The following is a 115,343-nucleotide window of genomic DNA, read 5'->3' as shown; positions in this document are numbered from 1 at the left end:
CTCAGTCATCATCGCGCCAGATGGCACGCTGGCAAATCCGGCTATCCGCCAGAAGGTAAAGGACTGGGTGAAAAAGGGTGGCACCCTGATCCGCTTTGCAGGCCCCGCTCTGGCTGGCGCGCAACATGGCGCTAGCGCAGACAGTTCTGAATCTGCCCCCGAGGCCCCTGCGGGAGACGACACAGACACAGCAGAAACCCGCCCCGCAGCGGGCGGCCCCTCAGCAGACCCAACGGCTGATCTGCTCCCCGTCGCCTTGCTGGACGGCTCCCGTCAACTCGGCGGCACCATGACGTGGGGCGCGCCGCAAAAGCTGGCCCCGTTTGATGCCACCTCTCCATTCCACGGGCTGGATATTCCGGCAGATGTCACCATTTCCCGGCAGGTTCTGGCCAGCCCCGTGGCAGACCTTGCTGCCCATAGCTGGGCGCGTCTGGCCGATGGAACGCCACTGGTGACCCATGCGGCACTCGGCAAGGGCGACATCATCCTTTTCCATGTCAGCAGCACAGCAGACTGGTCTAACCTGCCGCTCTCCGGCCTGTTTGTCTCCATGTTGCAAAGGCTGATAGACCACGCCAATGGCGTAACCATTCCTGCAGATGACACGCTTCTGGCACCAGTGCTGACACTGGATGGAGATGGCGTGCTCGGCCCGCCTCCGCCCGCAGCGCGCGGCCTGAAAGCGAGCGATTTTGCCCGCACAGCCGTCTCTCCCGCCCATCCGCCCGGCCTGTATGGCCCGCGCGCAGCCCGTCGCGCGCTGAACGCTAGCAGCCAGATCACAGCACTTGCCCCGGCAACGCCGGTCGGCACCGTCACCAGCCCCGGCGGACGCAGGCCGGATACGGCGCTGGCTCCGTTCTTCCTCTGTGCCGCCGCCCTTCTGCTGCTTATGGATGGCCTGCTGGTTCTGGCCATGCGCGCGGGGCTCTCCCTGCGCAGAGTGATCGGCCACCATCCCGGCAAACAGAGCCTGTCACTGCTACTGGCTGGCGCGCTGACACTCCCGGTTCTCGCTTACGCACAAGGGGCATCGTCTGAGCATAATGCAGCAGCCGCTGGCGGAACCGTTGGAACGAATACGGCCGCAGGCACACCGGCTTCGACCACATCCTCTTCAGCAACGGCTCCCTCCGGCCCCACGCCGGTTCCCGGAGCGGCTCTGGAAACACGACTGGCCTATGTCATCACCGGCCATGACGATATTGATACCGTTTCCCGGCAGGGGCTTCAGGGCTTGTCGGACTATACCAATGCCCGCACCTCCGCCATGCTCGGTCACCCGGATGGGGTTAGGCCCGGGCAGGATGATCTGAGCTATTACCCCCTGCTCTACTGGCCCATCACGCCGGACGCCGCGCCGACACCAGCCATGACTGCTGCCCTCACCGCCTTTATGGCCCACGGCGGGATTGTGCTGATTGACACGCAAGGGCAGGATTCCGGGAGCCAGACTGACGCTTCCGGCCCCTATGCGGGCGACGCCCCCGGCACGCGCTCAGCGCTGCGCCGCGTGACAGCCGGCCTGCCCATTCCGCCCCTCATGACCATGACGGACCATCACCTGCTGGCGCACACTTTCTACATGCTGCACGAATTTCCCGGCCGATATGCGGAACAGCCCGTCTGGGTGGCGCGAGAAGGAGAAGCCGAGAATGATGATGTCAGCCCGGTGATTATCGGCTCCGCAGACTGGGCACACGCCTGGGCGGTGGATGAAAGCGGCAATACCCCGTTTGCCGTCCTGCCGGATGGCGCAGACCAGCGGCAACTGGCCTACCGCTTTGGCGTCAACACCATCATTTATGCGCTGACTGGTAACTACAAGGCCGATCAGGTGCATGTGCCCATGTTGCTCAAGCGGCTGGGAGAATAAGCACCATGCCTCAGTCTCTCGCCCGTTCTCTTGGTTTTGCGCCGCTGGTGCCGCTCTGGGTGCTGGTAACACTCGGTATTCTGGCAGTTGTCCTGTGCGCCTATGCCCTTTTCCGCCGCACGAAGGGCGCGTTCTTGCGGCTGGCGGCGCTACTCTCCGTTCTGGTGTGGCTGGCCGGGCCGCAGCGCCTGCATGAAAGCTGGCATGTGCTGCCGGAAACGGCGTTGCTGCTGGTGGATCAGTCGCCCTCCATGTCCGTCGGGCAACGCGCCGCTATTGCGCGGCAAGCAGCCAGCACACTGGCACAGGCCCACACAGATGGGCTGAACCTGCGGACCGTCACCGTTCGGAATTCCGGCCATAACGGCACCCGTCTGTTTGATGCGCTGGAGCAGGCCGCCGCCGATGTTCCGCCGGACCAGCTGGCCGGAGTGGTCATGATTACGGATGGTCAGGTCGCCGATATCCCGGCCAGCGTGCCGGACCGCCTGCGCCCCACCACGCCAGACGGCAAGCACCTCACCCTCCCTCTGCATGTTCTGCTGCCCGCCAAAGGCGAGGAGACCGACCGTCAACTGCGCATTTTGCAGGCTCCGCCCTACGCCATTGTCGGCCAGCCCGCCAAACTGCGCGTGCAGGTGGATGATGCCGGGCCGGGCACCACACCCGGCGCACAGGCAGACGTCACCCTGCGGGTGAATGGGGAAGATCCGGTTGTCATTCCCGTCCGCACAGGCTCCCCGCAGGATATTTCCCTGCCGGTGCCGCATCCGGGCCAGATGCTGGTCAGCCTTTCCGTAGCCCCGCTGGAAGGCGAGGTCTCACAACTTAACAACCAGTCCGTCACCCACATTACCGGCATCCGGGACCGTCTGCGCGTTCTGCTGATTTCCGGCACACCCAATCAGGGTGAACGCGTCTGGCGGCGTTTGCTGAAGGCTGATCCGTCGGTTGATCTGATTCACTTCACCATTTTGCGTCCACCGGACAAAGATGATGGCACCCCGCTGTCCGATCTGGCTCTGATCGCTTTCCCTGTGCGGGAGTTGTTTCAGGACAAGATCGACCAGTTTGATCTGATTATTCTGGACGGGTTTGAGAACAGAAACATTTTGCCGCACGCCTATCTGAACAACATCGCCAGCTTTGTACGCAAAGGTGGCGGACTGTTGCTGACGGGCGGTCCGGAATTTGTCGGCCCCGGCACGTTGCAGGACACGCCTGTAGGAGACATTCTGCCCGCCCATGTGCCTTCTGAGGGCGGCATGGTCGAACAGCGTTTCCGCCCAAAGCTGACAGCTGAAGGCCGCCGCCATCCAGTCACGGCGGCCCTGCCCGGTGCGCCACCACAGAACAGTTCTGCGGACACAGCCCAGACCATACCCGGCCAGTGGGGCCCGTGGTATCGCGCCCTTAAGCCCGATTCCACGCATGGTCAGACCCTGATGAGCGGGCCGGATAACGCCCCGCTTCTGGTGCTGGACCATGTGGATCAGGGGCGTGTCGCCCTCTTGCTGTCTGACCAGATCTGGCTGTGGTCTCGTGGTGAAGGCGGCGGCGGCCCGCAGGCCGAGCTGCTGCGCCGGATCTCGCACTGGCTGATGAAAGAGCCGGAGCTGGAAGAAGAGCAGTTGACGGCCGCGATTGCTGGCGGAGAACTGACTGTAACCCGTCGCAGCACAGCAGATGCCGCGCAAAAAAGTGTGACCGTCACCCCGCCCGGCAGCCCAGCCATCAGTCTGGCGTTAAAGCCGCCAGCGGAAGACGCCGGGAATAAGGAAGACGCAGCCGGCCTCAGCGTGGGCCGCATGCAGGCCGACAAGCCGGGCATCTGGCAAGTGGATGACGGTACGCACAAAGCCTTTGCCGCGCCGGTGCAGCCGGACCCGCAGGAATTTGCAGACCTCCGGGCGACGGCCACCCGGATAAGCTCTGTCGTTTCAGCCTCTGGTGGCGGCGTGTTCTGGTCCGGGGATAACAGTGCCTCCCCCCGCGTTCCGTCCCTGCGGCTGGCAGACGGCAGCACCCAGCACGGAGCGGACTGGATGGGATTCCCGCACCGCAACGCGCATGTTGTCACAGGTAAAAGTGCCACGCCCCTGCTGCCGGCATGGCTTATGCTGGGTCTGTCGCTCTGCCTGCTGTTTGCAGGCTGGTGGCGGGAAGGACGACGCTGAATACCGTTTTCCTTTCCGCCCGCACGCGGGTGTGATAAATAATGAAGTCAGGTTCCACCTATGGACAGATCATGACCCGTTTCTTCCGCTTTACTCCGGCTGCTCTCATGGTTGGTGGCAGTCTTCTTTTTGCCTGTGCGACGCCCGTCTGGGCCCAATCCGCCCGCGAGGCTGAGGCGCAGGCGGCGGCTGAAGAAGCTGCCCAGAAAGCGGAAGCCGCCAAGGCCATGAAGCGCGCCGCCCCTCCGGCCTCCATCCCGGGTGCCGAAGGCAATGATGACGAAGAGGGTGACCGTACCAACGCGGATATGGAACCCACTGCCGCTTTGTTTGACGCCATCAACCGCGGCAGCCTGCTTTCAGCCAAGGAATCCGTAAACCGTGGTGCGGATCTGAACCATCGCAACATGCTGGGTCAGACGCCGCTGGATATGGCGATTGACCTGAACCGCAACCCCATCATCTTCCTGCTGCTCTCCATGCGCGGCAATGATGACCGCCCCCGCACCGATGTCGCCACGGAAACCCGTGGCATGGACACCAAAGACGGCGCAGGCCATCTGACCATCGGTGGCACGGCTGGCCGACATAATGCCGAAGCCGCCACCAGCAGCCGTTATGACAGAACCGGCGGCTCTGCCCGCCCCGATATTGGCTTCCTCGGGTTTGGCGGAAGCTGAACCGAACAGTTCAAGCCACGAAAAAAGCCGCCCATAAGAGGCGGCTTTTTTTATAACATCGTCCAGACGCAAACGGGGCGAAGCCTGACCGGCCCCTGCCCCGTTTCCGGTTCAGACAGAAATTACGTTGCTGGCCCCACGGCCAGACTGCACCAGACTTTCCTGCCGCAGTACATCCAGCGGCAACCAGACGCCGTCACGCTCAAAGTGCCAGAAGGTCCAGCCATTGCAGGACGGCGCATTGGTCAGCATCGCGCCCATTTTGTGAATGGAGCCGCGCTTATCGCCACTCACCAGCGTACCGTCCGGAGAAACCGTGGCCTGCACGCGCTGTTTTTTATCGGCCAGAACCACACCGGCAGACAGAAGCCCCTGCTCTACCAGACTCCCAAACGGCACACGCGGAGCTTCACGCTTGTCCTGCGTCGTCATCACGGCATCATCGGACAGCGGTTCTTCCCGCGCCACACGGCCCAGAGCGGCTTCCACATAATCCGGGTGACGCTCAATCCCGATAAACCGACGACGCAGACGCTTCGCCATAGCCGGCGTGGTGCCCGTGCCGGTAAAGGGGTCCAGCACAACATCATCAACAGAGGTAGAGGCCAGCAGAACGCGATGCAGCAGGCTTTCCGGCTTCTGCGTCGGGTGCAGTTTCAGGCCATGCTCGTTGCGCAGGCGCTCATTGCCCGTGCACAGCGGCAGATACCAGTCGGAGCGCATCTGCACATCATCATTCAGGGCCTTCATGGCCTGATAGTTGAAGCGATAGCGGCTGTCTTCGCTACGGGCGGCCCAGATCATCGTCTCGTGCGCATTGGTAAAGCGACGGCCACGGAAGTTGGGCATCGGGTTGGACTTGCGCCATACGATGTCATTCAGAATCCAGAACCCCAGATCCTGCAGGATCGCGCCAATGCGGAAGATGTTGTGGTAGGAGCCAATCACCCAGATGGTGCCGTCCTTGTGCAGAACGCGGCGCGCTTCCGTCAGCCATGCACGGGTAAAACGGTCATACTCAGCCAGATCAGAAAACTTGTCCCAGTCATCATCCACGCCGTCCACGAGGGAATCATCCGGGCGACGCAGTTCACCGCGCAGCTGGAGGTTATACGGCGGGTCAGCAAACACGCAGTCGACTGAACCAGACGGCAGGCTGCGCATGGTTTCCACGCATTCGCCACGCAGAATCTGATCAAGAGGAAGTTCCATAGTGACTGATTTTGCGCCGCTCATGCCCGGCCCTCCATAGCAAGATGTTCAATTTGCCGGCGCACAGTGCCGAATGTTTTACGATGATGCGGGGTAACCCCCACGCTGCTCAGAGCCTCACGGTGGACCACGGTGCCGTATCCGGCATTGCGCTCCCACCCATAAGCAGGCCAGCGCACGTCCAGACGGGCCATGATGCGGTCCCGCACCACTTTGGCCATGATGGATGCTGCGGCGATGGAAAGACTGAGCCTGTCACCACCCACAATGGCTTCTGCACTGCACCCGAAAGACGGCAGCTTGTTTCCATCCACCAGCACATGGTCCGGCACATGCGGCAGACGCGCGACGGCGCGCTGCATGGCCAGATGGGCAGCGTGATGGATATTCAGCGTATCAATTTCGGTTGCAGAGGCAGCGCCCAGGCCAATTTCAATGCCGGGCACATCAGGCAGGCGGGCCGCAATGGCCTCACGCACAGCAGGCTTCAGTTTTTTGGAATCATCAATAACGGCTGCGAGGTCGTCCGGCACACCAGCGCCAAACACCACAGCGGCAGCCACCACGGGACCAGCCAGCGGGCCACGCCCGACTTCATCAACACCGGCGACGCGTCCGCCGTGTTGCTGCTCCCGTGTAAAATCCGGCATGGCCCCTCTTTCTACTCATTTGGCAGGACTCGGTTAAAATAACCGAGTCGCACCAATTGCGACTCCGTAGAAAGAGGAGAATCACTTTTCACCGGAACGCGCAAGAGTCCCGGTGAAAATGTTTTATCAGGAGCGCTTGGAACGCGGGAACACCAGCCAGCCGAGCAGGACCCCCACGAAGGACACAATACCCAGTGAAAGCAAGGGCTTATCCCGCACAAAGGTCACGGCTTTTTCCACCACACCCTCGCCTTCTTCATACAGATCAGCAAATTCCTGCTGCGCCATGCCGGAGAACTGATCAACCTTACCTTCGGCCTGCAGACCCAGATCACCCGTCAGACCACCGGCTGCGTCTTTCACGCGGCCTTTGACTTCATCAGCTGCGCCTTCGAGTTTCGTGCCGATGTTTTTGAGCTTATCGTCAGCCATAAACTTTCTCCTTTTTTAGACCGTTCCGTATTCATAATGCCGGTCGCCATAAAATAGCGTTTGAGCACGGTCTTCTGTTGCATCAGACCGCAAAAACACGTCTCTGGCTAGCATGCCGTCTATCACCCGCCCCCATCTGATCGCCCTTATCGTCGCCTCCATGTTCTTCATGGAGCAACTGGACGGCACCATTCTGGCCACGGCGCTCCCTTCCATTGCCCATAGTCTGAACGTGGATACGGTCTCCACATCCGTAGCGCTGACCTCCTACATCATAGGTCTGGCCATATTTATCCCCGCTTCCGGCGCGCTGGCGGACAGGCTGGGCAGTCGCACGGTGCTGACCGGGGCCATCATCATGTTCGTGACGTGCTCGGTGCTGTGTGCGTCAGCTACCAGTCTGATTTTTCTGGCTTGTATGCGTACTTTGCAGGGCATCGGGGGCGCGCTGATGGTGCCGGTGGGCCGTCTGGTGGTGCTGCGCGGCACGGCGCGGGAGGATCTGGTCCGCACCATGACGTGGATGATGCTCCCGGCAACGCTCGGTCCGCTGATGGGGCCTGTGGTCGGCGGGTTCATCACCACCTACCTGTCATGGCGCTGGAATTTCTATCTCAATATTCCGGTTGGCCTTGTGGGGTTACTGCTGACCCGCCGTTTCATTCCGAATGTCCGCACCCCCAACCCGCCGCCGTTTGACCTGCGCGGCATGATTCTGGCGGGCGGCGGGCTCGCCATTCTCTCCATCGCAGCGGAACTCTTCAGCCACGGTGAAGGTGGCGGGATGCTTGTTCTGGGTATGCTGGTGGGGGGCAGCAGCCTGATGGGGCTTTACGGCCTGCATGCCGGCCGCACAGATGCCCCGTTGCTGGATTTCAGTCTGTTCCGGGTTCCTACTTTCGCCATTTCCGTGGTGGGAGGTGCCGCCTCCCGCGTCGCGGTCGGTTCGCTCCCGTTCCTGTTCCCCACGTTTCTGCAAATTGGCGCGGGGCTCAACGCCGCTCAGAGCGGAGCTATTACCTTTATTGCACCACTCGGCGCCATTGCCATGCGCCCCTTTGTGCCTGCCACACTGGCTCGCTGGGGCTTTAGACGGGTACTGATGGCCAACGGGTTTTCCGCCGCCATTCTGTTCGCCCTGATTGCCGGGTTCCAGAAGGGCCAGCCGCTGTGGACGCTCTCTCTCATCCTGTTTGTGGCTGGCATGGCGCAGGCCACGCAGTTTTCAGCTTATAATACGATTGCCTATGCGGATATTTCCAAGCAGCGCATGAGTGCGGCCACCAGCCTTTATTCCACCCTGCAACAGCTCATGCTCTCGGTGGGCATCTGCACGGCTGCGGGCACCCTCACGCTCACGCACATTCTGCGCCAGCACGCGACCCCAACCCTGCATGATTTCTCAACCGCCTTTCTGGTGACCGGGACCATCTCCATGCTGGCCGTGCCCGCTGCGGCCTGCCTCTCGCCTCAGGCAGGTGCCTGCATGAGCGGCAACAAGTCCTGAGCCTGCCCTTCAATCTTAAACCTTATTTTAAACGTGCTTTGATAGTGTTCTCTTTCCGTAATAAATCTTGGATGGCATTTTCAGTCCGTGTAAACTCGAATCCAGTTTTTGTTACAACAGAAGCCCTCTTCCCACGGTCAGTTTCTTGTCAGGATTGAAATTGAACGGTTGGGAAAAGCTGCTACTGTGCCCTTTGGTTTCCCGCAGGGCTGCATTGCAGCCCCTGCTGTCCACTCTAGCTGTCAGGTGAAACGAGCCGCGCGCCCTATGGATGATCATACCACGGACACACGATCCGATTCACCCACGCCTCCTCCCCGCACATCAAGCCGGAAAAAGCGTCTCCTCTGGGGCGGCGTCGCCGTTGTTGGCGTCTGCGTACTGGCGTTTGCCTTCCTGCGCCCGCATCACACGGCCACCACAGGCAAGCATTCCAGCCGCCATGCTGCAGCCGATAGCAGCACCGCCCAGCCCGTTGCCGTGCAGGTCGTCAAGACCGGCACCATGCCGGTGGTGCTGACGGAACTTGGGACGGTTGTACCCGTCACCAACGTGACGGTGCAGACCCGCGTGGAAGGCTACCTGATGCAGGTGCTCTTTACGGAAGGGCAGCACGTGCATGCCGGCGATCTGCTGGCCGTGATCGACCCGCGCCCGTATCAGGTGCAGCTTGCCCAGTATGAAGGCCAGCTTGAGCGGGACAAAGCCCAGCTTGCGCAGGCCCGCGTGGATAATGCCCGCTATCAGCGCCTGATCAAGCAGGACAGTATCGACGCCAAAACCGCGCGTGATCAGGAATTTCTGGTCCAGCAGTATGAAGGCACCGTCAAATCGGACCAGGCTCTGGTGGACAACCAGAAACTCCAGCTCGTTTACTGTCACATCACCGCCCCCGTCGATGGCCGCATTGGTATCCGTGCGGTGGATAAGGGCAACTATGTTAGCGCCGGTCAGTCCGGCGGTCTGGCAATCCTGACGCAGATGCAGCCTATCTCCGTCATCTTCACGCTGCCGCAGGACCAGCTCCCGCAGGTTGCGGAACAGCTCCGCGCCAAAGGCTCCCTGAAGGTTGAAGCATGGGACAGCTCAAACAGCACCAAGATTGCTGATGGCACAGTCAGCACGTTGGATAGCCAGATTGATACGGCCACCGGCACGGTCCGTCTGCGCGCCATCTATCCCAATACCGATGAACACCTGTTCCCCAACCAGTTCGTCAACGCACGCCTGCTGGTGAAAGATCTGGAAAACGTCATTCTGGTGCCCTCCACGTCTCTGCAGACCGGCCCCTCCGGCCAGTTTGTGTATGTGGTCAAGGCGGACAGCACGGTGGAAGTCCGTCAGGTAAGCATCGGGATTTCCGACGGCACGAACACAGTGGTGAAAACCGGCCTGCAGGCCGGGGACCGCGTGGTGACAGACGGGGTGGACCACCTGCGCGCTGGCAGCAAGGTCACTATTCCTGACCCCAAAACGGCAGCCGACACCTCTCCCACCACCACACCTGCCGGTACGCCTGCCCAGTGAACCCCTCCAGCCTCTTTATCCGCAGGCCCGTCGCCACGACGCTCCTGATGCTCGCCATTCTGATGAGCGGGCTTCTGGGCTATCACTTCCTGCCGGTTTCGGCTCTGCCGCAGGTGGATTACCCCACCATTACGGTTGAGACGTTCTATCCAGGTGCCGGGCCGGATGTGATGGCGACCTCTGTCACCGCTCCGCTGGAAACCCAGTTTGGCGAGATGCCGGGGCTGGACCAAATGACCTCGCGCTCCTCCGGGGGCGCATCCGTCATTACCCTGCGCTTTAACCTCACCATGTCCATGGATGTGGCCGAGCAGGAAGTGCAGGCGGCCATCAATCAGGCCAACTCCCTCCTGCCGACTGACCTTCCCGCACCGCCGGTCTACGCCAAGGTGAACCCGGCAGACACGCCCGTGCTGACGCTGGGCATTACGTCCTCCACCATCCCTCTGCCGGAAGTGGAAGACTATGTTGATACCCGTCTGGCCCAGAAAATCAGCCAGATTTCCGGCGTCGGGCTGGTCACGCTCTCTGGCGGTAATCGCAAGGCCATTCGCGTCCGCGTCAACATCCCCAAGCTGACGTCTTACGGGATTGATCTGGATACACTGCGCACCACCATCGGCAACGTGAACGTCAACTCCCCGACCGGCACGTTTGATGGCGCAACCCGGGCGGCGACGCTGCGGGTTGATGGCCAGATTACCAATGTCGATATGCTGCTCAATCAGGTCATTGCCTACCAGAACAGCGGGCCTGTCCGTATCCGGGATGTGGCGACCGTCGTCATCGGTGCGGAAAACACGCAGCTTGCCGCGTGGTCCAACCTGACGCCGGCACTGATCATGAATGTCCAGCGCCAGCCGGGTGCGAACGTCATTTCCGTGGTGGACAATATTCAGTCCGCCCTGCCCGTCCTGCGCAAGGCGCTCCCGCCGGGCATTGATATTGTGCCGCTGACAGACCGCACCACCACCATTCGCGCCTCTGTCTCGGACGTGGAGTTCGAGCTGTTTCTGGCGCTGGTGCTGGTTGTTGGCGTGATCTTCGTTTTCCTGCGCAACATTCCGGCCACCATCATCCCCAGCCTGTCCGTGCCGCTTTCCATTATCGGCACGCTGGCGATTATGTATCTGCTCGGCTTCTCGCTCGATAACCTTTCACTCATGGCTCTCACCATCGCCACCGGCTTTGTGGTCGATGATGCCATCGTGATGATCGAGAACATCTCGCGGTACGTGGAAGCGGGTGAAGACCGGATGACCGCCGCCATCAAGGGTGCGGGGGAAATCGGCTTTACCATTATCTCACTGACCATCTCGCTGATTGCGGTGCTCATTCCGCTGCTGTTCATGGGTGATGTGGTAGGCCGCCTATTCCATGAATTTGCGCTCACGCTGTCCATCACCATTGTGCTGTCCGCCGTGGTCTCGCTGACGCTGGTGCCCATGATGTGCGCCCGTATCCTCAGCGAACGCCCGCATGATGAAGCCCACGCCACCACCGCTTTCCAGCGTTGGTCCGCCCGCATGGAAGTGGCCACGGAAAAGCTGATTGCCGGGTATGACCGCGCTCTGGATGTGGTTCTGGCCCACCGGGTGCTGACCCTGTGCGTGGCTGTCGGCACACTGGTGCTAACCGGCGTTCTGGCGTTCATCATCCCCAAGGGGTTCTTCCCCGCGCAGGATACCGGCGTCATTCAGGGGATTTCCGTCGCGTCTCAGGCCATCTCGTTTGAGAGCATGAAGGAACACCAGCAGGCGCTGGCGCGTGTGCTGCTGAAAGACCCGGATGTGGTCTCCCTCTCCTCCTTTGTGGGGGTAGACGGGCAGAACGCCACGCTCAATCAGGGCCGCTTCCTCATCAACCTGCGCCCGCATGATGACCGCTCAGACAGCGCCTCCACCATTGCGCGCCGTCTGGAACAGGAAACGTCTCAGGTTGCCGGGATCAAGCTGTATATGCAGCCTATTCAGGATCTCTCGCTGGATACGACTGTCACCGCCACGCAGTATCAGTTCCTGCTAGAAAACCCGGATTCCGCAACCTTCAATACGTGGATCCCCAAACTGCTGGACCGCCTGCGGCAGGAGCCGGCTCTGGCCGATGTGACCTCCGACCTTCAGGCCGAAGGGCTGGTGGCGCATGTCACGCTGGATCGCACCACCGGGGCGCGCTACTCCATCACGCCGCAGACCATTGATAACGTGCTGTATGACTCCTTTGGCCAGCGGCAGATTTCCACCATCTATACGCAGTCCAACCAGTATCGCGTGATTCTGGAAGCCGACCCGGCCTTCCAGACTAATCTCGCCTCCCTCAACCAGATTTATCTGCCGGGCATTGGCGGGAACTCGGGGGAAAGCGCCTCTGGACCCACCCGTTCCCCAACCTCCGGGCTGGTGCCGCTGGCCGCTGTCACCACCGTGACAAAAGGCAAGGCCCCGCTGCTGATTACGCATTTCGGGCAGTTCCCGGCCACGACCGTCTCCTTCAACCTCGCGCCCGGCTATGCGCTGGGGGATGCCACGGCGGCCATCCGCAAGGTGGAAGAAGAGATCAAACTGCCCTCGTCCTTCCAGACGTCCTTTCAGGGCACGGCAGCCGCGTTTGAAGGCTCCCTGAGCAACGAGCTGTTCCTCGTCGCGGCAGCGCTGATCGCGGTCTATATCGTGCTGGGTATTCTCTACGAGAGCTTCATTCACCCCATCACCATTCTCTCCACCCTGCCCTCCGCCGCCATTGGCGCGCTGCTGACGCTGATTGTGGCCGGGGTTGATCTGGATGTGATGGGCATTATCGGCATCGTGCTGCTGATTGGCATCGTGAAGAAAAACGCCATCATGATGATCGACTTCGCGCTGGATGCTGAACGCGAGCATGGCATGGACTCTCTCCAGTCCATCCGTCAGGCCGCTACCCTGCGTTTCCGTCCCATTCTGATGACGACGCTGGCCGCCATGCTCGGCGCTGTGCCGATGGTCATCTCCAATGGCACGGGGTCTGAACTGCGTTACCCGCTGGGGCTGACCATTATCGGCGGTCTGGCGCTCTCCCAGCTGCTCACGCTGTTCACTACCCCGGTGATCTATCTGACGCTGGATACGTGGGCGCATCGCTGGAACACGTGGCGTCACCGCAATGACCTGCCTCCCACCCAGTCCCCTCAAACCGGACAGGTTAACTCGTGAACTTCAGCCGGATCTTCATTGACCGGCCTGTTGCCACCATTCTGCTGACCGTAGCGCTTCTGCTTGCCGGAGCGCTGGGGTACAGAAGCCTCCCGGTTGCGGACCTGCCGAACGTCGATTTCCCGGTCATTCAGGTGCAGGCCCGTCAGGCTGGCGGCTCACCGGAAGAAATCGCCAGTGCCGTCGCCGCCCCGCTGGAGCGGCATCTGGGCCAGATTGCGGACCTCACGGAAATGACGTCCCAGTCCTCCCAGAACACCACACGCATCACCCTGCAATTCGCGCTCTCGCGCGATATCAACGGTGCTGCGCGCGATGTGGAAGCCGCCCTTCAGGCCTCGCATGCGGATCTGCCCTCTTCCCTGCGGCAGAACCCGTCTTACTCCAAGGCCAACCCCAACGGCGCGCCTATCCTGATTCTGGCGCTCACGTCAGACACACACACCCAGCCGCAGCTCTATGATTACGCCACCAACGTTCTGGAACAGCAGCTTTCTCAGATTGAGGGTGTGGGGGAAGTGGAAATCAGCGGGAGTGCGCTGCCGGCTGTGCGTGTGGAAATCAACCCGCACCCGCTCTACAAATACGGCATCAGTTTTGAAGACGTCCGCGCCGCACTGGCCTCCGCCAATGCCAACACGCCCAAAGGCATTGTAGACCAGAACGGCCTGCGCTTTACGCTGGATACGAACGATCAGGCCCGCAGCGCGCAGGATTACCGGGACCTGATTATTGCCTGGCGTAACAATCGCCCCGTGCGGTTGTCAGACGTGGCCTATGTGCAGGACAGCGTGGAAGACCTCCGCAACGCTGGCTATTATAACGGCTCCCGGTCCGTCATTGCCGTTGTCTTCCCGCAGGCCGGGGCGAACACCATCAAGACGGTCGATCAGATCAACGCCAAAATGCCGCTCCTGCAAGCGGCCTTGCCCGGCGGTGTGGACCTGCATGTGGGGCTGGACCGGTCCCTGACCATCCGTGCCTCGCTGGCGGATACGCAATATACCCTCATCGTCTCGGTCATTCTGGTCGTGCTGGTAGTGCTGGCGTTCCTGCACTCCGGCCGCATGACGCTCATCCCGGCCGTTGTCGTGCCAACCTCCATTGTGGCGACCTTCGGCGTGATGGCCACCCTCGGCTATTCACTGGACAACATGTCCCTCATGGCTCTGACCGTTTCCACCGGCTTTGTGGTGGATGATGCCATTGTGGTGATGGAAAATATCGCCCGCTACATCGAGCAGGGCTATTCCGCGCGGGATGCCGCCATTCGCGGCACGGGAGAAGTCGCCTTTACGGTGCTGTCCATCTCCATTTCGCTCATTGCGGTCTTCCTGCCCATCCTGCTGCTGGGCGGTCTGGCCGGACGGCTATTCCATGAATTTGCGATGACGGTCTCCATCACCATTCTGGTGTCCATGGTGCTGTCCCTCACCCTCACGCCCATGATGGCCGCGCAACTGCTCACCCCGCGCAAGCCGGGCAGCACACCAGCTTTCCTGCGTCGCATTGCCGCGGCCATTACCACCGTGCTTAACGCCTTGCAGTCAGGTTATGCGCGCTCGCTGGACGTGGCGCTGACGCACCGTAAACTGGTGCTGCTCAGCCTGCCGCTCACGCTTGCACTGATTGTGGCGCTGTTTGTCCGCATGCCCAAAGGCTTCTTCCCCACGGAAGATACCGGTATGCTGATGGGCCACCTCCAGGGTGACCAGTCCATTTCCTTCACAGCACTGTCCCAAAAGCTGGTGGATGTTCAGAAGACCATTCTGAAGGACAAGGACGTGCAGAGCGTCTCCAGCTTTATCGGCGGCCGCGGCTCCAATCAGGCCAACCTGTTCCTGCAACTCAAGGACAAGGCTGACCGCTCAGACACCCCGACAGATCTGATTGCCCGCGTCACGCGCAAGCTCAGCCATCTGGTGGGCGCGCAGTTCTTCCTCATGCAGCCCGGTGCCGTGCGAGCCGGGGCGCGGCAGAGCAATGCGTCCTACCAGTATACGCTGCAAGGGGAGTCCGCCTCCGAACTCTATACATGGACCAGCAAGCTGCTGGCTGCCCTGCAACATCATTCGGAATTTACGGATCTCTCCTCCGACGTTCAGCAGGGCGGCTCCGCCATTGATGTGCAGATTGACCGCAACACCTCTGCGCGTGTGGAAATTACCCCCCAGCTTCTGGCCAATACGCTGTATGACGCCTTCGGCCAGCGTTCAGCGTCCGTCATTTATAACGCGCTCAATCAGTACCATGTAGTGATGGAAGCGGACCCTCAGCACTGGTCCAGTCCCAATTCACTCAATCAGGTCTGGGTCAGTGTCTCCGGCGGGTCTGCCGGGGGCGGCACAAAGTCCAATACCGTGCGCGTCCGGCGGGATTCCTCCGGGATGGATTCCGCAGGCAACAGCAGCTCCTCCAGCCTGAGCAGCCAGTCTTTCAAGAACCAGATTGCCAACGCTCTGGCGGGTGGCGCGAGTGCGTCCAATGGGTCGGCCGTCAGCACCTCATCGGAAACCATGGTGCCGCTTACGCTGGTGTCCAAACTGGTGCCCGCCAAAACAGCACTGTCCATCAATCATCAGGGCCAGTCCGTCGCTACCACTATCTCGTTCAATCTGGCCAAGGGGGTCTCTCTGGGCACGGCGACGCAGGTTTTGCAGGCCGCTCAGGTCTCTCTGCATATGCCGCCCACCGTCCACGGCACCTTTGCGGGCAATGCCGCGCAGTTCCAGCAAACGGTGAATGACGAGCCCATCCTGATTCTGGCAGCACTCGCCGCCGTCTATATTACGCTGGGCGTGCTGTATGAGAGCTATGTGCATCCGCTGACCATCCTTTCCACCCTGCCCTCCGCAGGGGTTGGCGCTCTGCTGGCACTCCAGCTCGCCGGCGAGGAATTTTCGCTGATCGCCATGATTGGCGTGATCCTGCTGATCGGCATCGTCAAGAAAAACGCCATCATGCTGGTGGATTTCGCCATTGAGGCCGAACGCGAGCAGAACCTCTCCTCGCTGGACTCCATCCGCACGGCCTGCCTGCTGCGTTTTCGCCCTATTATGATGACGTCTGTCGCTGCCGCTCTGGGAGCTGCGCCCCTGATTATCGCCAACGGCTACGGCGCTGAGTTGCGCCGCCCGCTGGGAATTGCGATTGTGGGCGGCCTTATCGTCAGTCAGGCGCTCACGCTTTATACAACGCCCGTTATCTACCTCATGCTGGACGGGTTGCGCCTGCGCTTTGCCCGACGGCACACACGCTCTCTCCGCCTCTCTCACAACATGCAAGATACCTGATACGCCCGATGAAGCATTTCCCTCTCCGTCCGTCTTCTCGCCGCCTGAGTATCCTGCTGGCACCGCTTGTTCTGACAGGCTGCATGGTCGGCCCCACCTACAAGCGCCCGTCCGCCATTGTCTCACCGCAGTTCAAGGAACTGCGCCCGGCACCGGGCTGGAACTATGCCAAACCCGCGCTGGCGGAGCTGCCCAAGGGCACATGGTGGACCATTTATAACGACCCCACGCTGAACGAGCTGGAAGCGCAGGTCGCGCTGAACAACCAGAACGTGCTGGAGTATGACGCCCGCTACCGGAACGCCCGTGCGACCATCAACTCGGTGCGCGCTCAGCTTTATCCGACGCTCAGTGGCTCACTCTCCTTCAACCGGCAGAGTTCGGGCCGTGGCTCACGCTCTTCGGGCACCATCATCAATTATGGCGGGGATGGCTCATCCTCCTCGGGCTACACCCCGTCGAACACGACGGAAAACACCTACGGCATGGGGCCCACGGCCTCGTGGGATCTGGATCTGTGGGGCAAAATCCGCCGCCAGATTCAGGCTCAGGTGACGGAAGCGCAGGCCAGTGCGGCGGATCTCGCTAATGCGCGCCTGTCCTATCAGGCGCAGCTGGCCACGGCGTATTTCAACATGCGCTATCAGGACAGCCTGCATGATCTGCTGGAACGGAACGTGAAGTTCTATGAACGCTCCTACCAGATCACCAAAAACCAGTATGATGCCGGGACAGCCACGCCGACCACACTGCTACAGGCACAGACCCAGCTGGAACAGACCCGCGCCCAGTCCACCGCCACACAGGCGGCCCGTGCGCAGTATGAACACGCCATTGCCATTCTGATTGGCAAGCCCCCGGCGGAAGTTTCCATCGCCCCCGGCGCCCTGCCCCGAAGCGTGCCCGCCATTCCGGTGACGGTCCCTGCGGACCTGCTACAACGCCGCCCGGATGTGGCTGCGGCTGAGCGCCGGATGGAAGAATATAACGCCCAGATTGGCGCCGCCATTGCCGCCTTCTACCCGGACGTGAAGCTCACCGCCTCCTATTCTTATAGCGGGGACCCGGTGGGCACGCTGGTGCAGGTGGCTAACCGAATCTGGTCTTTGGGGGCCTCGGCCACGGAAACCTTGTTCTCCGGTGGCAGCCGCACCGCTGCCGTGCATGAAGCCAACGCCAATTACGACTATTACGTCGCCACCTATCGTCAGGCCGTGCTGACGGCACTGCAAGGCGTGGAAGATCAGCTGGCTAACCTGCGCGTGCTGGCCCAGCAGGCTGACCAGCAGGATGTGGCCGTCAAAGCCTCCAACCGCGCCGTTACTGTGGCATTCAACCAGTATATGGCGGGCACAGAGATTTATACGACCGTCATCACCTCGGAAGTCACAGCGCTTTCCAATGCGGAAACCGCGCTCCAGATCCAGCAGAACCGGATGCTGGATTCCGTGACGCTGATTGAAAATCTTGGCGGCGGCTGGGATGCGTCCGAACTCCCCAGCAAGAATTCCATGCAGACGGATAATCCGTTCCTGCCGTCTTTCATTCAGAAAGATAAAAACTGAGGTTACAAAAAAAGCCCCTCTCCTTTCGGACAGGGGCTTTTTTATTACAGCGGACTGAACCGCTTATCGGGTGAGTGACCGGCCTGCCAGCAGAGCAATGACCAGGAACACCACGAACAGAACAATCGCGATAAAGAACAGAATTTTTGCCATGCCGGCAGCAGCGGAAGAAATACCGCCAAAGCCGAACAGACCCGCGATGATAGAGATAACCAGAAAGAAAAGCGCCATTTTCAGCATGTACGTACGTCCTTATATGTTTTGAACCAACGAGCCCGTTGGCTTCTTTAAATCAGGATTTGCGGGCAATCACGGCGCCCAAAATAAAGCCAAGCAGGCCAGCGGCTGAGGCAGCAATCACAGGCTGATCCGCAACGCAGTCCCGCACCGCATCTAGTGCGGCACAGCCCTTGTTGCAGGACGTGACATCTTCCGCCTGATCTTTCGCCTTGTTTAAAAGACTTTCAGCACCGTCCTGCACGCGGCCAATGCCTTCTTCGAGTTTGTGCTCAACCGTTTTTTCGTCGCTCATAGGAAACCCTCCCCTTACTCATGACTCCTCATAACGCACTCTTGCGCAGAGAGATGCGTCATGACGGCACTTTCTTGGAAAAAAATTAAATTTCCGCAGAACGCCAGTAAGGAGCGCCACCGGGGTCCGGTTCGCCTGCAATCATCGCCCGCAGCCTGGCCGCATACATTCTGAAAGCTGGCGAGTCCGGCGTCTTTTGCTCAGCCCCAATCGTCAGCTCTCCGGTAATCCCGGCAGGAGAGCCAGACAGCACGACAATACGGGTCGCCAGCTTCAGGGCTTCCTCAATATCATGGGTGACAAACAGCACTGTCTTATGGGTCTGCTGCCAGATCCGCAGCAGCTCATCCTGCAGGCTATTGCGTGTAATCGGGTCCAGCGCGCCAAACGGTTCATCCATCAGCAAGAGGTCGGGGTCCACGGTCAGCGCCCGTGCCACCCCCACACGCTGCCGCTGGCCACCGGAGAGCCGCTTGGGCCAGCGATCGGCCGCCTCTTCCAGCCCGACCAGCCGCAAAGCGTCCAGAGCGCGCTCCCGCTTTTCCTGCCGGTTCAGCCCCAGCCCTTCCAGACCAAAGGCAACATTCCGCAACACCGAGCGCCAGGGCATCAGCCGCGCATCCTGAAAGACAAGCGCCTGCGCCCGGCGCTTGCCAGCAGAGCGGCCTTCGGCTGCCCCCACATCATCCTGCGGACCAGTTACAGAGCCTTCGGACGGCTTGCTCAGCCCCATCAGCACCCGCAGCAGCGTGGACTTCCCCACGCCAGACGGCCCCAGCAGGGCGACAAACTCCCCTTTGTGCAAATTCAGGCTGACGTGCCGCAAAATGAACGTCTCACCGCCATCATGAGAGAGGCCGACATCATCCAGCCGCGCCAGCGGCATCGCCTCACTCATGCCTGCCACCGCAGCACACGCAGGCGCACAAAGCCGAAGAGAAAATCCGTCACTGCATACAGAAGAGCCATAGTCAGCATATAAACTACAACAACATCAGTCGCCAGAAGGCTGGACGCCTGCATCATCCGCGCGCCAATACCCGGCACACCAAACAGCTCCGCCGCCACAACAGACATCCAGCCCTGCCCCAGCCCGGTTCTGAGCCCGGCCATCACACCCGGCGCGGAGGCTGGCAACACAACCTTGAACAGACGTCCGAAAAAGCTGCCATGCCCGAAGGCCGAGGCCAGTTCATACAGTTCCGGGTCCACACTCCGCACCGCCGCGTAAGCCGCGTAGAAATTGATCCAGAATACGGAAATGGCGATCACAAAGGTCGCCCCGGATGTGTTCAGCCCAAACCACAAGATGGCAAACGGCACCCATGCCAGCCCCGGCACGGGCCGCAGCAGATGCACAATCCCGGCCAGAAACGCATCCAGCACTGGCACCATGCCGCACAGCAGCCCGATCAGCGCGCCCAGCACCGAGCCGAACAGCAGCCCCAGCGCATAATGACTCAGGCTGTCCAGAATGGCCTGTTGCCAGAACCCGCCATGCACTTCATCCAGCCAGGCCTGCCACAGGGAACTTGGCGCAGGCACCATGCCGGACGGCAGGAGGCCGGTGCGGACCGCCGCTTCCCAGCCTCCAAAAAACACAAGCAGACCAAAACCCGACAACGCAACGCGCTGCCGTCGAGAAAGAGCCGCCTTCACGGTTTCAGCTGCCGCCACAGGTCCAGATCAAACAGCTCTTCAACCGGCTGCGCCTTACGCAGAAGCCCCTGCTCGACCTCAAAGTCCTGCACCTGTCGCACGCCTTCGATAATGCGGGTCGGGTCACTCACAAAACGGGAGGCTGAGCCTTCCAGAGCTTTCTTCAAAACATCTTCGCTCAGAATACCGCCACCCAGCGCCTTGGTGACAAACGGAGCGGCTTCATCCGGGTGGGTAGACAGCAGCGTTGTCGCCCGCACAAACAGGCCGCCCAGCACTTTGGCCCATGCCTGACGGTCGGGCGCATCCGGCTTGACAATGGCCAGCACAGAACCGGGCTGGTCCGGCAGCAGGTCATGCCCGCTGGCCAACGTTCTCACGTCTTTCAGGCGGCTGCGTACAACGGTCAGAGCTGGCTCTCTCAGCACAGCAGCATCCACCGCTCCGGCCAGAAAGGCCTGCTGAGCGGCATCAATATCCACCCCGATAATATTCACGGAAGATGCAATGGGGTTAATTCCCTCACGCTTCTGCAGCCAGAACCGCAGCAGGCTGTCCGGCACAGAGCCAGACGGCTGGGCAGCAATACGCGGCAGGCGAGACTGTTCCTGCCTGAACTTCTCAAGGATGCCTTTCAGAGCGTCCGGAGAAAGACCGCCTTCTGTTCCCACAGGCAGCAAAGCGCTCAGCGCGCCGCGTGACACAACTTCCAGTTCTTCGACAGAGGCCGCCGTCACCACCTTAACGTCCGCCCCATGCGCCCGGGCCTGCAACAGCGGCAGAACACCCGCCACATAGGCGTCAATCCGGCCAGACACCAGAGCCTGAATGGCCTGCGGGCCAGAGGTAAAGCGCACCAGATTCAGGTCCAGCCCGGCGTCCTTCGCCCAGCCCTCACCATCCAGCACAAACAATGCGGACGACCCCAGAACCGGGATATAGCCAATCCGCACCGGCGTGCCGGCCTGCGCCGCGCCAGTCAGCGCGGAAAGCGTCAACGCGCCTAAAACCATTAATCGGGAAAACAGCCGTTTCATTTCATCACCACGCTGAGCAAAAGCGTTTAATACCTACACGCAATAGTGAGAAAATCCGATGACCTGTCAATGCCACAATCGGAAATGGAGATTATTCCCTTTTGCCATAGCTGCCGGGCAATCTCGAACTCTGACAAAAAAAGGAGCGCCCGCGATGGGGGGTTGTTCCCATCACAGCACGCTCCTTCCCATGCGGCTCGCACCGTTGAAGAGCAAAAGACCGCGCCCCTCCCTTTCAGGTCACCCTGAAGACGGGAGAAGCACGGCCCTTCACACACCAGACGTCTTTAAACCAGAGCGGCGTTTGCCTTCCGGTTTTTACTGGTTACCGACTGCATGCATCGCGGCTTCACGGTCAGCCTGTGCTTCGCTCAGCTCATCCTTGCGGATCTGCGCGCGGGCTTCCGGAGACACTGTGATCATCAGCGTCAGCAGTGCGGAAACGACATACAGACCGCTGAAGATCCAGATCACGCCTTCAACACCGCGCCAGCCTTCAAACCAGGTCACAATCGCCGGACCGACCCATGTGCTGGCACCAGCACCCAGACCCAGAATGGACAGGGCTGCGGCTTTCTCACGCGGGCAAACCTGCGGCATCAGGCCGGACAGCGGCACGAAGGACGCCAGAGACGCGCCATACAGCACACCCATAGCCGCCGCGATGGGGAAGTTATGCGTGAAAGACAGCGGGACATAATAGAACAGCGGAACAGAGATCGCTGCACCAAGACCGCCACCAATCGCCACAACCGTCCGCGGGCCGAGCTTATCCGCCATCATGCCGGAAAGCAGGTTGAAGATGATGTTGCTCAGGAACACGATGGACAGAAGCTGGAGCCACTGCTCAAGAGAGAACCCGACCAGCTTGGTAAACACACCCGGCATAATCACCAGAAAGGCATATTCAGAAGACGTGTTGATGGTGCGGACAATACCAGCCACCAGCGTCTTCGGCTCTCTCCAGATGATGCTGATGGAGCCAAACATGGCCTGCTTCAGCGTCACGTCCGGCGGGCTGAGGCGCTGCATACCGCGCGGCTCCCGCGTGAACAGCAGAGCCACAAGGCCACCTGCCATCACCAGAATCAGAGATGACCAGAACGTGCCCATTTCCCCAATGCGCGGAATGGCAAAGCTGGCAAAGAGAGAGCCCAGCGTGGGCAGACCACCAGAGAAGGCAAACCAGAACCAGCCAGCAGCAGAGCCAAGCTGACGTGCCGGCGTTGCCGCAGCAATCCACACCAGAAAGCCATAAGCAAACAGCGGGTAGCCCAGACCACGAGCCGTATAGGCCACCATCATCATCTGATAGTTGTTGGGCTGGAGGCCCAGCAGCAGAAACAGGACTTCAAAAACGCCCCAGATCCAGAGGCCGGCCCACATAACTTTCTTAGGGCCCCACAGGTCAGACAGCGGGCCGGAGAGCCAGGAGGAGATGGAAACAGCAACACCGTAAATGGTAAACAGCAGTGCAACGCGTGTGGAGGACTGCCCCTGCCCTTCCAGGTACGGTGCCAGATACCCGGCTTCAACCCCGTCCCCGATCATGAAAAGCAAAAGCCCGACAAAGCCCCAAAGTAAGGGACGTGGGATGCCCATCCTGTCTATTAAGTGTGGTTTTTCCTGCTGAGTTGCTGTCTGCATCTACATGCTCTCCTGACATGCGGTGACGGCACGAAATAAAGACACCTCGCCTCATTGCGGGGGCTTTGGGCACATCACCTTACGGAACCTTGCGGGAGTGCTCGCAAAGGACCGAAAAAAACGATTTTTGGTTGGGTATTCGTCAGACTTCAGACGAAACAGACAGATCCTGAGATCTCACCCATACAGCCGCTTGGACGGAGCAAAACTCAACATCCGGGCTGATAAAAACGCCCACCATAAGCGGGCGCCTCTGCCAGAGTGGCAGAAGAGACCGGCATGAAGAAGCCGGCCTCCCAAATCAAACTCTGAAAGCCTTAGGCTGCCAGATCGTGCGATTCCGTCACTTCCGGACGGGGCCCGCTATCCTGGCCCTTCGCGCTGACATCGCGGTCGACCAGTTCGATCACAGCCATGTCGGCGGCATCGCCATAACGCATGCCAGCGCGCATCACGCGGGAATACCCACCGGTGCGGCCTTTGTAGCGTTCAGCAATCGCAGAGAACAGTTTCTTCACGATCACTTCGTCACGCAGCATGGCATAAGCCTGACGACGTGCATGCAGATCACCACGTTTGCCCAGCGTGATCAGCTTTTCGACGACGGGACGCAGTTCCTTCGCCTTGGGCAGAGTGGTCGTGATCTGCTCGTGTTTGATGAGAGCAACGGCCATGTTGCGAAACATTGCCGCGCGGTGAGAAGAGGTTACGCCGAGCTTTCTGCCGGCCATCCGGTGACGCATAGTTCAGTTCCTAGTCAGTAAGATATGGACTTAGAACGGCTCATCAAGCCGCTTTGCCAGATCTTCAATATTTTCCGGCGGCCAGGCCGGCACATTCATACCCAGAGAAAGCCCCATGGAGGTCAGGACTTCCTTGATCTCGTTCAGAGACTTACGCCCGAAGTTCGGAGTGCGCAGCATTTCCTGCTCGCTCTTCTGGACCAGGTCCCCGATATAGATGATGTTGTCGTTCTTCAGGCAGTTTGCGCTACGAACAGACAGTTCAAGCTCATCCACCTTACGCAGCAGGTTACGGTTGAAGGGCAGGTCATCCTGCGGCTCTTCAGCCTGAACCGGACGCGGCTCGTCAAAGTTGATGAACAGCTGCAGCTGATCCTGAAGGATTCGGGCAGCAAGAGCAACTGCATCTTCCGGCGTGATGGCGCCGTTAGTTTCCACCGTCAGCAGCAGCTTATCAAAGTCGGTGACCTGACCAACACGGGTCGGCTCCACTTTGTAAGACACGCGCTTGACCGGAGAATAGATGGCATCAATCGGAATAAGACCGATCGGCGCATCTTCCGGACGGTTTGCAGCGGCAGGGACATAGCCCTTGCCCATGTTCACCACGAATTCCATGCCCAGCTTCACGCCGTCATCCAGCGTGCAGAGCACCAGATCAGGGTTCATGACTTCAATGTCATGCCCGGTCTGGATCTGGCCGGCACGCACTTCACCGGGGCCAGTCGCCGTCAGCACCATGCGCTTCGGCCCTTCACCATGCATACGCAGCGCAAGCTGTTTGATGTTCAGGACAATGTCCGTCACATCTTCGCGCACGCCAGCAACGGAAGAGAACTCATGCAGGACGCCGTCAATCTGCACGGCCGTAACAGCAGCCCCCTGCAGGGAAGACAACAGCACACGACGCAGGGCGTTACCCAGAGTCATACCAAAACCGCGTTCGAGCGGTTCTGCCACAACCGTCGCAATACGTGTCGGTTCCACACCGGATTCGACTTCAAGCTTTTCGGGCTTGATCAGAGATTGCCAGTTTTTCTGAAGGACCAAGGTACCGGCCTTTCAATATGAAAAAACACTGCTGATGCAGCGATTTCTCAGAAAATTAACAGAACAGCGAAAAGACGGCGGCTACTGTTAGGTAGCCGCACAGCCTCAATGCTTAGACGCGACGACGCTTACGCGGGCGGCAACCGTTGTGCGGCACCGGGGTCATGTCACGGATAGAGGTGATGGAAAAACCGACAGCCTGCAGAGCACGCAGTGCGCTCTCACGCCCTGACCCAGGACCGGAGACTTCGATTTCCAGCGTTTCCATGCCGTGTTCGCGAGCCTTGCGGCCTGCGTCTTCAGCAGCAACCTGCGCCGCATACGGCGTAGACTTACGGGAGCCTTTGAAGCCCTGAGCACCAGCGGAAGACCAGGAAATTGCATTCCCCTGGGCATCAGAGATGGTGATCATGGTGTTGTTAAACGTGGACAGAACATGTGCCACGCCAGAAATAATGTTCTTGCGCTCTTTTTTACGAATACGCGGTGTAGCGGCTTTCGCCATTGTTTTCCTACCTCAGTCCCTGCCCAGAAGCCCGCAAAAGCCGTCCGGAGATCCTCAACAAATCAGATTAACGCGTGGCTTTCTTTTTACCAGCGATAGCCACAGCCTTACCCTTACGCGTACGGGCGTTGGTGTGGGTTCTCTGACCATGCACCGGCAGACCGCGACGGTGACGAAGACCGCGATAGCAACCCAGATCCATCAGACGCTTGATGTTCATTGCGACTTCACGACGCAGATCACCTTCAACGCGATAGTCGGTGTCGATCACTTCACGCAGCTTTGCGATTTCGTCATCGCTCAGCTCGTTCACCCGCTTTGCGTCGGCAATGCCGACTTTCTCGCAGATCTGAGCCGCTTTGGTTGCGCCAATTCCGTAAATATACTGAAGCCCGATAACAACCCGTTTGTTCGTCGGGACATTCACGCCGGCAATACGTGCCACGCTTTACACTCCTGTCGGTCCAACTCGCTGGTCGAACACTACTGGCATCCACATGGATGCATGATTTCAATCAGTGGCCGCGAAATATACCGGCCACCCGCACAAGTCAACGAAAACAGATCACTTTTTCGTGAGCTGTCACTTCCCAGCCATGACAGCTTCAATGTCTGCCGTGACCTGAGCGGTCGGAAGCATTCCATTAATTTTATAAAGCCGTCCGGTTTTTTCATAAAAAGGAAGAATCGGAGCCGTCAGATTCCGATACTCCTTCAGGCGCTCCACAACCGTTTCGCGCTTGTCGTCCGCCCGACGCTTGAATTCATGGCTTCCGCACACATCACACTCACCTTCCTTCTGGGGAGGCTTGGAGACTTCGTTGTACGTCGCGCCACATTTGTTGCACGTAAAGCGTCCGGAGATTCGGTCTGCCAGAATGTCTTCATCAACATCCAGAAACAGAACCACATCTATTTTTTTATTTTCGGCTGAGAGCATCTTATCCAGAGCATCTGCCTGCCCGAGCGTGCGCGGGAATCCATCCAGGATGAATCCTTTTGCACAATCAGGCTGCGCAATGCGGGAGTGCAGCATGGCAATAATCAGCTCATCAGGTACCAGTCGCCCGGCATCCATGAGTGACTTCGCCTGCTTCCCGATATCAGACCCCCGGGCAACTTCTGCACGCAGCATGTCACCGGTTGAGATCTGCACCAGACCGTATTGCTCTTCGAGCCGCTTGGACTGCGTCCCCTTCCCGGCACCGGGAGGTCCCAGAAAAATAACGTTCATCGTCTGATAATCCTCTGCTTCTTGCCTCCACGGGAGCGCCGCATAAGCCCCTGATACTGGTGCGCGACAAGATGCGACTGCACCTGCGTCACGGTATCAATCGTGACTGACACGATAATGATCAGACTGGTGCCCCCAAAGTAGAACGGCACGTTGTAACGGCTGATCAAAATCTGCGGCAGCAGACACACAAGAACCATGTAGGCAGCGCCAATCGTCGTCAGGCGCGTCAGAATCTTATCGAAGTAGGTTGCCGTTGCAGCACCGGGACGAATCCCGGGAATAAAGCCCCCCTGCTTGCGCAGGTTATCTGCCGTCTCCGCCGGGTTAAACGTGACCGCCGCATAGAAATACGAGAAGAACACGATCATCGCAGCATAGAACAGCATATAGAGCGGCTGCCCCTGCCCCAGTTCCTCACCCAGAAACGAAAGCCATCCCGGCATAGATTTGCCGTTCATGAAGCCAGAAATCGTTACGGGAATCAGCAGCACAGATGATGCAAAAATCGGCGGGATTACGCCCGCGGTATTCACTTTGAGAGGCATATGGGTGGTATCCCCCCCAAACATCCTCTGCCCCATCTGACGCTTGGGGTACTGGATCACAACGCGTCGCTGTGCCTGCTCCATAAACACGATGAACGTGATAGTCACCGCGGCCAGAACCAAGAACACCAACACGAAAAAGGGTGAAAGCGCACCCGTATAACCAAGCTGGAACAAGCTCGCCATCGCATGCGGCAGGTTCGCCACAATACCGGCAAAGATAATCAGTGAGATCCCGTTCCCAACACCGCGGGAGGTAATCTGTTCACCCAGCCACATCAGGAACATGGTGCCACCCACCAAGGTGATCACGCAGGAAACCAGAAAGAATACGCCGGGATTAACAACCGCAGATCCTGCCGCGCTATGCATATTCTCAAGACCGACGGCAATGCCGTAAGCCTGAAACAAAGCAATAAACACAGTAAGATAGCGGGTGTACTGATTAAGCTTTTTCCGTCCCTGTTCACCTTCTTTCTTCAAGGCTTCCAGAGAGGGAACAGCCGTAGACATCAACTGCACGATAATTGAGGCAGAGATGTAAGGCATGATATTCAGGGCAAAAACAGTCATACGCCCAAGCGCACCACCGGTGAACATGTTGAACATGCCCAGAATGCCACCCTGATGCTGGGCCAGCAGCTGTCCCATAACCGTGGCATCCACACCCGGAACCGGGATGTAAGTACCAAGACGGTAGATGATCAGCGCACCAAGAGTGAACCAAATCCGCTTTTTGAGTTCGGTTGCCTTGGCAAAGGAGCCCACATTGAAGTTGGCAGCCAGCTGTTCGGCCGCGGAAGCCATGCATCCGTCCTTTCACACAAACAGCGCCACCACATAACGCGGGACGCTGTCATGATAGTCTAAGAGTTAACCCAGACCACATCTGGAGACGCACCGGCCAGAAGAACAGTACGAGACTGCCCTTCTGGCCAAAGCATCAGGATGCGCTGGCTTCAGCAGCCTTGGGAGCAACCAGGACCTTGATGGACCCGCCAGCTTTCTCAATAGCCGCCACTGCAGAAGCAGAAGCACCAGACACTTCGAACGTGACAGCGCGGGTCAGTTCGCCTTCAGCCAGAATACGCACACCGGCATATTTGCCAGTGCCGATCAGGCCAGCGTTTTTCAGCGTTTCTTCCGTCACAGCCGCGCCAGCTTCAAGCTTGCCTTCAGCAAAGGCTTTTTCAATGGCACCGAGGTTAATCGGAGCATAGACCTTGCGGAAAATGTTCTTAAAGCCGCGTTTCGGCAGACGACGGTAGATCGGCAGCTGACCACCTTCAAAGCCGTTCAGGGACACGCCTTCACGTGCTTTCTGCCCCTTCACACCTTTACCGGACGTCTTGCCTTTGCCAGAACCGATACCACGACCGAGACGCTTTTTGCGATAACGAGAGCCTTCGTTATCACGCAGTTCGTTCAGATTCATATCAATCCTCCACCTTCACAAGGTGGGCCACCTTACGGACCATACCGCGGGTTGAGGGGGTGTCTTCCAACACCCGCTCACGACCGATCTTGTTCAGGCCGAGACCCACAAGGGTCTCTTTCTGACCAGGCTTGCGACCGTTACCGGACGCAATCTGGGTGACTTTAAAGGTTTTCGCCTCAGACATCTGCAGCCTCCACAGCCGAAGTGGCCTGGTCGCGCTTACCGAAGATTTCAGCAACCTTCTTACCGCGACGGTTGGCGACAGAACGCGGGCTTGCACACCGTTCCAGCGCAGAGAACGTCGCCTTCACCATGTTATGCGGGTTACGGGTCCCGAGGGACTTAGCAACCACATCATTGATGCCCAGGCTTTCGAAGACAGCGCGCATCGGGCCGCCAGCGATGATCCCCGTCCCTGCTTCAGCAGAGCGCAGGATCACTTTACCAGCACCGAAGTGACCAGCCACATCGTGATGCAGCGTACGACCTTCCTTCATCGGTACGCGGATCATGCCACGTTTGGCACGTTCCGTTGCCTTACGGATGGCTTCCGGTACTTCACGGGCCTTACCAGCACCATACCCAACGCGGCCTTTCTGGTCACCAACGACAACCAGAGCAGCGAAGGCAAAGCGCCGACCACCCTTAACAACCTTAGCAACGCGGTTGATGGTTACCAGCTTATCAACCAGTTCATCGCCTTCGCGTTCACGATCACGGCCGCCTCGACCGCCTTCTCTTGGTTCACGAGCCATTACGTGATCCTTTCCTCAGAAGGAGAGACCGCCCTCACGGGCAGCCTCCGCCAGGGCTTTCACGCGCCCATGATAAAGATACGACCCCCTGTCGAAAACAACCTGGGAGACGCCTGCAGCCACAGCACGCTGCGCAACAAGTTTACCAACAGCGCCAGCGCTGTCCTTGTTGGCACCGCTCTTCAGAGACGGACGAAGTTCTTTATCCAGGCTGGAAGCGGCAGCAAGGGTGCAGCCACGCACATCGTCAATGACCTGTGCATAGATGTTCTTGCCAGACCGGAAGACCGACAGACGCGGACGACCACCAGCCTTGCGACGGAGCTGAAAACGCAGGCGAGCACGCCGACGGTTCCGCAGTTCCTGCTGAGTGCTCATTATTTCTTCTTGCCTTCCTTGCGACGAATGGTTTCCGTCTCATAACGCACACCTTTGCCTTTATAGGGCTCAGGCTTACGAAAACTGCGAATATCAAGAGCAACCTGACCAACGCGCTGCTTATCGATACCTTCGACAAGAATAGCTGTCGGACGCGGCGTGGAGATCTTGATACCCTGCGGGATCGGATAAACCACGTCGTGAGAATAGCCCAGGTTCATCACAAGATTAGAACCCTGCACTGCAGCACGGTAACCAGTACCGTTAATCTCAAGAGCCTTTGAGAACCCTTCAGACACGCCTTTGATTGCTGTTGCAATCAGTGCGCGAGTTGTACCCCACATCATACGAGCCTGCGCTGCTGTCCCAACCGGACGCACCGCGACTTTCCCGTCTGAAATTTCCGCCTCAATGTGAGAGGAAAGCGGCAACGCGAGTTCGCCCAGCTTCCCTTTCGCCTTGAACACACCGTCTGCAATCGAGACAGTCACCCCGGCGGGAACATCAACGGGATATTTGCCTACACGTGACATTTATCCCTCCTCAGAACACGCGACAGAGGACTTCGCCGCCAACATTGGCAGCGCGAGCCTCGACATCAGACAGAACGCCACGCGGCGTGGACAGGATCGAAACCCCGAGACCAGCACGCACCCGCGGCAGTTCTTTAATCTTGGAATACACACGGCGACCCGGACGGGACACGCGATGAATTTCCTTAATAACCGGCTCGCCTTCGGAATATTTCAGCTCGATATGGAGCTGAGTAATGCCCTTGCGAATTTCTTCGTGTGAATAGCCACGGATATAGCCTTCACGCTGCAGGGCATCGAGAACATTCGAACGCAGCTTGGAAGCAGGCGACACACAGGACACGTGACGTGCACGCTGTGCGTTACGAATACGGGTGAGCATATCACCCAGCGGATCAGAAAGTGACATTGTGCGCCCTTACCAGCTAGCTTTGACCAGGCCCGGGATCTGCCCGTTTGAAGCCAGATCACGCAGTGCGATACGGCACAGCTCAAACTTGCGGTAGTTACCGCGAGAGCGCCCCGTAAGTTTGCAACGGAGACGCACGCGAACGCGTGAACCATTCCGCGGCAGTTCAGCCAGCTTTAAAGACGCATCAAACCGATCTTCTACAGGAAGCGAGCGGTCCATGACGATGTTTTTCAGCGCCGCACGCTTTTCCTTGTCGCGCGCAGCCATGCGTGTCCGCTTGGCATTACGCGTGATGGCAGAAGTCTTAGCCATATATTTTTATCCTCCGGAACCCTTCGAAAACCTTCGACGGTTTTCCAAGACAACAACACCTGGTGACAGGTAACCTATTTCACTCAGGCAGCAAAGGGCAGATCGAATGCTTTGAGAAGCGCCTTAGCTTCAGCATCCGTCTTTGCACTGGTCACGAACACCACGTCCATCCCACGAACTTCGTCTACTTTATCGTAGTCGATTTCCGGGAACACGAGCTGCTCTTTCAGACCGAGAGCAAAGTTACCGCGTCCGTCAAATCCCTTATTGGCCGGCAGACCACGGAAATCGCGAATGCGGGGCATTGCGATCGTGACCAGACGATCAAGGAATTCGTACATCTGCGCACGGCGCAGCGTAACTTTACAACCAATCGGCAGACCTTCACGGATCTTAAAGCCCGCGATTGCTTTTTTAGCAACAGTCTTGACCGGCTTCTGACCTGCAATCAGCGTCATTTCAGCAAATGCAGCGTCCAGTTTCTTCTGGTCGCCCGCAGCTTCACCAACGCCCATGTTCAGGACAATTTTTTCCAGCCGAGGAACCTGCATGATGTTTTTGTAACCGAACTGCTCGCGCAGCTTGGCACGCAGTTCGGCTTCATAACGTTCCTGCATACGAGGAACGGAACGAACGCCCTTAGACTCACTCATTCTCGCCCCCTCAGCCTTCAATCACTTCGCCGGTTGCTTTCGCAACACGAACTTTCCGTCCGTCTTCAAGAACACGGAACCCAACGCGGGTCGGCTTCTTGGAGGCCGGATCGATCAGTTTCAGATTTGACAGGTGAATCGGGGCTTCACGCGTGATGATGCCGCCTTCCTCACCCATGCGCGTTGCTTTCTGGTGGCGCTTGATCATTGCAACGCCACGCACAATCGCACGATTTTCAGCCGGACGGACGGAAAGAACTTCACCCTGGGTTCCCTTGGAGGAACCGCTGATGACAACAACCGTATCGCCTTTTTTAATGCGAGCAGCCATTTATAGAACCTCCGGCGCCAGAGAGATAATTTTCATGAACTTGCGCGCACGCAGTTCACGAACAACCGGGCCGAAGATACGGGTGCCGATCGGCTCCTGCTGCTTGTTAATCAGCACAGCAGCATTCTTATCAAAGCGGATGGCGCTCCCGTCGGGGCGACGAACCGGATAAGAGGTACGCACGATAACAGCTTGGTGTACGTCGCCTTTTTTCACCTTCCCGCGGGGGATGGCTTCCTTGACAGACACGACGATCACGTCGCCGACCGAGGCGGATTTCCGTTTGGAACCGCCCAGCACCTTGATGCACTGCACCTGACGCGCACCAGAATTGTCGGCCACGTCGAGGTTGGTCTCGGGATGGATCATGATCTAGATATCCTTACCTTACGCCGACACGCCAGCGGAGGACGCATCAACAACCTCACCGTTGCGTGCCACCACGGCCCACGTCTTGCGCCGGGAAATCGGTGTGCATTCGATGATGCGCACGGTATCGCCCACTTTGCAGACATTCTCTTCATCATGCGCTGCATATTTCTTAGAGCGACGGATGAACTTCTTATACAGCGGATGCATGACGCGACGATCGACAAGAACCGTAACGGTCTTGTCCATCTTGTCGCTAGTCACACGTCCGGTAAGGACGCGCCTTGGCATCGTCCAACTCCCTTCAGGAAATGGCAGCAGATGTTTTCGCACCTGCCGCAGACTTCTCAGTATTCTGCGCGACGATCGTTTTGATGCGCGCAATTTCACGACGGACCACACGAATGCGGCTCTGGCCTTCGTTCTGCCCGGTTGCCTGCTGGAACCGGAGATTGAGCTGTTCGCGCTTCAGTTCGAGCAGAAGCGCGTTCAGTTCATCGGCCGTTTTGGCACGCAGGTCAGCGGGCTTTGTTGCCTTCGCCATCTTACGCATCTCCAATTCGGGTCACAAATTTCGTCTTAATCGGCAGCTTTGCTGCACCGAGAGCCAGCGCTTCACGCGCGATCTCGGGCGGCACGCCTTCGATTTCAAACAAAATGCGACCGGGTTTCACACGGGCCACCCAGTATTCGGGAGATCCCTTGCCCGACCCCATACGCACTTCTGCAGGCTTTGTCGAGACCGGAAGGTCAGGGAAAATACGAATCCACACGCGACCTGCACGTTTCATCGCCCTGGTGATAGCCCGACGAGAGGCTTCAATCTGCCGTGCGGTGATACGTTCGGGCTGAAGAGCCTTCAGACCGAACGTACCGAAGTTGAGCGTCGTACCGCTTTTGGCCAGGCCGTGAATACGACCTTTGTGAGCCTTACGGAATTTAGTTCGCTTCGGAGAGAGCATTGTCTTCTATCCTTCGCCTCAGCGCTGAGGGGCCTGCTCGGCCGCCCGGCGGTCCTGAGCCAGTGGGTCATGGGCCAGGATCTCACCTTTGAAGATCCACACCTTCACACCGCAAGCGCCATACGTGGTCTGTGCAGTAGCCGTCCCATAATCAATATCAGCACGGAGCGTGTGCAGCGGCACACGACCTTCACGATACCATTCGATACGAGCGATTTCTGCGCCACCCAGACGACCGGAACAGTTGATCCGGATCCCCTGTGCGCCCAGACGCATAGCGGACTGCACAGCGCGCTTCATGGCGCGACGGAAAGCCACACGACGTTCAAGCTGCTGAGCAATGTTGTCAGCCACCAGAGTTGCGTCGATTTCCGGCTTGCGGATCTCAACAATGTTGAGAGCCACTTCCGTGCCGGCCATTTTTGTCAGTTCTTTGCGCAGAGCATCGATGTCCTGACCTTTTTTACCGATCACAACGCCCGGACGAGCCGCATAAATCGTCACGCGCGGCTTTTTAGCCGGGCGTTCGATCACAACGCGGGATACACCAGCACCAGACAGCTTGCGACGAAGGAATGCGCGCAGCTTCAGGTCTTCGTGCAGCAGGCGAGAATAGTCGGAGTCAGCGTACCAACGGCTATCCCAGGTGCGATTGATTCCGAGCCGCAGCCCGATTGGATTGACTTTATGTCCCATACGTCAGGCCGCCTTCTGCTCAGGAGAAGCTGCTTCGGGCTCCGGAGCCCGTTCGGCAACAACAATCTTCAGATGGCTGAAGAATTTTTCCACACGGGCGGAACGACCACGGCCACGCGCGTGGAAACGACGCATGACAATAGACTTTCCGACCTCAGCCGTCTTCACAACCAGCTGGTCAACGTCCAACTGATGATTGTTCTCGGCATTAGCAATCGCGCTTTCCAGGGTCTTTTTGACTTCCTGGGCAATGCGACGCTTGGAGAACGTCAAGGTTGCGACAGCCTGAGACGCAGGCTTGTTGCGGATCAGACCCGCAACAAGGTTCAACTTGCGGGGACTAACCCGGATGTTGCGCGTAATTGCCTGCGCTTCTGTTTCCGCGAGCGTGCGCGGATGCTTCGGCTTGCTCATCTTAGCCCCGCTTCGACTTCTTGTCGGCACCATGCCCGTGGAATGTACGGGTGGGAGAAAATTCGCCGAACTTATGTCCGACCATGTTCTCCGTCACCTGCACGGGCAGGAACTTCTGACCATTATAAACACCGAACGTCAAACCAACGAACTGCGGAAGGATCGTAGAACGACGTGACCAGATCTTGATCACTTCATTACGACCCGACGCGCGGGACGTTTCAGCTTTGCTCAGCAGATACCCGTCGACGAACGGGCCTTTCCAGACGGAACGTGCCATCTTCTATTGCCCCTTACTTGCCGGTCTTCCGACGACGGATAATCAGACTGTCCGTACGCTTGTTGACCCGAGTTTTGTAACCTTTGGTAGGCTTGCCCCACGGCGTAACCGGATGACGGCCACCAGAGGTGCGGCCTTCACCACCACCATGCGGATGGTCGACCGGGTTCATCACAACGCCGCGGTTATGCGGACGACGACCCAGCCAGCGCGCACGGCCAGCCTTACCCATGTGCTGGTTCATGTTGTCCGGGTTGGAGACAGCTCCAACCGTGGCCATGCATTCCCCACGCACAACACGCAGTTCACCAGACTGCAGCTTGATCTGCGCATAGCCGGCATCTTTACCGACCAGCTGTGCATACGTCCCGGCGGAGCGGGCCAGCTTGCCACCGGCGCCCTGCTTCAGCTCGATGTTATGCACGATCGTGCCAACCGGGATGGATGCCAGCGGCATCGCGTTACCCGGCTTGATGTCGACGCGCGTGCCAGCGATGACATTGTCACCAACTTTCAGACGCTGCGGTGCCAGGATGTAAGCCAGCTCACCGTCTTCGTACTTCACCAGCGCGATGAAGGCGGTACGGTTGGGGTCATATTCCAGACGCTCAACCGTGCCCAGCACGTCAAATTTGCGACGCTTGAAGTCGACATAACGGTAAGACTGCTTGTGCCCGCCGCCACGGAAACGAGACGTGGTGCGACCGTTATTGTTACGACCGCCCGTCTTGTTTTTGCCTTCCGTCAGCTGCTTGACCGGCTTGCCCTTCCAGAGGTCGGAACGATCGATCAGAACCGTACCACGAAGGCTCGGCGTGACGGGATTAAAGTGCTTCAGTGCCATTTGTTCCTACCCCACGTCACGCCAGTTTGGCGGTAAGGTCAATGGACTGACCTTCCGCAAGCTGGACGAACGCCTTCTTGATATCAGAACGCTGCCCCAGACGCCCTTTGAAGCGCTTGGTCTTGCCCTTCTGGACAAGTGTGTTAACGCCAACAACTTTGACGCCAAACAGTGTTTCCACAGCCACTTTGATTTCAGGCTTGGTTGCAGAGATCGCAACCTTGAATGCAACCTGATTTTTTTCTGAAAGCGCAGTCGCTTTCTCGGTGATCAGCGGAGAACGAACAATGTCGTACATCGCTTCCCGAGAAAGACGCTCGGCTTTCTTGCGCAGCGCAAGAACGTTCGTCATGCCAGGCGCTCCTTCAGACCCTCGAGGCCAGCCTGCGTAATAGCCAGGACCTCGTGATTAAGAATGTCATAAACGTTGGCACCGATTGTCGGCAGGACATCAATGCGCGGCAGGTTGCTTGCAGCGCGCAGGAAGCCTTCATCAACAGCGGCGTCAACAATCAGGGCAGACGTCCAGCCAAGCGTTTTCAGCTTTGCAGCCAGCTCGCTCGTGCGAGCCACGCCAGAAGCAGACTGAAGGACAACCAGCTTGCCTTCTTTTGCTTTCTGGGACAGCGCAGAAATCAGACCCAGACGACGCACCTTCTTGGGAAGGTCGTAGCCATGATCACGCACAACCGGACCATGGACAGCGCCACCGGTACGATACTGCGGTGCACGAAGAGAACCCTGACGGGCGCTACCGGTGCCTTTCTGGCGGTACGGCTTTTTGGTCGTGCCGGACACTTCGCCCATGCCCTTGACCTTATGCGTACCAGCACGGCGCTTAGCCAGCTGCCAGTGCACAACACGCGCCATGATGTCATTGCGCGGTGCTACGGAGAACAGCGCCTCGGGGAGCGTTGCAGAACCTGCGGTGCCGTTATCAAGCGTTTTGATTTCGATTTCCATGACCTCAGCCCTCCGCCGTCACGAGAGCGGCCGGGTAAGGCGCATCGACATGGCGGGCTTTTTTAATCGCATCACGGACCAGAACGACACCGTTTTTAGCTCCGGGAACGGAACCACGGATCATGATCAGGTTCTTTTCCGGATCGATCGCAGCAATTTCAAGATTCAGCGTGGTAATACGCTCATCGCCAAGGTGACCAGCCATCTTCTTGTTCTTGAAGGTCTTGCCGGGATCCTGACGGTTACCGGTAGAACCGTGTGAACGGTGAGAGATGGACACGCCGTGGGAAGCTTCCAGACCGGCAAAGTTCCAGCGCTTCATGGCGCCTGCGAACCCTTTACCCTTGCTGGTGCCCGTCACGTCGACTTTCTGCCCCACAACAAAGTGAGCAGCGGACAGAGAAGCACCGATATCCAGCGTAGCGTCGTCAGCTACACGGAATTCAGCCAGCTTCTTCTTCGGCTCTACCTTTGTGCGGGCAAAATGGCCGCGGTTCGGCTTAGAGACATTTTTTACCTTGGCTTTGCCCATACCAAGCTGAACAGCTGTGTAGCCATCCCGCTCCTGAGTGCGGACATCAACCACCTGCACGGAATCCACATGCAGGACGGTAACGGGCACATGTGTGCCATCTTCCTTGAACAGTCGGGACATGCCCAACTTTTTTGCGATCAATCCGGTGCGCATCGTCTGGACCTTAAAGTTTGATCTCGACATCCACGCCAGCGGCGAGGTCGAGTTTCATGAGAGCGTCCACGGTCTGCGGAGTCGGCTCGACAATATCGAGCAGGCGGCGATGAGTCCGAATTTCGAACTGTTCGCGGCTCTTCTTATCCACGTGGGGGGAACGGTTCACTGTAAACCGCTCGATATGCGTCGGCAGCGGGATAGGACCCCGAACCCGCGCACCCGTACGCTTCGCCGTATTGACGATCTCTTTCGTGCTGTTATCGAGAACACGATGATCGTACGCCTTCAGGCGAATGCGGATGTTCTGGTTGTCCATTGTTTCTTAGTCCAACACTTTACTGGTCCGGGGTAACCCGGCCGCCAAGTAAGACCCCGGCCGAAGACTCAGCCGGGGCCATCCAGTCCTAGGCTTCTAACCGATTACTCGGTGATAGAAGCAACCACGCCGGCACCAACGGTGCGGCCACCTTCGCGAATAGCGAAACGCAGGCCTTCATCCATGGCGATCGGAGCGATCAGCTCAACATCCATGGCGCAGTTATCGCCAGGCATAACCATTTCCGTGCCTTCCGGCAGGTGAACAACGCCGGTGACGTCGGTCGTGCGGAAATAGAACTGCGGACGATAGTTGGTGAAGAACGGCGTGTGACGGCCACCTTCATCCTTCGTCAGGATGTAAGCTTCAGCTTTGAACTTCTTATGCGGGGTGATGGAACCCGGCTTAGCCAGAACCTGACCACGCTCAACGTCTTCACGCTTCGTGCCACGCACCAGCGCACCGATGTTATCACCAGCTTCACCACGATCGAGCAGCTTGCGGAACATTTCAACGCCCGTAACGGTCGTCTTAACGGTGTCCTTCAGGCCGACGATTTCGACTTCGTCACCCACGTTCACAACGCCACGCTCAACACGGCCCGTCACCACGGTACCACGACCGGAGATGGAGAACACGTCTTCGATCGGCATCAGGAACGGACGGTCAACCGGGCGTTCCGGCTGCGGGATGTAGGAGTCAACCGCATCCATCAGATCCTTAACGCGGTTTTCACCAACTTCCGGATCACCATCTTCCAGCGTTACCAGAGCGGAACCCTTGATGATGGGGATATCGTCGCCAGGGAACTGATAAGAAGACAGAAGTTCACGAACTTCCATTTCAACCAGCTCAAGCAGTTCCGGATCATCAACCTGGTCAACTTTGTTCAGGAAGACAACCAGAGCCGGCACACCGACCTGACGAGCGAGCAGGATGTGCTCACGAGTCTGCGGCATCGGGCCATCAGCTGCGGAAACCACGAGAATAGCGCCGTCCATCTGCGCCGCACCCGTGATCATGTTCTTCACGTAGTCAGCATGTCCGGGGCAATCGACGTGTGCGTAGTGACGCTTGTCGGTTTCATATTCCACGTGAGCCGTGGAAATGGTGATCCCACGAGCGCGCTCTTCCGGAGCCGCATCGATCTGGTCGTATGCTTTAAAGTCAGCACCACCAGCTTTTGCCAGCGTCTTCGTGATAGCAGCCGTCAGAGACGTCTTGCCATGGTCAACGTGGCCGATGGTGCCGATGTTGCAGTGCGGTTTATTCCGCTCAAATTTAGCCTTAGCCATTTCTCTACTCCATACCCCGAAAACTTATCGGGATGCAGTTTTTAATAAGTCCGCCCCCACTCCACAAGGAGTGAATGCCACACCTAAAAGATTACCAGCGATAGTGGCTGAATGCCTTGTTGGCTTCGGCCATACGGTGGGTATCTTCACGCTTCTTAACAGCAGCGCCACGGTTGTTCACAGCGTCCATCAGCTCGTTGGACAGCCGGTCCTGCATGGTGTTCTCGCCCCGCTTGCGGGAAGCGTCGATCACCCAGCGGATGGCCAGCGCCTGACGGCGCTCAGTGCGAACTTCAACAGGCACCTGATAGGTCGCACCACCAACGCGGCGAGAGCGAACTTCTACTGCAGGCTTAACGTTATCCAGAGCATTGTGGAACAATGCGACCGGATCTGCAGAAGCTCCACTCCGGCGAACCATCGCCTCGAGAGCTCCATAAACAATCCTCTCCGCAGTGGATTTTTTGCCATCATACATCAGAGCGTTCATGAAACGCGTAATGACAATATCTCCGAACTTCGGATCAGGAAGAATCTCACGCTTAACAGCGCGGTGACGGCGGCTCATACCTTAACTTCCTCTTACTTCGGACGCTTCGCGCCGTAGAGCGAACGCCGCTGACGACGCTTAGCAATACCCTGGGTATCCAGGACACCGCGAAGGATGTGATAACGCACACCCGGAAGATCCTTTACACGACCCCCACGGATAAGCACGACGCTATGTTCCTGAAGGTTATGACCTTCACCCGGAATATAACTCACCACCTCATAGCCGTTCGTCAGACGCACCTTTGCAACTTTACGCAGTGCGGAGTTCGGCTTTTTAGGCGTCGTCGTATAAACACGGGTGCAAACACCACGTTTCTGGGGGCAACTCTGCAGCGCGGGCACTTTGTTGCGCTTGACTGCAGGCTTGCGCCCCTTGGCAATGAGCTGGTTGATGGTCGGCATGCGCCTTTCCCGATCCTTACACAGTTCGGCCGGCTAACCTTTTTATCGGCTGCCGACTGTCATTTGAAAAACCCACCAGGCAACAACACCCGTGTGGGGCTATCTAGGCATCCGGCTCTAACTTCCCAGAGAAAGCCAACCGCATGCTTACACAAGAATTACGAATTTACCTCCGCTCCGGCACGGGAGCAGAAGCTGAGGGCTGCTAACTACCTCTCCCCCCCCCTTAAGTCAAGCGGCGTACGCGATTCTTGACCGCGAAAAGAAGAAAGAAGCCCTCACATAAAAAGAAAGGGACCAGAGCATAGCCCTGATCCCTCTTCTTCTGACGTCCTGATGACGACTACTACGTTATTCCGCAGCAGACCGCCCGACGCGCTGACGATCCTGAGACGCTGCGATTGCCCGCAGACGGTTCATGACACTACCCGTGCCAGCCGGGATCAGACGGCCGACAATGACGTTCTCTTTCAGACCGTTCAGGGTATCCACCTTCCCTGCCGTCGCAGCCTCTGTCAGGACACGTGTGGTCTCCTGGAAGGATGCAGCAGAGATGAAGGACTGAGTCTGCAGAGAGGCCTTGGTAATACCCTGCAGCACCGGCATAGCAAGCGCGGGGCGCTCACCAGCATTCATGCGCTTGGTATTTTCAGTCTCGTACTCAATCCGATCAACGGTTTCGCCAATGAGATACGTCGTATCACCAGGCTCCAGAATTTCGACCTTCTGGAGCATCTGACGGACGATGACTTCAATGTGCTTATCGTTAATCTTCACGCCCTGAAGACGATACACATCCTGAATTTCGTTCACGAGGTAATCGGACAGAGCCTCAACCCCCATGACTTTCAGAATGTCATGCGGCACACGGGGACCATCGACCAGCGGATCGCCCTTCTCAACAAAGTCGCCTTCCTGAACGGACACGTGCTTACCTTTGGGGATCAGATATTCGGTCTCTTCACCCGTCTCATCGTTCTTCACGATAACACGACGCTTGGACTTGTAATCCTTCCCAAACTCCACACGGCCTTCCATTTCCGCGATAATCGCATGGTCTTTCGGGCGACGAGCTTCGAAAAGCTCGGCCACACGCGGCAGACCACCGGTAATATCACGGGTCTTGGACCCTTCACGCGGCAGACGTGCCAGCACGTCACCCGCATGAACTTCTGCGCCGTTTTCAACAGACAGAAGCGATTCAGGCGGCAGGAAGTAACGGGCATCGTTGCCGTTATCCAGCTTGATCACGTCGCCCTTGGCGTCCTTCAGCTGCAAGCGCGGACGCAGATCAACGCCTTTCCCTGCCTGCTTGTAGTCCACCACGGTCTTGGCGGTCAGGCCTGTCACTTCATCCATACGCTCGACAAGCGTGATGGAGTCGATCAGGTCAAGATACTCAACCTTACCAGCCTTCTCGGTGATGATCGGCAGGGTGTAGGGGTCCCACTCGGCCAGTTTCTGAGCGCGTGTGACTTCCGCACCTTCCGTCGTCAGCAGACGTGCACCATAGGGCACACGATAACGGGCCTTTTCGACCCCGGCTTCGTCCGTCAGCAGGATTTCACAGTTACGGGCCATGACAACCGGCACGCCCTGACTGTTCTGCACGACGTTGCGGTTACGAATAACCACTTTACCGTCACGAGATGCTTCGATCATGGACTGCTCAGCACCACGCTGTGCCGCACCACCGATATGGAAGGTACGCATGGTCAGCTGGGTGCCCGGCTCACCGATGGACTGCGCGGCGATAACGCCCACAGCTTCACCAATGTTGACCGGCGTGCCGCGTGCAAGGTCACGGCCATAGCAGTGGCCACACACGCCAACACGGCTGTCACAGGTCAGCACGGAACGGATCTGAACCGTTTCCACGCCGGAGGCCTCAATCCGTTCTGCATCGGCTTCGTCCACCAGACGATTGCGCGGTGCGACAACATCACCGGAAGCCGGATCAATCACGTCCGCAGCCAGAGTCCGACCCAGGATCCGTTCGGACAGAGAGGACACAACCTCACCGCCATCCATCACGGCACGAATGGTCAGGCCACGCTCGGTACCGCAATCATTTTCGACAATGATGCAGTCCTGCGCCACGTCGACCAGACGACGCGTCAGATACCCGGAGTTTGCGGTCTTCAGAGCGGTATCGGCCAGACCCTTACGTGCACCATGGGTAGACGTAAAGTAATCGAGGACCGAGAGACCTTCTTTAAAGTTCGCAATAATCGGCTGTTCGATAATTTCACCAGACGGCTTGGCCATCAGACCACGCATACCGGCAAGCTGCTTCATCTGGGCCGGTGACCCACGAGCCCCGGAGTGGCTCATCATCCACACAGAGTTGATGGGCTTGCCAACTTCCTGACGGGAAATCTCTTTGGTCATCGCAGCCTGGACTTCGTCCGTGCAGCGAGACCAGGCATCCACCACCTTGTTGTAGCGTTCGCCAGCCGTGATCAGACCGTCCTGATACTGCTGCTCGAATTCCTTGACTTCAGCCGCTGTGCGATCAACCAGCACTTTCTTTTCAGCCGGGATGATCATGTCATCCTTACCGAAGGAAATACCGGCTTTAGCAGCGTGACGGAAACCAAGCGCCATCAGACGGTCACAGAAGATGACCGCTTCTTTCTGACCACAGTGACGATAGACCGTATCAATAACGTCAGACACGGCTTTCTTGGTCAGCTGTTTGTTGATCAGCGAGAACGGAATGGCTTCGCTCTTCGGCAGGATCTGAGCAATCAGCACGCGGCCCGGTGTGGTCACAACCGTTTCGTGATGCTTCTTGCCGTCTGCGTCGATCGTCTCGAAACGGGCACGGATTTTGTCGTGCAGCTTCAGGACGCCAGCATTCAGAGCGTATTCCACTTCACCGATGGACGAGAAGGACGGAGCACCTTTGGTCGTCAGCTTACCCGTGGCGTCGTCATACTCGTTGCGGTCCGGCGTCACACCGAATTCAGGCGTTTCAAGGCTGAGATAATACAGACCAAGAACAATATCCTGAGACGGCACGATAATCGGCTTACCGTTTGCCGGGCTGAGGATGTTGTTGGTGGACATCATCAGCACGCGTGCTTCAAGCTGGGCCTCAAGGCTCAGCGGCACGTGCACAGCCATCTGGTCACCGTCGAAGTCTGCGTTAAACGCAGTACAAACAAGCGGATGCAGCTGAATGGCCTTACCTTCAACCAGCACAGGTTCGAACGCCTGAATGCCGAGACGGTGAAGGGTCGGTGCGCGGTTCAGCATCACGGGATGCTCGCGGATGACCTCTTCAAGAATATCCCAGACTTCCGGACGCTCTTTTTCAACCATACGCTTTGCAGCTTTAATGGTTGTGGCGTGACCATATTTTTCCAGCTTGGAGTAGATGAACGGCTTGAACAGTTCCAGCGCCATCTTCTTGGGAAGACCGCACTGGTGCAGCTTCATTTCCGGGCCAACCACGATGACCGAACGGCCAGAATAGTCAACGCGCTTACCAAGAAGGTTCTGACGGAAGCGGCCCTGCTTGCCTTTCAGCATGTCGGACAGAGACTTCAGCGGACGCTTGTTGGCACCGGTGATGGCACGACCGCGGCGGCCGTTATCAAACAGGGCGTCAACAGCTTCCTGAAGCATGCGCTTTTCGTTACGCACGATAATATCGGGCGCACGCAGCTCCATCAGGCGCTTGAGACGGTTATTACGGTTGATAACGCGACGATACAGATCGTTCAGATCGGACGTCGCGAAACGACCACCATCCAGGGGCACCAGCGGACGCAGTTCCGGCGGAATGACGGGAACCAGATCAAGGATCATCCACTCAGGGCGGGAACCGCTTTCTGAGAAGGCCTCAATCAGCTTCAGACGTTTGACAAGCTTCTTGCGCTTGGCTTCAGACGTCGTTTCTTTCAGTTCCTGACGCAGCTCGACCTTTTCGGCATCACAGTCGATGCGTTCAAGCACCTTCTTGATGGCCTCAGCGCCGATCCCGACTTCAATACCTTCTTCACCATATTCATCCATGGCGTCGAGATACTGTTCTTCCGTCAGCAGAGAATACTGCTTGAGCGGAGACGTGCCGGGCTCAAGAACCAGATAGTTCTCGAAATACAGAACCTTTTCGAGGTCTTTCAGCGTCATATCGACCATCAGACCGATACGGCTCGGGAGAGACTTCAGGAACCAGATATGGGCAACAGGGCTGGCAAGCTGGATGTGACCCATCCGCTCACGCCGCACTTTTGCCAGGGTGACTTCAACGCCGCATTTTTCACAGACAATACCGCGGAACTTCATCCGCTTGTATTTGCCGCACAGGCATTCGTAGTCCTTAATCGGGCCAAAAATACGTGCGCAGAACAGACCATCACGCTCCGGCTTGAATGTCCGGTAGTTGATTGTCTCGGGCTTCTTGATTTCACCAAACGACCAGGACCGGATCTGCTCAGGCGATGCGAGCTGAATCTTGATCTGGTCGAAGGTCATCGCCTGGCCGGTCTGGCCAAGAATTTTCATGAGTTCATTCATGTGCCGAAGCCCCCAAAGGGAAATGAGGAGCCGGAATCGTCATTCCGGCCTCCCCCTCAAAATAAAAACGGATCGTGCTGCTAAGGGTCACCTTTATTTGGCCCCCTGCTCCAGCTCAACATTCAGGCCAAGGGACTTCAGTTCCTTGATCAGAACGTTAAAGCTTTCCGGAATACCGGCTTCAAAGTCATCCTGCTCACGCACAATGGCTTCATAGACCTTGGTTCGACCGGACACGTCATCCGATTTCACCGTCAGCATTTCCTGCAGCGTATACGCAGCACCATAGGCTTCCAGAGCCCAGACTTCCATTTCACCAAAGCGCTGACCACCGAACTGCGCCTTACCACCCAGCGGCTGCTGGGTCACAAGGGAGTACGGACCGATGGAACGAGCATGGATCTTGTCATCAACAAGGTGATGCAGCTTGAGCATGTAGATGTAACCAACCGTGGTCTTACGCTCAAACGGCTCGCCCGTGCGCCCGTCAATCAGCTGAGACTGACCGGATTTATGAACACCGGCTTTTTCAAGCATGGCTTCAATATCCGGGATGGAGGCCCCATCGAACACCGGCGTTGCAATCGGCACGCCCTTGCGCAGATTGTTGCACAGCTCGGTCAGCTCGCGGTTGTCCATGTCGGCAATGGCTTCGTCATAGATGTTCTGCCCATAGACGTCTTTCAGACGGTCCAGCAGTTCCTGACGTTTTTCACCGGTGCGCTGGTATTCATCCACCAGTTCACCAATGCCACGACCAAGGTTGGCACAAGCCCAGCCAAGATGCGTTTCCAGAATCTGCCCCACGTTCATACGTGACGGCACACCCAGCGGGTTCAGCACGATGTCGACGGACGTGCCATCTTCCAGGAAGGGCATGTCTTCAACAGGCACCACGCGAGAAACCACACCCTTGTTCCCGTGACGACCGGCCATTTTGTCACCCGGCTGCAGCTTACGCTTCACCGCGACAAACACTTTGACCATCTTCATCACGCCGGGCGGCAGCTCATCACCGCGCTGCAGCTTTTCAACCTTGCTTTCAAAGCGCGCCTGAATTTTTGCCACGGAGGCATCAAATTCACGACGCAGCGTTTCCAGCTCAGCCATGACCTCATCGGACGCCACAACAATGTTGCGCCATGCGCCGCGCGGGTTTTCGTCCAGAACTTCGTCCGTAATCACAGTGCCGGAGCGAATGCCCTTGAAGCCAGCGCCCGCGGTCTGATCGAGCAGCTTTTCACGCAGACGGCTGTAGAAAGAACGTTCCTGAATGGCGCGCTCGTCATCACGGTCCTTGGACAGACGTTCGATTTCGGCGCGTTCAATCGCCATCGCACGTTCGTCCTTGTCCACGCCACGGCGTGAGAACACGCGGACGTCAACAATGGTGCCTGTCGTGCCGGGCGGCAGACGCAGAGACGTATCACGCACGTCAGACGCTTTTTCACCGAAGATGGCACGCAGAAGTTTTTCTTCTGGCGTCATCGGGCTTTCGCCCTTCGGCGTGACCTTACCGATGAGGATATCACCGGGGTTCACTTCAGCACCGACGTAAACAATACCGGCTTCGTCCAGGTTACGCAGCGCTTCTTCACCCACGTTGGGAATATCACGCGTGATTTCTTCCTGACCCAGCTTGGTATCACGCGCCATGACTTCGAATTCCTCGATGTGGATCGAGGTAAACACGTCATCCTTCGCAATACGTTCGGAGATCAGGATGGAATCTTCGAAGTTGTAACCGTTCCAGGGCATGAACGCGACGAGCGTGTTACGGCCCAGAGCCAGTTCACCCAGTTCCGTGGACGGACCATCGGCAATGATGTCACCAGCGCGAACCGTGTCCCCAACATGCACCAGCGGACGCTGGTTGATGCAGGTGGACTGGTTGGAGCGGGAGTATTTGCGCAGACGATAGATATCAACGCCCTGCGTGGACCCGTTCTCATCGGTTGCACGCACAACGATACGCGCACCGTCGATCTGATCCACAATACCCTGACGGCGGGCAACAATTGTTGCACCGGAGTCATGAGCCACTGCCGCTTCCATCCCTGTGCCAACCAGCGGCGCATCAGAGCGCACCAGCGGCACAGCCTGACGCTGCATGTTGGAACCCATCAGTGCGCGGTTCGCGTCATCGTTCTCAAGGAACGGAATGAGCGCTGCTGCGACGGAGACCAGCTGCTTGGGAGACACGTCACAGGCCGTCACTTCGGTCGGCGGCACGAGACGGAAGTCCCCGCCACGACGCACGGACACCAGATCGCCCGTCAGGGTGCCATCTGCATCCTGCTTGGCATCGGCCTGCGCCACCACCAGCTTTTCTTCTTCCATGGCGGAAAGATATTTCCAGCCATCCTGAAGAACGCCGTCTTTCACCAGGCGATACGGCGTTTCAATAAAGCCGTATTTGTTCACCTTGGCGTAGGTGGACAGAGAGTTGATCAGACCGATGTTCGGGCCTTCCGGCGTTTCAATCGGGCAGATACGGCCATAATGGGTCGGATGAACGTCACGGACTTCAAAGCCTGCGCGCTCACGTGTCAGACCACCCGGGCCAAGCGCTGAAAGACGACGCTTATGCGTGACTTCAGACAGCGGGTTGGTCTGATCCATGAACTGGCTCAGCTGGGAAGACCCGAAGAACTCACGCACAGCAGCCGCAGCGGGCTTCGCGTTGATAAGGTCATGCGGCATGACCGTATCAATATCGACGGAACCCATACGCTCACGGATAGCGCGTTCCATACGCAGCAGGCCAACGCGATACTGATTTTCCATCAGCTCACCAACCGAGCGAACGCGGCGGTTACCAAGGTTATCAATATCATCGACCTGACCGCGGCCGTCCTTCAGTTCACACATCACCTTGATGGTGCGCAGGATGTCTTCCTTGCGCAGCACGCGCACGGTATCCGGCACATCAATATCAAGGCGCATGTTCATCTTCACACGACCGACCGAAGAGAGGTCATAACGGTCGGGGTCGAAGAACAGGCCATGGAACATGGCGTCAGCGGTTTCAGCCGTCGGCGGCTCACCCGGACGCATAACACGGTAGATGTCGATCAGCGCTTCATCACGCGCAGTATTCTTGTCAACCGTCAGCGTGTTGCGGATCCACGGACCCTTGGCAGCATCGATCGCCAGAACCGGCAGCTCTTTTACACCAGCATCTTCAAGACCCGTCAGCGTTGCTTCGGTGATTTCGTCACCAGCTTCTGCGTAAATCTCGCCGGTTTCGAGATTGACCATATCACGGGCAATGAAGCGGCCCAGAAGATCAATTTCACCCACCAGCACTTCACGGGTTTTTTCAGCAATCTTGCGCACCATGCGCGCGGTCAGCTTGGCTTCTGCCTCAGCAACCACTTCACCGGTTTCTGCGTCCACCAGCGGCGCCAGCAGCTTCAGACCACGGAAAGAGTCCGCATCAAACGGACGTGCCCAGCCTTTAGCCGTTTTGGTGAAGGTGACGGTGTCATAGAAGTAGGAGAGGATTTCATTATCATCCATCCCCTTGATATCCAGAGCATCGACGTCACCGCCTTCGGCTGCTTTTGCCTTACGGGCAGCAGCAGACGCCTCGCCTTCCAGCGCATACAGCAGCGTGGTGACAGGCAGCTTACGCTTCCGGTCGATACGCACATAGATCAGATCTTTAGCGTCGAACTCGAAGTCCAGCCAGGAGCCACGATACGGAATGACGCGCGCAGCAAACAGATATTTGCCGGAAGAGTGCGTCTTACCCTTATCGTGATCAAAGAAGACACCGGGAGACCGGTGCATCTGGCTGACGATAACACGCTCGGTACCATTGATAATGAAGGTCCCGTTGTCGGTCATCAGGGGCATGTCGCCCATATAGACCGGCTGCTCCTTGATATCGCGAATGGAGCGGGAACCCGTATCTTCATCCACATCCCATACAATGAGACGCAGGATCACTTTCAGCGGAGCGGAATAGGTCAGCCCGCGCTGAATGCATTCTTCAACATCATATTTCGGCTCTTCGAATTCGTAGCTAACGAATTCCAGCCGCCCACGACCTGCAAAGTCATTAATCGGGAATACAGACCGGAAAACCTCCTGCAAACCTGTCGGTGTGCGCGCATCAGGCGACACATTCGCCTGAAGAAACGTCTCGTAAGACGCCCGCTGCACGTCAATCAGGTTCGGCATCGGAGCGATTTCGGGGATCCGCCCGAAACTCTTGCGAATCCGCTTCCGTCCTGTGAACGATTTGGTGATTGCGTTCATCGTCGCTCCTGCCCTGCCCTTGTCTCGGACCATCAGGCCCGCCGCGCTCTACCGCGAGCCTGATGGTCCGATCTGTAGTAACCGGCCTTCACTGATACCGGGAAGACCCCGGCCTCTATACCTGCTCCGAACCGGATCCGAAACAGGCAAACGGGCAGAGGCAACATACCCCCACCCGAAAACCTTTTCCATTACCCCGCCACCGTGAGACAGCGGGACTTTGGCAAACTTATTTAATTTCGACGCTTGCGCCGTTGTCTTCAAGAGTCTTCTTGATTTTTTCGGCTTCGTCTTTGCTAGCGCCTTCTTTGATGGTCTTCGGTGCGCCTTCAACCAGGTCTTTGGCTTCTTTCAGGCCCAGACCCGTGATGCCACGGATTTCCTTAATGACGTTGATTTTCTTGTCGCCAGCTTTGGTCAGAACGACGTCAAATTCGGTCTTTTCTTCAGCCGGAGCAGCGGCAGCAGCCGGACCCGCAGCAGCAACAGCAACCGGAGCAGCGGCGGAAACGCCCCACTTTTCTTCCAGCAGCTTGGAGAGTTCAGCAGCTTCGAGAACGGTCAGAGCAGACAGTTCGTCAACGAGCTTGTTCAGATCAGCCATGATTAGACTTCCTAATATAAACACTGGTTTGCAAAGCACAACCTCCCCGGTGGAAGGCCATGCGATTTCTTGAACACGTCTTCAGATGAAGGCGTGCTTTAGGCGGCTTCCGCCTCACCCGTTTTGGCATAGGCCCCAAAAACCCGGGCAAGCTGCCCTGCCGGTGCCTGGGTAACACCTGCGATACGCGTAGCGGGCGTGGAGATAAGACCCACGAGCTGCGCGCGCAGTGCATCCAGAGACGGCAGTTCGGCCAGAGCCTTCAGTCCGTTGGCGTCAAGCACCTGCGAACCAAGAGAACCCCCGACCAGCACAAGCTTGTCATTGGTTTTGGCGAACTCGACGATCACCTTTGCCACTGCTACCGGATCAGCTGCCCATGCAAGAGCAGTCGGTCCTTTAAGCATCGGCTTAATGCCGTCGAACTGGGTCCCATCCAGGGCGAGAGTTGCCAGCCGGTTTTTTGCGACCTTGTAAGTTGCACCCGCTGCACGCACTTTGCGTCGCAGATCCGTCACATCAGCTACGGTCAACCCAGCATTCTGGGTCACCACAACCATGGACGTTTCGGCGAACACGGCGGCAAGGGCGGCAACAGCGGCCTGCTTTTCCGTACGGTTCAAATCCCGTCTCCGTCTTGCTTTATCCAGCCTTAGCCGAACAAAGCGGGTTGCCCTCAGGATTTCACAAAAACAGTGTGAAACCCGCTCGCCTGTCCTTCAAACGGAATACCCGGAGCCTGCCGAAAAACAGCCTGCAACCAGCATCCCCGTCTTACACGCGCAAACCTTTAAGGTTTTTTACGGCACAGGGCCACGTGTGATCTCGGACAGGATCGGGAAGCAACCCGAAGGCGCTTCCCTTAATGTGCCACACCAGACCGAAGCCCGACGCAGCAGCATCTCAAACTCAGCCTGCGAAAGCTGAGGTATCGACCTGAACGCCCGGGCCCATGGTGGACGCAAGAGCGATCTTTTTCAGATACGTACCCTTTGCACCCGTCGGGCGAGCTTTCTGCACGGCATCGATGAATGCGCGAGCATTTTCAATCAGCTTCGCTTCATCGAAAGAAGCCTTGCCGATGCCAGCATGCACGATACCGGCTTTTTCAGCGCGGTATTCGACCTGACCGGACTTGGCTGCCGTGATAGCACCCTTAACGTCCATCGTCACGGTACCCAGCTTCGGGTTCGGCATCAGACCACGCGGACCGAGGATCTTACCCAGACGACCGACCAGAGCCATCATGTCCGGGGTTGCAATGCAGCGGTCGAATTCGATTTCGCCAGCCTGCACTTTTTCCATCAGGTCTTCAGCACCAACAACGTCGGCACCAGCAGCGGTTGCTTCTTCAGCCTTCGCGCCACGAGCAAACACGCCAACGCGCAGCGTCTTACCCGTGCCATTCGGCAGGGAAACAAAACCACGGACCATCTGGTCAGCATGACGCGGGTCAATGCCCAGGTTGAGGGAGATTTCAACCGTTTCGTCAAACTTGGCGGTCGCATTGCCCTTTACCAGGGAAATGGCTTCGTCCAGCCCGTAAGCCTGACCGTGAGTGACTTTGCTGCGTGCAGCGGCAATACGCTTGTTCTTAGCCATGCTCTCAGCCCTCCACCGTCAGACCCATGGAGCGGGCAGAACCTACCAGCATCCGCACGGCGCCATCGATATCGTTAGCGTTCATGTCTTTGAACTTCTGCTCTGCGATTTCCTGCAGCTGACCGATGGTCACCTTGCCGACAGCAGCAGACTTACCAACCGTCTGGCTGCCTTTGGAAATCTTGGCAGCTTTCAGCAGGAAGTAGGTGTTCGGCGGCGTCTTGGTGATGAAGCTGAACGTACGGTCTGCATAAGCGGTGATGACGACCGGAATCGGCATACCCGGCTCAAGACCCTGGGTCTTGGCGTTGAACTCTTTACAGAACTGCATGATGTTCAGACCACGCTGACCGAGCGCGGGACCAACCGGCGGCGAAGGATTCGCTTTGCCAGCAGGAATCTGAAGCTTGATGTAGCCAACAACTTTTTTGGCCATATCCGGGACTCCTCATTATTGAACCCGGACCGCGGTTCTCACGACTCCTCTGAGCCATGGTTATGGCACAGGACGAGCCTCCCGCGTTCCGATAGGAAAGGCGCGCTTACCGGTGCGCGCCGCTTGTGTCAAGAGGCTGACGCATATTTGCACTGCCCGATGTGAGGTCAGAAGCTGCTGGATCAGCCTGCGTGCTGATGCCGCCGAGCGGGGCTGCGTGTCGCAGATTGCCATACTGCAGCGGCTGGAACGGCATGATCTTGTCAGACTGCGGCAACTCTGCCCGGGACCAGCCACCACCCAGCGCACGAATCAGCTCGACACACGCATCCACAGCGCGCGTCTGCACCTGCACAAGGGCAATACGGGCATTCAGCGCCGCCACCTGCGCCACCACCACATCAAGGTAGTTCGTGAGGCCACCAGTATAAAGCGCCATGGTCATGGTCTGGGTATGCAACGCCGCATCCACAGCACTGCTCTGCTGCTGCGCTTCGGTCTTCAGGCGGCTGGTGCGCGTCAGGTTATCTTCCACTTCCTGAAACGCATCCAGCACGGTGCTGCGATACAGATCTTCCTGCTCCCGGTATTGCGACCAGTTGCGTTGCAGCTCAGCACGCCGCAGCCCACCCTGGAACAGCGGCAGCAGCGCCTGCACACCAAACTGGTACATGGAGTTGGAAAGAGACGCGAGGTCGAACCCGTTATCCATGAAGCCCGTCATGGCGTTGAAGGTAATGTGCGGATAGAACGCTGCGCGCGAGACACCAATGGCCCGGTTAGCCTGCGCCATACGCCGCTCGGCCTCGGCAATATCAGGCCGCCGCTCCAGCAAGGTGGACGGCAACGCAACCGGCGGCTGTGCCTCAGCAAATGCCAGACGCGTGACCGGCGCAATATGGAATGAAGCTGGAGCCTGATTCACCAGCACAGCAATGGCATGTTCCATCACATCACGCTGGGCGCGTACCTCGGTTTCCTGCGCCTGTGTGGTGTAAAGCTGGGTTTCTGCGCGGGAGACGTCCATCCCCGGCGCAATCGCCCCTGCCAGACGCATTTTGGTAACCTGCACAGCCGTCTGATAGTAGCGGATAGAATCCCGATACACCGCATCCTGCGCATCCAGCCCGCGCAGCGTCACGTAATCACTCGCCAGTTCAGCCTGTAGACTCAGACGTGCCAGCGCATAGGCGGCGGCCTCAGCCTGCGTGCCCTGCTTGGCCATGCGCACCTTGTTACGGATAGCGGACCAGAAATCCGGCTCCCATGTCGCTGTGCCCGAATACTGCTCGGACGACATATAAACCGGCCCCTGAGAGCCCGCCCCACGCCACAGCCTGTGCCGTGAGCCTTTATATTTCTCACCGCTCGCAGCGCCATTGAGCTGCGGATACAGGTGGGACCTGGCCTCCATCGCCACATCACGCGCCTGCATGAAGGCTTCCGCCTGCGCCTGAAGGCCCGGGTTCAGGCGCATGGCCTGCTCTTCCAGCTGGTTGAGTTGCGGGTCCCCCAGCATGGTCCACCAGTCCGGGCGGATGGCATCATCCGCCGGGTGGCCCGGCTGAAGAACACCGTGGTTCTGCCCTTCCCACTCGGCAGGGAGTTTCAGCTTTGTCGGGTTGTAGCGGGGGGCCATGTCACACCCCGAAAGGATGGTGGCCAGAGAAAGGCCAACCAGAAAGCTCCGCTTCAGTCGCAGCGTCACGGCGCGCCCTGTCATGGGCGGCCTCCTTCTTCTGCCGCTGGCTGGTTATCGTCCGGCATGGCGCGGGTGTCATCGGTGCCCTGATCGGCCTTTTCCGCCGGTGCCTTCTGTGCCGGTTTGGGCGGAGCCGGCTTTTTGGGGGCAACGTTATAGCCGGGCGTGCCTTTGACAATCCGCACGCTCTGGCCATCCAGCAGGCCAGCAGAAGGGCTGTTCACCACGCGGTCCGTTTTCTTCACACCGCGCAGGATCTGGACCGTTGTGCCCAGGTTCGTCCCGACCGTGACACCCACCAGATGCACATGGTTGGAATCATCCACCAGCGCGACCTGCGTGCCTTCTGCGCGGAAAATAATCGCGCCTTCCGGCAGGATCAGCATATCCGGGTCACCCGGCGCCTTGAAGTTGGCGGTGGCGTAGGAATTCGGCCAGAGTTCACCCGATTTGTTATCCAGCGTGAGTTCCGTCGTCACCGTACGGGTCGAGGCGTTAAAGGCTGTCGCGGTGGCCAGGAACTTCGCCTTGAAGGTGCGGTCGGGATATTGCGGGATGCTCAGATCGGCTTCCAGACGCGGGGAGATAATATCCGCGTAATCCTGCGGCACAGCGACGAACACGCGCATGGCATGCACATCCGCCACGCTGAACAGTTCCGTGGCATTCCCGTGAGAGTCCACGTCCCCGCGCCCGGCGTTGACGTAATCCCCCACGTCCGCAAAACGCGACGTCACGATGCCATCAAACGGGGCGACAATTTTCTTGAAGCCTTCCAGAGCAGCAAACCGTTCCACGTCATGCCGTGCGGCTTCCACCTGCGCCTGCTGGGCCTCGGCATTGGCCGCCTGCACGTCCACTTCCTGCTGAGAAACAGCCTGCGTGCCCTGCAACGCCTTCCAGCGCCGCGCCGTAATCTGCGCCAGCTTGTAGCGGGCCTGAGCAACATCCAGATTGGCCTTGGCGGCGGCATACTGGGCATCCAGTCCCGGCGTGTCGATTTCCGCCAGAACGTCGCCTGACTTCACCACGGCACCAAAGTCTTTGTACCACATTTTCACGTAGCCAGAGACCTGCGCGTAAATGGGGGCCTGATACCATGCAGCAATATTAGCCGGCAGCGAGAGCGTGCGGACAGACGGCCCCGGCTGCGGGTAGATCACCTGCACGGCCGGCGTGGCGTTTTCCTGCGTTTCCTTCGCCAGATGCATATAATGCGCCTGCCGCTGCACAATGCCGACGACCGCCAGAATAATGGCGACCAGCGCGACAATAACGATCCCGATCGTCCTTTTGCGGGAAGACGCCGCATCATGCTGTGTGGTCTGCTGCGGCTGGCCACCGTCTTCATGATACCCGCTCATGCGCCTTCTCCCTGTTCCGTCGTCGTGGTCGGCTTTTTTCGATTATGCAGCATGGCGAAAACACATGGCACAAATAGCAAGGTTGCAACTGTTGCCACCAGCAGGCCGCCCATGACGGCTTTGCCCAGTGGCGCGTTCTGAGAATTACTGAGGGACATCGGCAACATCCCGATAATCATGGCAGAAGCTGTCATCAGCACCGGACGAATACGTTCAAACCCGGATTCAATGGCGGCCTTAATGGCGTCGCCGTGCTCTTCCAGCCGCTCCCGCGCGAAGGACACCACCAGAATGGCGTTGGCGGTTGCCGTGCCCATGCACATGATGGCCCCTGTCAGCGCAGGCACCGAAAGCGTGGTGTGCGTCAGGAACAGGCTCCAGGAAATCCCGGCCAGCGCGCCCGGAAGCGCTGTGATAATGATGAACGGGTCCAGCCAGGACTGAAAGTTAACCACAATCAGCAGGTAGACCAGCAGCACCGACATGGCGAGGCCACCAAGCAGCTGCGCGTAGGCGCTGTTCATGGTCACCGCCTGCCCGCGCACTTCCAGTGCGGAGCCATGCGGCAGGTCCGGGCGGACCTCATCCACAATACGCTCCACCTCACGGGAGACCGTTCCGAGATCAATGCCTTCATTGGAGGCGTAAATGTCGAACACCGGCAGAATGTTGTAGTGCGAAACTTCGCCCGGCGTGCCGGTCTGCACGATCTGACTCAGACCACCCAGAATCTGCGGGTTCTGACCGGACGGGTTGCCGTCACCCTTATCAATGGGCGTGATCTCCAGATCATTCATGGTCTGCAGGAAGGTGGCCGGGGTCTGGATATCAATCAGATGCGAGACACCCGTCTTGGTATCCAGCCAGTACACCTGCCCCACCTGAGAACTACCGGAGAGCGACACCAGAGCGTTGTTCGCCACATCGGCTTCCGTAATACCGGTGCCCAGTGCGTAGGTTCGCTGTGTGTTGACCCGCAGGGTGGGCGTTGTCATCGGCTGCTGGACGGACACATCCGTCAGCCCCGTGACATGCCGCAGGCGGTCCGCCAGCCGGTTCGCAAAGCGGAAATTATCCGCAAGGTTACGGCCCGTAATCTGCACATCAATCGGGGACGGCAGACCGAAGTTCAGGATCTTGGCGGTCAGATCGCCCGGCAGGAAGGAAATCTGCGTGCCGGGGAATTTCTCGCCCAGATTATGGCGGATCATCCTGCGATACTCCGCCACGGGAGAATCCGGGTCTTTCAGTGAAACCGTGAGGTCACAATCCTGCGTGCCGACCGTCGGGGTGGGAATATAGGCCTGATTGAGCGGGCTGAACGGCAGACCGCAGTTATCGACAATACTTTCCACCTGCCCCGGCAATGTGCGTTCAATCTCGTCATTCACCAGCTGGGAAATCTTGCCTGCTTCAGAGAGCTTGGTGCCCAGCGGCGCACGCATGTGAATGGCCATGGTGTCGGAATTGATTTCCGGGAAGAAGTCCTGCCCCACAAAGAACAGCAGCCCCAGAGACCCGAGCGAACACACCACAAACACCGGAATGAACGTGCCGCGCGTGGCGACCAGATGGGTCAGCAGGTTCTGGTATCCGTGACGGAACTGCTCAAACTTGCGCTCGAACCCCCTCTGGAACCGGCCAAATATGGTTTTGGGCTCCACCGGACCATGCGCATGCGCAGCGACCTGAGCTGCCAGCATGTATTTCGCCATGGTCGGCACGAGGGTTCGGGAGAGGATGAAGGACGCGATCATCGCGAAGATGATGGCTTCAGCCATCGGCATGAACAGCCAGCCCGCAACACCGGTCAGCTGGAACAGCGGCATCCAGACGATACAGATACACAGCGTGGAGACGAAGGTGGGGATCACGATCTGATTGGCTGCATCGATAATCGCGGTCTCGAGATCCTTATCCATCTCAAGATGCGCGTCGATGTTTTCAATCATCACGGTGGCATCATCCACCAGAATACCCACGGCCAGCGCCAGCCCGCCGAGCGTCATGACGTTAATGGTCTGCCCGGCCCAGCCCAGCCCGATAATAGAGCACAGCATGGCCAGCGGAATGGAGGTGGCGATAATGACAGTCGAGCGCCAGGAGCCGAGGAACAGCAGCACCACAAGCCCGGTCAGACACGCCGCAGTCAGCATTTCCCGCAGCACGTCCTGCACGGATTCCTTCACAAAGGTGGAGGCATCATTCAACACCTTGATGTTGACGCCATCCGGCAGGGTTTTCACGATACCGGGCAGCAGCTTCTTCACACCGGCCACAACTTCCAGTGTCGAGGCGTCACCACTCTTCATGACCACAATCAGAACGCCCTGCTGGCCTTTAACCAGCACGAGGTTGGTCTGCGGCGGGCCACCCTGATGCACCCACGCCACGTCCTGCAGGCGGACCACGGCATTCCCCACCTGCTTGATGGGCAGCATGTTGAGGTCATCCATGTCCCGCGGGGAGGCGTTGGTCTGGACCATCCAGTCAAATGCGCCAATCCGCTGGTCACCCGCGGGCAGCACAATATTCTGACTGTTCAGAGCTTTGGACACATCAACAGGTGAGAGCCGGTGCGCCAGCAGTTTGACCGGGTCCAGATCGACCATCACGTTGCCGGGCTGGCCACCATACGGGTTCGGGATTGCCGCCCCCGCGACGGACACTAGCGCCGGCCGAATGAGGTTGGACGACATATCGTAAATCTGTGAGGCCGTCATGGAGGTCGAGGAGACCTGCAACGTGATGACCGGCACAGAGGACGCGTTATAAGCCAGCACCAGCGGCGGCGTGGAACCGGTGGGCATCTGCTTGATCACAGTCTGGGAGACTGAGGTGATCTGCGTCTGCGCCACGGCAGTATCCGTGCCGGGCTGGAAGAAGATTTTGACAATCCCGCGACCGTAATAGGACTGGCTTTCAATATGCTCGATATTGTTCACCGTCGCGGTCAGCGCGCGCTCGTAGTAATACACCACGCGCCCGGACATATCTTCCGGCATCAGGCCGGTATAAGTCCAGACCACGGCCACCACCGGGATCTTGATACTGGGGAAGACGTCAGTCGGTGTCGTAAAGACACCTCTGATACCAAACACCAGAATAAGAATGGAGAGTACCACAAAGGTATACGGCTTTTTCAGCGCCGTTACGACAATCTCATTCATACGTGACAGCCCCTGCCGACACGTCTAAACGCCAGCATCCAGATAAATCGCTCATATAAACTGAGATACAGACATCCCCTCTGAGCGCCAATAAAAATGCTTTTAATCTGGGTGTTTCAGGCGTGTTGTAACGCAAATATAACACTGAACCGTGTTCCACGCCCTTCCGGCCCTGCATCGATCTGCACCGTGGCGTCATGCAGGTGCGCAATGGCGGAAACAAGGCTGAGCCCCAGCCCGCTGCCGGGCACATGGCGGCTCTTGTCCGAGCGATAAAAGCGGGACAGCACCGCGCCTCGTTCTTCCGGGGCAATACCAATACCGGTGTCAGTCACGGCCAGACAGACCACCCCCGCCTGACGGCTCACACTCACCGTTACCTGCCCGCCCTCTGGCGTGAATTTGATGGCGTTATCCACCAGATTAACCAGCAGTTCGATCAGCAGATGCCGGTCCCCATCCAGGCAGACCGGCACGGCGGTAGGCTGCATGGCCAGCGTCACCCCTTCGGTCTCTGCAATCGGTTCGTAGAGATCGACAACGTCAGCGCCGAGGTCATTCAGGTTTACCGTCGCAAACCCGGCGCGGCGGCGGCTGCTCTCCAGTTCCGCAATGCGCAACAGAGCGGTGATAATGCCCAGACACTGGTCCAGATTGTCCACGGCGCCACTTACGGCGGCTTCCAGCCCCTCACGCTCCCCGCCAGAGGTCAACGCCCGCTCCAGCTTGGCACGCACGCGGGACAGCGGGGTGCGCAGGTCATGCGCAATATCGTTACCCACCTCCCGCATGCCGTCCATCAGGTGCTCCAGCCGGTCCAGCATGCGGTTTACGCTGCCAGCAAGACGCTCCAGATCATCCCGTTCCTTCCCGGCAGGCAGACGCTCGTGGATATCCCCGGCCATGATCAGATCAATGGCCTCGTGCATTTCCTTCACCCGGAACAGAGCGCGACGGCTCAGCACCATCCCCAGCAGCAGCGCGAACAACAGGGTGGGAATCGCAGCAACCACTGTCGCATGCCGCAGCATCAGCTTCTGTTCAGCCAGAAGATGGAAGCTGCGCCCCAGCACCAGAATAGTGCCATCCGGCAAGGTCTCGGCCAGCAGACGCAGCGGATAGGCGGCGCCTTCCTCCGGGTAGATTTCGATATTATGAGGCTTGCCGTCCGCCACCAGCCCCTTGGGCCATGCGTGCAGGTCTCCGGCAATCAGGGCGTGGCTGGCGTCAAACAGTCCGGCGCTGCTGATCACCAGCCGCAGGTCATCCGTTGCACGTTTGCGAATGACATATTCCAGATGTTCCGGCGTCATCTGCGCCAGTAAATGGGCCTCGCCCCGCAGCAGTTCGGTCGAGCGACGGGATTCCACCGCTTCCATCTGGGTGTAGACCAGCCCGAACTGCATCACCATCACGCCTGCCATGGCCGCCAGAGCAGCCAGAGTGAGGCGGAAGGTTGCGGTGCGGAAAAGCTCAGTCAGGAACACGCAGCAGGAATCCTGTGCCGCGAATGCTGCGGATCAGCGGCTCTTCTCCGGGCGCATCCACCTTGCGGCGCAATTTGCCAATATGCACGTCCACCAGATTGGTGCGCGGAATAAAGCGATACTGCCAGACATCTTCCAGCATCATGGAGCGAGTAAGCACCTGCCCGGGCCGACGCATGAGATATTCCAGCAGACGAAACTCACGCGGTAGCAGCTCAATCTCCCGGCCATCCCGCCAGACACGGCGCTCGATCAGATCCATGGAAAGCGGCCCCACCCGCAGCTGCGTGCTGCGCGTGTCGTCCGGGCGGCGCAACAGGGCTTCCACTCGCGCCATCAGCTCTTCCATGGCGAAGGGCTTGGTCAGGTAGTCATCGCCGCCTGCTTTCAGGCCGGTCACGCGGTCATCCACAGCGGAAAGAGCGGACAGCACCAGTACCGGCGTGCGGATGCCGCGCTGGCGCACGGCCTCAATCACGCTCAGGCCATCCATACCCGGCAGCAGGCGATCCACCACCAGAACATGCGCCTCACCCGTCAGAGCGGACGCGAGGCCAGCGTCGCCGGTTTCCTCGTGCCTTACCTCAAAACCATGGGCCATCAGCTCGCCCACAATTTCCTCAGCAATCGCGCTGTCATCTTCTATCAGCAGCACAACACCACGGGACTGCCCTGGCTGCGCTGTATCCGGATCTGTGTTCAGTACTGTCTCTTCCGTCATAACTGTCCTGATGCTGTTTTCCCCGGTTCAGGGCCAGTAAATTCCATTTCAGGATTGAGCGCCACGTCTTCTGTCTCCGGCGCATCCAGTTCCCGCAAGCGGCGGCTCACCACACGGGTGCGCCTGCGGGCTTCCTCAATGGATGTTGACATAGCCTGCGCATTCCGCGCCAGTTTTTCCAGCACGCCATCCATGCGGATCATTTCCTGACGGGTCGCCCCCAGCAGGCGGGCGATGGTTTCCGTCCGGTCTTCCAGCGCCAGCGTGACATAACCCAGATGCACTGTGCGCAGCAGCGCGGGCATGAGAGCCGGCCCCATGATCATCACCCGGCAGGTCCGGCCAATTTCATCAATCAGGCCGGGGATACGGGCGGCCTCCGCATATAACCCATCAGTAGGCAGATACAGCACGGCAAATTCCACCGTGCGCGGCGGGTGGATATATTTGGTCGCAATTTTTCGTGCTTCCAGCCGCAACGTGCTTTCCAGCGATTTGCGGGCGGCTTTCTCCGCCCCTGCATCGCCCTCATCCACCGCATTCAGCAGGCGCTCGTAAGCCTCCGTCGGGAACTTGCTATCCACGGGCAGCACCGGCGGCGTGCTGGAGCGGACCGGCATGCGGATAGCAAATTCCACCACATCATTCCCCGGCCCCAGCCGCACGTTCGATTCGTAAGAGCCTTCCGGCAGCACGTCATCCAGAATAGCCTTAAGCTGCGCCTCTCCCCAGCCGCCACGGGTCTTCACGTTCCCGAACAGCCGTTTGAGGTCGCTGATCTGCGCTGTCATGGCCCGCACTTCGCCCATGGCCTTCTGCATGGCGCTAAACTGCTCCAGCACACGCTGGAAAGACGTTTGCATCTGCCGTTCCACGGCCTCATGCAGCTGATCCGTCACCGCTACACGGATAGCGGACAGCTGGCGGGCAGAGGTTTCCGCCATTTCCCGCAACGCTTCAGCCTGTGCGGCCCGCACCTCGGCCTGCTCCCGCCCCATACTACCCGCCATACCAGCCAGACGTTCGGCCAGCTCCGTGCGCACCTGCTCAATGCGCCCGGTCATCACCCGTTCCAGTTCTGACAGATGGGTTCTCTGATGCGCGGCTTCCGTCCGGGCAGCGGCGGTTTCCTGCTCCACCAGCACATAAAGCCGGGCCAGCAGATCCGCATCTGCCCCGCCCTGCCCTTTACGGCCACCACCCAGCAGCCAGGCCAGCACAGCCCCCAGTGCAAGTGCTCCCAAAGCCACAACAACCAGCATTATTCCATCATCCATCCGTGATCCGTCTCATTTTCTCTCGGCAGGGAGGCCGGTTCGTGCTGATCTGGTCCCCGTAATAAATTATGACGCCAATGCAACGAAGAGCCTGTATACAACAGCATTCAGGTTTGCCGCGCTGTTCCGGCGTTGACAAGAATAATGAACAAACCGGGAAAATACCCTTTTCGCCATGTCTCATCCTACCACTGCTTCCGCTCCCTCCCGCTCCTCCCGCGCACACCTGTTCTATATTCAGGTGATTATTGCGGTTATTGCGGGCATTCTTGTTGGCGCCTTTTTCCCCAATATCGGCGCGGCCCTTCGCCCGCTGGGGGATGGGTTTGTCAAACTCATCAAGATGGTCATCGCACCGGTCATTTTTCTGACCGTCTGCACCGGCATTGCCGGGATGGCGGACCTCAAACAGACAGGCCGCGTGGCAGGTAAGGCCATGGCCTATTTCCTGTGCTTCTCCACGCTGGCGCTGATTGTTGGCATGCTGGTGGCTAATATCGCCCGCCCCGGTGCGGGGCTGCATATCCAGCCAGCCTCGCTGGACAGCAGCTCCGTCGCCAGTTTTGTGAGTGAGGCGCACTCCCACTCCTTTACGGAGTTCCTGATGCGCATCATCCCCAGCACCACCGCTGGGGCCTTCACATCAGGCGAGATTTTGCAGGTGTTGCTGATTGCCATCCTGTTTGGCGTCAGCCTCGCACAGATGGGGGAGAGCGGGCAGAAAGTCCTCACCCTGTTCCGTAGTCTGACGGAGCTGGTCTTTGGCGTGGTGCGTCTGGTTATGTATGTCGCCCCAATTGGCGCGTTCGGGGCCATGGCCTTTACAGTCGGCAAATTTGGCGTGGCCTCCATCGGGCATCTGGTCGGGCTGGTTCTGGCCTTCTATCTGACGGCCATTCTGTTCGTCTGCGGCATTCTGGGTCTCGTCACACGCATGATGGGCTTCAGCATTTTTCGTCTGCTGGCGTATATCAAGGAAGAGCTGCTGATTGTTCTGGGGACCAGTTCCTCGGAATCCGCGCTGCCCGGCCTGATTGCCAAGCTGGAAAATGCTGGCTGCCCGCAGGGCATTGTCGGGCTGGTGGTGCCTATGGGGTATTCCTTCAATCTGGACGGCACCAATATTTACATGACCCTCGCCGCCCTGTTCATCGCGCAGGCCACGGATGTGCATCTGGGCCTTGGGGAACAGATTGCCCTCCTGCTTGTTGCCATGGTCAGTTCCAAAGGGGCTGCGGGTGTGACAGGGGCCGGGTTTATCACGCTGGCGGCCACCCTTTCCGTCGTCCCCAGCGTGCCGGTTGGTGGCATGGCGCTTATTCTGGGGATCGACCGCTTCATGTCAGAATGCCGCTCTCTGACCAATCTGGTCGGCAATGCCGTTGCAGCCATTGTTATTTCCCGTTGGGAAAATTCTTTGGATACACAGCAACTGCACAAAGCCCTGAGCGGAAAAACCGACGCCTGAAGCCGCCTCCCTCCCCTTCTTTTCAGCCTTCAAAAGCCTCTTATCAGATGCGAGATTTTACATGAGAACCGGAATGACAACGGCGCAGCGCCTTCGTGGCATTCTGGCAGGCTCTGCCGGGAACCTGCTGGAATATTACGACTGGTATGTCTATTCCTCCTTCACCATCTACTTCGCACATGCTTTCTTCCCACGCGGCAACCAGACCGCAGAACTGCTGAATGCTGCTGCTATTTTTGCCGTTGGCTTCTTTATGCGCCCGGTTGGCGGATGGTTGCTGGGCATGGCGGCAGACCGCTATGGGCGCCGCACGGCGCTGACATTTTCCGTCACAGCCATGTGCTTTGGCTCGCTGGCCATTGCCGTCTGCCCGACCTATGAACAAATTGGTCTGCTCGCCCCGGCGGTGCTGCTACTGGCCCGGTTGATACAGGGCCTCAGTCTGGGTGGAGAATATGGCGCTTCCGCCACCTATCTGGCGGAAATGGCAACCCCGGAGCATCGCGGGTTCTGGTCCGGTTTTCTGTATGTCACGCTGGTCATGGGCCAGTTGCTGGCGCTCCTGCTTTTGCTGCTGATGCAATATGTGCTGCTTACACCGGAACAGATCGCAACATGGGGCTGGCGCGTGCCGTTCTTTATCGGGGCACTGGGGGCTTTACTTGTGTTCTGGCTGCGTCGCCACATGCAGGAAAGTGAGCGTTTTGAAAAGACTAGCACACAGAAGGAAAAAGGCGGACTCCGCATTCTGCTTCAGCACCCGCGCGCGGTGCTGACGGTCTGCGGCATGACGCTGGGCGGAACGGTCATTTTCTACACCTACACCATCTATATGCAGAAATATCTTGCGAACACGCTGGGGTTTCCCAAAGAGACCGCAACACTCATCTCTTCTGCCTGCCTGATTATTTTTGCAGCTATCCAGCCTGCTTTCGGCGCCTTGTCTGACCGCATCGGTCGGCGTCCGTTGCTGCTGTATTTTGGCATTTGCGCCACGCTGGGCACCGTGCCGCTGCTGACCGTCCTCTCCGGCGTGCACTCCGCATGGGCCGCATTTGGGCTGATAACGGGAGCGCTGTTTATCGCCTCCGGTTACACCTCCATCAATGCGGTGGTGAAGGCGGAACTGTTCCCCACCCGCATCCGTGCGCTGGGTGTGGCCCTGCCTTATGCCGTAACAGTTTCCGTTTTTGGCGGCACCACGGAATATGTCGCCCTGTGGTGCCGGCAGGCCGGGCATGAGATGTGGTTTGCCTATTACGTATCCGCCTGCGCCGCCGTCACGCTGCTGACAGTGCTGACCCTGCCCAAAACAACCGTAATTGATGAGGGGTAACAGCCCCCCTTTTTTGATGGACACAAATCGCCCGGAAGCGGCCTTGAAATTGCCATGAGGCAGCGCGTTATTAGGACGTGAAGAGGGGACGCTCCGGTGTTTCCTCTGTCAGTTTCGAGGAGGCACACGATGCGCCGTATGACAAAACTTCTTCTCGCCCTGCCCCTTATTGCAGGCACGACACTGGCTGCACTGCCCGTCGCAGAGGCGCATCCGGGCGGTGGCTGGGGTCGTCCCGGCTGGGGTGGACCGCCTCCGCCGCCGCGTGGTGGTTACTGGGGCGGTGGCCCGCGTAGAGGCGGCTGGCACCGTGGCCCCGGTGGGGGCGCCATTGCAGGCGCTCTGATTGGTGGTCTGGCTGTTGGCGCTCTGGCCGGTGCTGCCATGGGCAATTCCGCACCGCCGCCGGTGGCGTATGCACCGCCCCCGCCACCTCCGCCCGCTATGGGCTATGCCGTACCGGTGGTGCCCGCAGTGCCGGTGGCTCCGGCACCGGGCTATTACGCCGCCCCCGGCAGCTATTACTCCGGCTGGTAATCCCAGCCGGCTTCACCGGCCTGATGCCGGAGGCGTGCTGTTAAAGAGCTTTTGCGGCGTCCAGCACAGCCTCCACATGGCCGGGCACTTTGACCTTTTTCCAGATGCGGGCGATTTTACCATCAGCCCCGATCAGGAACGTGGTGCGATCAATCCCCATATAGGTTTTGCCATACAGGGATTTTTCCACCCACACGCCATAGGCTTCTGTCACGCTTCCGGCTTCATCTGAGGCCAGCGGGAACGTGAGGTCATATTTCTCAGCAAATTTGTCGAGCTTTTTAACCGGATCGCGCGAGACGCCGATTACGGTCAGACCTGCGCCTTCAAACTGGGCCAGAGCCTCACTAAACCCACAGGCTTCCTTGGTGCAGCCGGGCGTATCCGCCTTGGGGTAAAAATACAGCACAAACGGCTTGCCTTTCAGCGCACCAAGACTGACCGTGCGCCCTCCGCTGGCATCCAGCTGGAAATCCGGGGCCGGATCACCCTCTTTCAGGTCGATTTTTGTCGTGTTCTGCGTCTCTGTCATGCTGGGTTCTTTCCTTGAAAAACGATAGATCGGAAAAATCTGCCGGACAGCCTCCCTGCCCGGTAGTCTTGAAAACTAAACGGCTGAGAGTCCGGAACGTTCTTCCGGGGCCTTGGGAGCAAAGCTGTCCTCCACGCCTACCGGCCCTACGCGCTGTTCAAATATCTGCCGGACAGCCTGCGCCAGATGCGCGGTGCGCGCCATCAGGTCTGGCAAAGTCGCGTCTCCCATCACCCGCAGCAGAATCTTCACCGCACCGGGAGCCAGACCACGCTCCAGATCAACCGGTGGCACCGGCCCGCACAGCAGACGCAGCAGGCATTGAAGCTGCCGCCAGACAGTATCGGCCTCCAGCAGCAGCTTTGTTTCCGCTGCATTCAGCAAACCGCCCTTTTTCAGCAAAGCCAGCGCCCGCCGTGTGCATGGGTTTCTGGCGTCTTTAGTGCCTGCTACCAGTTGCAGGATCTGGGCGACAAACTCGACTTCCATCAGGCCGCCCGCCCGGCGTTTAATGTCCCACGGGCTGGACGCAGGCAGATCCCGCGCCAGACGAGCGCGCATCTGCCGGGCATCCTCCAGCAGCGTTTCGGTGGAGGGCCGGGGCTTGCGCAGATCGCCATTCAAAATCTGCACCAGATCCGCCTGCAAGCGTGCCTTAAGCACCGCGGGAGCCGTAATCACACGCGCACGGGTCAACGCCATGCGTTCCCATGTCCAGGCGGCATCTTGATGATACTTCAGGAAGGCGGTGCGGAAGACAGCAACCGGCCCGGCTGCACCGGAAGGACGGAGCCGCATATCCACCGCATACAGCGGACCTTCCGGGCCGGGGGCAGTCAGTGCGGCAATAAAGGCATGCGCAAGACGGGTATAGTATTGCGATACCGCCAGTGACCGTGCCGCACGCACCGGCAGACCATTCTGAAGTCTGGGCGCATTCTCCGGCACCTGACTGACCTGAACGTCCTCCGGGTGGTCAAACACCAGCAACAGGTCCAGATCAGACCCCGGCATCATTTCCCGAGACCCCGCCTTGCCCAGCGCCAGCACAGCCATGCCACCACCGCGCACGCGGCCGTAGCGTTGCTGATGCTCCTTTTCTACCGCCCGCATCAGCACGGTCATGATGGTATCGGCCAGCGCGGTCCGTTGCTTTTCGGCCTCATTTTCTCCCAGCCGCCCTTCCAGCACCGCCACGGACAGGCGAAATTCTTCCCCGCGCAGGAGAGGCCGCAGGGCTGTTACCAGCAACTCTGCGGAATCCACTTCCGTCGCCAGGTGCCGCAGGCGGTCCAGCACGTTGCGGCCTTCTTCCGGCTCCGGTTCCAGCAACCCTTCCAGTGCAGAGGGCGTATCGGCCAGATGGTTTGCCAGAAAGGCCGAGGAATCAAACAGAGCGGCAATCCGGTCTATCAGCGCCGGGTTCCGCTCGAACAGGGAAAGCAGTTGCACCCCGGCATGCTGACGCGCGAGCAGCGCCTCAAACCGCCGCAGGCAGGCCAGAGGGTTGCTACGGACTGCAAAACTGGCCAGCAGCGCGGGCAGCAAGCCACGCAGCAAGGCCCGAGCCCGCTCGGAGCGTAACGCACGCAGGGTGTTGGTCTGCCAGCGCGCCAGCACCTGCGCGGATTCTTCCGTCTGAGCAGCGGGAAATCCGAGACTTTCCAGAAGTGCCGGAGAATTTTCATCATCCGGGGCCACGGCCAGAAGGGTGGCGTCCTGTACGGGGGCGCTGACCTGCGGGGTCGCAAAATGCCGTTCAAAAATGCGCCGGGCCTCCCGCATGCGCGGTAACATTTCCAGCGCCAGGGCCTCGCCGTCCGTATAATTCATGAATACGGCAAAGGCATCAAACGCCTCCGGGCGGTCCGGCAGATCGTGCGTCTGGTGGTCAGCCCGCATCTGCAACCGATGTTCCGCATCCCGCAGAAACCGATAGGTTCGGGCCAGCACTTCCGCTTCCTCGCGCGGCAGATAGGCGGACCCCACCAGTTTTTTCAGCGCGCCAAAGGTCGTGCGGTCCCGCAGGGCAGGCACGCGCCCACCCCAGACAAGCTGCATGGCCTGCGCCAGAAATTCGATTTCCCGAATCCCGCCCTGCCCCAGCTTGACGTTATGGCCCAGCAGCCAGTCCCGGCTGGCCGCCGGGTCCGCCAGCACCGCATCGGGCAGGTCAGCAAGCCCTGTGCGCCCGGCCTTACGGTAGCGGTCGATGCGGGCCTTCATGTCGTGAATATCGTCAATCAACGCAAAATCGAGATGTCGCCGCCAGACAAACGGGCGAATGGCCGCCAGAAAACGCCGCCCAAGGGCTATATCCCCCGCCACAGGCCGCGCCTTGATCATGGCGGCACGTTCCCACGTCTGGCCGAGACTTTCATAATACTGGATGGCCGCCTGCACAGAGACAGCCGGAGGGGTGGAGGACGGGTCTGGCCGCAGACGCAAATCTGTCCGAAAAACGTAGCCATCCGCATCCCGCGCTTCCATGAGGCCCACAAGATCGCTAGTCATACGGATAAAGACGCGCCGCACGGTATCAGGCTGAGACTGCACGGACGGATCGTACAGCACCATCAGATCAATATCCGAGGAGAAATTCAGTTCCCGTGCCCCTAGCTTTCCCATTGCCAGCACAACAAAACCACTGGCATGCGCTGGGCGTTTGGGGTCCCGCAACTGAATCTGGCCAGCCTGATGAGCACTCCACAGCAAATGTCTGACCGCCACCTCCAGCGCCGCATCCGCCAGCCGACTGAGCGTCTGCGTCACCTCCTCCAGCGACCAGAATCCCCCAAGGTCCGCTACAGCGCATATCAGGGCTGTGCGTTTTTTGGCTTCGCGCAGGAAGCGGGCAACACACTCTCGCCCCGATGTGATGTCAAACTCGGCAAATGCTGCAAACACGTCCTTCGCACAGGGCTCCGGCCCGCTCTGCACCAGCGTTGCAAAAAACACCGCGTCCTGCCGCGCCAGATCAGACAGATACGGGCTGTTTCCGCCCAGACAGGCCACCAGCCCCGCAGCCCCGGGCAGGGTCAGCACATCATCCGGCCCTCCGGCCTCCTGCAAAGCCAGCGCCATATCCTGCGCAAAATGCGTAGCCGCCTGTGCGTCTGCCGGCGCGGGCCAGCTGGCATCAGGCCAGAGACGTGTGGGGGCACCGCGCGGCGCCCGCACATCCCGGAAGTAAGAAGAAACAACAGCTGCCGTCATAATCTGACCATTCTTATTGAACGCAAAGGGTTGCTGCGTTGACTTCCACGGGTCAAGACCTCCCCCGCCCTCTGCACAAACGGGCCTTGCGTGTTCTGACTGTTCTGGCCGTAGCTGTGCTGGTGCTGCCGGTGCTGTGTGTGGCAGCCCTGCTGGTGCGCATGCTGTTCGGGCCGGTCAACGTCACGCCTTTTGTGCGGCCCTTCCTGCCGGTTGCGGTGCTGAACGGCCGCCCCGGTCACCCCGCCGCCGCAACGCTTACGCTCCGGCGGGCAGAACTGGCATGGAATGGTCTGCGGGACGGCTTGAGCGTGCCTGTTATGCTCTCACTGCATGATGTCCGCATTCTCAAAGCTGACAAGACAACGACCGACACCATTCAGGCCGCAAATGTCACGCTTGATCCGCTGGCGCTCATCCACGGCAGCGTAGCCCTGCATACGGTGGACCTGAGCGGCGTGCGCATGGCGCTGCGGCGGGCGAAAGACGGCAGCATCGGGCTGGATGTGGACGCGCCCCCTACGCCCGCCACGCCACCTGACAGTAATGACACGCTGGACCCCAGCGCCCTGCAACGCATCAGCCTGACCGATGCGCAGGTCACGATTGATGACAGGCTGACCCATACGCAGTGGATTGCCTCGCCCATCACCTCCACCCTGCGTGCCGTCAGCCTGCATGGGCAGAATGGCCTGACCGGGTCTGTCGCCCTCACCTTTCAGGCGCAGGAAGACAGCACGGAACGCCTGAGTGTAACGGCAGAGGGCGCACAGACTGATCACGGCACCATCCAGTGGCATGCTTCCCTCGCGCCTGTGCGGCCCAGCACCTTCGCCGGACTGGCCCCGGCTCTGAAAACACTGGATGTGCCGGTCAGCCTGACAGCGGATACGGTTTTTGCCCCCGCCCCCAAAAGCAACTGGCTCCTCCCGCAGGGGCTGGATCTGAAAACTGATCTCGGCGCAGGTGAGCTTCAGGGCGGCGGCTCCACTTACCTGCTTCATCATGGGTCTCTGCTGGCGCATCTGGCGCTGGATCACCGCTCTCCTACACACACGCCCGCCACCATCACGCTGCAAGGCCTGACGCTGGGCCTGCTGAACCCGGAACACCCGGAAGATGAAAAAGGCGGCATTACCGTCAGCCTGACAGGTCAGTTAAATGCCTCAGACCTGTTCAGCCCCACTGTGCTGTCCGGCCAGATGGCGCTGGATATTCCCACCATTCCCTTTGGCGATATTGCCAATTACTGGCCCGCCAAAGCTGCCAAAGGGGGCCGGAAATGGGTAGATACCAATATTACCGACGGCACAGCGCATGACCTGCACACCGCCGTAACACTGCACAGTGATAAAGGCTGGAACGGTATCAAGCTCACCTCTCTGAAAGGGAGCGTGGAAGGCTCAGACCTGACCGTTCACTGGTTGCGTCCCATCTCGCCGCTGCATCATCTGGATGCGCATCTTGAGGTGAATGATCTCGATAAGCTGACCATCCATTTCGACCACGCCTATCAGCTGGTGGACCGGGCTGATAAAAATGTGGGAGCCACCGGCATCGGGCGCGTCGCCGCTGGTCCGGGCTCCATGGAAATTACCGGCCTGTCCAAAAAAGACCAGATGGGCACTATTGTAACGGAACTGCACGGCAACCTGCGGGATCTGCTGGCCATGCTGGCCGAACCGCGGCTGCATCTTCTGGCCCGCCATCCCATTAGCTTTACCAGCCCCTCCGGGCAGGCCAGCGCCAAATTCTCCCTGACGCTGCCACTGGAAAGTGACGTCACGACCGATCAGATGATCGTGGACGCCCACGCACAGGTCAGCCACACGCATCTGGGCAATGTTGTCGCCGGGCGCGCCATTACCAATGGCACCTTTCAGATTGCCGCCACCACGCAGCAAATGGATCTGAGCGGGCATGGCGTGCTGGGTGGCCTGCCGTCAGACATTACCTATTTCATGAACTTCCGCTCCCTTAAGCCGCAGGAAATTGCGGAAAAGGCACATCTGTTCACCCGCATCACGCCGGACACGGCGAACGCTGCCGGCATTGACACCAGCTCCCACTTCTACGGCACCGCCGATCTGGGGGTGGACTATGCCCGGCTGGCGAACAAGCAGGGCACGGTGAACATCAACCTCGACCTGAAGCATTCTGGTATTGTCATTCCCCTGTGGCACAAGGTGGCGGGTCGCACGGCACAGGTTTCCGCCACCCTCGCCCTGCTGGACGGCCGCATCACTTCGGTTGAGAAGATTTTCGCCACCGGGCCGGAACTGGATGTGCGGGGCCGAGCCGTGCTGCGGGAAAAAGCCGCTCCGGAACTGTTGATTTCATCCTTTAAAATCGAACGCTCTACCGGCCATGCCCGCCTTGTGCTGCCCTATGCCTCGCAGGACAAAACCATTCAGGTGGGTGTATATGCCGATACGCTGGACCTTGCCCCCCTGATGGAAGGCGACCCGAACGCCCCCAAACAGGCCGCGTCCTCCGGCCTGCATGTGCCGGAAGCCGCCACCGGCAAATTGCATGGACCACCGGGAAATGCGTGGACCATCGATATGACGGCCAACGCCCTGTATTACAGCCAGACCAAGCAGCCGCTGCGGGCCGTAACCGGGCATTTTGAAGATAACGGCCAGCGTCTGGAACGCATGCGGTTTGCCATGCGCGGGCCCTCCCCCGTCAGCATGACGCTGGACCCCAAAGGGGCCACCCGTGCCCTGCATGTGACGATTCCGGACATGGGTGGTTTTCTGGCCGCGCTCAACATCCTGCCCAACGTGCAGGGCGGCCACGCTACTCTGAATGGCGCGTTTGATGACACACAGGCCACGGCCCCCTTCAAGGGCACGCTGAATATCAGCCCGTTTGTGTTGAAAAAAGCGCCCGCCACTGTGCTTCTGGCTCGCAATCTGTCTCTGTATGGCTGGGTGAACGCCCGTAAATCTCCGGAGTTTGAAGTCTCCACCCTGACCATGCCTGTTGCGTTTTCTGACGGCGTGCTGACCATTCGGAATGGTCATATGGGGAATGATGCGCTGGGGGCCACGCTGGAGGGCAAGATCGATCTGGACCACAGCACGCTGGACCTAAACGGAACCGTGGTGCCGGTTTTTGCCATCAACAAACTGCCCGGCAAGCTGCCCGGCATTGGCAAACTGTTCAGCCCCGAAAAAGAGGGCGGCCTTGTGGCCATGACCTTTGGCATTGCCGGCAAGCTGGAAAACCCGGACCTGAGCATCAACCCCTATTCGGTTTTGTTGCCCGGCGTTTTACGTAAGCTGTTCTGATCCCAGCCGGTGCTGTGCGCCCAGTCCGGGCCCATGGCGTTATCTGGTTCTTCCGGGATATCGGCCTGCGTTTCCGTCAGCGCGACAGTCTCTTTCAGGGTACCTTGCACGTGGGCTGTAATGGCACCGGTTTTGACGGCAGAGCGAAACGCGTCGGGTTCTTCCTCAAACGACGTATCCACACCATTGCCGCTGACCTCCCCAACCGGATGCAAGACCACAGCAGCCTGCGGGCGCACCGGGTCCACCAGCCAATGGCGGGTGCGGGAAACCAGCGTTGAGGCATCTGCTCCGCTACAGGGCTGCATTTCTGTCAGTGTGACGGTTTCTGTGGTGACAACGGCTTCCATCTGCGCGCTTTGCCGGCGGCCTGCGGGCACAGTCTGGCCCACAAGCACGGTGCCGGAGGGTATGACCAGTAACGTATCCCGCGCCGCCCCCGGCTGTGGTTTGACGCAAATAGAAACAGCCTGCCCCCCGGCTGACGTGCCTGCCCCGGCATCTGTCGGAGTGCTGTCTCCGCTCCCCGCATCCGGGGCTGCTTGCGCCGGGTCCATCAGCGCACAGAACGCCAGACCCAGCACAACAGGGTAACGCAACCGCATACCCTTTCCTTTCCGTCGTAACGGTCCGGGCGGATTACGGTTTGGCAGGGGCCTCTTTTTTCAGGCCCGATGGAATGGCGAACACTTCATCAGGCTGGGCCACCCGGCTGACACGGAGCGCCCGGACGGTAATCTGTCCCTGTTGTGCAACCTGCAACAACAGACCATCCGCCGTGTAACAGACATCACTCGCATGTCCGTCGGCGTCTTTGGTGCGCCAGATAATGCAGCTTTCCCCCGCCACCACGGAACCACCCAATCGTGCATAGGTGCCAACCATAGCCGGATGACCGGGCGGCGTGAGGCCCTGACTGGGGGCTGGCATCACGCTCTCCCGCTTGCGGTCCCGGTCCACTACGGTCAGCGTATGCTCGGGCCATGAGGTAATCATGAACAGGTTTGACCCCTCCGGGTCCAGACGCTGGCGGAGGGTGCCCACCTGCCAGCGCATCCGCTGCTTCATCACCGCATCGCCAGTCGGTGAGGTCAGCTCATACAGCACATCCGCATCCACAGACGGCGTAATGAACGGCGCATCCTGCGGGGCGACCGGCGCAGGACTGGCTCCCATCTGAGCACCGCTTGCCCCGGCAGTAACAGCATTACCGGCCCCCGCAGTCGTCCCAACGGTTTGCGCCAGAGCGACGGGCAGAGAAGCGACCCCCATCAGCACGCCCAGCCCGGCACCCAGCAGCGCCCGCGCACGCATCCCGCTCATGGCGTATTGCCCGATGCATCATGCGCGCCTGAATCCGTGGAGGGCATGGTTGTTACAGGACCAACACCCGGCACAACGCCGGTGACGGAAGGCACGCTGGAGTGCTCCTGCTGCTGCACACTGGTTGGCCCGCGCATAACGGAAGGCGGTGCTGAGCGCTCGTCATCTCCCCCAGACTGAGATGCCGGGGAATGCGGCGTGACTTCCTGAAAACCCACAGGCGGCTGGAAAGAGGTGGCGGGCACGTCGTCATAAGAGACTTTCATCGCCTTGAGGTGGCCGTTCAGACCATCCACATCCACACCATCCTGCTCCAGAATAAAGCCGTCATCCGTCACGCAGGCGGTACCATTCCCCTGCGCGGACTGCACACCCCAGAGCGTGCAGGGCTGGCCGATGACCTCGGATTTACCTTTCCGCGTAAACGTCATGGACATGTCCAGCAGGAACGGGCTGCGCGCTACCTCCTGCTGCACCAGCCGGGTATAAATCTTGCGGTCGTTCAGGATGATCATCACCTCCTGCGCCGCGCGGTTGATAATGACGGCGCCCCGGCTTTCCGGCCCCTCCATGCTGAGCATGTAGTTGATGCGCATCAGGCCGCCATCACCGGAAAACAGAACCTGCACATGGCGGTCCTTCACCGGTACGACCGATGCGGGTGCGCCTCCGGCAGGCGGTCGCGGCTGAAAGACGTAATCAATAGTCGCATCCCGCGCCGGCATCAGGCGCGGATGATCGGTCTGCGGGGCGGGAGCCGGTGCGCCTGCCGAGGTCGCAGAGGATGCGCCTGTCTCGGCGGCATGGCCTGGCTGGCTCAGCAGTCCTGCCGCCAGCGGTGCCGTGGCCAGAAGGCTGCAAAGGGTCAGCATACGGCGCGTCCGGGCCGGCTGGCAGTGTCTCATACGTCTTCGTCTTTCCTGTTTCTTATCCAGACCGCTCCGCTTTTGGAGCAGGCCCCTAACTGTGCCGGGGTTCGGCCGCCTGCGTCTCTGCCCGCATGGCGCGGATTTCGGCCTCCAGCACATCTGCCGGAATACTAGCCTGCCAACATGGCATCATCTGGACAGCGCGTTCCAGCGTCGCCTTATACAGGCTGGCCGGAATTTCCTCTCCGCCAAAGCGGGCCAGATGGTCTGTTCCAAACTGGGTGTCAAGCACGATAAAGCCGCTAATCCGCAGTCGCGCCACCAGATGCACTAACGCAACCTTGGAGGCATCAGTCGCACGGCTGAACATGCTTTCCCCAAAAAATGCGCCGCCCAGTGCCACACCATACAGGCCACCCACCAGCTTTCCGTCCTGCCGACATTCCACGCTATGCGCGTATCCCATGTCATGCAGGGCACAGAACAGACGGAAGATTTCACCGTTGATCCATGTCTCCTCCCGCCCGGGTGCGGGCGCTGCGCAGGCCTTCATCACACCGGGAAAGTCCTGATCCACACTGACATCAAACCGCCCGGACAACACCGTGCGTTGCAGGCGGCGCGAGAGGTGGAAGCCACGCAGAGGCAGGATGCCGCGCGGGTCCGGGTCATACCATTGCAGCTCGTCATCATCCGCATCGGCAGCCATCGGGAAAATGCCGGCAGCATACGCGCCCAAAATCAGTTCCGGCGTCAGTGCGTCAGTCATGTCGCCTCCTTTGAACAGATAAGACATGCGTATTTTTTACCGCCTGCGTCTGATCCTGTTTCCGTTTTTACCGTTATACGCTCGTCATGGCTTTTCTGAAGGGTCATGCTAGTCTGTCACTACGGAAACTCAATCTGTCCCACTGAAAAAAGGAACGCCCATGCCTTCCGAAAAGCCTCGCCTGATTCGTGCCGTTCGGCTGCCTGCCGCCGTTGAAAAGCGGATTGAGACCGACTTCACTGCCCCGCCCGCCCCCGATGCTCCGCTGGACACCGCTGCCATGCTGGCGCTGGCGGAAAAGCAGCAGGCATTCGCCATGCTGGTCACGCATCATTGCCCGCTGAAAGGCGCTGATGTAGCGGCCATTCCGGACTGCGTGAAACTGGTGGCGACCGTCAGTGTCGGGCTGGACCATCTGGACGTTCCCGCTCTGCTGGCCCGCGGCATCAAGGTCTGTAACACGCCGGATGTGCTGACTGACTGCAATGCCGACCTGACAATGATGCTGATTCTGGCCGCCTGCCGCCGCGCTGCGGAATACTACACGCTGATGAAAAATGGCTGGGGCCGCACGCTGGAAATGGATGAGATGCTGGGCATGCGCGTCACCGGTAAGACGCTGGGCATTGTCGGCATGGGCCGCATCGGGCAGGCCGTGGCCCGCCGGGCGCGCGGGTTTGACATGAAGGTGCTCTACCACAACCGCCGCAGGCTGGACCCCGCGCAGGAAGAAGGCGCGACCTATTTTGAAAATCTGGAAGAGATGCTGCCCCACTGCAACATTCTCACTCTGCACATGCCCGCCACCGCTGGCGCACCACCGCTGATGACCGCCAAAATGTTCGGCCTGCTGCCGCGCGGCAGTGTGCTGGTGAACGCCGCGCGCGGCGCGCTGGTGGATGAGACCGCTCTGCTGGACGCCCTGCGTTCCGGCCATTTGTTTAATGCCGGCCTTGATGTTTACCAGAACGAACCGAACCCGAACCCCAGCATTCTTGCCCTCCCGAAGGTTTTCATGACGCCCCACACCGGCAGCGCCACAGTGGAAACCCGCACGGCCATGGGCATGCTCTCACTGGACAATGTGGCCGCCCTTGCCGCTAATAAGCCGCTTGTTACCCCTGTAACGGCCTGAACCGGAGAGACTGATGACCTTAAGGATAGCCTGCCTGCTGGGTATTCTTGTCTGCGTGGTAGTGAGACTGATCGACTTCCACTACCAGCAGACCTGCATGATTGTGGGCGGGTTCATGCTGTTTCTTGCCGTCATCGGCACAGTGATTGATGAAGAGCCGCCGCCGGTCAAAAAACAGAAAAAGCCAGCCTCCTAACGGGAAGCTGGCTCTCTGATAAAACGGTCCAGAACAAAGCCGGAGGATTTGCCTCCGGCTTTTTTAATGGCTCACGACCTTCAGGATACCCGACCGTTGCGTGTTGCGACCTGATCCCGCAGGGCTTCAGCCGTATCCCGCACCACCGGACCATGTTCACGCTCCAAACGACGGATGGTGAAGTGCGCCCGAGCCAGTGCCCGGTAATGGTTGAGGAAGGCCGTGTTAAGAGACGCCCCACACAGCGCACCCGCCACCGGCATGAGTTGCAGAGACACTTTCTGCCCCAGCGCCAGACCGTAATGCGAGGCGACCTCCGCAATCAGCATCACAACCGGGCGGCCACGCAGCAGCGCACGGGCTGAGAAGTAGCCCAGTTCGCTATCTTCCGCCTTTCGTGCATTGGGGAAAGCGCGTAGCGCGAACACTTCCAGACAGGCGCGGCGTGCATCCGGGTCAGACAGGTCCTCGCCCTCTTCCCGCGCAATCCGGCCAATCTCACGCATAATGGTCAGCGTGGTAAAGCTGATATCCGGGGCCAGACCGGCAAGGCCAGCAAAGCCACCCACCGCACCGGAGACAGCAACAGCGGCCTGCAACGCCGGGCCACGCCAGGGCTGCGGTTCCGCCAGAGCATCTCCGGGGCTACGCAGCCCCACAATGGCAACATCAAAGGCGCGGGCAATGGCGCTTTCGGCCAGACCACGCAGCTTGTCTTCCATACCCGGCGCCATGCCCAGCCCGCGCAGGCCCAGCCGCGTAGCGTGGCCAACAGCCCCGCCCATCAGGTCCGCCAGACGCACCAGAACGCCCTTGCCGGACTCGACCTGTGCGAGAGCATGTTCCAGCTCTCCCAGATCGTGACCACTGAGCTTGAGCGTCACCATCTCGCTACCTGTCATGTCCTGCGTACTCATTTGCGCCCTTTCTGCTTGCTTTGCCCCGCCGTGAAAGGCCGGGCCGGGGCGCAGTCAAGCGCCCGCAAAAGTCTGTTTTGTAAAGGAGAGTGTAGCATAGGCCGCCTGAAAAGCGACACGGGCCGCCCCTCGTCCGGCATATGCCTCCCATCTCCTGAACAGCGATGACCGCCTTCCCTCACAAAAGCCCCACGGGCTGAGAAGTTGCCTGCGGCACGCGCATTAGCAGCGGTTGTCACGCGCTTTGGAACATCTTACACAACCGAACGTGAGACCATCCCGGCGCAGACCGTGCGCCAACAGGAGTTTTTCCATGTCGCACACCATGCCTTCCTCTCGCCCGGCCCGCAGCGGCCGCTGGCAGCACCTGCTGCGCGCCGGCTCCGTTGCCGCCGTTCTGGCCGTTACAGCCTGCGCCCAGACCCCGCAGCAGCGGGCCTATCATTCTGCACTGGAACATGCGCGGACCGACCCGTCCTACTGCTATTCCCACCAGTATGACACGCTTCTGGCCGAAGCCATGCAGCGTGACCACAGCCTGCAATCCAGCAAGACGCCGGACCGGGATGACAAGCCGGATTCCTCTTTCCAGCCGACCATGCAGATCAGCGTGACGGGTGCGACCGCCATGCCGGACCTCAGCCTGCCGCCGTATTTCCACCGCGTCTGCCGCCTGAGCACCAAACTGCCTAATGGCACGACGGAAAACGGGTTCCTGACCTTCACCTACCTGATCCGTGACAACAAGGTACAGTCCGCCCTGAGCGAATGGTATTCCGATGCGGAAGTCACGCAGGAATACGACACCACCATGAAGCAGATTGAAGCCGGGCTGGACATGAATAACCCGGATCTGAAATCCTGCATTCAGCGCTATCCGGCCTTTGATGCCCCCTCCAAAGACCCGATCGTGCAGCAGGGCGCGCTGGACCTCCGCGCCCATCTGGTCCGCCGCTGTCTGGCCAATAAGGCCGCACTGAAAGACCTGTATTCAGATCTGTATTTTATTCATCGTTAAGTCGTTTACAGGATGGGTCAGGTAGAACGCTATCCGGCATAAAGGCGGTTATTTTTCGATACCGCCTCTATATTTAAAAGCGGATATAAGCCTGACCCAGTTTTCTCTTTGTCTCTGGCGCGCCATGTCGTGCTTTGTTCTGCCCATAAGCCAGCTTACGAGCTGGATAAAGCATGCTTATTTAATTCAGAAAAACGCTTTAAAAGGCGCTGATTTTCTTGTTCTGCCGCACCCAAAGCTTCTTTAGTCGCATGGAGATCTGCAACAATCTCTCGTGAAACGGGTGAACGGGCGCTATCTGTAAATATCAGGTTAACATTAGTTCGAGCAATCAGGTCATACGTATTACGCTGCATCAAATCACAGATGTCGCGACTGTTGTTCTCAAGAAAATGATCCGACGGCTCAATCTGGATGATGGCAGGACGAAAACGTGTGAGATCAAGATCATTAAGAATCGTAAGATCTTCACCTTCCACATCAATTGATAAAAATAACGGACTTTTTCCATCCATATGCTTAATGATGACATCATTAATTCGAAGAGCCGGCACGACAATGTCTTCTTCAAGCACAATGGGCTCGCCCGGCCATTCGGCAAGAAATTTTTTATTCGTGGAACTAAGTTCATCTTTAGAGGAAATAAAGATGGGTGTCGTAGAAGCGTCCGTCGCAATAACGGCCGCATGTAAAATATTATCATGCGGCCTTACACGCTTCAGATCATCCAGCAGATGGGGATTGGCCTCGACCAGAACCCCATGCATCCCCAGACTTTTGTGGAGTAACCATGTCGCACTTGTTGCGATCGGATGGTTAGCGCCTATTTCCAGATAAAACTCTTTAGAAAGATCAAGCTGCTCTTTAAAAGCGAGAGCACGCAGAGACGCACAGACAATGATATCTTCCGCACACTGCCCATAGGAAGGCGTATGCGGAACAGCGATATCCGGCGCCTTAAGTCCAAGCTTTTCAATATCTTCATAGATACTTACGTTTAGACTTTCTGGCATGGTCTCTCTTTCTGTTACATTTTTTGAGCTAACCTGCTTATTCAGGCAAAATCATGGTCTCCCACGAAGTCGTGCGATAACACGCCGAACTGGCAACGCACTGCTCCATACCTTATGAACGGGACGAAGCATTTTTTTCTGCCAGCTTGCCACGGTCCGAACCTGATCCAGCTCTGAAAGAGCAACGTTCATCTGTGAAGCAAGACGACGATTTATTGAAAGAAGTTCGTCAATCCGGCGATCCAGATAATGAACATGATGCTGGAGTTCACCTAGCGAATGTTGCGTATGCCCGGCTCTCTCCTGCGTTTCTCTGATTGGCTTAAGCAGCGTCATCAAAAGACCAAGAGCTTCAGGCTGCTTGCTCAGGAAGTTCCGGAGCAGACGATTCTGTAAGAGCGTGCTCTGTAGTTTATAGGCCGCCTCTCTTTTTGCCGCGGTATTATCATCAGCAAACCAATCGGTTTCGTGCAGATAATGGTAATTGGCTAAGGGCTTGCAAATGTGCCCTATATCACCCTTCGCCATCAGACGGATGTTGAAGTCCCAATCGCCGAGAGCTGGCAAGCTGGCATCAAACTGTCCGATCTCAGCAATCACGCTCCGCCGAAACAGAAAGCAGATCGGGGCGAACGTGTTTGAACAAAGCATCTTGGTGTAATCTGTAATGCCCCTCTCCCGAGCCCACACGTGCCGCCGCGTTTCCCGGATTACACCCCCTTCTTCAATCACCTCGTCAATAACGTAACAATCTGTAGCAACGCCAAGATAGCTGGCTTTTTTAGGATCACTCAGAAACAGCACCGTATTGATGAGAAAAGCAGGATCCCAGGAATCCCCATCCCCATGCACGGCAACAAATTCTTCAGCCCCGGTAGCAAGAGCCACATTTAACGCTGCGGCTGATCCGAGCGCTTCCTCATTATGGAGAACTGTTAACCGATCACCAAATATGGGCCGATAAACATCTAACAGCTTCTCCAGTGCTTCACGCTCACCCCCGTCATTAACGAGGTAGAGGTGCCAGTTGCTAAATTTTTGGAGCAGGACACTACCAAGCGCGCGCGGCAGCAGCAGATGCCTGTCCTTTGTTCGCATGATGATAGCGACATCCGCGGATGTATCGGAACTGTTCGTGGAAGAAATCATAGTCATTTGAATTGTCCGAGAGTTCGGGAATCATAATGGGCAAGCTGCCGACGAAAATCTGCTGCCAGATGAGCACGATGTTCGGGACTATCAGCACGACGGAGCGCTGTAAGTGCCGAACCCATGATCCAGTCCGAATCTGCCAGATGCAGAGTTGCACCCAGAGACGTGTCATCTGAAAGCTCTCGAATAATCGGGGTCAGTGTTGCGTGGCTCGGATCTCCGGAATGGCGGATAGAACCAATAGCGGTCACTTCGCTTTCATTCGGAGAAAGCCCCAGCCGATTGATCGCAGCAACGGCTGAATCCAGCGTAAGATCATCCACGGTAACCCCGTACAAGGACTTTCCTGAGAAGAGTTCTTCAACCACCTTCACAGCACCATCCTGGAACGGCTCAAGCAAAGCTTCATGCTGCTGGCCTGAGAAACCTGATTTTGCGAGCACCGGAGCCATGCGGTTATCGTGCTGCTCGTAACTCAGGGTCGTTCCTTCAGCTGCCGAAAACATGTTTTCGATAATGGCAACATTATTATAGAGACCATATCCTTCATCAAAAGACTGGTAATCATTCCAAAACGCGCCTTCCATCCAGCCGGCGCGGTTCCGGTTGCGCTGTGCTCCAGGCCACAATCCTGCGTAAAATCCATAGATCAGCGGCTCATACCCCGCACTTTCCAGCGCATTGCGGATCGAAACCTGCATGTTGCCGTGCCAGCCAACATCCACAAGCCCCACCCGGCCTTTATGCAGTCCTTCCTGGCAGAGGTAGGAAACAATATTAAGAAGCTTTGCCTGCAGAACGGGATAGATCGACCGCGCATGCTTCTGCATGCAATCCTTTAGCTCGGCCACACCATCGCCCCAGCCAATCAGCCGGTCCAGACTGCCGAAGTGCCGAACAACTTCATCTACGAGAGGCTGAACATTCAGAAGATCTGCTCGGGACAGAACATCCCGCAGACGCTCCTTACGAAAAACACTACAGAGCGTATCAAGCGCGCGTTCGCTAAGGTAATCGCGATTACAAGAAAGAGATGCAGCCGCAAAGTTGAGTGAGCGGCGAGAAACATGCAAATAAGTTGATGCAATTCCCGTCGTTTTATCAAGCCCTGCCGCGTACCAGACTCTCTGAGGAAGCCACCCATCCCGCGCACAGAAATAGATGTGGGAAAGTCCTAAAGTCTGCGCTCTTTCGGCAACCCAGCGCACGTAACTACCTGCAACTAACGCTCCCCAGGACGCTCCCAACGTCGCCATAACCTGAGAAAGCGGCAATTGCGTCGGATCGTAATCCTCTCCATCAGGTTTGCGCGCAAGCATTGCTCCGCGCAGAAGCCGTGAGAAAGGCAAGACATGCGGCGTCAGACGCCCACCCATGCGGTGATTGGAACGGGCGCGCTTGAACAGAAGCGTCTGCAATCCAGCCTTCTCAGCCGTTTCACCATCGCTCCCTGCGTTATCTCCGACATGCAGAATACGAGAAGCTGGGCCAAGCTTCTGTACAACAATTTCCCATTGCGAGCCGTCCCATTTTGCACAGCCAGTCTCGCAAGAAACGATCAGATCAGGAGCATCGTAACCCGCCTTTTCAAGCAAGCTATGAATAACATCCCCCGAAAGGTACATATCAGAAACAAAGAGAACCGGAATCCCCTTTGCTCGACAGGAAGAAACCGCGGCCTTGATCTCAGGAACAGCAAAGCAACATTCATGCTCCACTTCTATTTCTATACCTGAAAGCTCATCGCGATAGGTTTTGAAGTCCTTATTAGAAATCTCTATTTCATCAAAAATTTCTTCAAAACTGATCTCACGCTGCCCCCGACGGGCCGCTTTCTCGCGCGCAATACGCTCAGCCCGCTCACGAGCTTCCGCGTAGCCCTCAAACATGACGCCATAGCGATCCGTAAGGCGCTGCTCAACCAAAGCAAAGACATCAACGGGAGCATCCAATACTCTCGTAAGAGCCGTATCGAACACATCAAAACTAACATAATCCACACCAAAAAGGCGGCTTTCGAACTTTGAAAGCCATTTCTGGTTTAAATACCAATCTTCCATAGAAAAATATTACCTTCCCGCTGCGCCTTACAAGGAAATCCAGTGCTATTAATTCACCGACCTTCTAACCACATCATTGCGGGTTTTCCATACAATTGTAGATAAAAATTAAATTTCTCACGGCTTACCGTGAGCTGCGTAAGGTAATGATGAACACTAACTGCCCCACCCCGCAAAAGGCGGGGTCCGGCTCAACTGTAGTGCACTCCATGTTTTCCATTTTGCGGACCATCCTAGACTTAACGTTTTGTCAATAATCCTGAATCAATCTGGAAAACCGTGCCATATCGACATTTCCACCGGAAATAATCACGCCCACACGCTTCCCCTTCCACGTGGGAGCCGCAGCGAGAGCAGCTGCGACACCAAGGCAGCCCGTCGGCTCCACGACAATTTTCATCCGCTCCGCCACTGTGCGCATGGTCGCAACCAGCGTGGCATCATCGACCGTAACGATCTCGCGTAAAAGCCTGCGCAGTATACCGAAGGTCAGCGGACTGAGGGCTGTCGTCTGCGCTCCGTCCGCCAGCGTTTTTGGCACTGCAATCTGTACGATGTGGCCAGCCGCCAGAGACTGCCGCGCATCATCCCCCGCTGCTGGCTCCACACCAATCACAGTGCATGCCGGCGAGACCGCCTGAGCAACCAGCGCGCAGCCTGACGCAAGGCCACCGCCGCCAACCGGCACAAACAGCGCATCGAGCGGGCCGGTCTCTTCAAACAATTCCAGTGCTGCGGTGCCTTGCCCGGCGATGATATCCGGATGGTCAAACGGAGGGAGCAACGTCGCCCCACGCTCCGCTGCCAATGCGCCGCCTATGGCCTGCCGGTCCTGCGTGTAGCGATCATACAGAACCACCTCCGCCCCATAGCCTCGGGTGGCAGCCAGCTTCATGGCCGGGGCGTCTTCCGGCATGACAATCATAGCAGGAATCCCGGCCTGCTTCGCTGCACAGGCCACACCCTGCGCATGGTTCCCAGAAGAATACGCCACCACGCCCCGACGACGCACGTCTTCGGGCAGCGCCAGAATAGCATTCAGCGCCCCCCGAAACTTGAAGGCTCCGACACGCTGGAAATTTTCCGCCTTGAAGAACAGCTCTGCCCCGCTGAGCCCATTCAGATAACGAGAGGTGAGAACCGGCGTGCGGTGTGCATGCCCTTTTAGGCGCACCGATGCCGCCACAACATCTGAAAAATCCGGCTCTTTCTGCATATCTCGCTGCCCCTCTTCTTCCGCTATGCGCCCACCATGCCGCATTTCAGGGCAGGCATACAGCCAGAGCAGTGCGCTCCCCTCTTTCCGCCTGATCGGTCCGGGCCTACAAGGTCAGGGAGCTTGTGAGCAGAATGCTGTCTGAAAGGACTTTATTGACCATGAACTATCGCAGCCTGTCCCCCGATTTTGTTGTCGCCCCGCAGATTGCCGTCAGCGACATCCCCGCCATTAAAGAGGCCGGGTTCAAAACCATTATCTGCACACGTCCGGACGGGGAAGACCCCGGCCAGCCGACCGCTGAAACCATTGGGGAAGCGGCCAAACAGGCAGGTCTGTCCTTTGTCTCCATTCCGGTCGTCGGTAGTCAGGCTCCGTCTTCCGATGCCGTGATCATCATGCAGGAATCCCTGAACACCCTGCCCGGCCCGATCTTCAGCTACTGTCGTTCCGGCAACCGTGCTGGCCAGCTCTGGGCACTTGCCACACAGGGCTGAACCGCTCTGGCATACAGCACATAAATAAAGGGAGCGGCCCAAGCTGGGCGCTCCCTTTTTTATTGAAACGACAGAAAAATGTCCCGCCGGTTTCTGGTCGTCAGTCGCCAGACCAGCCGCCCATCCGACACAGATACTGCCAGTGCTCTGCAGAGACGGGACACACTGAAAGGCGGGACTGCCGAACCAGCGCCAGATCCGTCAGCGCCTCATCCTGCTTGATATCCGCCAGCGTGACTGGATTAGGCATGGGACCAACGGTTTTCACGTCCACACACACCCAATTGCCACTTTCCGCGGTAGGGTCCGGGTAGGCTTCCCGCACAATTTCCACCACGCCCACAATCGCGCGCTGCACGTTGGAATGATAGAAAAAGGCGCGGTCTCCCACCTTCATACCCGCAAGGTTCTTTTTGGCCTGATGATTGCGCACCCCGGTCCAGGGTTCGACATCATTGGCCACCTGCTCATCCCAGCTGAAGGCATCCGGCTCGCTTTTAATCAACCAGTAGGCCATGGCTATTCCACCAGCGCGCCATCACGGAACACGGTGCGCAGCGGGCGCACAATCACACTTTCAAACAGATTGACCTCGGCATATGGGTCCGCCGCTGCAAAGCCTTCCGCCGCAGCGCGATCGGGCACATCCAGCAGCACAAGGCTGCCGCAGGGCGCGCCGTTCACGTCAAGTTGAGGTCCGGCGAACTGAATCGCCTCCTTATAGTTTTCCAGAAAAGCCAGATGTTTCTCACGCGTAGCCTTACGTATTTCAAGGGCTCCGGGGCGATCTGTGCAAATAATGGCAAACAACATGTCTTCTCTCCGCTGTGTTGTCGGGACAGGACGCCCATGAATAACTGCCTCGTGTCAAGATGCCCCGAATGATGTAAAAGGTGCGCGAGCGCATGTCTGGGCAGGAAAATCCTGCGCGCAGACCCCTGCAAGCTCACGTGATTTGTTGAGATACGGAACGGACTGACATTTGAGCGCCACACCGACCCTCGTCGCGCGTGCCGGGACATTCTTCCATCGGTATGCCAATCCCGGCCGGTTTCTCAAGCTGGGCGCACGCCTTCAGCCCTGGCTGACATGGCCTGCCCTGTTGCTCACCCTTGTTGGGCTGGGCTGGGGGCTGTTTTTCTCGCCTGCCGACTGGCAGCAGGGAGACTCTGTCCGCATTATGTATGTGCATGTGCCGGCTGCGATGCTGGCCTCGGCGGGTTATGCCGGGCTTGCTGTGTGCGCCGTGCTTTCACTGGTCTGGCGGCACCCGCTGGCGGATCTGGCTGCGGTGGAAATTGGCCCGGTCGGAGCCTGCATTACCGCACTCTGTCTGGCCACCGGTTCCCTGTGGGGCAAGCCGATGTGGGGCACATGGTGGGTGTGGGACGCCCGACTGACTTCCGTGCTGGTGCTGTTCTTCCTGTATCTAGGCCATATCGCGCTGATCCGCGCGTTTGATGACCCGCAGCGTGGCTACAAAGCTGCGGCTATTCTCGCTCTTGCGGGCGCTGTCGATCTGCCGATTATCAAGTTCAGTGTGCAATGGTGGAACACCCTGCATCAGCCGGACAGCATCACGCTGACGGGTGCGCCCACCATGTCTTCCTCCATGTTGTGGCCGCTGGCTCTTTCCACACTGGGCTTCTCACTAGGGTTTGCCGCCATTGTGCTGGCCCGCACCCGGGCCGCCGTGATGGAAAGCCGTATTCGCAGCCTGCTCTCCAGCCCGCGCCGTCGCGCAGGCAATACCTCAGGAGACGCCGCATGACACATCTGCCCTACATTGTGGCCAGCTATGGTCTGGCCGCCATCATCGCGCTGACCTTGTCCATCGGGGCGGCCCTCCGCCTCAAAAAGGCCCGTATGCGGCTGGCCGTTCTTGAACGCCCATCGGACCGCACCACAGGAGCCACTTCGTCTCTATGACCCGCAAGACACGTCGCCTCTGGCTCGTTATCGCCTGCGTTGCCTGCCTGGGGGCTGCCGCAGCCCTCATGCTCAAGGCGTTTTCCTCAGATATCGTTTTCTTTGTCACACCTTCTCAGGTCGCAGCATCCGCCCCACCGGCGGACCGCACCGTGCGGCTGGGCGGCATGGTTGTAGCTGGCTCCGTCAAACGGGAAAAGCAGGGCGAAACCCCCATCGCCCGCTTTGACGTGACCGATGGTCAGGCCGCCGTGACCGTGCGGTATGAAGGTATCCTGCCCGACCTGTTCCGTGAGGGGCAGAGCGTGGTGGCCGTGGGCACCATGCACAAGGACGGGTTTGTTGCGAGTGAAGTACTGGCCAAGCATGATGAAACCTATATGCCGAAGGAAGTGGCGGAAGCCCTGAAAAAGTCCGGCAAATGGGACCCGCGCTTCGGCCCGCCGCCCAGTGCCGCAAGCTGGAACAGCATGACGGTGCAGGATGCAAAAAAGGGCCTTCCTGCGGCCGATGCTCCTGCCACCCCAGCCCCGGCTGGCAACTAAAACCCTGTGCTACGCCTCGTTTCCAATTTTACGCCTTTTGCCTCTGTCTGGCAGGCCTCTTTCCCTGCCAGTCTCTTTTACGCTGTTCTGACAGCCCGCCACCCGGAGACACCCCTCTGACATGCTGAGCCCTGAACTCGGACATTATGCGCTGGCCCTCGCCTGCATCCTTGCCGCCGCGCAGGGCATTCTGCCTCTTATCGGCGCGCAACGGCGCGACAGACGGGTGATGATGCTCGCGCCGGGGCTGGCCGTGGGGCAGCTTCTGGCGTTGCTGACGGCCTTCCTCTGTCTGGTCTATGCCGCTGTTACGGATGATTTCTCAGTCCAGAACATTGCGGCCAACAGCGCGGTCTCCAAACCGCTGCTGTATAAAATCACCGGCGTGTGGGGCAATCATGAAGGCTCCATTTTGCTCTGGGCGCTTATTCTGGGCATCTGCGGGGCAGCCGTTGCCGCTTTCGGGCGCAACCTGCCGTCCGCTCTGCGCGCACGGGTGATTGCCGTTCTGGGCGCTGTAGCTGCCGGGTTTGAGCTGTTCTGTCTGACCACGTCAGACCCGTTCGCCCGCGTCTGGCCCGCCCCGATGGATGGGCAGGGCATGAACCCGCTGTTGCAGGACCCCGGCCTCGCCTTCCATCCGCCCATTCTCTACACCGGCTATGTCGGGTTTGCGGTGCCATTTGCTTTTGCCATTGCCGCCCTGATTGAAGGCCGCGTGGACGCCGCATGGGGCCGTTGGGTGCGCCCGTGGGCGGTGGCCGCATGGTGTTTCCTCACCTGCGGTATCGCTCTGGGGTCATGGTGGTCCTATTACGTGCTGGGCTGGGGCGGTTACTGGTTCTGGGACCCGGTGGAAAACGCCTCCCTCATCCCCTGGCTGACTGGCACGGCGCTGATCCATTCCGCCATTGTGGTGGAAAAGCGCGAGAGCCTGAAAATCTGGACCGTTCTGCTGGCTATTGCCACGTTCTCGTTCTCACTTTCCGGCACGTTCCTTGTGCGCTCCGGCATTCTGAACTCCGTGCATGCGTTCGCGAATGACCCGGCCCGCGGCATCTTTATTCTCGGCCTGCTGGCGGTGGTGATCGGTGGCTCTCTGGCCCTGTTCGCTTATCGCGCGCCTACGCTGACGGCGGGCGGCCTGTTCGCCCCCATCTCGCGAGAAGGGGCGCTGGTGCTCAACAACATCCTGTTGTGCTCCCTGTGCGCCGTGGTGCTGACAGGCACCATGTATCCGCCGTTCATGTCCCTGCTGTTTGACCGCACCATTTCCGTCGGCAAGCCATTCTTTGATGCCACGACCATTCCGCTGGCCATCCCGCTGTTCATCTTCATGGGCTTTGGCCCCATGCTGCCGTGGAAGCGCGCCCAGCTCTGGCCGGTGCTGCAACGGCTGTGGATTGCCGCCATTTTGGCCGCTGTGGCCTTTGCCGTCGCGACCTTCGGCATGTCCGGCATTCTGCCTATCCTGTGCAGCGCGCTGGCGGTGTGGGTGATTGCGGCGTCGGTGCTGGATATCACGGAGCGTGTGCGCCTGTTCCGCATGCCGCTCTCCGGCAGCCTCCAGCGTGCCCGCATGCTGCCCCGCTCCATTTTTGGCACCGCCATTGCCCATGCGGGTGTGGGTGTGACCATTCTGGGGCTGGCTGCCATGTCTCAGGCCCAGCATAAGATTGTGGAAGTCCCGGTTGGCACTACCGAGCATCTGGCCGGGTATGACTGGACGCTGACCAACGTGACGCAGGAACCGGGGCCGAACTATTCCGCTATGGTTGCAACCCTTGAGGTGCGGCATAACGGCAAGATCGTGACCATCATGCATCCGTCCAAACGCAGCTTTAACAGCCAGAACCAGACGACGACGGAAGTCTCCATTCATACCAATCTGCTGGCTGACCTGTATGGCGTGCTGGGCGACAAACACGGCACGGACGCCGCCCCCACCTATGTGCTGCGCCTGCACTATAACCCGCTGGCCCCGTGGATGTGGCTGGGTGCGCTGATTATGGCGATTGGCGGCGTGCTTTCCCTTTCCGACCGGCGCATGCGCGTGGGTGCCCCACGTCGCGCCAAATCTTCCCCCAATACGGTGACGGCAGCATGAGCAACCCTCCTGAAAACATGACGCGCCGGCGGCTGCTGATGGCCGCCCCTCTGGCCGGAGCGGCGATTGTGGGTGTGGGCTTCTGGAAGATGCTGTCCGGCATGCAGCACGGCTCCTTCAACCCGCATGACATCAACGCGCCGGTGCTCAATCGCCCGGTGCCGGATTTCAGTGTGCCGGATCAGGCGCCCGGTCAGGGCTTCAGTGCGCAGGATCTGCGGGCACTCACACAGCCGGTTCTGGTCAATTTCTTTGCCTCATGGTGCATTCCCTGCCTTGAAGAAATGCCCACCCTGATGGGCCTGAAAGATGACCTGACGATGTGGGGCATTGCCTATAAGGACCGCCCGGAGAACGCAGCCGGGTTCCTCAAGCATTCCGGCAACCCGTTCACCCGGTTGGGCAGTGACCGCGATGGCCGTGTGGGGATCGACTGGGGTATTTCCGGGGTGCCGGAAACTTTCCTGATCGGCCCCGGCGGCATTATCCGCTGGCACAGCGCCGCTCCGCTTGATGTGGACACCATCCGCGGCACACTGGTGCCCCTGCTGGAAAGCCTGAAAAAATCATGATGCTGCGCCGCCTGTCCGCCCTGTTTCTGGGCTGCGCCCTGCTGCTGGCTCCGGTTCTGGTTCTGGCCGTGGATGACCCGTCCGAAATGCTGCCCAACCCGCAGGAAGAAGCACGGGCCGAGACCATTGGCTCCCAGCTCCGCTGTCTGGTCTGCCAGAATGAATCTATTGAGGACAGTAGCGCCGGGCTGGCACGGGACCTCCGCCGCGTGGTGCGGGAACATGTTGCTAAAGGCGAGAGTAACCGCCAGATCATGGACTGGATGGTAAACCGTTACGGCAACTTCATCCGCCTTAGCCCACCGCTTTCCATTGGCACATTGCTGCTATGGAGCATGCCGGTTCTGGCCCTGCTTCTGGGACTGACCACTGCATTTTTCGCCTATCGCCGCCGCAATGCGGCCCCCGCTGCCCCCCCGCCGCTGACAGCGGAAGAAAAGGCCCGTCTGGCCGACCTGACGAAGGACTGAGCGCATGATCTGGCTTTCCATTGTGCTGTTAAGCTGTCTGGCTCTGGCTCCGGCGGCCCTCCCCCTGTGGCGGCGCACGCGGCAGGTGCGGGATGAACGGAGTGCGGCACTCTCGCTGCATGAAGCCCAGCTTTCTGAAATTGACCGCGATCTGGATATTGGCCTGATTGCCCCGGCTGAGCATGACATTGCCCGGCTGGAAATCCAGCGCCGCATTCTGGTGGCCGACACCGCCCCCACCCATGCGGACGATGCCATTCCCCCCGTAGCCGTATGGAGCACACTGGGGCTGATCCCCCTCGCAGCAGTTGGCCTCTATCTGACCAACGGTGTGCCCTCCCTGCCCGCGCAGCCGCTCGGCCCGCGTCTGGTCGCGCAGCATGAACAGAATACGCGCGGTGATGCCGTGGTCCAGCGCCTGAAAGCCACACTGGCCATGATCCCCGCAGGCGACCCCAACCTGCGTCAGGGCTACCTGCTGCTTGGACAGGCCGAAGCGACCCGCGAACATTATGCGGAAGCCGCCGAGGCGTGGAACCACGCCCTCTCCCTCGGCTTTGACGCAGAAGTTGCCGCCCGCACCGGCGAGGCCCTGACCCGCGCTGCCAGCCACGTGACCCCGCAGGCACTCGACCTGTTCCGCAAAGCGCTGGACGCCGCCCCCAAAGATGCCCCATGGCGCGGCGCCATTCAGGCCCGCATTGCTGAGGGCGAACATGAGCAGGATAATCCGTGAGACTGCTCTAAACGGGGAAATGGAATAGCGGCGATCATTGTATGATGATGCAAAGCCGCATTCATTTAGCCTGATATTCTGAAAAACGTTCAAAAATTCAGAGCAATATCAATACAGGGGCCTGGAGCAGGAAAGTCCTTATGATTTCGTTCAGGCCCATGCAGGAAAACGAATTTTCTCTTTATACTGAGTATTTTATAGCCGATTACGCGCGCGAGATCTCAGAAAATTATGGTTTGCCGCTTGCAGACTCTCTGGAGCAGGCGAAGAAAACGATAGAGACCAGCTTTCCTCAAGGTGCTCAGACCGAAGGCGAAGCTCTTCTGTGCATTGTAAAAGTCCGGAAAATTATCGGTTATATCTGGTACCGTCCTGACCCCACCGGCACATCAGTCTATATTTATGATTTTCATATTCTCCCCGACCAACAGGGGCAGGGTTATGGAAAACAAGCGTTAAAAACGCTGGAAGAAAATCTGAGCCAACAAGGTTTCAAACAAATCAAACTGCGCGTCGCAGCCGACAACATCCGTGCTCAACATGTCTATGAAGCAAACGGATTTCGTGTGACCGGCCTCAACATGAATAAGACTATCTAAAAACAGATCATCATCTTATTCATGCTGAGATTTGAAGCTAAATATTAAAATAGCCCTCCGAGCACAAAAACCTTAGATTACAAGACATTTTTGGTGCCCGCTTTTCATAGTTCCAGCCGTCAAACAGAATAGCGTAACGAATGTGGCCATTCCCGGAAAATAACGGGCTTGTCGTGTTCTCTTTACCTTCATACAGTCAAAGTAATTTCCGACATCAGGCCGATAGAATGACAATGATGCAGCATGATTTTCTGAAAACCGATCTGGCAAGTGCAAGACTGGTTTTAGTCGAAATGGGCCGGCTTGAGCGCCAGTTGACCAGCTGGATGGCGGAAATGATCAAAATCGACGCCAACATTTTTGAAAGACTACAAACCGCCTGGGTAGAACGGTACCGCACGGATATCAGTCATCATTACGGCATTACTCAGCAGCCGTTACTCGATAATATTTCCAAAAATCATATGCCGCTGGAAGCCTGTATGATGACGGATCTCCTGAATATCGGCTCTCTTCCCGTCCCTCCGGAGTGGTTCCGCCGATACGCAAGTCAGGAAGTCAGTCACACACTCGGTTTCGCAACCTCAAAACTTTACGCCACGTCATCACGACTATCTGCAACAGCCCCGCTTTATGCCCCCAAAAGCGGGATGCTAGAATATTTACGGTCATTCAAAAGCTCACGAACAAGCTTGCCTGACGAAAAATGGTTTGAGCAGGCTCTCAAGGATTATGACGATACGTTCCGTGACTTTCCAAGTCTTTATTGGCTGGCCCGCGAGATCGCACTCCGGGAAAGTCCGGAAACGCCGCTCGATCTCATGGATGGCCGACTAGAGTTCTGGCAGGTACCAGACAAGCCGCGACCCTCACAAAAAATCTTAGCCCGGTTTTTGGCAAAACTCGCAGAACCAAACGGGCAGCGTGAGCTGGATTTTGCACGATGCTTTCTGCACGAACATCGTCAATTTTCTCTCTTACACAGAACGTACTTTGGCTTACTCGGAACTCTACCCCTCTATCGCGCCGCCATCCTCCCGCGCTTTGTCGCGCTCTTGAATCTGATGCTGACAAAAGCGGGTTCTCCCTCCAAAGCTGCCGAGATTATTCTCCACACCCCCCAGCCTTACAGCTTCCGTTATGGTCGCCCGCAGGATTCCGGAATCATGCGCCTTGGCAAAATCGGTCCTCTGCGCACCAAATTTCCGTCCACCCCAAAACATGTGAAAAAACCATCCCCCTACGGATGCACCCTGACAGAATCTGAAGTTTCGGAACATATTGCCACTGGTTGCCTTTGGATGATCGCAGCCGCCCGACAGCCCTCTGATCTTGACTGGCTGCTAGAGCACAGCGCCTCTGCACTGCAAAATGAAGCCGTCGCGGACTTCAACCGCCTTGTGAGCACAATTGGTGAAATTGGCACGGCTGAAGGTGTTCGCGGTTTGGTGCGTCTGCGGTCAAAATTACGGCACGCGACCATGCTGTCGCATCTCAACGCAACGCTTGCGCTCACTACTGCCGCCATGGGGCTGACCACGGTCGAGGCAGAGGAACTTGTTGCGCAGGATTATGGTCTGGATACACACCACCGACGTAAAGAGGCTTTGACGGATGATTTTGCCGTCGTTCTGAGCATCACCGGCTCCGGGCAGGCGACAATCCATTATGAGGATAGAAACGGGACGGTTTCCAATAAACTTCCGGCTTCTGTGCGCAACGCGACAGGCTGCGAAACACTATTACGCAACGCACGGTCTGACGCCAAACAGCTTTCAGCAGATATGTCCACTCATCGCCAAAGGCTGGAAGGCTCCTGGCTGACAGGGCAGACATGGTCATGGAAGGCGTTTGAAGAACGCTGGCTCCGCCACCCCGTTCTTGGGTGGCTGGCACGCCGGATGATCTGGATGGTTGCCGAACCTGATGGAACCATAAAAACCTGCCTGATCCGTGATGACGGCACGCTCTGCGGCCCGGATGGAAAGAAAATACCGTCTCTCCCGCCGGAAGCCCTTCTCAGCCTCTGGCACCCCCTGCATTCAAAAGACCAGAAAACCATCACGCAGTGGCGCGCAACGCTTGAACAGCTGAACGTGACACAGCCCATTCGTCAGGCGTGGCGGGAAACCTACACAATCACGCAAGCCGAACAGGAAAGCTCACCAGCCTCGTATCGTTACGCACGCCGCATTCTCAGTCAGGCGCAGGTTGTTGAAGTCGGGCGGCAAAAGCAATGGCGCATCCGCACACTGACAGGCCATCTGCCTTCCAGTGAGAGCGCCCCCTGGTCACTCAGGATACCCGCCCATGGCATTTATGCAGACTTACGGACTGGCGGCGTTGGAGAGCACTTCACGCCTGACGGGTCTCTGGTCTTTAGCTATGTCATGACGGACAGAATCCGGTTTTGCGTCCTGCAGGATGAGGGAGACTGGCAGTATGACGGCGGCCGTAAACTGAAAGAGACGACAACCCCCGTGCGCCTGGGCAGCGTTGACCCCATCGTCTTTTCAGAAGTGATGCGCGATGTTGATCTTATGGTCAGCGTTGCAGCCCGCAACATCGCGTTCGATCCGGACACGCTCTTGTCCATCCCTGACCTTGCGGAATGGCGACGCCACGATGGACTGGGTGACATTCAATGTTCCACAGAGCCGCATTTTGGGAACCTCGCCCAAAGCCGCAAAGAGATTATCGAGAGCCTCTTACCCGAACTCGGAGCAGGAGACGCCGTCACGCTCGAAAAACGGCATGTTCTGGTTAAAGGCAAACGGTATCAGTACCGCATCCATCTGGGCAGCGGAGACGTCATGGTCATCCCGCAGCAGCGGCAGATCGTCATTCCCGATAAGAAGACGACTGCAGCCCAAAACAAACTCTCTGACTACCAGCCGTTGCATGATGATGAACGGCTGAACTCAATCCTGCAAAAAATCACCATGCTGCTGCGGGATGACCGGATCCGGGATCAGACCATACTGGACCAGCTCAATGCCCTCGATGGCTCCGGAACATAGAGAGACCTCTTACAGCGCGTCCTCCGTCGGCCCGCCAGACAGCACGCCTTCCCACTTGGCGGAAATGGCCGCGGCGTAGCCATTGCCGAGCACGTTGGTGGCGGTGCGGGCCATGTCGAGGAAGTGGTCGATGCCGAGGATCAGGGTGATCCCGGCTTCCGGCAGACCGAACTGCGGCAGCACAGCCACCAGTGTCACGATGGACGCGCGCGGCACACCGGCAATGCCTTTGCTGCTCAGCATCATGACCAGAACCATGGTGAACTGCTGCATGGCGGACAGGTGGATGTCATACACCTGCGCGATAAAGAGCGCGCCAAAGCTCTGGAACAGGATGGAGCCGTCCAGATTAAAGCTGTAGCCCAACGGCAGCACAAAGCCGCTGATACGGGTCGGCACGCCAAAATTTTCCAGCTTTTCGAGCAGCAGCGGATACACGGATTCACTGCTGGCTGTGGCGTAGCCGAGAATAAGCGGCTGAATAAGCTCACGAATCAGGTCTTTAATCCGCGGCCCCAGCACCAGAAACGCCAGTGTGGTCAGCACAATCCAGAGCACCAGAATGGTGCTGTAGAACTCAACCAGAAAACGGCTGTACTGGATCAGCATCCCGCCGCCACTATGCGCAATGCTGCCCATAACGGAGCCGAACACGGCCATGGGGGCCAGCAGCATGACCATGTCGGTCATCCGCAGCATGATGTGCCCCAGTTCTTCCGTCCAGCCCAGCATGGTCTTTCCGGCTTTCCCCGCGGCAGGCAGAGCCAGACCAAACAGCACGGAAAACACCACAATCTGTAGGATGTCGTTGCGTGACATGGCGTCCAGAACGCTGGTCGGCACGATATGCAGCAGGAAATCAACCGGCTGGAACGGGTGCTTCAGGCTGGCGAGATCTTCCACGGCTGGCGGCACAAACCCTGCACCCGGCTGGAAGATATTCCCGGCCAGAAGGCCGATAAGCAGCGAGACAAAAGACATACTGATGAACCACAGCAGAATTTTGCCGCCGATACGGAAAACCTGACTGTCATCACCCAGCTTGCCAATCCCGCTCACCAGCGTGGCAAAAACCAGTGGGGCGATCACCATCTTGATCAGCCGGAGGAAGATCCCCGTCATCAGGGTGGCGGCCTGCTCGGCAAAATGAATGACCGCGGGTGAGAGCGTGTGAATAAAAAGCCCGCTCAGCACCCCCAGAACAAGGGCTATCAGAATGGCATAAGTCCGCCGTCTGGTGTTGACCGGCTGCGTCCCAATGGCCATTGCGTTGTTCCCTGTTCTGATTTCTTGCCACTATTTTGCCGGTTTCTACGCTACTGGCGGCAATATTTGAAGACCAGACGGCCCTCAAATCATGAATTCTTCCCCACAAAGCAGACTCCATGAAATAGATAAACAATCGTAACAACAAAGTTTCGATATTGAAGTGTAACGAAATAAAATTTCCCTAACGCCCGCAGAAAACTCAGAGTCTTTCAATAATTCCGGTAAAATCTTTTGTGAAATCTTTCGTCCATTCTTGATTTCAGGTGCGTTTGCTGGCCTTCTCCGGTCAAAGCTGAAAAAAATAGGGCGCTTTTTAAGGTTATGGTCAGACTATCGTTTTCTCTGTGCTCCCGGTCTTTATACGCGGTGCTGGTCGGATCATCCCTTGTAAGCCTCTCCTCCCGCACAGCGCATGCTGCCCAGTGGTACACCGGCTCCTTGGTCTCACCATCCGGCGCAAAATCTCATGCCGGGGACCTTGGAGTTGAGCCTTATTATACTTACAGCCAGCCGGTGGGCACGTTTGCATCCAACGGCACCAGTCACCCACTCCACCCACGGCAGCAGACCTTCAGCAACTCCACCTTGTGGAAATACGGCATTACGGATGACATCAGCATCCAGACCCATACCGTCGTCAGCTATGGGTGGAAGCACACTGCCGGGCATGCGCATGGCCCCCAGTTTGGGGATTTCCCGGTCGATTTGATCTGGCGGTTTCTCCACCCAAATCCCAAACGATTTATCCCCGATCTCAATCTGTTTGCCGGTGTTGTCATGCCAACCGGTGCGTATTCCCGCCTGCGCAGCACACAGGATGGCACAGGGACAGGAGCTTACGTCTTTCGCGTCGCTGTCACCTCGCAATCTACCTACACCCTGCCCGGCAACCACGCCCTCCGCCTGCGTGTCTGGAACTGGTGGCGGCATGCTCTCACCAGCGCGCGCCTGCATGACACAACCACCTATGGCACCACACAAGGGTTCCATGGCACGGGGCGGCCGGGCATGAGCGGCCAGACCGGGTTTTCTCTGGAATACGGCATCAATCAGCGCTGGGTTCTGGCCATGGACCTGGCGCGGGACTGGGCCAACGGCTCCCACCTGAAAGGGTGGACTGCTGCGGGCACGCGCGTGAACAAAATCAGCGCGGCCTCAACAGACTGGCAGATTGCTCCGGCGGTTGAATATAACTGGAACCCACGCTGGGGCGTCATTGCAGGAGCTGCGGTCTACTACGCCGGGCATAATACGGGCATTAAGGTCGCCCCGCAATTTGCCGTAAACGCAGTGTTTTAATCAGCTGTTGCCGGCTTCCTGCAACGGGGTCCGTGCCCAGATATCTTCCCGCGCGCGGCGTTGCGGCGGCCGGGGCTGGCAGGAGATGAAATATAGCCCAACCACAAACACGATGTTGGAGAGGGCATTAAACCACATCGGGAGTTGGAACGGGGCTGGCGCGTCATACGCCTGATACAGCACATATGCCGTAAACGGGATAGACACCAGCCGCACCCCCACCAGCATATAGCGCAGCGGGTTGGGCCTGCCGGGCTGCACCAGCACGCGCATACGGTTCAGGCCGATAAAGAATGTCACGCACAGGCCCCAGACCAGCACGTTGAACATCATGTTGGTGATGTCTTCCATCCCGCCAATGACGAACACGGCGATAATGGACACAGCAGAAAACAGAAGAGAGCCAAGCTGGCAGCTCATGCCAACTTCCAGCGCTGGCATGCGCTCGGGCAGCCTGTCTGCAAGCGGCTGACAAAGGTCATCCAGCAGCCAGCTATCAACACGTGTGATGCGCTCACCAAGGTTCATGCGGGCATCATAACGGATTGTCGGGCCGGATGCACCTTTCAATCGTGCAAGTTTGCCATCCTGGTGGCAAAGCCCCGCACCCGGCGCAGAGACTGACCGGGTGCGGGGGAAAGCCTCAGGCTTCTTTTGTTGCTTCGGCAGGAGCCGGCAGCGTGCCTTCCGGCGTCTTTTTGTCCACGGCCTGCGGCAGGAAGTGGGCCAGCGTGGTCAGAACGGCATCAGCCGGCAGGCCGGTGCGCTGCACCAGATCATGCACGGTGCTGCTGCCCAGAATATCGCGGATTTCATCAGCAGTTGCCGGAACGTTAGAACCCTGACTGATCCATGACCGGACCTTGTCACCCAGACCGGCCTGATCAGCCTGCGTCAGAATGCTCTGGAGCGTTTCAGGCTGGAGCAGTTTCTGGAGCTGCTGCTGCATTTCCCCCTGAAGACTGACGCCAAGTGCGCCTTCCACTTTACCAACAAGGTTCTGAATGAAATCGGACATGTAAAGCCTCTCTGCTTTTCCATTAAGCCTGTGTGTAAGTCTTACACTGTTCCAGGCGGGCATCAGTTAAGATCATCATGGACCAAATAGCAGTCATGTGCGAGATCAATAACTGCCTTTCTTATCATCCCGGCACCCCACTGAGATGGACCGATAGCTGATATGCGTCTGACACCTCAAGGAAAATTCAGGGAATCGGGCTACTTTGAAAGTCTGAAACGCTTCAAACAGCCGCAGCCGAAAAAGTAGCACCTTTGCCCAGTCTCCCCGTCTTCCTTCTCGACCGCATCGGCCCATTGCGCCATCTGCGCCCGCTGCGCCGCCCCGGCGAGCAGCAGAGTGGCCGGCTGCGCTGGCTGTTTGCCCCCTCCCTTCCTGCGCTTGGCTTTGCCGTGCGCACCACCGCTGCGGCCCTGATCGCCCTGATCATCGCCTTGTGGATGGAGCTGGATGACCCGCAATGGGCGGCCATGACCGTCTGGATTGTGGCGCAGGGGTCTCGCGGGGAAAGTATTTCCAAAGCGAAATGGCGACTGGTCGGCACAGCCATTGGCGTGGTGATGTCCATCACGCTGATTTCCGCCTTTATCCAGCAGGCGTGGCTGTTCTTCCCCGCGCTCGGAATCTGGGTGGGGCTGTGCTGTACGCTGGCAACGCTGGTCCGTAACTTCCGGTCTTACGCGCTCGTTCTGGCAGGCTATACCTGCGCTATCATTGCCATTGGGGCCATTCCCAACCCGGCCAACGTGTTCATGACCGCCATGTCCCGCGCCACGTATATTGTGCTGGGCATTACGTGTGAGAGCGTTCTGGCGGGGCTGTTTGCCCATAATCTGGCTGCCACGGCCCGCCGGAACATTCGGGACAAACTGCGCACGGCACTCGGGAATGTCTCAGGCTCCGTCTCCAGCCTGCTCTCTGGGGATGATGAGGCGCTTATACGTTCCCGCGCCATGTTCGGTCCCATTCTGTCTATTAATGACCAGATTGAATTCTCAGAAGTGGAAATGGGCCCGCACGGGCATGAGGGCGACCACGCCCGGGCGGCACTCGCTGCTGTTTCCGTGCTGCTTTCCCGCGGTCTGGGCATGGCGGTGCGGCTGCAATATGTGGATACGGACCAGCCTGTTTTCCGCGCCACGGCAGCCAGAGTCAGCGCTTTTCTGAATGAACTGCCTCCCCAGCTGGAGAATGACGATACAGTCCGGCATCTGCTGGAAAACCTGCGTCTGCTCCGTGGAGAATGCCGGCAGCAGATTGTAGATGCGCTGACGACAGAAATCAGCATGCAGCAGGTCCGTGTGCAGGATAATCCGGAAATTCAGGCGCTGCTGGATGGCCGTATTCTGCACAATGCGCTGGATGAATTGCTGGGTGAGCTGGAACAGGCCATCCGGGAATATGACGCCAGCCAGCACTTTATCCGTGGAGACCATTTCCACTTCCGCCTCCAGTCCCATGTGGACAAGCGCGAGGCCATGTATAACGGCATCCGCGCGGCAGTCGCCATTACCAGTGCGGGTCTCGTGTGGGAGGTTACCGCATGGTCTGCGGGCCTCGGCTTTATTACCTTTGTCGCCATTGTCTGCGGGCTGTTCGCCACGCGTGAAAACCCTGTTGTGGCCACCACACAGTTCATGGTGGGCAGCCTCTGGGCGGCCCTTGTCTCGTTCTTTCTTGTGTTTGTGGTGCTCCCCACACAGGAAAATTACGAAATGCTGGTCGCCTCCCTCGCCCTGCCCATGATTGCAGGCGGGCTAGCCAGCCGAAACGCTGGCACGGCGCTACATGCCGCGGCCTATACCCTGCTGCTGCCCAACTTTGTGCACCCGTTCAATCAGGGGCGTGAAAACGAAATCGCCTGGTTCAACACCACCGCCGCTATTCTGCTGGGGGTGGCGTTTGCCGTCATCATGTTCCGGGCAGTCATGCCATTCAGCAGTGCGGCGGAACGCTGGCGCATGCGCCGCACGTTGCTGCGTGACCTGCGCACACTGGCGTCTGCCGAACCCATTCCGCTTAACCAGAACTGGATTGGCCGCAACATTGACCGCTTTGCCCGGCTGATCCGCCACGCTGGTCCCACGCCCTCCCCCACCATTGAGGGGTGCCTGCAGGGCACGCTGGCTGCCATGACCATCGGCCTGAACATCATCCGCCTGCGCAACCTGCTTGAGCGTAACCAGATTCCTCCTTCCGCCCGCAGACCGATTGAAGTCGTGATGCGCCGCATGAGCCGCTTTACCGGTAAATATGGCCGCACGGCGCAGAGCGCGCGCCTTGCCACCAATACCCTCCGCCGTATTGAGGCCATGGAACCCAACATCACCACCCGCATCGAGCTAACCCGCGCCATTGCCTATCTGATCGTCGTCTCGCACGAACTGGATGCCAACGCCGTGTTCCTTGATGCCTCCAAGCCCTACAAGGCGGTGTAAACGGGCGCGCATTTTACCCCATTTTGAAAATCAATTTTAATATGTACCGGACCTTCACGTTCATGTTATAACATGAGGCTGGAGGAATAATCGGTCCGTGCATGTGTCTTCATTCCCTGATCGCCTTTCGCAGCAGATGCGTGCGTGGGGCGCCAGACTCTCGCAGGGCCGAGCCGGTCTTTCAGAAAATGCCCCCCTCGCGTGGCTGATTGCGCCCTCCCCGGCCAATCTGGGCTTTGCCCTGCGCACCACGTTTGCCGCCCTGCTGGCGCTCAGCCTTGCCCTGTGGATGGAACTGGACAGCCCGCAATGGGCCGCCATGACCACATGGATTGTGGCGCAGAACTCGCGCGGGCAAAGTATTTCCAAAGCCAAGTGGCGACTGATTGGCACCTGTATTGGCGCGATATCCGGCATTGCCTTTCTGGCCGCCTTTCCGCAGGAACCCTGGCTGCTGTTCCCCCTGCTGGCATTGGGAGCCGGGGCCTGCTGCGCAGAGGCGACGTTTCTGCGCAATTTCCGCTCCTACGCATTGGTTCTGGTGGCCTTTACCTGCACCATTATTGTGCTGAGTGCCGCCAACCAGCCGGACAACGTGTTCATGATCGCCGTGTCCCGCACCACCTACATCACGCTGGGCATTGTGTGTGAAAGCACTCTGGCGGGTCTGTTCGCCCCCCGCCTGAACACTGTTGCGCGGGAAGAAATTCGCAGCCGCCTGCAGGAGGCTCTCAGCGGAGCCTGCCTGAGCATGACCGGCCTGCTGCTAGGAGAAAAGGATGGCCTGTTCCGTTCCCGCGCCCTGATGGGGAGTATTCCCTCTCTGGCAGATCAGGTCGAATTCAGTGAAATCGAATTAGGCCCGCATGCGCATGTGGGCGACCACGCCCGCGCCGTGCTGGCCAGTATTTCCACCTTTCTGGCACGTGGGCTGAGCATGCATATCCATATGGAAGCGGCCGCCCCCCTGCCCGAGACGTTTAAAAAATCGCTCTCAGATTTTGCACAAATCCTGAAAACCATTCCAGACCACCTGAAAAATTCTGATCCGGTCGCAGCCGCCCGCCAGATCCGGGCGGACCTGTATCACGCCCGCACGAACTGCCTGCAAACTGCAACGGACACCTTGATCCTTTTTGAACAGGCCAGAATCCATCCCAATAGTTCCGAAGAGCTGATGCGGGATCTGCTGGAAAGCCGCATTCTGGAAACGGCGCTCGCAAAGCTGATTCTGGAACTGGATGAAGCCCTGCAACATTTTATTGCAACGCAGGAACCCAGCACCAAAGACCATTTCCGTTTTGCGCAGCATATTGAAAAAGACCCTGTTCTCGCCCTCAATAATGGCTTGCGGTCGGCAGCTGCCATTTGCATGGGCGGTTTGATCTGGGAGGTTACCGCCTGGCCAGATGGTTCCACACTGGCCATGTTTGTGGCCGTAACCAGCACGCGCTTTTCCTCTTTTGAAAATCCCGTTCTGGCCTCAAGCGGTTTCCTGAGGGGCGCTGTCTGGGCCGCTGCTGTTTCATGGGTTCTGGTGTTTCTGGTCCTGCCGGATCAGGCCAGTAATGAGACCCTGCTGGCGTCCCTGTTTTTCCCCATGCTGGTGGGGGGACTGGCCCTCCGGGCGCCAAATTCCATTGGGACCGCCGCAGCCTATAACAACTTCATGCCGTTTATGATCGGTCCGGCCAACCATAGCCGCATGAACGAAATTGTCTGGTTCAACACCACTCCCGCCGTTGTTCTGGGGATTGCACTGGGGGTGTGGGTCTTCCGCCTTGTGCTGCCGTTTGATGCTGCTGCCGAACGCTGGCGCCTGCGCCGCAAGCTGGTGCGGGACTTACGCAGACTGGCCGCGCAGAAAAGCACCTTTACTCCGGCAGAATGGATGGCCCGCTCCTGCGGACGCATTGCACAGATCATTCATCATGCCGGCGTTAAACCCGATGCCCTGACGGAAGCCTATCTGGCCGGGGCAATGGGGATCATGACGGTCGGGCTGCTGGTGCTGCGCATTCAGCATGTGATGGAACATCACGCCCTCTCGCCGGAACAGGCACAGCTCTTAGAGGGTGTTATGAACAGCATCGCCACCCTGCATGGTCACACCACGCGGCCTGCGGAGACCGCAGCCAAAGCGCTGGCCCTGTTACGCCCAGCAGCGTTGTGGGAGCCGAACCTGTCTTTACAGATGGACCTCACCCGCGCCGTGGGCAGTCTGGAAGTGATGAAGCGGGAACTGGCGGACAACGTCACTTTTCTGGACACAACCCGCCGTTTTCACCTGCCTGCAGCAGCCTGAAAGACCGTTCTGCACGGCTCTCAGTGTTTTTCGATATCGTGAAAACGCGTGTAATCCACGGCAATCCGGCCATCCGGACGGGAGAGCACGATATCCACAAACCGGTGATTATGGTGCACCCGGTCAAACCGATACGCAGTTCGCGCAAACACGGTCTGGCCCAGCGCTTCATCCGTGCCGGTCACGGTTACAACAATTTCGGCTTCTTCCTTTTCAAGCTCCGCCATGCTTTTGCCGTGCAACGGGCTTTCCGGCCCGATGACATGCGCCATAACAAACGCAAACCGCAGCACCGGCACGTGAGACTGCACCAGCAAAAGCTGGTCAAACTGCCGGACCAGATGCCCGTTTTCACTCATCACAAGACGAGACAGGGAGACTTCCACATCCACAGATAAAATGACGCTCAGCCGCAGGTTAGCGATGCGGATGCACAGCGCCGGAATACCGTTTTCATTGCTGATGACGGCCGTATTACTGAACATGATACGCGCCCGTGGCCGGGCAAAGCGGGCGAACACAACGCCGGTTGCCAGCGCGTTAATCATCATGCCCACCAGCACTTCAAACGAGACTACGATATTGGCATACGGCCCCACCGGGACCATGCCGCCATAGCCCACCGTCGAGAGGGTCTGCACACTAAAGAAGAACAGGGAAAGCAACGTATGCTGGCCATCCCCCGTCACCTGTGAGGGGGCGATCAGATACAGCAGGGCGAAGAACAGATTGATCAGAAAATAGAAAATAACAGCTGTATAAACAAAAGATGTCCAGCTTGCCGTCAATGCATGGTGATACAGGTCCGTCCAGACGCTGTCAGACAGACCGACACGCACCACATCCCGGTGGCCTTTTTCTTCCACCAGCGCATGCGCACGGAACCGGCGCATGGCTTCCTTGGTTGTAAAATGGGATTTCTTGCCTGCCTTGCCTGTTTCCTCAAGCGGCGTATCGTCCAGCCTGTTGTAACGCGCCGTCAGACGCGCTTCTCGCTTTTCCCTAAGCCTTTGAAATACGCTTTTCATGTCCGCCCTTCTGATCTGAAAGGCCGCATGCCGCGCGACCCTGCGATCAGACGGTGATACACGGCCTCAGAAAGGCTTGCTTCCATCAATTACGCATAGCAAATCCGCATCACTTTACAGCGACTTTACTTATTGCTTCTTCTGCTCCGCAAACGGATGCAGGGACACGCCACCCGCCAGATGCGCCCATTGCGCTGCATCACTTTCAGCGGTTGTCGCCCCGCCCCGCAACAGGCTTGCCCCCTGCGTAACGGTTGCGGCGTCCACGGTATTGGCAGAATTAGCCTGCATGGAAGCACTCTGCGCAGCACGTGCCCACAAGCTGGCCGCTTTCTGATGGTCGCCACTGCGCTCAGCCGCCTGCCCTGCCAGAGCCAGCGCGCGGGACATATCCCGATAGGAGGCATCATCCCGCCGCAAGGTCGCGGCCTGCTCGGCCAGTTGCTCCGCCTGCGCCGGATTAGAGGCCAGAAGAGCACGGGCCTGAATTTCCGCCTTGTCGGCCTGCTCCGTGCGGGACAGCGGCGGCTTCAACCCATTGAAATAGGCCAGCGCTTTCTGGAACGCCGGTGCATCCTGCCCCGCATCCGCCGCCAGCCCCAGCACGAGGGCGGAACGCGCCGCATAAGCCGTATCGGTGGAAGCCATACCGCCAGACGCCAGCGCTATCGCCTGTGGATATTGCCGCAGGCGGTAGCGGGCTGCGGCCTCAATCAGATCAAATTCCGGTCGCGCAGTCTGCCCCCGCACAGCCGCCGCCTGACGAGTGGTCTGCACGGTTTTCACCGCAGCTGCCGGGTCATCCCCGGCCAGTTGTGACACGGCGAGATCATACCCCGCTTCGGACGCCGCCACGCCATCATCCCGCAGCAACGCCAGATCGGCCGCCTTGCGATACTGAGTAATGGCGACGCTGTAGCGGCCCAGCTCAAAGGAATCCTGTCCGGCGGTCATCGCCTGATCCCACGCGGCGTCATCCCGCGCAGACGGCGCTTCCACAGCCCCTCCGCCGCACCCTGCCAGAAGCAAGGGAGCCAGCAGAGCCAGAGAGCCAATGCGCCTCATGGCCGCACCTGCCGCGGTGCGAGACGGTTCTTTTTCGTGGTTTTCTGCCCGCCCAGCAGCCACATGCCGCGCAGTTGGTCGGTCAGTTTTTCCAGCCCGTAAAGCGTTGTTTGCGCCTGCGCCAGCAGTGCGGGCAGATCCGCCGTGCTGGCCTCCACACTCCCTGCAATGGCAGGCAGATGCGGCGTAGCGCCTTTCAGATCATGCGAGGCAGAGCGCAGATTGTTCATGGTGCCATCCGTCTTGGTCATAATGCCGGACACCTGCTTCTCAATGGGCTTGAGGCGATCAATCACGGTGTTCAGGGACACCGCCGCCGCCTGTGCCTGTTTCAGCAGTTCATCATTGGTCAGCAATTGCCCCACGGTGCCCTTGCCCGCGTGCATGTCCGTCATGGTGGCGTCCAGTTCGGCCATCATGTGCCGCGCACTGGCAATGGCGGGCATGATCTGGGCCTGAATATCATTCAGCGTGGCGGTAATCTGGTCCGCCGGGTTGGGAGCCGGCGTGGCGCTCAGCACCGCATAGCTCCAGTCCATTGGGTCCCCATGCCCGCGGCTGAGTTCCAGATAGGAAGAGCCCGTCACAATAAACTGCTTGCGGATAATGGCCGTGCTGTCCCGCCGGATAAACGGCTTGGCCTGCGGGTCCAGATCCACCTGCGCATACATCTCGCCCGAGGGGTTGAGTTTGACGGCGCGAATGGTGCCCGCATGGGTGCCGAGCAACTGCACGTCACTCCCCACCGTCAACCCGCCCACGCCAGAGGCTGGCAGCGTGACATGCAGGCGTGCTGGCGGTGTCAGCCAGTTTTGCAGCACCCCGGCCTCCACCACGGCACCGGCAAACAGCACGACGCTGAGCAGCACGAGGAACCCAACCCATTCATCCGCATAGCGCAGAGAGATGAGTGGTTTGACTTTCTGTCTTAAGCGGATCTGGAACATTATGCCGTCCGTATTTCTACAAGCCCGTCATCAGCCAGGCGCCACATACTCGTAATCCCCTGTCGGTAGCCCTGCCAGATGGCATTATTACGCACCATCCAGATGACACCAGCGCCCTTGTCCCGCGCGTCCGTTATCGCACTGAGAAACGGATTTTGCAGTTCCACAGGGCTTGCTTCCAGCGGGTCTTCCAGAAGCAGCAAGCGGGGATGCCCTATAAACGCCCGCACACAGGCCGCCCGCAACAAATCGGAATCGGACAACATGCTGGGCGGTAAGACCGGCAGGCCCGGCAGACCAAACCATTCCGCCAGCCGGGCAGCTTCCGCCACCACCTCATCCATTGGGCGAGTAGTATGGTGCAGTTGCTGGAGGGTGATAGCAAGGTGCGTGTTGAGGAACTCTGGCCAGCTGGGCCTGCGGGTAATACGACCTATGCGCCCACGCAGGGCATTCATTTCCCGGTCGTGCAGGTCAGCCCAGTCCAGCCCCATGAACTTCACAGCCCCTGCATCCAGCGGCACCAGCCCGCAGCACATATCCGCAAACATGGTGGCCCGGGTGCTGGAGCGGGATTCCACCACCATGCAGTCCCCCGGCATCAGCTTCATGCTGAAGGGCACGGGTGGCAGGCCGCTATCCTCAAAGGAAGGAACGGCCTTGTTCAGTTCCAGCAGTGGTCCGGCAGTGCGTGTATCCATCTTACAAGTCCAGACTGAACAGCACGCTGACAGCCATCACAATCAGCATGCCACGCGAAAAGCCGCGCGGCAGAAGGGTGCGCAGATTATCCTCATTCGTAGCGGTCAGCCCCGTCAGGCAGCCACCCAGCCCCACCACAAACCCGACGGTAATAAATTTAAGCGGGATCACCAGATAATCAGCATGGGACATGGCGGTGACCACGTCATAGAGGAACGTCCAGACCGGATTGGTCACCACGCCGGACATGCGGCTGATGATATAGCCTGTCACCAGTGCCGCGAAGGAAAACAGAATCCCGAGCGTAAAGCCGCCCACGGTAAAAGCCAGCGTGCGCGGCATGACCAGCAGCAGAAACGGGTCCAGCCCCTGCGCCTGCATGGAGCGGATTTCTCCGCCTGTTGTCAGCAGGCCCAGCTCTGTCACGGAGAGCATACCGTTGCGGCCCAGCAGCAGGATACCCACCAGAATGGGCGCAATTTCCCGAATAACCACATCAATCAGAATGGTGCCGGTCATCTTGGCCATGCCCGCCAGACCCAGCCAGTAAATGGTTTGGGAGACCGCCGCTACACCCGTCAGCGTGCCAGCAAACATCGTGGCAATCAGGCCGCCGCCAATCACGCTGTTAAGGGTTGTGCCGAACTCGTACCGCACCGTGCGTCGCCAGGAATGAGAGCGAAAACTCTCAAAGATAACGCCCCAGCTTGCCCCCAGCATGATCAGGAAAAAGCGGATTTGCTTCCGTGTCAGGCGGCCGATCCAGGCCAGTTTCTCCCGCGCCCATTCATGCAGAACAAATTTCTGCCTGTGCTGCGGATGGGTGGAGGCGTCCGCCTCTAAAATCGGGTCCCGTTCCCCACCCGGACTGCGTGGTTCGTTCGCGCCACTCATCGGCGCGCCGCCAGAACATAAGCCCGGCCAAGGCCCAGATGCGGCGCAAAGAAGGAACCGCGTGAGCGGAACAGATACCGGTCACGCAGGGCCTGATACACACGCTCTGTTACCTGAATGGTGCCGCCATCTGTGGCACCCTGCGCCATCAGTTCCGCCAGAGAGACCGTCTGCCCCCACAGGTTGAAGACTTTGGGCTCTTCCCCCACAGCGCCACCAAAGGCCGCGCCGTAATCAAGCCCCATGGCAAACACTGGTTCCAGATTGGCCGCAGCCAGTGCGGCCATAAAGGTTTCCCGCATGGTCAGCGCGGCATCGGCAATACGGATAATGGCGGTCGGGTCTTCCTCGGTGGTGCAGCCCGCCATGCAGATCATGCGGTGGCCGGCCACTTCCACGCCAAACAGGCCGCGTTCCTTGGAAATGCGCTGCACATCCGTGGCCAGCTGGTTAATCAGCGTCAGCAGAGCCTGCGTTTCTGCCTCTCCATCCACCACAGGATCGGAGAAGGTGATGACCAGCACGGCAACCGACGGATAAATCCCGGACGTCGTCACACCAGAGACCTGCGGCGCACGCATCAGCATATTATCAAACTGCGGCGCGGGCAGCGGTTTGGCAGAATTGACGGCACCGGAGACTTCATCAGCAGGCAGGCCATGCCCGCTTTCAATCTCATCCGCCGTCTCGGCCAGTCTGACGCCCGCGATAGACGCCATCAGGTCTACAAAATACACCAGATGCGGGGCCATATGGGCATCTTCCAGCACCAATGCGCCACTGATGCCCTTTGGCCCATGAATGGGGTAAACGGCGAGCATCCGGGTACCCAGCTCACGCATGACCAGACGCTCGAACTGCCTCGTCCGATCATCCGTCGCTGCGTTATCAACATTCAGCACATCACCGGATTCAATGGCTTCAAAAAACGCCCCAAGCTCCGCGCGGGACATTTCAAAGCCACCGGAGTGGGTATCCTGTTTCTGGTCATAGGAATCTTCACAGATCAGCGCCTGCCCGTCATGCAGCAACCGCCAGACGCTGGCCCGCCGCGCATCCGTGACATGCGCAAGCTGCTCTGTCAGCACCAGAGGTTCTGCCGTTGGGTCAAACAGACGCGGCGTGACGGCAACCTGCTGCACAGCCGCACTTTCATGCGTGATCTGCATGTTCTGCTGTGCCAGCTTGCGGGCCACCCGTTCCGAACGCCGCACCTGCCGCACAAGGAACCCGGCCAGCAGCAGCGAGAAGACAATGATAATCCCGGCAAACTGTAAACTCTGCTGGCTGCTCTGGCGCGCAAAGCTGGCAAAGTCATTTTCCGGGGCGGAGAGCAGCAAGATCCAGCCCTCGGCAGAACTTTTCAGCGGCGACGCGATCGTCACATAGCGTTTGCCGTTCAGCTCAAAACTGCGTGGGCCGAAGCCCCGTACCCGATAATGGTCATACCCACGGGCAAAAACCGGATGCGTTTTGGGGTCCAGCACCATCTTGTTCGGGTCCCACCCCGCAGCTTCCGCCTGCTGCATGATGTTACGCCCCGCCATAACCCGGCCCTGACTATCCAGAATAATGGCGTTCCCGGTTTTACCGACCTTCAGATGGTCCAGAAATGTGCTGAGCTCATTGAGGGAAATATTCGTCGCAAAAACGTAGGTATGCCCGTCTGCCGCCTTGAAACGCAGAGAACTGGTCATGACGAACTGGCGTGCGGACGGGAACAGATAAGGCTGCGTCCACTGGACGTCCGTCTTGCCTTCCGTATTGCTGTACCACGGGCGCTTGCGCGGGTCATACCCGGTCGCGTCCGTATATTCCTCACCCGTTTTTACACCATCATTCGTGTAGAATTCACGATGATAGACCTGTTTGCCATCATGCACTTCAAACGTGGTGCGTTCCTGATTTTTACCATCAGGCCCGCGTGTAATCAGGCGGAAATGGCCGTCTTCATCCCCCAGATAGAAGGACTGCAACTGCGGCACGCTTTGCAGCATGGCCGCGCCGTAGGAATTAAACACCCGGTCCGCCACCTGAAACGGCGCATGGGCAATCATGCCGCTGGCAATGGTATTCCCCGCCACAGCGGGCATGATGTAATCTGAGACTTCCTGAGAAATATTCTGCTGGACGGCACCCAGAAGCTCATGGGTCAGCGCAACGACGCCCGCCCGCGTGGAGCGGTAGGAATGCAGGCCAATGGCGACAATCGCACCCACAACCAGCAGCAGCGAACCAAACGGCAGGACCAGATGCAGCAGGACACGCCGCACGGACGCATCGTTCTGTACGGTCGGATCGACTATCTCATCAGAAGACACGTCACTTTTTCCCCTGACTACTGGTCATAAATCCCCATCCCCGGAAGATGTCTGAAATTTAAGGTGCCCAGAACGCCGCAGCTTGTCCAGCCCCATGACTGTGCCCGCCGGCGCAGAGCCTCTATGCCCTGCTCCCCGCACACATCTGCTCCTGACAGGGAACAGGCAAAAAGGCTTTATCAGGCTTCCAGATCAGACTCAAAGCGGGTGGGAACGTCCAGCGCCTGCCCCAGCCGGGTCAGCCCGCGCCCCACGGTTTCCCCGCGCACAGCAACACGAGATGACACAAGTTTGAGTACCAGCTCCTTGCGCCGCCACAGCAGAGCCGTGCCATCCAGCAGCACAGCCGTCCCGCCGGAAAGCGAATAGGCCAGCCGCAACGCCTGCCCCAGCACAATGGCGCGCCGCCATGCGGCCTCACTCAGCAGCGTGCGAGACGTTGCCAGAAACTCGGCATTGAGGTCCGCCGCATACCGCACGGCCAGAGCCAGAGAAAGCCAGGCCCGCGACTCATGGTCAAACCCGACACCCTGCAAACGGAGAATGCGCCAGTAGGTTTGCTCCGCCCGATATTCCGGGTGGTCGTGGCTGCCAACATCGGAGAGCAGGCAGGCAATGCGGCGCAGATGCTGCTCCTGCGCAGTTTCCTTGGGTAGCAAACCGTCGGTCCAGCGGCAGAGCACATCCGGCAGCGTGTTACTGCGGCCCAGCCGGGCGCACATGTCCCGCGCCACAACGTCCATCGGGTCCTGCGGCAGGCAATCCGGGGCGACATTCAGCATGTACCACCCTTCCCGCAGACCATCCACGCAGAACACCACCCGATCCGGCTGCACCTTGCGCAGCAATCTGCGCAGCACGGTGGCAGCAAACGGCACATCATCCAGACGTTTTTTGGGGGCACCGGGCAGACGTTCCAGACTGCGGCGCTGTGCATGCAGCAGCCAGCCGGTCATCTCCCGCGCTTCTTCCAGCCCCAGCGTATAATAATGCACGATATTCAGCGGATACTGCATGCGGGCAATATGCAGACGTGCCAGCGCACGGAACGCCCCGCCGACCAGATAGAGCGTGTTTCCCTTGACCTGAGACAGCCATTTGACGCGCCCGATATCCTCATCCGCCAGAGTACGGGCCTCGGCAAGATCACCCTTGGCGCGGTCACTCAGGCGGATAACGCCCAACGGCAGGGTATTGGCATCATGGCGACCATCTTCCGCCAGACGGATCAGCTCCAGAGAGCCGCCGCCCACATCGGCCACCAGTCCTTTTGCGCCGGGAATGCCGCACATCACGCCAATGGCGGAGTGATCGGCCTCCTCTTCCCCGCTCAGAATACGGATGGGCACACCCGGCATGTTCCTGCGCAGGGCATCCACAAATTCCGGCCCGTTCAGCGCATCCCGCACTGCCGCTGTGGCCAGAATTTCAAACGGGTCCGCGTTCATGGCTCGGGCAATGGCGTGGAAGCGGCTGAGCACTTCCATAGCCATCTGCACGCCTTCTTCATTCAGCTTGCCCGTTGCTGTCAGGCCGCGGCCCAGACGCAACACCGCCTTTTCATTAAAGATAGGCACAGGGTTGCGCGATACGCCCTCGAACACCACGAGGCGCACAGAATTGGACCCAAGATCAACAACGGCCGAGCGGCGCGGCATATCAGTCTGCATGGGCGGCACTCTACTCCCGAAAATCGTTCACGAAAACCGAGAACAGGTGCCAAATACACGCATTCTGCTTTTCTCGCGCCGCTGGCTGAGGTCAGTCATCAAACATCAGGTCTTTTGACGTCGGCAGAGAGGCTGGTGCGCGGAGCGGCGTTTCATGCGCAGCCGAGCCACGGCCCGAGAGCGATGGGTGCGTCATGAACCATTCATGCGCAGAGAATGGCCGCGCCCCCGGCGTCAGCCGGCGCCATGTGCCGCTGGCTTCCAGCCCCCAGGATTGCAGATTGTCCTTGAGGTTGGAGACCATGATCTGCCCCAGCATCTGGGCATGCACCGTCGGGTTAGTGACCGGCACCATGCTTTCCACGCGCCAGTCCATGTTCCGCGTCATCCAGTCCGCAGAGGACAGATAGACTTTGGCGTAGCGGGACGGCAGGCGATGGCCATTCCCGAACGCGAAAATGCGGGAATGTTCCAGAAAGCGCCCAACGATCGATTTGATACGGATATTTTCAGAAAGCCCCGGCACACCCGGACGCAGGCAGCAGATGCCACGGATCACGCCGATAATCCGCACCCCGGCACAGGACGCACGATACAGGCAATCAATCAGATCCGGGTCCACCAGCGCATTCATCTTCAGCCAGATAGTGCCCGGACGCCCCGCTTTGACATGGGCAATTTCTTCCTCAATCAGCTCCCGCAGCGTGCTGCGGATGGTGATGGGCGAGAAGGAAATGGCCTCCATCTTGGCCGGCATGGCGTAGCCGGTCACGTAGTTGAACAGGCGTGCGGAATCCCGCGCCAGCTCCGGCTTGCAGGTAAAGAAGGAGAGGTCTGTATAAATCTTGGCGGTAATCGGGTGGTAGTTGCCCGTGCCAAAATGTGCGTAGGATCGCACCTGATTACCCTCGCGCCGCACTACCAGACTGAGCTTGGCGTGGGTCTTCAGGTCCGCAAAGCCGAACACCACCTGCACACCGGCGGCTTCCAGCGCGCGGGAGAGGCGAATATTGGCTTCTTCATCAAACCGCGCCCGCAATTCCACCATGGCGGTGACGGACTTGCCGGCTTCAGCGGCTTCAATCAGCGCCTTGACGATGGGAGAGTCGCGGGACGTGCGATACAGCGTCTGCTTAATGGCAATCACGTTCGGGTCGAGCGCCGCCTGACGCAGGAACTGCACCACCACGTCAAAGCTTTCAAACGGATGATGAACCAGCAGGTCCTTCGCCCGGATGGCCGCAAAACAATCCCCGTTAAAGTCCAGAATCCGCTCCGGGAAGCGCGGCGTGTAGGGCGGGAACAGCAGATCGGGGCGGTCATCCACAATCATCTGTTTCAGGTCCACCACGCCGATCATGCCGGAATGGACGGCAATTTCTTCCGGCGGCAGGTCCAGCCCGGAAGCAATCGCGTCCGCCAGCTCTGTCGGCACCCGCTTTTCCATATCCAGATGGATCACCACGCCACGGCGGCGGCGTTTGAGCGCGCTCTCATAGGAACGGACAAGGTCTTCGGCCTCGTCCTCAAACTCTACGTCGGTATCGCGCACCACACGCAGCATACCGCTTTCCCCTACCACAAGGCCGGGGAAAAGCTGGTCCATGCACAGGGTAATCAGGTCTTCCAGCCGGATAAAGCGCACCGTGCGGTTACCCGCCCCGTCCTTGCTGGGCAGGCGAATAAAGCGCTCAACCTGCGCGGGCAGCAGGATCAGCGCGTTCATGGCAAACGCGCCGTTTTCCGCCAGCAGCAAACGCAGGCCGAGTGCAAGCCCCATGTTGGGGATGAAGGGCAGCGGATGCGCCGGGTCCACCGCCAGCGGCGTCAGCACCGGAAAAACGCGGTCCATAAAGCAGTTGTGCAACCATGTGCGGTCGGCTTCATCCAGATCAGACGGCTCACACAGCACCACACCGGCATCCGCCAGCAGGCCACGCAGCTCCACCCAGATGCGCTGTTGTTCGCGCAACAACTGGGCACAGCGTTCCCGCACGGCGTCCAGCTGCTCGGCAGGGGTCAGGCCATCGGGTGAGAACGCCACCAGCCCTTCCCGCACCTGCCCGACAAGACCGGCCACACGCACAGAATAGAATTCATCAAGATTGCTGGCACTGATGGACAGAAAGCGCAGACGCTCCAGCAACGGGTTGCGCGCGTTATCCGCCTCTTCCACCACACGCTGGTTAAAGGCCAGCCAGGAGAGTTCGCGGTTGATAAACCGCTCGGGCATGTCCAGCGTCACTTTTTTCTGGACCGGCTTTTTTCTGGTTCGACGAACTGCCGGAGTACGTCTGCGGGCGGGCACTTTGGCTCCGGCTGATTGACCCGTCTTTTTGTCCTGCGCCGTCGTCACACCCATTCTCCCTTTTTTACCCTATCCTGCCCGCATCAGCCTTGCGGGCATAGGGTTCATCATCTCACACGTCTCTGCATCATAGTGTACAGTCTTCCGGCTGGAAAAGAATGACACATGTTACGGTTTTATGTCGCTCGCATTCCAGAGAGCCTGCGCAAAACGCAAAACAGGCCCGCAGAGCTGTTGCCCTCCGAGCCTGTTTCTCATGCGCTGCTCAGACGTCAGACCTCAGAGATGCCCCTGAGACAGTTCGTTCGCCAGCGCCTGATTTTTATAAACCACTTTCAGCGCTTCCATGATGGCGGCTGTATCCACCGCAACAGCGCGGTTAGTGGTTTCATCATAATAGAAGTCCCCACCCAGAGAGTGGATGTTGCCATCAAAAATCAGACCCACGGCATGGCCCTGAGAGTCGATCACCGGAGAGCCGGAATTGCCGCCGATAATGTCATTGGTGGAGACAAAATCGTACGGGGTTTTCATGTTGACGTGCGCCTTGGCGTCCAGCCAGAGTTTGGTCAGCTTGAACGGGTCAGAGCCGGTTGCGCGATCATACAGGCCAGAGAAATACGTAAAGGCTGGCACAGCTTTTCCGTTTTCATCCCAGCCCTTAACCTGACCAAAAGACAGACGCTGCGTGAACGTGGCATCCGGGTAGGACGACACACCATCGCGCTCAAAGCGAGCCTTGGCCATCGCTTCGCTCGCCTGACGAGACGGAGCAGCGACTTCATCATCCATCTGCTTACGCAGGGCACGGGTCTGCGGTTCGATGCTGCGGGCCAGCACAATCATCGGGTCTTTGGAGGCAGCAATCGCGTCTGCACCGCCTTTCCAAAGCTCCAGACGCACCTTGGGGTCTGCCAGTTTCGTGCCTTTGACCAGCGTTTCAGCCAGATCATCCGGGGCAGCCTTACCCAGAACCAGCTTCACCATTTCATCATCTGCGCCAAGCACCTGGCGCAGTTTGGTCAGAGAAAAAGCGAGTTCTGTCTTTTCAAGATCCGAATAGACCGGAGCCGTGGAACCGAGTTCGGCTTCCAGCGCAGGCAGACGGGCATCATGATACGCTGTCAGACGTTCGGCATCCGGCTTCTGGCGCTCGTTTGCAGCGCGCACCAGCAGTTTAGCATACTGGAACAGCTCACCCTGAATCCCAAAAGCGCCTTCAAGCATCACGTAAGGTTTGAAGATACGCTTCTTAACGGCCAGCGCCTGTGCGTTTTTCGCCCACGGGTCGCCATAGGCTTCCTTACGCTTGGGATCGGCATTGATCCAGTCGCGCAGGCTGGCCTCATTTTTTGCCTTGGCGTCCAGCAGTTTGGGGTCGGACAGCACATCCACGCGGCCACGATAGACTTTCAGGCTGTTCTCAATCCCGAAGACCCGTTCCTGTGCTTCCTGATGATGCGCCGTGCTTTCCCGGCTGTACTGCCAGAGTGCGCCATCCAGTGCGGAATAGTTGTCGATAATGAACGGCACAGTCACGTTTCTGGAAAATTCCAGATCGGCCAGCGGCACTTCACGTTCCGTAGACCCCGGATTGCCGGAGGTGAACACCAGCTCCCCTTCCTTCGGGCCTGCAGCGTCAAACGGCAGGAAGGCGTCAACCTTGGCCGGTTTCCCGTTTTCATAGACCCGCATGAACGCCATATCGAGGTCATAACGCGGGAAGTTGAAGTTATCCGGGTCCCCGCCGAAGAAGGCCGCGTTCTGGTCCGGCGCCATCACCATGCGCACGTCCTGATAGCGGCGGTAACGATACAGCGCCGTGCGACCCCCGTGATACAGGCTGATCACATCGCAGCGCCATTTTTTGGGGTCATCCTTGGCGCATTCTTTTTCAATCGCGCTTTCCTCAGCCTGACGCGCCGTGGTGTAGGCCGCACCATCCTTGCCGCGCAGGGCCGTCTGCATCCGGTCCGTCACGTCCGTGATGCTATCCAGCTGGTTCAGCTCCATGGCGGGGCAGCGCTGCTCATCCGCCGGGCTTTTGGCGCTGTAACCGTCCTGAAAGTAGTTCTTCCCTTTACCGGAAAGCTGCTGAAGGCATTCATTGGCGCAATGGTGGTTGGTCATTACCAGCCCGTCAGCCGAAACAAACGAGGCCGAGCAGCCCAGCGCCAGACGAGCGGAGGCCTTGGTCACGCGCTCTGTCCACGCGGGGGTGGGCGTAAAGCCGTAACGCTGCTTCATCAGGTCTGCGGGCAGATGGTCCATGGTCCACATCCCCTCATCCGCATGCGCGAAGGGAATGGAGGGAAGAACCGCCGGAGCGCACGCCAGCACCGCCAGAGGCAACAGAGATCGCTTGAAAAAGCTGCTCATGATGCAGAAACCACTTTCAGGTTAATGTTACACTATAACGAAATCGTTCCGCACAGTGACGCAGACACGCCCACAGAGCAAGACGTTAAGAGCGCGTTGCGTCCTCTTCCAGCAGAGTTTCCAGAACGCCCGCAGCCAGCGCCCGCGTCACTTTCTCGCCCGAAGCCAGTGCGGCCTGATCCAGCCGCGCCGCCATATCCCGAATCGCCCCGGCATTACGGGGCAGACGCCGCAGCAGCCATTCCGTCACCGGCTGGGCCACCACCATCTGCCGTTCCGCCAGCAAACGCAGGAACAGCCGCCGCAACAGTTCTTCCTCCGCCTGCCCAATCGGCACGGAGGACGTCGCCCGCAG

The 115,343-nt window shown here is 58.6% G+C and carries 105 protein-coding genes (2 of these 105 cut by a window edge); 28 read left to right on the top strand and 77 right to left on the bottom strand.

Annotated elements, in window-relative coordinates; all coding sequences use genetic code 11:
- The 3 genes from HK23_RS02825 to HK23_RS02815 all read left to right on the top strand — a co-directional run.
- Positions 1 to 1,879: the 3' portion of a DUF4159 domain-containing protein gene (locus tag HK23_RS02825; protein WP_086652773.1), read on the top strand. 1,061 nt of this gene lie to the left of the window's left edge; the window shows 1,879 of its 2,940 coding nt (coding positions 1,062-2,940); its start codon lies beyond the left edge, outside the window; the stop codon is at positions 1,877 to 1,879.
- Between the two features lie 5 nt (positions 1,880 to 1,884).
- Positions 1,885 to 4,056, top strand: coding sequence for a hypothetical protein (locus HK23_RS02820; protein WP_086652772.1), 2,172 nt, complete (start codon positions 1,885 to 1,887; stop codon positions 4,054 to 4,056).
- A gap of 71 nt (positions 4,057 to 4,127) precedes the next feature.
- Positions 4,128 to 4,736 carry an ankyrin repeat domain-containing protein gene (locus HK23_RS02815; RefSeq protein WP_063908099.1) on the top strand — a complete coding sequence of 203 codons (609 nt, stop codon included), beginning with the start codon at positions 4,128 to 4,130 and terminating at the stop codon, positions 4,734 to 4,736.
- Positions 4,737 to 4,847: 111 nt separating this feature from the next.
- Here HK23_RS02815 and HK23_RS02810 read toward each other — a convergent pair whose 3' ends face one another.
- The 3 genes from HK23_RS02810 to HK23_RS02800 form a co-directional block, all read right to left on the bottom strand.
- Positions 4,848 to 5,972: a site-specific DNA-methyltransferase gene (locus HK23_RS02810; protein WP_062141814.1), complete on the bottom strand. Its 1,125-nt coding sequence runs from the start codon at positions 5,970 to 5,972 to the stop codon at positions 4,848 to 4,850.
- Positions 5,969 to 6,598, bottom strand: coding sequence for a ribonuclease HII (locus HK23_RS02805; RefSeq protein WP_086652771.1), 630 nt, complete (start codon positions 6,596 to 6,598; stop codon positions 5,969 to 5,971). Before HK23_RS02805 ends, HK23_RS02810 begins: the two co-directional genes overlap by 4 nt.
- A 126-nt stretch (positions 6,599 to 6,724) precedes the next feature.
- Positions 6,725 to 7,030, bottom strand: a complete 306-nt coding sequence (locus HK23_RS02800) for a CsbD family protein (RefSeq protein ID WP_086652770.1) — start codon at positions 7,028 to 7,030, stop codon at positions 6,725 to 6,727.
- A gap of 112 nt (positions 7,031 to 7,142) precedes the next feature.
- Here HK23_RS02800 and HK23_RS02795 point away from each other — a divergent pair, with 112 nt between their 5' ends.
- The 5 genes from HK23_RS02795 (at position 7,143) to HK23_RS02775 (ending at position 18,110) form a co-directional block, all read left to right on the top strand.
- A complete protein-coding gene (locus HK23_RS02795; protein WP_086652769.1) occupies positions 7,143 to 8,537 on the top strand; it encodes an MFS transporter in 1,395 nt (464 codons plus the stop codon).
- Positions 8,538 to 8,804: 267 nt separating this feature from the next.
- On the top strand, positions 8,805 to 10,064 hold the full coding sequence (locus HK23_RS02790) for an MdtA/MuxA family multidrug efflux RND transporter periplasmic adaptor subunit (RefSeq protein WP_063908378.1): 1,260 nt from the start codon (positions 8,805 to 8,807) through the stop codon (positions 10,062 to 10,064).
- Positions 10,061 to 13,252, top strand: a complete 3,192-nt coding sequence (locus HK23_RS02785; RefSeq protein WP_063908095.1) for an efflux RND transporter permease subunit — start codon at positions 10,061 to 10,063, stop codon at positions 13,250 to 13,252. Before HK23_RS02790 ends, HK23_RS02785 begins: the two co-directional genes overlap by 4 nt.
- Positions 13,249 to 16,545, top strand: coding sequence for an efflux RND transporter permease subunit (locus HK23_RS02780; RefSeq protein WP_086652768.1), 3,297 nt, complete (start codon positions 13,249 to 13,251; stop codon positions 16,543 to 16,545). Before HK23_RS02785 ends, HK23_RS02780 begins: the two co-directional genes overlap by 4 nt.
- Before the next feature lie 8 nt (positions 16,546 to 16,553).
- A complete protein-coding gene (locus HK23_RS02775; protein ID WP_086652767.1) occupies positions 16,554 to 18,110 on the top strand; it encodes an efflux transporter outer membrane subunit in 1,557 nt (518 codons plus the stop codon).
- 63 nt (positions 18,111 to 18,173) lie between these two features.
- On the opposite strand, the gene HK23_RS02770 is transcribed toward HK23_RS02775, so the two are convergent.
- The 48 genes from HK23_RS02770 to HK23_RS02535 form a co-directional block, all read right to left on the bottom strand.
- A complete protein-coding gene (locus HK23_RS02770; protein ID WP_043552281.1) occupies positions 18,174 to 18,350 on the bottom strand; it encodes a DUF1328 domain-containing protein in 177 nt (58 codons plus the stop codon).
- Between the two features lie 52 nt (positions 18,351 to 18,402).
- The gene (locus tag HK23_RS02765) at positions 18,403 to 18,642 is read right to left on the bottom strand and encodes a hypothetical protein (protein WP_086652766.1); all 240 of its coding nucleotides are present in this window, start codon (positions 18,640 to 18,642) and stop codon (positions 18,403 to 18,405) included.
- An 85-nt stretch (positions 18,643 to 18,727) separates the two neighbouring features.
- A complete protein-coding gene (locus HK23_RS02760) occupies positions 18,728 to 19,549 on the bottom strand; it encodes an ABC transporter ATP-binding protein (protein WP_179193767.1) in 822 nt (273 codons plus the stop codon).
- Positions 19,537 to 20,190 carry an ABC transporter permease gene (locus HK23_RS02755; RefSeq protein WP_306300678.1) on the bottom strand — a complete coding sequence of 218 codons (654 nt, stop codon included), beginning with the start codon at positions 20,188 to 20,190 and terminating at the stop codon, positions 19,537 to 19,539. Before HK23_RS02755 ends, HK23_RS02760 begins: the two co-directional genes overlap by 13 nt.
- 107 nt (positions 20,191 to 20,297) lie before the next feature.
- Entirely contained in the window at positions 20,298 to 21,338 is a 1,041-nt protein-coding gene (locus tag HK23_RS02750) for an ABC transporter substrate-binding protein (RefSeq protein WP_086652763.1), read from the bottom strand.
- A 318-nt stretch (positions 21,339 to 21,656) separates the two neighbouring features.
- Positions 21,657 to 22,985, bottom strand: coding sequence for an MFS transporter (locus HK23_RS02745; protein ID WP_063908092.1), 1,329 nt, complete (start codon positions 22,983 to 22,985; stop codon positions 21,657 to 21,659).
- Positions 22,986 to 23,302: 317 nt separating this feature from the next.
- Complete coding sequence (rplQ, locus tag HK23_RS02740; protein ID WP_043552274.1) at positions 23,303 to 23,728, bottom strand: 50S ribosomal protein L17; 426 nt, start codon at positions 23,726 to 23,728, stop codon at positions 23,303 to 23,305.
- 30 nt (positions 23,729 to 23,758) lie between these two features.
- Positions 23,759 to 24,778, bottom strand: a complete 1,020-nt coding sequence (locus HK23_RS02735) for a DNA-directed RNA polymerase subunit alpha (protein ID WP_043552272.1) — start codon at positions 24,776 to 24,778, stop codon at positions 23,759 to 23,761.
- A 112-nt stretch (positions 24,779 to 24,890) separates the two neighbouring features.
- The gene (gene rpsK, locus HK23_RS02730; RefSeq protein ID WP_006557780.1) at positions 24,891 to 25,283 is read right to left on the bottom strand and encodes a 30S ribosomal protein S11; all 393 of its coding nucleotides are present in this window, start codon (positions 25,281 to 25,283) and stop codon (positions 24,891 to 24,893) included.
- Positions 25,284 to 25,350: 67 nt separating this feature from the next.
- Positions 25,351 to 25,728 carry a 30S ribosomal protein S13 gene (rpsM, locus tag HK23_RS02725; protein WP_025826479.1) on the bottom strand — a complete coding sequence of 126 codons (378 nt, stop codon included), beginning with the start codon at positions 25,726 to 25,728 and terminating at the stop codon, positions 25,351 to 25,353.
- 138 nt (positions 25,729 to 25,866) lie between these two features.
- Positions 25,867 to 26,517: an adenylate kinase gene (locus HK23_RS02720; protein ID WP_086652762.1), complete on the bottom strand. Its 651-nt coding sequence runs from the start codon at positions 26,515 to 26,517 to the stop codon at positions 25,867 to 25,869.
- Entirely contained in the window at positions 26,514 to 27,872 is a 1,359-nt protein-coding gene (gene secY, locus HK23_RS02715) for a preprotein translocase subunit SecY (protein ID WP_063908090.1), read from the bottom strand. The genes HK23_RS02720 and secY overlap by 4 nt, the downstream gene beginning before the upstream one ends.
- Positions 27,873 to 28,008: 136 nt before the next feature.
- On the bottom strand, positions 28,009 to 28,500 hold the full coding sequence (gene rplO, locus HK23_RS02710; protein ID WP_063908089.1) for a 50S ribosomal protein L15: 492 nt from the start codon (positions 28,498 to 28,500) through the stop codon (positions 28,009 to 28,011).
- A 1-nt stretch (position 28,501) separates the two neighbouring features.
- Positions 28,502 to 28,687: a 50S ribosomal protein L30 gene (gene rpmD, locus HK23_RS02705; protein ID WP_043552264.1), complete on the bottom strand. Its 186-nt coding sequence runs from the start codon at positions 28,685 to 28,687 to the stop codon at positions 28,502 to 28,504.
- Entirely contained in the window at positions 28,680 to 29,258 is a 579-nt protein-coding gene (gene rpsE, locus HK23_RS02700; RefSeq protein ID WP_043552262.1) for a 30S ribosomal protein S5, read from the bottom strand. The genes rpmD and rpsE overlap by 8 nt, the downstream gene beginning before the upstream one ends.
- A 15-nt stretch (positions 29,259 to 29,273) precedes the next feature.
- Positions 29,274 to 29,636, bottom strand: coding sequence for a 50S ribosomal protein L18 (rplR, locus tag HK23_RS02695; RefSeq protein ID WP_043552261.1), 363 nt, complete (start codon positions 29,634 to 29,636; stop codon positions 29,274 to 29,276).
- Positions 29,636 to 30,169 carry a 50S ribosomal protein L6 gene (gene rplF / locus HK23_RS02690; protein WP_061509092.1) on the bottom strand — a complete coding sequence of 178 codons (534 nt, stop codon included), beginning with the start codon at positions 30,167 to 30,169 and terminating at the stop codon, positions 29,636 to 29,638. Before rplF ends, rplR begins: the two co-directional genes overlap by 1 nt.
- Before the next feature lie 10 nt (positions 30,170 to 30,179).
- Positions 30,180 to 30,578, bottom strand: coding sequence for a 30S ribosomal protein S8 (gene rpsH, locus HK23_RS02685; RefSeq protein ID WP_025826465.1), 399 nt, complete (start codon positions 30,576 to 30,578; stop codon positions 30,180 to 30,182).
- A gap of 9 nt (positions 30,579 to 30,587) precedes the next feature.
- Positions 30,588 to 30,893 carry a 30S ribosomal protein S14 gene (rpsN, locus tag HK23_RS02680; protein ID WP_025826462.1) on the bottom strand — a complete coding sequence of 102 codons (306 nt, stop codon included), beginning with the start codon at positions 30,891 to 30,893 and terminating at the stop codon, positions 30,588 to 30,590.
- Positions 30,894 to 30,976: 83 nt separating this feature from the next.
- Positions 30,977 to 31,546 (bottom strand): 50S ribosomal protein L5, encoded by a 570-nt coding sequence (gene rplE / locus HK23_RS02675; protein ID WP_043552255.1) that lies wholly within the window; start codon positions 31,544 to 31,546, stop codon positions 30,977 to 30,979.
- Positions 31,547 to 31,556: 10 nt separating this feature from the next.
- Entirely contained in the window at positions 31,557 to 31,877 is a 321-nt protein-coding gene (gene rplX / locus HK23_RS02670) for a 50S ribosomal protein L24 (RefSeq protein ID WP_043552253.1), read from the bottom strand.
- The gene (gene rplN / locus HK23_RS02665) at positions 31,878 to 32,246 is read right to left on the bottom strand and encodes a 50S ribosomal protein L14 (RefSeq protein WP_006557767.1); all 369 of its coding nucleotides are present in this window, start codon (positions 32,244 to 32,246) and stop codon (positions 31,878 to 31,880) included. It abuts the gene before it with no gap.
- 18 nt (positions 32,247 to 32,264) lie between these two features.
- The gene (rpsQ, locus tag HK23_RS02660; RefSeq protein ID WP_043552251.1) at positions 32,265 to 32,537 is read right to left on the bottom strand and encodes a 30S ribosomal protein S17; all 273 of its coding nucleotides are present in this window, start codon (positions 32,535 to 32,537) and stop codon (positions 32,265 to 32,267) included.
- Between the two features lie 13 nt (positions 32,538 to 32,550).
- Positions 32,551 to 32,790, bottom strand: a complete 240-nt coding sequence (gene rpmC, locus HK23_RS02655) for a 50S ribosomal protein L29 (protein ID WP_061509090.1) — start codon at positions 32,788 to 32,790, stop codon at positions 32,551 to 32,553.
- Between the two features lies 1 nt (position 32,791).
- On the bottom strand, positions 32,792 to 33,208 hold the full coding sequence (gene rplP, locus HK23_RS02650; RefSeq protein ID WP_025826454.1) for a 50S ribosomal protein L16: 417 nt from the start codon (positions 33,206 to 33,208) through the stop codon (positions 32,792 to 32,794).
- An 18-nt stretch (positions 33,209 to 33,226) separates the two neighbouring features.
- Positions 33,227 to 33,904, bottom strand: a complete 678-nt coding sequence (gene rpsC / locus HK23_RS02645; RefSeq protein WP_043552247.1) for a 30S ribosomal protein S3 — start codon at positions 33,902 to 33,904, stop codon at positions 33,227 to 33,229.
- A gap of 3 nt (positions 33,905 to 33,907) precedes the next feature.
- Positions 33,908 to 34,318 (bottom strand): 50S ribosomal protein L22, encoded by a 411-nt coding sequence (gene rplV / locus HK23_RS02640; protein WP_043552246.1) that lies wholly within the window; start codon positions 34,316 to 34,318, stop codon positions 33,908 to 33,910.
- A 1-nt stretch (position 34,319) separates the two neighbouring features.
- On the bottom strand, positions 34,320 to 34,598 hold the full coding sequence (gene rpsS, locus HK23_RS02635; protein WP_025826448.1) for a 30S ribosomal protein S19: 279 nt from the start codon (positions 34,596 to 34,598) through the stop codon (positions 34,320 to 34,322).
- Positions 34,599 to 34,611: 13 nt separating this feature from the next.
- On the bottom strand, positions 34,612 to 35,442 hold the full coding sequence (gene rplB / locus HK23_RS02630) for a 50S ribosomal protein L2 (protein ID WP_043552244.1): 831 nt from the start codon (positions 35,440 to 35,442) through the stop codon (positions 34,612 to 34,614).
- 16 nt (positions 35,443 to 35,458) lie between these two features.
- Positions 35,459 to 35,794 carry a 50S ribosomal protein L23 gene (locus HK23_RS02625; RefSeq protein ID WP_063908086.1) on the bottom strand — a complete coding sequence of 112 codons (336 nt, stop codon included), beginning with the start codon at positions 35,792 to 35,794 and terminating at the stop codon, positions 35,459 to 35,461.
- Positions 35,791 to 36,405, bottom strand: coding sequence for a 50S ribosomal protein L4 (rplD, locus tag HK23_RS02620; protein WP_043552241.1), 615 nt, complete (start codon positions 36,403 to 36,405; stop codon positions 35,791 to 35,793). Before rplD ends, HK23_RS02625 begins: the two co-directional genes overlap by 4 nt.
- A 4-nt stretch (positions 36,406 to 36,409) precedes the next feature.
- Positions 36,410 to 37,093: a 50S ribosomal protein L3 gene (gene rplC / locus HK23_RS02615; RefSeq protein ID WP_043552239.1), complete on the bottom strand. Its 684-nt coding sequence runs from the start codon at positions 37,091 to 37,093 to the stop codon at positions 36,410 to 36,412.
- A 10-nt stretch (positions 37,094 to 37,103) separates the two neighbouring features.
- Positions 37,104 to 37,412: a 30S ribosomal protein S10 gene (gene rpsJ / locus HK23_RS02610; RefSeq protein ID WP_007282720.1), complete on the bottom strand. Its 309-nt coding sequence runs from the start codon at positions 37,410 to 37,412 to the stop codon at positions 37,104 to 37,106.
- A gap of 104 nt (positions 37,413 to 37,516) precedes the next feature.
- On the bottom strand, positions 37,517 to 38,707 hold the full coding sequence (gene tuf, locus HK23_RS02605; protein WP_063908085.1) for an elongation factor Tu: 1,191 nt from the start codon (positions 38,705 to 38,707) through the stop codon (positions 37,517 to 37,519).
- Positions 38,708 to 38,798: 91 nt separating this feature from the next.
- A complete protein-coding gene (gene rpsG / locus HK23_RS02600) occupies positions 38,799 to 39,275 on the bottom strand; it encodes a 30S ribosomal protein S7 (RefSeq protein WP_043552235.1) in 477 nt (158 codons plus the stop codon).
- A 14-nt stretch (positions 39,276 to 39,289) separates the two neighbouring features.
- Complete coding sequence (gene rpsL, locus HK23_RS02595) at positions 39,290 to 39,661, bottom strand: 30S ribosomal protein S12 (protein ID WP_025826436.1); 372 nt, start codon at positions 39,659 to 39,661, stop codon at positions 39,290 to 39,292.
- Positions 39,662 to 40,012: 351 nt separating this feature from the next.
- A complete protein-coding gene (gene rpoC / locus HK23_RS02590) occupies positions 40,013 to 44,188 on the bottom strand; it encodes a DNA-directed RNA polymerase subunit beta' (RefSeq protein ID WP_063908084.1) in 4,176 nt (1,391 codons plus the stop codon).
- A gap of 93 nt (positions 44,189 to 44,281) precedes the next feature.
- Positions 44,282 to 48,454 (bottom strand): DNA-directed RNA polymerase subunit beta, encoded by a 4,173-nt coding sequence (gene rpoB / locus HK23_RS02585; RefSeq protein ID WP_086652761.1) that lies wholly within the window; start codon positions 48,452 to 48,454, stop codon positions 44,282 to 44,284.
- 229 nt (positions 48,455 to 48,683) lie between these two features.
- Positions 48,684 to 49,058 carry a 50S ribosomal protein L7/L12 gene (gene rplL, locus HK23_RS02580; protein WP_063908083.1) on the bottom strand — a complete coding sequence of 125 codons (375 nt, stop codon included), beginning with the start codon at positions 49,056 to 49,058 and terminating at the stop codon, positions 48,684 to 48,686.
- Between the two features lie 98 nt (positions 49,059 to 49,156).
- Positions 49,157 to 49,681, bottom strand: coding sequence for a 50S ribosomal protein L10 (rplJ, locus tag HK23_RS02575; protein WP_043552228.1), 525 nt, complete (start codon positions 49,679 to 49,681; stop codon positions 49,157 to 49,159).
- A gap of 286 nt (positions 49,682 to 49,967) precedes the next feature.
- A complete protein-coding gene (gene rplA, locus HK23_RS02570; RefSeq protein ID WP_063908082.1) occupies positions 49,968 to 50,660 on the bottom strand; it encodes a 50S ribosomal protein L1 in 693 nt (230 codons plus the stop codon).
- A 4-nt stretch (positions 50,661 to 50,664) separates the two neighbouring features.
- Entirely contained in the window at positions 50,665 to 51,096 is a 432-nt protein-coding gene (rplK, locus tag HK23_RS02565; protein WP_061502558.1) for a 50S ribosomal protein L11, read from the bottom strand.
- A 106-nt stretch (positions 51,097 to 51,202) separates the two neighbouring features.
- Positions 51,203 to 52,819, bottom strand: coding sequence for an efflux transporter outer membrane subunit (locus HK23_RS02560; protein WP_086652760.1), 1,617 nt, complete (start codon positions 52,817 to 52,819; stop codon positions 51,203 to 51,205).
- The gene (locus HK23_RS02555; RefSeq protein ID WP_086652759.1) at positions 52,816 to 54,162 is read right to left on the bottom strand and encodes an efflux RND transporter periplasmic adaptor subunit; all 1,347 of its coding nucleotides are present in this window, start codon (positions 54,160 to 54,162) and stop codon (positions 52,816 to 52,818) included. The genes HK23_RS02560 and HK23_RS02555 overlap by 4 nt, the downstream gene beginning before the upstream one ends.
- On the bottom strand, positions 54,159 to 57,332 hold the full coding sequence (locus HK23_RS02550; RefSeq protein ID WP_063908080.1) for an efflux RND transporter permease subunit: 3,174 nt from the start codon (positions 57,330 to 57,332) through the stop codon (positions 54,159 to 54,161). The genes HK23_RS02555 and HK23_RS02550 overlap by 4 nt, the downstream gene beginning before the upstream one ends.
- A 116-nt stretch (positions 57,333 to 57,448) precedes the next feature.
- Positions 57,449 to 58,819 (bottom strand): sensor histidine kinase, encoded by a 1,371-nt coding sequence (locus tag HK23_RS02545; protein WP_063908079.1) that lies wholly within the window; start codon positions 58,817 to 58,819, stop codon positions 57,449 to 57,451.
- Positions 58,806 to 59,540, bottom strand: coding sequence for a response regulator transcription factor (locus tag HK23_RS02540; protein ID WP_086652758.1), 735 nt, complete (start codon positions 59,538 to 59,540; stop codon positions 58,806 to 58,808). Before HK23_RS02540 ends, HK23_RS02545 begins: the two co-directional genes overlap by 14 nt.
- Entirely contained in the window at positions 59,537 to 60,817 is a 1,281-nt protein-coding gene (locus tag HK23_RS02535) for a DNA recombination protein RmuC (protein ID WP_086652757.1), read from the bottom strand. Before HK23_RS02535 ends, HK23_RS02540 begins: the two co-directional genes overlap by 4 nt.
- Positions 60,818 to 60,992: 175 nt before the next feature.
- On the opposite strand from HK23_RS02535, the gene HK23_RS02530 reads away from it, so the two are divergent.
- From HK23_RS02530 to HK23_RS02520, 3 genes are all read left to right on the top strand, one after another.
- Positions 60,993 to 62,285, top strand: a complete 1,293-nt coding sequence (locus HK23_RS02530; protein WP_086652756.1) for a dicarboxylate/amino acid:cation symporter — start codon at positions 60,993 to 60,995, stop codon at positions 62,283 to 62,285.
- A 73-nt stretch (positions 62,286 to 62,358) separates the two neighbouring features.
- Positions 62,359 to 63,621 (top strand): MFS transporter, encoded by a 1,263-nt coding sequence (locus tag HK23_RS02525; protein ID WP_086652755.1) that lies wholly within the window; start codon positions 62,359 to 62,361, stop codon positions 63,619 to 63,621.
- Between the two features lie 129 nt (positions 63,622 to 63,750).
- Positions 63,751 to 64,158, top strand: coding sequence for a hypothetical protein (locus HK23_RS02520; protein ID WP_086652754.1), 408 nt, complete (start codon positions 63,751 to 63,753; stop codon positions 64,156 to 64,158).
- A 40-nt stretch (positions 64,159 to 64,198) separates the two neighbouring features.
- Here the strand turns inward: HK23_RS02520 and bcp are convergent, their stop codons facing one another.
- Complete coding sequence (gene bcp, locus HK23_RS02515) at positions 64,199 to 64,690, bottom strand: thioredoxin-dependent thiol peroxidase (protein WP_086652753.1); 492 nt, start codon at positions 64,688 to 64,690, stop codon at positions 64,199 to 64,201.
- A 75-nt stretch (positions 64,691 to 64,765) separates the two neighbouring features.
- Positions 64,766 to 67,906 (bottom strand): bifunctional [glutamine synthetase] adenylyltransferase/[glutamine synthetase]-adenylyl-L-tyrosine phosphorylase, encoded by a 3,141-nt coding sequence (locus HK23_RS02510; RefSeq protein ID WP_086652752.1) that lies wholly within the window; start codon positions 67,904 to 67,906, stop codon positions 64,766 to 64,768.
- Between the two features lie 38 nt (positions 67,907 to 67,944).
- Between HK23_RS02510 and HK23_RS02505 the strand changes: the two genes are divergently transcribed.
- Entirely contained in the window at positions 67,945 to 71,202 is a 3,258-nt protein-coding gene (locus HK23_RS02505) for an AsmA-like C-terminal region-containing protein (RefSeq protein WP_256940027.1), read from the top strand.
- On the opposite strand, the gene HK23_RS02500 is transcribed toward HK23_RS02505, so the two are convergent.
- Genes HK23_RS02500 through aat form a run of 4 tightly spaced genes read right to left on the bottom strand, consistent with a single transcriptional unit; the run spans position 71,160 to position 74,163 of the window.
- On the bottom strand, positions 71,160 to 71,807 hold the full coding sequence (locus HK23_RS02500) for a hypothetical protein (protein WP_086652751.1): 648 nt from the start codon (positions 71,805 to 71,807) through the stop codon (positions 71,160 to 71,162). The genes HK23_RS02505 and HK23_RS02500 overlap by 43 nt on opposite strands.
- Before the next feature lie 34 nt (positions 71,808 to 71,841).
- Positions 71,842 to 72,525, bottom strand: a complete 684-nt coding sequence (locus tag HK23_RS02495; protein WP_256940026.1) for a hypothetical protein — start codon at positions 72,523 to 72,525, stop codon at positions 71,842 to 71,844.
- Positions 72,522 to 73,430, bottom strand: a complete 909-nt coding sequence (locus tag HK23_RS14180) for a DUF4412 domain-containing protein (RefSeq protein ID WP_256940025.1) — start codon at positions 73,428 to 73,430, stop codon at positions 72,522 to 72,524. Before HK23_RS14180 ends, HK23_RS02495 begins: the two co-directional genes overlap by 4 nt.
- A 55-nt stretch (positions 73,431 to 73,485) precedes the next feature.
- The gene (gene aat / locus HK23_RS02485) at positions 73,486 to 74,163 is read right to left on the bottom strand and encodes a leucyl/phenylalanyl-tRNA--protein transferase (protein WP_063908374.1); all 678 of its coding nucleotides are present in this window, start codon (positions 74,161 to 74,163) and stop codon (positions 73,486 to 73,488) included.
- Positions 74,164 to 74,323: 160 nt separating this feature from the next.
- Between aat and HK23_RS02480 the strand changes: the two genes are divergently transcribed.
- Both HK23_RS02480 and HK23_RS14175 read left to right on the top strand, forming a co-directional pair.
- Positions 74,324 to 75,298 (top strand): 2-hydroxyacid dehydrogenase, encoded by a 975-nt coding sequence (locus HK23_RS02480; protein WP_086652750.1) that lies wholly within the window; start codon positions 74,324 to 74,326, stop codon positions 75,296 to 75,298.
- Positions 75,299 to 75,311: 13 nt separating this feature from the next.
- Entirely contained in the window at positions 75,312 to 75,494 is a 183-nt protein-coding gene (locus tag HK23_RS14175; RefSeq protein WP_063908073.1) for a hypothetical protein, read from the top strand.
- An 80-nt stretch (positions 75,495 to 75,574) separates the two neighbouring features.
- Here HK23_RS14175 and HK23_RS02475 read toward each other — a convergent pair whose 3' ends face one another.
- Positions 75,575 to 76,411 (bottom strand): EcsC family protein, encoded by an 837-nt coding sequence (locus tag HK23_RS02475; protein ID WP_086652749.1) that lies wholly within the window; start codon positions 76,409 to 76,411, stop codon positions 75,575 to 75,577.
- Between the two features lie 313 nt (positions 76,412 to 76,724).
- Here HK23_RS02475 and HK23_RS02470 point away from each other — a divergent pair, with 313 nt between their 5' ends.
- Positions 76,725 to 77,429, top strand: a complete 705-nt coding sequence (locus tag HK23_RS02470; RefSeq protein ID WP_086652748.1) for a hypothetical protein — start codon at positions 76,725 to 76,727, stop codon at positions 77,427 to 77,429.
- A gap of 155 nt (positions 77,430 to 77,584) precedes the next feature.
- Here HK23_RS02470 and HK23_RS02465 read toward each other — a convergent pair whose 3' ends face one another.
- From HK23_RS02465 to HK23_RS02450, 4 genes are all read right to left on the bottom strand, one after another.
- Complete coding sequence (locus HK23_RS02465; RefSeq protein WP_086652747.1) at positions 77,585 to 78,442, bottom strand: FkbM family methyltransferase; 858 nt, start codon at positions 78,440 to 78,442, stop codon at positions 77,585 to 77,587.
- Positions 78,443 to 78,493: 51 nt separating this feature from the next.
- Positions 78,494 to 79,597, bottom strand: coding sequence for a glycosyltransferase (locus HK23_RS02460; protein WP_086652746.1), 1,104 nt, complete (start codon positions 79,595 to 79,597; stop codon positions 78,494 to 78,496).
- On the bottom strand, positions 79,594 to 81,654 hold the full coding sequence (locus tag HK23_RS02455) for an HAD family hydrolase (protein WP_086652745.1): 2,061 nt from the start codon (positions 81,652 to 81,654) through the stop codon (positions 79,594 to 79,596). The genes HK23_RS02460 and HK23_RS02455 overlap by 4 nt, the downstream gene beginning before the upstream one ends.
- A gap of 250 nt (positions 81,655 to 81,904) precedes the next feature.
- Positions 81,905 to 82,870 carry a threo-3-hydroxy-L-aspartate ammonia-lyase gene (locus HK23_RS02450; RefSeq protein WP_086652744.1) on the bottom strand — a complete coding sequence of 322 codons (966 nt, stop codon included), beginning with the start codon at positions 82,868 to 82,870 and terminating at the stop codon, positions 81,905 to 81,907.
- Between the two features lie 161 nt (positions 82,871 to 83,031).
- On the opposite strand from HK23_RS02450, the gene HK23_RS02445 reads away from it, so the two are divergent.
- Positions 83,032 to 83,367 (top strand): protein tyrosine phosphatase family protein, encoded by a 336-nt coding sequence (locus HK23_RS02445; RefSeq protein ID WP_086652743.1) that lies wholly within the window; start codon positions 83,032 to 83,034, stop codon positions 83,365 to 83,367.
- A 100-nt stretch (positions 83,368 to 83,467) separates the two neighbouring features.
- Here HK23_RS02445 and HK23_RS02440 read toward each other — a convergent pair whose 3' ends face one another.
- Both HK23_RS02440 and HK23_RS02435 read right to left on the bottom strand, forming a co-directional pair.
- On the bottom strand, positions 83,468 to 83,884 hold the full coding sequence (locus HK23_RS02440) for an EVE domain-containing protein (protein ID WP_086652742.1): 417 nt from the start codon (positions 83,882 to 83,884) through the stop codon (positions 83,468 to 83,470).
- Positions 83,885 to 83,886: 2 nt separating this feature from the next.
- Positions 83,887 to 84,180, bottom strand: coding sequence for a YciI family protein (locus HK23_RS02435; RefSeq protein ID WP_063908062.1), 294 nt, complete (start codon positions 84,178 to 84,180; stop codon positions 83,887 to 83,889).
- Between the two features lie 169 nt (positions 84,181 to 84,349).
- Between HK23_RS02435 and HK23_RS02430 the strand changes: the two genes are divergently transcribed.
- From HK23_RS02430 to HK23_RS02395, 9 genes are all read left to right on the top strand, one after another.
- Positions 84,350 to 85,138 carry a heme ABC transporter permease gene (locus HK23_RS02430; RefSeq protein ID WP_063908061.1) on the top strand — a complete coding sequence of 263 codons (789 nt, stop codon included), beginning with the start codon at positions 84,350 to 84,352 and terminating at the stop codon, positions 85,136 to 85,138.
- A complete protein-coding gene (locus HK23_RS14485; protein ID WP_179193766.1) occupies positions 85,135 to 85,296 on the top strand; it encodes a hypothetical protein in 162 nt (53 codons plus the stop codon). Before HK23_RS02430 ends, HK23_RS14485 begins: the two co-directional genes overlap by 4 nt.
- On the top strand, positions 85,293 to 85,841 hold the full coding sequence (gene ccmE / locus HK23_RS02425) for a cytochrome c maturation protein CcmE (protein WP_086652741.1): 549 nt from the start codon (positions 85,293 to 85,295) through the stop codon (positions 85,839 to 85,841). The genes HK23_RS14485 and ccmE overlap by 4 nt, the downstream gene beginning before the upstream one ends.
- 121 nt (positions 85,842 to 85,962) lie before the next feature.
- The gene (locus HK23_RS02420) at positions 85,963 to 87,948 is read left to right on the top strand and encodes a heme lyase CcmF/NrfE family subunit (protein WP_043552192.1); all 1,986 of its coding nucleotides are present in this window, start codon (positions 85,963 to 85,965) and stop codon (positions 87,946 to 87,948) included.
- A complete protein-coding gene (locus HK23_RS02415) occupies positions 87,945 to 88,520 on the top strand; it encodes a DsbE family thiol:disulfide interchange protein (RefSeq protein ID WP_086652740.1) in 576 nt (191 codons plus the stop codon). Before HK23_RS02420 ends, HK23_RS02415 begins: the two co-directional genes overlap by 4 nt.
- Positions 88,514 to 88,990, top strand: coding sequence for a cytochrome c-type biogenesis protein (locus tag HK23_RS02410; RefSeq protein ID WP_179193773.1), 477 nt, complete (start codon positions 88,514 to 88,516; stop codon positions 88,988 to 88,990). Before HK23_RS02415 ends, HK23_RS02410 begins: the two co-directional genes overlap by 7 nt.
- Before the next feature lie 4 nt (positions 88,991 to 88,994).
- Positions 88,995 to 89,726 carry a c-type cytochrome biogenesis protein CcmI gene (gene ccmI, locus HK23_RS02405; RefSeq protein ID WP_086652738.1) on the top strand — a complete coding sequence of 244 codons (732 nt, stop codon included), beginning with the start codon at positions 88,995 to 88,997 and terminating at the stop codon, positions 89,724 to 89,726.
- Positions 89,727 to 89,866: 140 nt separating this feature from the next.
- On the top strand, positions 89,867 to 90,325 hold the full coding sequence (locus HK23_RS02400; protein ID WP_086652737.1) for a GNAT family N-acetyltransferase: 459 nt from the start codon (positions 89,867 to 89,869) through the stop codon (positions 90,323 to 90,325).
- Between the two features lie 227 nt (positions 90,326 to 90,552).
- Positions 90,553 to 93,345, top strand: a complete 2,793-nt coding sequence (locus HK23_RS02395; protein ID WP_256940024.1) for a DUF4132 domain-containing protein — start codon at positions 90,553 to 90,555, stop codon at positions 93,343 to 93,345.
- 9 nt (positions 93,346 to 93,354) lie between these two features.
- Here the strand turns inward: HK23_RS02395 and HK23_RS02390 are convergent, their stop codons facing one another.
- Positions 93,355 to 94,611, bottom strand: a complete 1,257-nt coding sequence (locus tag HK23_RS02390; protein WP_086652736.1) for a dicarboxylate/amino acid:cation symporter — start codon at positions 94,609 to 94,611, stop codon at positions 93,355 to 93,357.
- A 324-nt stretch (positions 94,612 to 94,935) separates the two neighbouring features.
- Here HK23_RS02390 and HK23_RS02385 point away from each other — a divergent pair, with 324 nt between their 5' ends.
- The gene (locus HK23_RS02385) at positions 94,936 to 95,913 is read left to right on the top strand and encodes a hypothetical protein (protein ID WP_256940023.1); all 978 of its coding nucleotides are present in this window, start codon (positions 94,936 to 94,938) and stop codon (positions 95,911 to 95,913) included.
- Here the strand turns inward: HK23_RS02385 and HK23_RS02380 are convergent, their stop codons facing one another.
- A complete protein-coding gene (locus tag HK23_RS02380) occupies positions 95,914 to 96,441 on the bottom strand; it encodes a hypothetical protein (RefSeq protein WP_086652827.1) in 528 nt (175 codons plus the stop codon).
- Positions 96,442 to 96,556: 115 nt separating this feature from the next.
- The gene (locus HK23_RS02375; protein ID WP_063908055.1) at positions 96,557 to 96,931 is read right to left on the bottom strand and encodes a YidB family protein; all 375 of its coding nucleotides are present in this window, start codon (positions 96,929 to 96,931) and stop codon (positions 96,557 to 96,559) included.
- 254 nt (positions 96,932 to 97,185) lie between these two features.
- Between HK23_RS02375 and HK23_RS02370 the strand changes: the two genes are divergently transcribed.
- Complete coding sequence (locus tag HK23_RS02370; RefSeq protein WP_063908054.1) at positions 97,186 to 99,369, top strand: FUSC family protein; 2,184 nt, start codon at positions 97,186 to 97,188, stop codon at positions 99,367 to 99,369.
- A gap of 136 nt (positions 99,370 to 99,505) precedes the next feature.
- Positions 99,506 to 101,674, top strand: coding sequence for an FUSC family protein (locus HK23_RS02365; protein ID WP_086652826.1), 2,169 nt, complete (start codon positions 99,506 to 99,508; stop codon positions 101,672 to 101,674).
- 20 nt (positions 101,675 to 101,694) lie between these two features.
- Here HK23_RS02365 and HK23_RS02360 read toward each other — a convergent pair whose 3' ends face one another.
- From HK23_RS02360 to HK23_RS02315, 10 genes are all read right to left on the bottom strand, one after another.
- Positions 101,695 to 102,567 carry an ion channel gene (locus HK23_RS02360; protein WP_373270300.1) on the bottom strand — a complete coding sequence of 291 codons (873 nt, stop codon included), beginning with the start codon at positions 102,565 to 102,567 and terminating at the stop codon, positions 101,695 to 101,697.
- Positions 102,568 to 102,831: 264 nt separating this feature from the next.
- Positions 102,832 to 103,767, bottom strand: coding sequence for a hypothetical protein (locus HK23_RS02355; protein ID WP_086652734.1), 936 nt, complete (start codon positions 103,765 to 103,767; stop codon positions 102,832 to 102,834).
- Positions 103,764 to 104,714 carry an MlaD family protein gene (locus HK23_RS02350; RefSeq protein WP_063908051.1) on the bottom strand — a complete coding sequence of 317 codons (951 nt, stop codon included), beginning with the start codon at positions 104,712 to 104,714 and terminating at the stop codon, positions 103,764 to 103,766. The genes HK23_RS02355 and HK23_RS02350 overlap by 4 nt, the downstream gene beginning before the upstream one ends.
- On the bottom strand, positions 104,714 to 105,415 hold the full coding sequence (locus HK23_RS02345) for an ABC transporter ATP-binding protein (RefSeq protein ID WP_086652733.1): 702 nt from the start codon (positions 105,413 to 105,415) through the stop codon (positions 104,714 to 104,716). Before HK23_RS02345 ends, HK23_RS02350 begins: the two co-directional genes overlap by 1 nt.
- 1 nt (position 105,416) lies before the next feature.
- Positions 105,417 to 106,310: an MlaE family ABC transporter permease gene (locus HK23_RS02340; RefSeq protein WP_086652732.1), complete on the bottom strand. Its 894-nt coding sequence runs from the start codon at positions 106,308 to 106,310 to the stop codon at positions 105,417 to 105,419.
- Positions 106,307 to 108,631, bottom strand: coding sequence for an adenylate/guanylate cyclase domain-containing protein (locus HK23_RS02335; RefSeq protein WP_086652731.1), 2,325 nt, complete (start codon positions 108,629 to 108,631; stop codon positions 106,307 to 106,309). The genes HK23_RS02340 and HK23_RS02335 overlap by 4 nt, the downstream gene beginning before the upstream one ends.
- Positions 108,632 to 108,810: 179 nt before the next feature.
- Entirely contained in the window at positions 108,811 to 110,301 is a 1,491-nt protein-coding gene (locus HK23_RS02330; RefSeq protein WP_063908050.1) for a Ppx/GppA family phosphatase, read from the bottom strand.
- 91 nt (positions 110,302 to 110,392) lie between these two features.
- Entirely contained in the window at positions 110,393 to 112,663 is a 2,271-nt protein-coding gene (locus tag HK23_RS02325) for an RNA degradosome polyphosphate kinase (RefSeq protein WP_086652730.1), read from the bottom strand.
- A 225-nt stretch (positions 112,664 to 112,888) separates the two neighbouring features.
- A complete protein-coding gene (locus HK23_RS02320; RefSeq protein ID WP_086652729.1) occupies positions 112,889 to 114,988 on the bottom strand; it encodes a S46 family peptidase in 2,100 nt (699 codons plus the stop codon).
- An 85-nt stretch (positions 114,989 to 115,073) separates the two neighbouring features.
- Positions 115,074 to 115,343 carry the 3' portion of a P-loop NTPase family protein gene (locus HK23_RS02315; protein ID WP_231888451.1) on the bottom strand. It continues 498 nt past the right edge of the window, so 270 of the gene's 768 nt are visible here — the last part of the coding sequence; its start codon lies off the right edge, out of view; its stop codon occupies positions 115,074 to 115,076.

Source organism: Acetobacter malorum (assembly GCF_002153605.1).
GTDB lineage: Bacteria > Pseudomonadota > Alphaproteobacteria > Acetobacterales > Acetobacteraceae > Acetobacter > Acetobacter malorum_A.
Note: the sequence above shows the minus strand (reverse complement) of the source record. Positions and strands in the feature narration are given on the sequence as shown.

Bases quoted from the DNA above. Each gene is read 5' to 3' on its own strand.
- HK23_RS02540 (WP_086652758.1), bottom strand. From the start codon at position 59,540: ATGACGGAAGAGACAGTACTGAACACAGATCCGGATACAGCGCAGCCA.
- aat (WP_063908374.1), bottom strand. From the start codon at position 74,163: ATGACTGACGCACTGACGCCGGAACTGATTTTGGGCGCGTATGCTGCC.
- rplE (WP_043552255.1), bottom strand. From the start codon at position 31,546: ATGAGTGAGTCTAAGGGCGTTCGTTCCGTTCCTCGTATGCAGGAACGT.
- rpsG (WP_043552235.1), bottom strand. From the start codon at position 39,275: ATGAGCCGCCGTCACCGCGCTGTTAAGCGTGAGATTCTTCCTGATCCG.
- HK23_RS02380 (WP_086652827.1), bottom strand. From the start codon at position 96,441: ATGAACCTTGGTGAGCGCATCACACGTGTTGATAGCTGGCTGCTGGAT.
- HK23_RS02330 (WP_063908050.1), bottom strand. From the start codon at position 110,301: ATGCAGACTGATATGCCGCGCCGCTCGGCCGTTGTTGATCTTGGGTCC.
- HK23_RS14485 (WP_179193766.1), top strand. From the start codon at position 85,135: ATGACACATCTGCCCTACATTGTGGCCAGCTATGGTCTGGCCGCCATC.
- HK23_RS02465 (WP_086652747.1), bottom strand. From the start codon at position 78,442: ATGCCAGAAAGTCTAAACGTAAGTATCTATGAAGATATTGAAAAGCTT.
- rplL (WP_063908083.1), bottom strand. From the start codon at position 49,058: ATGGCTGATCTGAACAAGCTCGTTGACGAACTGTCTGCTCTGACCGTT.
- HK23_RS02530 (WP_086652756.1), top strand. From the start codon at position 60,993: ATGTCTCATCCTACCACTGCTTCCGCTCCCTCCCGCTCCTCCCGCGCA.
- HK23_RS02480 (WP_086652750.1), top strand. From the start codon at position 74,324: ATGCCTTCCGAAAAGCCTCGCCTGATTCGTGCCGTTCGGCTGCCTGCC.
- HK23_RS02450 (WP_086652744.1), bottom strand. From the start codon at position 82,870: ATGCAGAAAGAGCCGGATTTTTCAGATGTTGTGGCGGCATCGGTGCGC.
- HK23_RS02770 (WP_043552281.1), bottom strand. From the start codon at position 18,350: ATGCTGAAAATGGCGCTTTTCTTTCTGGTTATCTCTATCATCGCGGGT.
- rpsN (WP_025826462.1), bottom strand. From the start codon at position 30,893: ATGGCTAAGACTTCTGCCATCACGCGTAATGCCAAGCGGACACGCATG.
- ccmE (WP_086652741.1), top strand. From the start codon at position 85,293: ATGACCCGCAAGACACGTCGCCTCTGGCTCGTTATCGCCTGCGTTGCC.
- HK23_RS14180 (WP_256940025.1), bottom strand. From the start codon at position 73,430: ATGAGACACTGCCAGCCGGCCCGGACGCGCCGTATGCTGACCCTTTGC.
- HK23_RS02775 (WP_086652767.1), top strand. From the start codon at position 16,554: ATGAAGCATTTCCCTCTCCGTCCGTCTTCTCGCCGCCTGAGTATCCTG.
- HK23_RS02460 (WP_086652746.1), bottom strand. From the start codon at position 79,597: ATGACTATGATTTCTTCCACGAACAGTTCCGATACATCCGCGGATGTC.
- HK23_RS02415 (WP_086652740.1), top strand. From the start codon at position 87,945: ATGAGCAACCCTCCTGAAAACATGACGCGCCGGCGGCTGCTGATGGCC.
- HK23_RS02750 (WP_086652763.1), bottom strand. From the start codon at position 21,338: ATGAAACGGCTGTTTTCCCGATTAATGGTTTTAGGCGCGTTGACGCTT.
- HK23_RS14175 (WP_063908073.1), top strand. From the start codon at position 75,312: ATGACCTTAAGGATAGCCTGCCTGCTGGGTATTCTTGTCTGCGTGGTA.
- rpmC (WP_061509090.1), bottom strand. From the start codon at position 32,790: ATGGCGAAGGCAACAAAGCCCGCTGACCTGCGTGCCAAAACGGCCGAT.
- HK23_RS02745 (WP_063908092.1), bottom strand. From the start codon at position 22,985: ATGCAGACAGCAACTCAGCAGGAAAAACCACACTTAATAGACAGGATG.
- HK23_RS02350 (WP_063908051.1), bottom strand. From the start codon at position 104,714: ATGTTCCAGATCCGCTTAAGACAGAAAGTCAAACCACTCATCTCTCTG.
- HK23_RS02470 (WP_086652748.1), top strand. From the start codon at position 76,725: ATGTCGCACACCATGCCTTCCTCTCGCCCGGCCCGCAGCGGCCGCTGG.
- HK23_RS02420 (WP_043552192.1), top strand. From the start codon at position 85,963: ATGCTGAGCCCTGAACTCGGACATTATGCGCTGGCCCTCGCCTGCATC.
- HK23_RS02720 (WP_086652762.1), bottom strand. From the start codon at position 26,517: ATGAACGTTATTTTTCTGGGACCTCCCGGTGCCGGGAAGGGGACGCAG.
- HK23_RS02555 (WP_086652759.1), bottom strand. From the start codon at position 54,162: ATGAGCGGGTATCATGAAGACGGTGGCCAGCCGCAGCAGACCACACAG.
- HK23_RS02325 (WP_086652730.1), bottom strand. From the start codon at position 112,663: ATGGGTGTGACGACGGCGCAGGACAAAAAGACGGGTCAATCAGCCGGA.
- rplV (WP_043552246.1), bottom strand. From the start codon at position 34,318: ATGAGCAAGCCGAAGCATCCGCGCACGCTCGCGGAAACAGAAGCGCAG.
- HK23_RS02440 (WP_086652742.1), bottom strand. From the start codon at position 83,884: ATGGCCTACTGGTTGATTAAAAGCGAGCCGGATGCCTTCAGCTGGGAT.
- HK23_RS02790 (WP_063908378.1), top strand. From the start codon at position 8,805: ATGGATGATCATACCACGGACACACGATCCGATTCACCCACGCCTCCT.
- tuf (WP_063908085.1), bottom strand. From the start codon at position 38,707: ATGGCTAAGGCTAAATTTGAGCGGAATAAACCGCACTGCAACATCGGC.
- HK23_RS02455 (WP_086652745.1), bottom strand. From the start codon at position 81,654: ATGGAAGATTGGTATTTAAACCAGAAATGGCTTTCAAAGTTCGAAAGC.
- rpsQ (WP_043552251.1), bottom strand. From the start codon at position 32,537: ATGCCAAGGCGCGTCCTTACCGGACGTGTGACTAGCGACAAGATGGAC.
- HK23_RS02445 (WP_086652743.1), top strand. From the start codon at position 83,032: ATGAACTATCGCAGCCTGTCCCCCGATTTTGTTGTCGCCCCGCAGATT.
- HK23_RS02525 (WP_086652755.1), top strand. From the start codon at position 62,359: ATGACAACGGCGCAGCGCCTTCGTGGCATTCTGGCAGGCTCTGCCGGG.
- rpsL (WP_025826436.1), bottom strand. From the start codon at position 39,661: ATGCCGACCATCAACCAGCTCATTGCCAAGGGGCGCAAGCCTGCAGTC.
- rpoC (WP_063908084.1), bottom strand. From the start codon at position 44,188: ATGAATGAACTCATGAAAATTCTTGGCCAGACCGGCCAGGCGATGACC.
- rpmD (WP_043552264.1), bottom strand. From the start codon at position 28,687: ATGTCTGAGGCGAAAACCTTTAAAGTCACCCAGATTGCGTCCGGTAAC.
- HK23_RS02355 (WP_086652734.1), bottom strand. From the start codon at position 103,767: ATGAGGCGCATTGGCTCTCTGGCTCTGCTGGCTCCCTTGCTTCTGGCA.
- HK23_RS02765 (WP_086652766.1), bottom strand. From the start codon at position 18,642: ATGAGCGACGAAAAAACGGTTGAGCACAAACTCGAAGAAGGCATTGGC.
- rpsC (WP_043552247.1), bottom strand. From the start codon at position 33,904: ATGGGACATAAAGTCAATCCAATCGGGCTGCGGCTCGGAATCAATCGC.
- HK23_RS02815 (WP_063908099.1), top strand. From the start codon at position 4,128: ATGACCCGTTTCTTCCGCTTTACTCCGGCTGCTCTCATGGTTGGTGGC.
- rpsE (WP_043552262.1), bottom strand. From the start codon at position 29,258: ATGGCTCGTGAACCAAGAGAAGGCGGTCGAGGCGGCCGTGATCGTGAA.
- HK23_RS02755 (WP_306300678.1), bottom strand. From the start codon at position 20,190: ATGGTGCCTGCGCCAAGTTCCCTGTGGCAGGCCTGGCTGGATGAAGTG.
- HK23_RS02360 (WP_373270300.1), bottom strand. From the start codon at position 102,567: ATGCGCCGGTTCCGTGCGCATGCGCTGGTGGAAGAAAAAGGCCACCGG.
- HK23_RS02810 (WP_062141814.1), bottom strand. From the start codon at position 5,972: ATGAGCGGCGCAAAATCAGTCACTATGGAACTTCCTCTTGATCAGATT.
- HK23_RS02550 (WP_063908080.1), bottom strand. From the start codon at position 57,332: ATGAATGAGATTGTCGTAACGGCGCTGAAAAAGCCGTATACCTTTGTG.
- rplX (WP_043552253.1), bottom strand. From the start codon at position 31,877: ATGGCTGCTCGCATTAAAAAAGGCGATACGGTTGTTGTCATCAGCGGT.
- HK23_RS02510 (WP_086652752.1), bottom strand. From the start codon at position 67,906: ATGACGGCAGCTGTTGTTTCTTCTTACTTCCGGGATGTGCGGGCGCCG.
- rplB (WP_043552244.1), bottom strand. From the start codon at position 35,442: ATGGCACTGAAGCACTTTAATCCCGTCACGCCGAGCCTTCGTGGTACG.
- rplF (WP_061509092.1), bottom strand. From the start codon at position 30,169: ATGTCACGTGTAGGCAAATATCCCGTTGATGTTCCCGCCGGGGTGACT.
- rpsJ (WP_007282720.1), bottom strand. From the start codon at position 37,412: ATGGACAACCAGAACATCCGCATTCGCCTGAAGGCGTACGATCATCGT.
- rplP (WP_025826454.1), bottom strand. From the start codon at position 33,208: ATGCTCTCTCCGAAGCGAACTAAATTCCGTAAGGCTCACAAAGGTCGT.
- bcp (WP_086652753.1), bottom strand. From the start codon at position 64,690: ATGACAGAGACGCAGAACACGACAAAAATCGACCTGAAAGAGGGTGAT.
- HK23_RS02435 (WP_063908062.1), bottom strand. From the start codon at position 84,180: ATGTTGTTTGCCATTATTTGCACAGATCGCCCCGGAGCCCTTGAAATA.
- HK23_RS02400 (WP_086652737.1), top strand. From the start codon at position 89,867: ATGATTTCGTTCAGGCCCATGCAGGAAAACGAATTTTCTCTTTATACT.
- rpoB (WP_086652761.1), bottom strand. From the start codon at position 48,454: ATGAACGCAATCACCAAATCGTTCACAGGACGGAAGCGGATTCGCAAG.
- HK23_RS02805 (WP_086652771.1), bottom strand. From the start codon at position 6,598: ATGCCGGATTTTACACGGGAGCAGCAACACGGCGGACGCGTCGCCGGT.
- HK23_RS02800 (WP_086652770.1), bottom strand. From the start codon at position 7,030: ATGGCTGACGATAAGCTCAAAAACATCGGCACGAAACTCGAAGGCGCA.
- HK23_RS02500 (WP_086652751.1), bottom strand. From the start codon at position 71,807: ATGCGGTTGCGTTACCCTGTTGTGCTGGGTCTGGCGTTCTGTGCGCTG.
- rpsK (WP_006557780.1), bottom strand. From the start codon at position 25,283: ATGGCGAAAGCCGCTACACCGCGTATTCGTAAAAAAGAGCGCAAGAAC.
- rplK (WP_061502558.1), bottom strand. From the start codon at position 51,096: ATGGCCAAAAAAGTTGTTGGCTACATCAAGCTTCAGATTCCTGCTGGC.
- rplD (WP_043552241.1), bottom strand. From the start codon at position 36,405: ATGGAAATCGAAATCAAAACGCTTGATAACGGCACCGCAGGTTCTGCA.
- HK23_RS02390 (WP_086652736.1), bottom strand. From the start codon at position 94,611: ATGGCCATTGGGACGCAGCCGGTCAACACCAGACGGCGGACTTATGCC.
- secY (WP_063908090.1), bottom strand. From the start codon at position 27,872: ATGGCTTCCGCGGCCGAACAGCTGGCTGCCAACTTCAATGTGGGCTCC.
- rplR (WP_043552261.1), bottom strand. From the start codon at position 29,636: ATGAGCACTCAGCAGGAACTGCGGAACCGTCGGCGTGCTCGCCTGCGT.
- HK23_RS02495 (WP_256940026.1), bottom strand. From the start codon at position 72,525: ATGAGCGGGATGCGTGCGCGGGCGCTGCTGGGTGCCGGGCTGGGCGTG.
- rpsH (WP_025826465.1), bottom strand. From the start codon at position 30,578: ATGTCACTTTCTGATCCGCTGGGTGATATGCTCACCCGTATTCGTAAC.
- HK23_RS02375 (WP_063908055.1), bottom strand. From the start codon at position 96,931: ATGTCCGATTTCATTCAGAACCTTGTTGGTAAAGTGGAAGGCGCACTT.
- HK23_RS02560 (WP_086652760.1), bottom strand. From the start codon at position 52,819: ATGACAGGGCGCGCCGTGACGCTGCGACTGAAGCGGAGCTTTCTGGTT.
- HK23_RS02520 (WP_086652754.1), top strand. From the start codon at position 63,751: ATGCGCCGTATGACAAAACTTCTTCTCGCCCTGCCCCTTATTGCAGGC.
- HK23_RS02475 (WP_086652749.1), bottom strand. From the start codon at position 76,411: ATGAGTACGCAGGACATGACAGGTAGCGAGATGGTGACGCTCAAGCTC.
- rpsS (WP_025826448.1), bottom strand. From the start codon at position 34,598: ATGGCACGTTCCGTCTGGAAAGGCCCGTTCGTCGACGGGTATCTGCTG.
- rplN (WP_006557767.1), bottom strand. From the start codon at position 32,246: ATGATCCATCCCGAGACCAACCTCGACGTGGCCGACAATTCTGGTGCG.
- HK23_RS02320 (WP_086652729.1), bottom strand. From the start codon at position 114,988: ATGAGCAGCTTTTTCAAGCGATCTCTGTTGCCTCTGGCGGTGCTGGCG.
- rplO (WP_063908089.1), bottom strand. From the start codon at position 28,500: ATGAATCTGAACGAACTGCGTGATAACGAAGGCTCTCGTTATCGCAAA.
- HK23_RS02395 (WP_256940024.1), top strand. From the start codon at position 90,553: ATGACAATGATGCAGCATGATTTTCTGAAAACCGATCTGGCAAGTGCA.
- HK23_RS02345 (WP_086652733.1), bottom strand. From the start codon at position 105,415: ATGGATACACGCACTGCCGGACCACTGCTGGAACTGAACAAGGCCGTT.
- HK23_RS02340 (WP_086652732.1), bottom strand. From the start codon at position 106,310: ATGAGTGGCGCGAACGAACCACGCAGTCCGGGTGGGGAACGGGACCCG.
- HK23_RS02820 (WP_086652772.1), top strand. From the start codon at position 1,885: ATGCCTCAGTCTCTCGCCCGTTCTCTTGGTTTTGCGCCGCTGGTGCCG.
- HK23_RS02795 (WP_086652769.1), top strand. From the start codon at position 7,143: ATGCCGTCTATCACCCGCCCCCATCTGATCGCCCTTATCGTCGCCTCC.
- HK23_RS02535 (WP_086652757.1), bottom strand. From the start codon at position 60,817: ATGGATGATGGAATAATGCTGGTTGTTGTGGCTTTGGGAGCACTTGCA.
- HK23_RS02625 (WP_063908086.1), bottom strand. From the start codon at position 35,794: ATGACGAACGTTCTTGCGCTGCGCAAGAAAGCCGAGCGTCTTTCTCGG.
- rplA (WP_063908082.1), bottom strand. From the start codon at position 50,660: ATGGCTAAGAACAAGCGTATTGCCGCTGCACGCAGCAAAGTCACTCAC.
- HK23_RS02385 (WP_256940023.1), top strand. From the start codon at position 94,936: ATGGTCAGACTATCGTTTTCTCTGTGCTCCCGGTCTTTATACGCGGTG.
- rplQ (WP_043552274.1), bottom strand. From the start codon at position 23,728: ATGCGTCACCGGATGGCCGGCAGAAAGCTCGGCGTAACCTCTTCTCAC.
- rplC (WP_043552239.1), bottom strand. From the start codon at position 37,093: ATGCGCACCGGATTGATCGCAAAAAAGTTGGGCATGTCCCGACTGTTC.
- HK23_RS02365 (WP_086652826.1), top strand. From the start codon at position 99,506: ATGCGTGCGTGGGGCGCCAGACTCTCGCAGGGCCGAGCCGGTCTTTCA.
- ccmI (WP_086652738.1), top strand. From the start codon at position 88,995: ATGATCTGGCTTTCCATTGTGCTGTTAAGCTGTCTGGCTCTGGCTCCG.